107 protein-coding genes, 3 tRNA genes, 1 pseudogene and 1 riboswitch (1 of these 112 running past the window's edge) are annotated in these 113,354 nt (G+C 62.6%); of the genes and pseudogenes, 63 read left to right on the plus strand and 48 right to left on the minus strand.

The window, feature by feature from the left end:
• Nucleotides 1–200: 200 nt before the first annotated feature.
• The 8 genes from ROE7235_RS04820 to ROE7235_RS04855 all read right to left on the minus strand — a co-directional run bounded on the left by ROE7235_RS04820 (nucleotide 201) and on the right by ROE7235_RS04855 (nucleotide 6,778).
• On the minus strand, nucleotides 201–875 hold the full coding sequence (locus ROE7235_RS04820; RefSeq protein ID WP_183073329.1) for an extensin-like domain-containing protein: 675 nt from the start codon (nucleotides 873–875) through the stop codon (nucleotides 201–203).
• Between the two features lie 7 nt (nucleotides 876–882).
• Nucleotides 883–1,797, minus strand: a complete 915-nt coding sequence (locus tag ROE7235_RS04825; RefSeq protein ID WP_121093548.1) for a prephenate/arogenate dehydrogenase family protein — start codon at nucleotides 1,795–1,797, stop codon at nucleotides 883–885.
• Entirely contained in the window at nucleotides 1,794–2,882 is a 1,089-nt protein-coding gene (gene hisC, locus ROE7235_RS04830) for a histidinol-phosphate transaminase (RefSeq protein WP_121093549.1), read from the minus strand. The genes ROE7235_RS04825 and hisC overlap by 4 nt, the downstream gene beginning before the upstream one ends.
• 177 nt (nucleotides 2,883–3,059) lie before the next feature.
• Nucleotides 3,060–4,031, minus strand: coding sequence for a DMT family transporter (locus ROE7235_RS04835; protein ID WP_121093550.1), 972 nt, complete (start codon nucleotides 4,029–4,031; stop codon nucleotides 3,060–3,062).
• Nucleotides 4,032–4,085: 54 nt separating this feature from the next.
• A complete protein-coding gene (ygfZ, locus tag ROE7235_RS04840; RefSeq protein WP_121093658.1) occupies nucleotides 4,086–4,841 on the minus strand; it encodes a CAF17-like 4Fe-4S cluster assembly/insertion protein YgfZ in 756 nt (251 codons plus the stop codon).
• Between the two features lie 135 nt (nucleotides 4,842–4,976).
• Nucleotides 4,977–5,888 carry a pirin family protein gene (locus ROE7235_RS04845; protein WP_121093551.1) on the minus strand — a complete coding sequence of 304 codons (912 nt, stop codon included), beginning with the start codon at nucleotides 5,886–5,888 and terminating at the stop codon, nucleotides 4,977–4,979.
• A 130-nt stretch (nucleotides 5,889–6,018) separates the two neighbouring features.
• The gene (locus ROE7235_RS04850; RefSeq protein WP_121093552.1) at nucleotides 6,019–6,414 is read right to left on the minus strand and encodes a hypothetical protein; all 396 of its coding nucleotides are present in this window, start codon (nucleotides 6,412–6,414) and stop codon (nucleotides 6,019–6,021) included.
• Nucleotides 6,415–6,463: 49 nt separating this feature from the next.
• Entirely contained in the window at nucleotides 6,464–6,778 is a 315-nt protein-coding gene (locus ROE7235_RS04855) for an HNH endonuclease (protein WP_121093659.1), read from the minus strand.
• An 87-nt stretch (nucleotides 6,779–6,865) separates the two neighbouring features.
• Here ROE7235_RS04855 and ROE7235_RS04860 point away from each other — a divergent pair, with 87 nt between their 5' ends.
• Complete coding sequence (locus ROE7235_RS04860) at nucleotides 6,866–7,249, plus strand: SgcJ/EcaC family oxidoreductase (RefSeq protein ID WP_121093553.1); 384 nt, start codon at nucleotides 6,866–6,868, stop codon at nucleotides 7,247–7,249.
• Here ROE7235_RS04860 and ROE7235_RS04865 read toward each other — a convergent pair.
• Nucleotides 7,240–8,889, minus strand: a complete 1,650-nt coding sequence (locus ROE7235_RS04865; RefSeq protein ID WP_121093554.1) for a SulP family inorganic anion transporter — start codon at nucleotides 8,887–8,889, stop codon at nucleotides 7,240–7,242. The two genes, ROE7235_RS04860 and ROE7235_RS04865, sit on opposite strands and share 10 nt — an antisense overlap.
• Before the next feature lie 239 nt (nucleotides 8,890–9,128).
• Between ROE7235_RS04865 and ROE7235_RS04870 the strand changes: the two genes are divergently transcribed.
• From ROE7235_RS04870 to ROE7235_RS04880, 3 genes are all read left to right on the plus strand, one after another.
• Complete coding sequence (locus ROE7235_RS04870) at nucleotides 9,129–9,509, plus strand: hypothetical protein (protein WP_121093555.1); 381 nt, start codon at nucleotides 9,129–9,131, stop codon at nucleotides 9,507–9,509.
• Nucleotides 9,510–9,586: 77 nt separating this feature from the next.
• Complete coding sequence (locus ROE7235_RS04875; RefSeq protein WP_121093556.1) at nucleotides 9,587–10,987, plus strand: leucyl aminopeptidase family protein; 1,401 nt, start codon at nucleotides 9,587–9,589, stop codon at nucleotides 10,985–10,987.
• Nucleotides 10,984–11,805: a C40 family peptidase gene (locus tag ROE7235_RS04880; RefSeq protein ID WP_121093557.1), complete on the plus strand. Its 822-nt coding sequence runs from the start codon at nucleotides 10,984–10,986 to the stop codon at nucleotides 11,803–11,805. Before ROE7235_RS04875 ends, ROE7235_RS04880 begins: the two co-directional genes overlap by 4 nt.
• A 57-nt stretch (nucleotides 11,806–11,862) precedes the next feature.
• On the opposite strand, the gene hrpB is transcribed toward ROE7235_RS04880, so the two are convergent.
• Both hrpB and ROE7235_RS04890 read right to left on the minus strand, forming a co-directional pair.
• Nucleotides 11,863–14,295, minus strand: a complete 2,433-nt coding sequence (gene hrpB / locus ROE7235_RS04885; protein WP_121093558.1) for an ATP-dependent helicase HrpB — start codon at nucleotides 14,293–14,295, stop codon at nucleotides 11,863–11,865.
• A 32-nt stretch (nucleotides 14,296–14,327) separates the two neighbouring features.
• Entirely contained in the window at nucleotides 14,328–14,795 is a 468-nt protein-coding gene (locus ROE7235_RS04890) for a MarR family winged helix-turn-helix transcriptional regulator (RefSeq protein WP_121093559.1), read from the minus strand.
• A 94-nt stretch (nucleotides 14,796–14,889) separates the two neighbouring features.
• Between ROE7235_RS04890 and hmgA the strand changes: the two genes are divergently transcribed.
• The 15 genes from hmgA to ROE7235_RS04965 all read left to right on the plus strand — a co-directional run bounded on the left by hmgA (nucleotide 14,890) and on the right by ROE7235_RS04965 (nucleotide 38,405).
• Nucleotides 14,890–16,245 carry a homogentisate 1,2-dioxygenase gene (gene hmgA / locus ROE7235_RS04895; RefSeq protein ID WP_121093560.1) on the plus strand — a complete coding sequence of 452 codons (1,356 nt, stop codon included), beginning with the start codon at nucleotides 14,890–14,892 and terminating at the stop codon, nucleotides 16,243–16,245.
• Nucleotides 16,246–16,247: 2 nt separating this feature from the next.
• Nucleotides 16,248–17,093: an MBL fold metallo-hydrolase gene (locus ROE7235_RS04900; protein WP_121093561.1), complete on the plus strand. Its 846-nt coding sequence runs from the start codon at nucleotides 16,248–16,250 to the stop codon at nucleotides 17,091–17,093.
• Nucleotides 17,094–17,103: 10 nt separating this feature from the next.
• Nucleotides 17,104–18,351 carry a fumarylacetoacetase gene (gene fahA, locus ROE7235_RS04905; RefSeq protein WP_121093562.1) on the plus strand — a complete coding sequence of 416 codons (1,248 nt, stop codon included), beginning with the start codon at nucleotides 17,104–17,106 and terminating at the stop codon, nucleotides 18,349–18,351.
• 74 nt (nucleotides 18,352–18,425) lie between these two features.
• Nucleotides 18,426–19,376, plus strand: coding sequence for an MBL fold metallo-hydrolase (locus ROE7235_RS04910; protein ID WP_121093563.1), 951 nt, complete (start codon nucleotides 18,426–18,428; stop codon nucleotides 19,374–19,376).
• Complete coding sequence (locus ROE7235_RS04915) at nucleotides 19,373–19,576, plus strand: hypothetical protein (RefSeq protein ID WP_121093564.1); 204 nt, start codon at nucleotides 19,373–19,375, stop codon at nucleotides 19,574–19,576. Before ROE7235_RS04910 ends, ROE7235_RS04915 begins: the two co-directional genes overlap by 4 nt.
• A complete protein-coding gene (locus ROE7235_RS04920) occupies nucleotides 19,573–21,195 on the plus strand; it encodes an FAD-dependent oxidoreductase (RefSeq protein ID WP_121093565.1) in 1,623 nt (540 codons plus the stop codon). Before ROE7235_RS04915 ends, ROE7235_RS04920 begins: the two co-directional genes overlap by 4 nt.
• A complete protein-coding gene (locus tag ROE7235_RS04925) occupies nucleotides 21,188–21,394 on the plus strand; it encodes a DUF2783 domain-containing protein (protein ID WP_121093566.1) in 207 nt (68 codons plus the stop codon). The genes ROE7235_RS04920 and ROE7235_RS04925 overlap by 8 nt, the downstream gene beginning before the upstream one ends.
• Nucleotides 21,395–21,542: 148 nt before the next feature.
• A complete protein-coding gene (locus ROE7235_RS04930; protein WP_121093567.1) occupies nucleotides 21,543–22,433 on the plus strand; it encodes a nucleotide-binding protein in 891 nt (296 codons plus the stop codon).
• A gap of 15 nt (nucleotides 22,434–22,448) precedes the next feature.
• Nucleotides 22,449–23,813 (plus strand): Wzz/FepE/Etk N-terminal domain-containing protein, encoded by a 1,365-nt coding sequence (locus ROE7235_RS04935; RefSeq protein WP_121093568.1) that lies wholly within the window; start codon nucleotides 22,449–22,451, stop codon nucleotides 23,811–23,813.
• A gap of 10 nt (nucleotides 23,814–23,823) precedes the next feature.
• Complete coding sequence (locus ROE7235_RS04940; RefSeq protein WP_183073331.1) at nucleotides 23,824–25,332, plus strand: hypothetical protein; 1,509 nt, start codon at nucleotides 23,824–23,826, stop codon at nucleotides 25,330–25,332.
• Nucleotides 25,329–31,661 (plus strand): type I polyketide synthase, encoded by a 6,333-nt coding sequence (locus ROE7235_RS04945; protein WP_121093569.1) that lies wholly within the window; start codon nucleotides 25,329–25,331, stop codon nucleotides 31,659–31,661. The genes ROE7235_RS04940 and ROE7235_RS04945 overlap by 4 nt, the downstream gene beginning before the upstream one ends.
• Complete coding sequence (locus ROE7235_RS04950) at nucleotides 31,658–32,644, plus strand: glycosyltransferase family 2 protein (protein WP_121093570.1); 987 nt, start codon at nucleotides 31,658–31,660, stop codon at nucleotides 32,642–32,644. Before ROE7235_RS04945 ends, ROE7235_RS04950 begins: the two co-directional genes overlap by 4 nt.
• Nucleotides 32,645–32,653: 9 nt before the next feature.
• Nucleotides 32,654–37,183 (plus strand): MupA/Atu3671 family FMN-dependent luciferase-like monooxygenase, encoded by a 4,530-nt coding sequence (locus tag ROE7235_RS04955; protein WP_121093571.1) that lies wholly within the window; start codon nucleotides 32,654–32,656, stop codon nucleotides 37,181–37,183.
• On the plus strand, nucleotides 37,180–37,881 hold the full coding sequence (locus ROE7235_RS04960) for a 4'-phosphopantetheinyl transferase family protein (RefSeq protein ID WP_121093572.1): 702 nt from the start codon (nucleotides 37,180–37,182) through the stop codon (nucleotides 37,879–37,881). Before ROE7235_RS04955 ends, ROE7235_RS04960 begins: the two co-directional genes overlap by 4 nt.
• A gap of 212 nt (nucleotides 37,882–38,093) precedes the next feature.
• Nucleotides 38,094–38,405, plus strand: coding sequence for a hypothetical protein (locus ROE7235_RS04965; RefSeq protein ID WP_121093573.1), 312 nt, complete (start codon nucleotides 38,094–38,096; stop codon nucleotides 38,403–38,405).
• 72 nt (nucleotides 38,406–38,477) lie between these two features.
• On the opposite strand, the gene ROE7235_RS04970 is transcribed toward ROE7235_RS04965, so the two are convergent.
• Genes ROE7235_RS04970 through ROE7235_RS04995 form a run of 6 tightly spaced genes read right to left on the minus strand, consistent with a single transcriptional unit; the run spans nucleotide 38,478 to nucleotide 46,435 of the window.
• Complete coding sequence (locus ROE7235_RS04970; protein WP_121093660.1) at nucleotides 38,478–38,975, minus strand: copper chaperone PCu(A)C; 498 nt, start codon at nucleotides 38,973–38,975, stop codon at nucleotides 38,478–38,480.
• Nucleotides 38,976–39,009: 34 nt separating this feature from the next.
• Nucleotides 39,010–39,369 (minus strand): hypothetical protein, encoded by a 360-nt coding sequence (locus ROE7235_RS04975; protein ID WP_121093574.1) that lies wholly within the window; start codon nucleotides 39,367–39,369, stop codon nucleotides 39,010–39,012.
• A gap of 38 nt (nucleotides 39,370–39,407) precedes the next feature.
• Complete coding sequence (locus ROE7235_RS04980; RefSeq protein ID WP_121093575.1) at nucleotides 39,408–40,022, minus strand: enoyl-CoA hydratase/isomerase family protein; 615 nt, start codon at nucleotides 40,020–40,022, stop codon at nucleotides 39,408–39,410.
• Complete coding sequence (locus ROE7235_RS04985) at nucleotides 40,019–40,768, minus strand: SDR family oxidoreductase (protein ID WP_121093576.1); 750 nt, start codon at nucleotides 40,766–40,768, stop codon at nucleotides 40,019–40,021. The genes ROE7235_RS04980 and ROE7235_RS04985 overlap by 4 nt, the downstream gene beginning before the upstream one ends.
• A 10-nt stretch (nucleotides 40,769–40,778) precedes the next feature.
• On the minus strand, nucleotides 40,779–44,609 hold the full coding sequence (locus tag ROE7235_RS04990; RefSeq protein WP_121093577.1) for a translocation/assembly module TamB domain-containing protein: 3,831 nt from the start codon (nucleotides 44,607–44,609) through the stop codon (nucleotides 40,779–40,781).
• Nucleotides 44,609–46,435: an autotransporter assembly complex protein TamA gene (locus tag ROE7235_RS04995; protein WP_121093578.1), complete on the minus strand. Its 1,827-nt coding sequence runs from the start codon at nucleotides 46,433–46,435 to the stop codon at nucleotides 44,609–44,611. Before ROE7235_RS04995 ends, ROE7235_RS04990 begins: the two co-directional genes overlap by 1 nt.
• 202 nt (nucleotides 46,436–46,637) lie before the next feature.
• Between ROE7235_RS04995 and ahcY the strand changes: the two genes are divergently transcribed.
• The 9 genes from ahcY (at nucleotide 46,638) to arsJ (ending at nucleotide 55,472) form a co-directional block, all read left to right on the plus strand.
• A complete protein-coding gene (gene ahcY, locus ROE7235_RS05000; RefSeq protein WP_121093579.1) occupies nucleotides 46,638–48,026 on the plus strand; it encodes an adenosylhomocysteinase in 1,389 nt (462 codons plus the stop codon).
• A 73-nt stretch (nucleotides 48,027–48,099) separates the two neighbouring features.
• On the plus strand, nucleotides 48,100–50,247 hold the full coding sequence (locus ROE7235_RS05005; RefSeq protein ID WP_121093580.1) for an esterase-like activity of phytase family protein: 2,148 nt from the start codon (nucleotides 48,100–48,102) through the stop codon (nucleotides 50,245–50,247).
• A gap of 235 nt (nucleotides 50,248–50,482) precedes the next feature.
• The gene (locus tag ROE7235_RS05010; protein ID WP_121093581.1) at nucleotides 50,483–50,827 is read left to right on the plus strand and encodes a hypothetical protein; all 345 of its coding nucleotides are present in this window, start codon (nucleotides 50,483–50,485) and stop codon (nucleotides 50,825–50,827) included.
• A 41-nt stretch (nucleotides 50,828–50,868) separates the two neighbouring features.
• Nucleotides 50,869–51,120, plus strand: a complete 252-nt coding sequence (locus tag ROE7235_RS05015; RefSeq protein WP_121093582.1) for a hypothetical protein — start codon at nucleotides 50,869–50,871, stop codon at nucleotides 51,118–51,120.
• A gap of 51 nt (nucleotides 51,121–51,171) precedes the next feature.
• Nucleotides 51,172–51,245 (plus strand) — tRNA-Gly (locus ROE7235_RS05020).
• A 65-nt stretch (nucleotides 51,246–51,310) separates the two neighbouring features.
• Nucleotides 51,311–52,204, plus strand: a complete 894-nt coding sequence (gene ppk2, locus ROE7235_RS05025; protein WP_121093583.1) for a polyphosphate kinase 2 — start codon at nucleotides 51,311–51,313, stop codon at nucleotides 52,202–52,204.
• A 69-nt stretch (nucleotides 52,205–52,273) separates the two neighbouring features.
• A complete protein-coding gene (locus tag ROE7235_RS05030; protein ID WP_121093584.1) occupies nucleotides 52,274–53,125 on the plus strand; it encodes an arsenate reductase/protein-tyrosine-phosphatase family protein in 852 nt (283 codons plus the stop codon).
• A complete protein-coding gene (locus ROE7235_RS05035; RefSeq protein ID WP_121093585.1) occupies nucleotides 53,122–54,132 on the plus strand; it encodes an ArsJ-associated glyceraldehyde-3-phosphate dehydrogenase in 1,011 nt (336 codons plus the stop codon). Before ROE7235_RS05030 ends, ROE7235_RS05035 begins: the two co-directional genes overlap by 4 nt.
• 92 nt (nucleotides 54,133–54,224) lie before the next feature.
• Entirely contained in the window at nucleotides 54,225–55,472 is a 1,248-nt protein-coding gene (gene arsJ / locus ROE7235_RS05040; protein WP_121093586.1) for an organoarsenical effux MFS transporter ArsJ, read from the plus strand.
• Here the strand turns inward: arsJ and ROE7235_RS05045 are convergent.
• The 7 genes from ROE7235_RS05045 to ROE7235_RS05075 form a co-directional block, all read right to left on the minus strand.
• Nucleotides 55,469–56,830 carry an ABC1 kinase family protein gene (locus ROE7235_RS05045; RefSeq protein ID WP_245963878.1) on the minus strand — a complete coding sequence of 454 codons (1,362 nt, stop codon included), beginning with the start codon at nucleotides 56,828–56,830 and terminating at the stop codon, nucleotides 55,469–55,471. The two genes, arsJ and ROE7235_RS05045, sit on opposite strands and share 4 nt — an antisense overlap.
• Nucleotides 56,831–56,950: 120 nt before the next feature.
• Nucleotides 56,951–57,027 (minus strand) — tRNA-Asp (locus ROE7235_RS05050).
• 70 nt (nucleotides 57,028–57,097) lie between these two features.
• Nucleotides 57,098–57,826 (minus strand): CDP-diacylglycerol--serine O-phosphatidyltransferase, encoded by a 729-nt coding sequence (pssA, locus tag ROE7235_RS05055; RefSeq protein ID WP_245963879.1) that lies wholly within the window; start codon nucleotides 57,824–57,826, stop codon nucleotides 57,098–57,100.
• The gene (locus ROE7235_RS05060; protein ID WP_121093588.1) at nucleotides 57,826–58,524 is read right to left on the minus strand and encodes a phosphatidylserine decarboxylase; all 699 of its coding nucleotides are present in this window, start codon (nucleotides 58,522–58,524) and stop codon (nucleotides 57,826–57,828) included. The genes pssA and ROE7235_RS05060 overlap by 1 nt, the downstream gene beginning before the upstream one ends.
• Before the next feature lie 13 nt (nucleotides 58,525–58,537).
• Entirely contained in the window at nucleotides 58,538–59,662 is a 1,125-nt protein-coding gene (gene tgt / locus ROE7235_RS05065) for a tRNA guanosine(34) transglycosylase Tgt (RefSeq protein WP_121093589.1), read from the minus strand.
• A 177-nt stretch (nucleotides 59,663–59,839) separates the two neighbouring features.
• Nucleotides 59,840–60,445: a Smr/MutS family protein gene (locus ROE7235_RS05070; RefSeq protein WP_121093590.1), complete on the minus strand. Its 606-nt coding sequence runs from the start codon at nucleotides 60,443–60,445 to the stop codon at nucleotides 59,840–59,842.
• Nucleotides 60,446–60,466: 21 nt separating this feature from the next.
• A complete protein-coding gene (locus tag ROE7235_RS05075) occupies nucleotides 60,467–61,135 on the minus strand; it encodes a Tim44/TimA family putative adaptor protein (protein WP_121093591.1) in 669 nt (222 codons plus the stop codon).
• 107 nt (nucleotides 61,136–61,242) lie between these two features.
• Between ROE7235_RS05075 and ROE7235_RS05080 the strand changes: the two genes are divergently transcribed.
• Together ROE7235_RS05080 and secB are read left to right on the plus strand one after the other, a co-directional pair.
• Nucleotides 61,243–61,686 (plus strand): FxsA family protein, encoded by a 444-nt coding sequence (locus ROE7235_RS05080; protein ID WP_121093592.1) that lies wholly within the window; start codon nucleotides 61,243–61,245, stop codon nucleotides 61,684–61,686.
• A 68-nt stretch (nucleotides 61,687–61,754) separates the two neighbouring features.
• Nucleotides 61,755–62,279, plus strand: coding sequence for a protein-export chaperone SecB (gene secB, locus ROE7235_RS05085; RefSeq protein WP_121093593.1), 525 nt, complete (start codon nucleotides 61,755–61,757; stop codon nucleotides 62,277–62,279).
• A 33-nt stretch (nucleotides 62,280–62,312) separates the two neighbouring features.
• Here secB and dnaQ read toward each other — a convergent pair whose 3' ends face one another.
• The 4 genes from dnaQ to ROE7235_RS05105 are packed head-to-tail and all read right to left on the minus strand — an operon-like array spanning nucleotide 62,313 to nucleotide 65,017.
• Nucleotides 62,313–63,038 (minus strand): DNA polymerase III subunit epsilon, encoded by a 726-nt coding sequence (dnaQ, locus tag ROE7235_RS05090; RefSeq protein ID WP_121093594.1) that lies wholly within the window; start codon nucleotides 63,036–63,038, stop codon nucleotides 62,313–62,315.
• On the minus strand, nucleotides 63,031–63,609 hold the full coding sequence (coaE, locus tag ROE7235_RS05095) for a dephospho-CoA kinase (RefSeq protein WP_121093595.1): 579 nt from the start codon (nucleotides 63,607–63,609) through the stop codon (nucleotides 63,031–63,033). Before coaE ends, dnaQ begins: the two co-directional genes overlap by 8 nt.
• Nucleotides 63,606–64,427 (minus strand): shikimate dehydrogenase, encoded by an 822-nt coding sequence (locus ROE7235_RS05100; RefSeq protein ID WP_121093596.1) that lies wholly within the window; start codon nucleotides 64,425–64,427, stop codon nucleotides 63,606–63,608. The genes coaE and ROE7235_RS05100 overlap by 4 nt, the downstream gene beginning before the upstream one ends.
• The gene (locus ROE7235_RS05105; protein ID WP_121093597.1) at nucleotides 64,424–65,017 is read right to left on the minus strand and encodes a Maf family protein; all 594 of its coding nucleotides are present in this window, start codon (nucleotides 65,015–65,017) and stop codon (nucleotides 64,424–64,426) included. Before ROE7235_RS05105 ends, ROE7235_RS05100 begins: the two co-directional genes overlap by 4 nt.
• A 374-nt stretch (nucleotides 65,018–65,391) precedes the next feature.
• Between ROE7235_RS05105 and hemJ the strand changes: the two genes are divergently transcribed.
• From hemJ to ROE7235_RS05140, 7 genes are all read left to right on the plus strand, one after another.
• Nucleotides 65,392–65,829, plus strand: coding sequence for a protoporphyrinogen oxidase HemJ (gene hemJ / locus ROE7235_RS05110; RefSeq protein ID WP_121093598.1), 438 nt, complete (start codon nucleotides 65,392–65,394; stop codon nucleotides 65,827–65,829).
• 127 nt (nucleotides 65,830–65,956) lie between these two features.
• Entirely contained in the window at nucleotides 65,957–67,246 is a 1,290-nt protein-coding gene (gene rho / locus ROE7235_RS05115) for a transcription termination factor Rho (RefSeq protein WP_121093599.1), read from the plus strand.
• 4 nt (nucleotides 67,247–67,250) lie between these two features.
• Nucleotides 67,251–68,537, plus strand: coding sequence for a tRNA uridine-5-carboxymethylaminomethyl(34) synthesis GTPase MnmE (gene mnmE, locus ROE7235_RS05120; protein ID WP_121093600.1), 1,287 nt, complete (start codon nucleotides 67,251–67,253; stop codon nucleotides 68,535–68,537).
• A gap of 2 nt (nucleotides 68,538–68,539) precedes the next feature.
• Entirely contained in the window at nucleotides 68,540–70,411 is a 1,872-nt protein-coding gene (gene mnmG, locus ROE7235_RS05125) for a tRNA uridine-5-carboxymethylaminomethyl(34) synthesis enzyme MnmG (RefSeq protein ID WP_121093601.1), read from the plus strand.
• Nucleotides 70,408–71,022 (plus strand): 16S rRNA (guanine(527)-N(7))-methyltransferase RsmG, encoded by a 615-nt coding sequence (gene rsmG, locus ROE7235_RS05130; RefSeq protein WP_121093602.1) that lies wholly within the window; start codon nucleotides 70,408–70,410, stop codon nucleotides 71,020–71,022. Before mnmG ends, rsmG begins: the two co-directional genes overlap by 4 nt.
• Nucleotides 71,006–71,830 carry a ParA family protein gene (locus ROE7235_RS05135; protein WP_121093603.1) on the plus strand — a complete coding sequence of 275 codons (825 nt, stop codon included), beginning with the start codon at nucleotides 71,006–71,008 and terminating at the stop codon, nucleotides 71,828–71,830. The genes rsmG and ROE7235_RS05135 overlap by 17 nt, the downstream gene beginning before the upstream one ends.
• Nucleotides 71,827–72,702 carry a ParB/RepB/Spo0J family partition protein gene (locus tag ROE7235_RS05140; protein WP_121093604.1) on the plus strand — a complete coding sequence of 292 codons (876 nt, stop codon included), beginning with the start codon at nucleotides 71,827–71,829 and terminating at the stop codon, nucleotides 72,700–72,702. The genes ROE7235_RS05135 and ROE7235_RS05140 overlap by 4 nt, the downstream gene beginning before the upstream one ends.
• Here ROE7235_RS05140 and hemW read toward each other — a convergent pair.
• From hemW to rph, 3 genes are all read right to left on the minus strand, one after another.
• Complete coding sequence (gene hemW / locus ROE7235_RS05145; protein WP_121093605.1) at nucleotides 72,695–73,849, minus strand: radical SAM family heme chaperone HemW; 1,155 nt, start codon at nucleotides 73,847–73,849, stop codon at nucleotides 72,695–72,697. The two genes, ROE7235_RS05140 and hemW, sit on opposite strands and share 8 nt — an antisense overlap.
• Before the next feature lie 80 nt (nucleotides 73,850–73,929).
• A complete protein-coding gene (gene rdgB / locus ROE7235_RS05150) occupies nucleotides 73,930–74,544 on the minus strand; it encodes an RdgB/HAM1 family non-canonical purine NTP pyrophosphatase (protein ID WP_121093606.1) in 615 nt (204 codons plus the stop codon).
• Entirely contained in the window at nucleotides 74,541–75,254 is a 714-nt protein-coding gene (gene rph, locus ROE7235_RS05155; protein ID WP_121093607.1) for a ribonuclease PH, read from the minus strand. Before rph ends, rdgB begins: the two co-directional genes overlap by 4 nt.
• A gap of 126 nt (nucleotides 75,255–75,380) precedes the next feature.
• Here rph and hrcA point away from each other — a divergent pair, with 126 nt between their 5' ends.
• The 9 genes from hrcA to ureG all read left to right on the plus strand — a co-directional run bounded on the left by hrcA (nucleotide 75,381) and on the right by ureG (nucleotide 82,063).
• On the plus strand, nucleotides 75,381–76,460 hold the full coding sequence (gene hrcA / locus ROE7235_RS05160; RefSeq protein ID WP_121093608.1) for a heat-inducible transcriptional repressor HrcA: 1,080 nt from the start codon (nucleotides 75,381–75,383) through the stop codon (nucleotides 76,458–76,460).
• A gap of 9 nt (nucleotides 76,461–76,469) precedes the next feature.
• Nucleotides 76,470–77,036, plus strand: a complete 567-nt coding sequence (locus ROE7235_RS05165) for a nucleotide exchange factor GrpE (RefSeq protein WP_121093609.1) — start codon at nucleotides 76,470–76,472, stop codon at nucleotides 77,034–77,036.
• 143 nt (nucleotides 77,037–77,179) lie between these two features.
• Entirely contained in the window at nucleotides 77,180–77,992 is an 813-nt protein-coding gene (locus ROE7235_RS05170) for an urease accessory protein UreD (RefSeq protein WP_121093610.1), read from the plus strand.
• A 15-nt stretch (nucleotides 77,993–78,007) separates the two neighbouring features.
• Nucleotides 78,008–78,310 (plus strand): urease subunit gamma, encoded by a 303-nt coding sequence (locus tag ROE7235_RS05175; protein WP_121093611.1) that lies wholly within the window; start codon nucleotides 78,008–78,010, stop codon nucleotides 78,308–78,310.
• 10 nt (nucleotides 78,311–78,320) lie between these two features.
• Nucleotides 78,321–78,626, plus strand: a complete 306-nt coding sequence (locus ROE7235_RS05180; protein ID WP_121093612.1) for an urease subunit beta — start codon at nucleotides 78,321–78,323, stop codon at nucleotides 78,624–78,626.
• Entirely contained in the window at nucleotides 78,626–80,332 is a 1,707-nt protein-coding gene (gene ureC, locus ROE7235_RS05185; RefSeq protein ID WP_121093613.1) for an urease subunit alpha, read from the plus strand. The genes ROE7235_RS05180 and ureC overlap by 1 nt, the downstream gene beginning before the upstream one ends.
• Nucleotides 80,333–80,341: 9 nt before the next feature.
• Entirely contained in the window at nucleotides 80,342–80,806 is a 465-nt protein-coding gene (locus tag ROE7235_RS05190) for an urease accessory protein UreE (protein ID WP_121093614.1), read from the plus strand.
• Nucleotides 80,781–81,440, plus strand: a complete 660-nt coding sequence (locus ROE7235_RS05195; RefSeq protein WP_245963880.1) for an urease accessory protein UreF — start codon at nucleotides 80,781–80,783, stop codon at nucleotides 81,438–81,440. The genes ROE7235_RS05190 and ROE7235_RS05195 overlap by 26 nt, the downstream gene beginning before the upstream one ends.
• Nucleotides 81,437–82,063: an urease accessory protein UreG gene (ureG, locus tag ROE7235_RS05200; protein WP_121093615.1), complete on the plus strand. Its 627-nt coding sequence runs from the start codon at nucleotides 81,437–81,439 to the stop codon at nucleotides 82,061–82,063. The genes ROE7235_RS05195 and ureG overlap by 4 nt, the downstream gene beginning before the upstream one ends.
• Here ureG and ROE7235_RS05205 read toward each other — a convergent pair.
• Nucleotides 82,060–83,445 (minus strand): diguanylate cyclase domain-containing protein, encoded by a 1,386-nt coding sequence (locus ROE7235_RS05205; RefSeq protein WP_121093616.1) that lies wholly within the window; start codon nucleotides 83,443–83,445, stop codon nucleotides 82,060–82,062. The two genes, ureG and ROE7235_RS05205, sit on opposite strands and share 4 nt — an antisense overlap.
• A 95-nt stretch (nucleotides 83,446–83,540) precedes the next feature.
• Here ROE7235_RS05205 and ROE7235_RS05210 point away from each other — a divergent pair, with 95 nt between their 5' ends.
• Both ROE7235_RS05210 and aspS read left to right on the plus strand, forming a co-directional pair.
• Entirely contained in the window at nucleotides 83,541–83,831 is a 291-nt protein-coding gene (locus ROE7235_RS05210; protein WP_183073333.1) for a DUF3572 family protein, read from the plus strand.
• A gap of 63 nt (nucleotides 83,832–83,894) precedes the next feature.
• Entirely contained in the window at nucleotides 83,895–85,673 is a 1,779-nt protein-coding gene (aspS, locus tag ROE7235_RS05215) for an aspartate--tRNA ligase (protein WP_121093618.1), read from the plus strand.
• A gap of 13 nt (nucleotides 85,674–85,686) precedes the next feature.
• On the opposite strand, the gene ROE7235_RS05220 is transcribed toward aspS, so the two are convergent.
• Complete coding sequence (locus ROE7235_RS05220) at nucleotides 85,687–86,349, minus strand: response regulator (RefSeq protein ID WP_121093619.1); 663 nt, start codon at nucleotides 86,347–86,349, stop codon at nucleotides 85,687–85,689.
• Between the two features lie 143 nt (nucleotides 86,350–86,492).
• Here ROE7235_RS05220 and mce point away from each other — a divergent pair, with 143 nt between their 5' ends.
• Both mce and ROE7235_RS05230 read left to right on the plus strand, forming a co-directional pair.
• Nucleotides 86,493–86,897, plus strand: a complete 405-nt coding sequence (gene mce, locus ROE7235_RS05225; protein ID WP_121093663.1) for a methylmalonyl-CoA epimerase — start codon at nucleotides 86,493–86,495, stop codon at nucleotides 86,895–86,897.
• Nucleotides 86,897–87,163: a DUF1467 family protein gene (locus ROE7235_RS05230; protein WP_121093620.1), complete on the plus strand. Its 267-nt coding sequence runs from the start codon at nucleotides 86,897–86,899 to the stop codon at nucleotides 87,161–87,163. Before mce ends, ROE7235_RS05230 begins: the two co-directional genes overlap by 1 nt.
• On the opposite strand, the gene ROE7235_RS05235 is transcribed toward ROE7235_RS05230, so the two are convergent.
• Both ROE7235_RS05235 and ROE7235_RS05240 read right to left on the minus strand, forming a co-directional pair.
• A complete protein-coding gene (locus ROE7235_RS05235) occupies nucleotides 87,147–87,860 on the minus strand; it encodes an EI24 domain-containing protein (protein ID WP_121093664.1) in 714 nt (237 codons plus the stop codon). The two genes, ROE7235_RS05230 and ROE7235_RS05235, sit on opposite strands and share 17 nt — an antisense overlap.
• Entirely contained in the window at nucleotides 87,857–88,426 is a 570-nt protein-coding gene (locus ROE7235_RS05240) for a nitroreductase family protein (protein WP_121093621.1), read from the minus strand. The genes ROE7235_RS05235 and ROE7235_RS05240 overlap by 4 nt, the downstream gene beginning before the upstream one ends.
• A 116-nt stretch (nucleotides 88,427–88,542) precedes the next feature.
• Between ROE7235_RS05240 and ROE7235_RS05245 the strand changes: the two genes are divergently transcribed.
• A complete protein-coding gene (locus ROE7235_RS05245) occupies nucleotides 88,543–88,866 on the plus strand; it encodes a hypothetical protein (RefSeq protein ID WP_121093622.1) in 324 nt (107 codons plus the stop codon).
• Between the two features lie 13 nt (nucleotides 88,867–88,879).
• Nucleotides 88,880–89,743: a ribokinase gene (locus ROE7235_RS05250; RefSeq protein ID WP_121093623.1), complete on the plus strand. Its 864-nt coding sequence runs from the start codon at nucleotides 88,880–88,882 to the stop codon at nucleotides 89,741–89,743.
• Here the strand turns inward: ROE7235_RS05250 and msrA are convergent.
• The 6 genes and pseudogenes from msrA to ROE7235_RS05280 form a co-directional block, all read right to left on the minus strand.
• Complete coding sequence (msrA, locus tag ROE7235_RS05255; RefSeq protein ID WP_121093665.1) at nucleotides 89,740–90,375, minus strand: peptide-methionine (S)-S-oxide reductase MsrA; 636 nt, start codon at nucleotides 90,373–90,375, stop codon at nucleotides 89,740–89,742. The two genes, ROE7235_RS05250 and msrA, sit on opposite strands and share 4 nt — an antisense overlap.
• 152 nt (nucleotides 90,376–90,527) lie before the next feature.
• Nucleotides 90,528–91,121: pseudogene (locus tag ROE7235_RS05260) on the minus strand (glutathione S-transferase family protein).
• Nucleotides 91,122–91,134: 13 nt separating this feature from the next.
• Nucleotides 91,135–92,157, minus strand: a complete 1,023-nt coding sequence (gene holA / locus ROE7235_RS05265; RefSeq protein WP_121093624.1) for a DNA polymerase III subunit delta — start codon at nucleotides 92,155–92,157, stop codon at nucleotides 91,135–91,137.
• On the minus strand, nucleotides 92,154–92,633 hold the full coding sequence (lptE, locus tag ROE7235_RS05270; RefSeq protein ID WP_121093625.1) for an LPS assembly lipoprotein LptE: 480 nt from the start codon (nucleotides 92,631–92,633) through the stop codon (nucleotides 92,154–92,156). Before lptE ends, holA begins: the two co-directional genes overlap by 4 nt.
• A complete protein-coding gene (gene leuS / locus ROE7235_RS05275) occupies nucleotides 92,620–95,394 on the minus strand; it encodes a leucine--tRNA ligase (protein ID WP_121093666.1) in 2,775 nt (924 codons plus the stop codon). The genes lptE and leuS overlap by 14 nt, the downstream gene beginning before the upstream one ends.
• An 82-nt stretch (nucleotides 95,395–95,476) precedes the next feature.
• A complete protein-coding gene (locus ROE7235_RS05280) occupies nucleotides 95,477–95,995 on the minus strand; it encodes a DUF3576 domain-containing protein (protein WP_121093626.1) in 519 nt (172 codons plus the stop codon).
• Nucleotides 95,996–96,235: 240 nt separating this feature from the next.
• Here ROE7235_RS05280 and ROE7235_RS05285 point away from each other — a divergent pair, with 240 nt between their 5' ends.
• From ROE7235_RS05285 to ROE7235_RS05295, 3 genes are all read left to right on the plus strand, one after another.
• On the plus strand, nucleotides 96,236–97,078 hold the full coding sequence (locus tag ROE7235_RS05285) for a porin (protein ID WP_121093627.1): 843 nt from the start codon (nucleotides 96,236–96,238) through the stop codon (nucleotides 97,076–97,078).
• A gap of 103 nt (nucleotides 97,079–97,181) precedes the next feature.
• Nucleotides 97,182–97,478: a porin gene (locus ROE7235_RS05290; RefSeq protein ID WP_147434170.1), complete on the plus strand. Its 297-nt coding sequence runs from the start codon at nucleotides 97,182–97,184 to the stop codon at nucleotides 97,476–97,478.
• Nucleotides 97,479–97,487: 9 nt separating this feature from the next.
• Nucleotides 97,488–98,141, plus strand: a complete 654-nt coding sequence (locus ROE7235_RS05295) for a YggS family pyridoxal phosphate-dependent enzyme (protein ID WP_121093629.1) — start codon at nucleotides 97,488–97,490, stop codon at nucleotides 98,139–98,141.
• 116 nt (nucleotides 98,142–98,257) lie between these two features.
• On the opposite strand, the gene ROE7235_RS05300 is transcribed toward ROE7235_RS05295, so the two are convergent.
• Genes ROE7235_RS05300 through ROE7235_RS05310 form a run of 3 tightly spaced genes read right to left on the minus strand, consistent with a single transcriptional unit; the run spans nucleotide 98,258 to nucleotide 101,464 of the window.
• Complete coding sequence (locus tag ROE7235_RS05300) at nucleotides 98,258–98,944, minus strand: thiamine ABC transporter ATP-binding protein (protein ID WP_121093630.1); 687 nt, start codon at nucleotides 98,942–98,944, stop codon at nucleotides 98,258–98,260.
• Complete coding sequence (locus ROE7235_RS05305) at nucleotides 98,931–100,490, minus strand: thiamine/thiamine pyrophosphate ABC transporter permease ThiP (protein WP_370743457.1); 1,560 nt, start codon at nucleotides 100,488–100,490, stop codon at nucleotides 98,931–98,933. Before ROE7235_RS05305 ends, ROE7235_RS05300 begins: the two co-directional genes overlap by 14 nt.
• Nucleotides 100,487–101,464, minus strand: coding sequence for a thiamine ABC transporter substrate-binding protein (locus ROE7235_RS05310; protein WP_121093632.1), 978 nt, complete (start codon nucleotides 101,462–101,464; stop codon nucleotides 100,487–100,489). Before ROE7235_RS05310 ends, ROE7235_RS05305 begins: the two co-directional genes overlap by 4 nt.
• A gap of 44 nt (nucleotides 101,465–101,508) precedes the next feature.
• Nucleotides 101,509–101,614: riboswitch (TPP riboswitch) on the minus strand.
• 91 nt (nucleotides 101,615–101,705) lie between these two features.
• Here ROE7235_RS05310 and aroC point away from each other — a divergent pair.
• Nucleotides 101,706–102,812 carry a chorismate synthase gene (aroC, locus tag ROE7235_RS05315; protein WP_121093633.1) on the plus strand — a complete coding sequence of 369 codons (1,107 nt, stop codon included), beginning with the start codon at nucleotides 101,706–101,708 and terminating at the stop codon, nucleotides 102,810–102,812.
• A 104-nt stretch (nucleotides 102,813–102,916) separates the two neighbouring features.
• Here the strand turns inward: aroC and ROE7235_RS05320 are convergent, their stop codons facing one another.
• Nucleotides 102,917–103,750, minus strand: coding sequence for a prephenate dehydratase (locus ROE7235_RS05320; RefSeq protein WP_121093634.1), 834 nt, complete (start codon nucleotides 103,748–103,750; stop codon nucleotides 102,917–102,919).
• Between the two features lie 120 nt (nucleotides 103,751–103,870).
• On the opposite strand from ROE7235_RS05320, the gene ROE7235_RS05325 reads away from it, so the two are divergent.
• From ROE7235_RS05325 to ROE7235_RS05350, 6 genes are all read left to right on the plus strand, one after another.
• Nucleotides 103,871–104,377, plus strand: a complete 507-nt coding sequence (locus ROE7235_RS05325) for a c-type cytochrome (RefSeq protein ID WP_121093635.1) — start codon at nucleotides 103,871–103,873, stop codon at nucleotides 104,375–104,377.
• A gap of 190 nt (nucleotides 104,378–104,567) precedes the next feature.
• On the plus strand, nucleotides 104,568–106,457 hold the full coding sequence (locus tag ROE7235_RS05330) for an extracellular solute-binding protein (protein ID WP_121093636.1): 1,890 nt from the start codon (nucleotides 104,568–104,570) through the stop codon (nucleotides 106,455–106,457).
• A gap of 3 nt (nucleotides 106,458–106,460) precedes the next feature.
• Nucleotides 106,461–107,549 carry a microcin C ABC transporter permease YejB gene (locus ROE7235_RS05335; protein ID WP_121093637.1) on the plus strand — a complete coding sequence of 363 codons (1,089 nt, stop codon included), beginning with the start codon at nucleotides 106,461–106,463 and terminating at the stop codon, nucleotides 107,547–107,549.
• A 3-nt stretch (nucleotides 107,550–107,552) separates the two neighbouring features.
• Nucleotides 107,553–108,710, plus strand: coding sequence for an ABC transporter permease (locus ROE7235_RS05340; protein WP_121093638.1), 1,158 nt, complete (start codon nucleotides 107,553–107,555; stop codon nucleotides 108,708–108,710).
• Nucleotides 108,707–110,308 carry an ABC transporter ATP-binding protein gene (locus ROE7235_RS05345; protein WP_121093639.1) on the plus strand — a complete coding sequence of 534 codons (1,602 nt, stop codon included), beginning with the start codon at nucleotides 108,707–108,709 and terminating at the stop codon, nucleotides 110,306–110,308. The genes ROE7235_RS05340 and ROE7235_RS05345 overlap by 4 nt, the downstream gene beginning before the upstream one ends.
• A 12-nt stretch (nucleotides 110,309–110,320) precedes the next feature.
• On the plus strand, nucleotides 110,321–111,532 hold the full coding sequence (locus ROE7235_RS05350) for a glycosyltransferase (protein WP_121093640.1): 1,212 nt from the start codon (nucleotides 110,321–110,323) through the stop codon (nucleotides 111,530–111,532).
• On the opposite strand, the gene ROE7235_RS05355 is transcribed toward ROE7235_RS05350, so the two are convergent.
• From ROE7235_RS05355 to ROE7235_RS05365, 3 genes are all read right to left on the minus strand, one after another.
• The gene (locus ROE7235_RS05355) at nucleotides 111,529–112,224 is read right to left on the minus strand and encodes a dimethylsulfonioproprionate lyase family protein (protein ID WP_121093641.1); all 696 of its coding nucleotides are present in this window, start codon (nucleotides 112,222–112,224) and stop codon (nucleotides 111,529–111,531) included. The genes ROE7235_RS05350 and ROE7235_RS05355 overlap by 4 nt on opposite strands.
• A gap of 83 nt (nucleotides 112,225–112,307) precedes the next feature.
• Entirely contained in the window at nucleotides 112,308–112,433 is a 126-nt protein-coding gene (ykgO, locus tag ROE7235_RS05360) for a type B 50S ribosomal protein L36 (RefSeq protein ID WP_072247233.1), read from the minus strand.
• 71 nt (nucleotides 112,434–112,504) lie between these two features.
• Nucleotides 112,505–112,579: transfer RNA gene (locus ROE7235_RS05365), tRNA-Val, on the minus strand.
• Nucleotides 112,580–112,725: 146 nt separating this feature from the next.
• Between ROE7235_RS05365 and ROE7235_RS05370 the strand changes: the two genes are divergently transcribed.
• On the plus strand, nucleotides 112,726–113,354 hold the 5' portion of the coding sequence (locus ROE7235_RS05370) for an N-formylglutamate amidohydrolase (RefSeq protein WP_121093642.1). The gene runs 226 nt beyond the window's last position; 629 of the gene's 855 nt are visible here — the first part of the coding sequence; its start codon is at nucleotides 112,726–112,728; its stop codon lies off the right edge, out of view.

The raw sequence follows: 113,354 nt of genomic DNA on the forward strand, positions 1-113,354 counted from the left end.
TGCAACCTCATCTCCCACCATGATAACCAAAACAGCCCAATCTCGAACCGTCCCAGCCAACCAGCAACGTCCCCGCCGCCGGTGAAGCGCTATCTAGGCAATCCAAACAATACACGCAACAGGAAAAGACAGAGGATCGCGAAATTCCTGTGGATAAGGTTTAACATACTGTAATCAATATATTATTTACCGTGGTTGCGTTAACGGCAATACGGTCCGCCCCGATATTGCGCGGTATCGTAGTGGAAGTGATTCTCGTGCATGCCATCGGAGCCCGGACCCAGCGTGGTGCCGAAGATCCCGCAGGCATTGGTGTGCATCTCGCGCAGTGCGCGGCTGTATTTGGAGTCCGACCAATCCCCGGCGACGGTAATGGTTTCGCCATTCGCCAAAAGAATGGCGCTGATGTCGATCGCACGTCCCTTGCCGTGTTCCGAGATACGTGCGCCGGCCCGATGGTTGCGCGTGCGGCAGACATAATGCGCTGGCACTCGCAATTCGGTCACACTGGCGCTGGCACGTCCCAGCGCGGGGCGCATGGCTTCGGTGACCCAACGGTGCAGCGCCGTTGCGGTCGGGCAATCCAGCGTGGCCGGTTGTGACAGTTTTACCCCGTCGACATGTGTGACCTGCACCGGAGCCGCCACGCCACAGCCATTTGTTGCGGATGTGATCGGCGCGACCGGCTTGCCCTGTAGTCCCGCGACACCGCATAGCTGACCGGCCGAATGGCTGGCGCGTGACGCGGTATCGCCCATGAAGGGCACCACCCGTCCGATCAGTCGGCCCACATTGCTGTCGCCGCGCGGCCCGCCGCTGGAACACGCGGCCACAGCCGTCACGGTAGCCAGAATGGCAACAAGCGGGTGCTTCATAGCGGTCCTATCGGTTGGAGCGTCCGAAATCGGGGGCGTCTGTGTCTTGCCCCGCATCAATAATACCACGGCGAATGGCGCGGGTGCGGGTAAAATACGCGTGCAGATGATCGCCATCGCCACGCCGAATGGCGCGTTGCAGCGCGAACAATTCTTCTGTGAAGCGGCCGAGGATCTCGAGCGTCGCGTCCTTGTTGGTCAGGAACACGTCGCGCCACATGGTCGGATCGCTGGCGGCGATACGCGTGAAATCGCGAAAGCCCGCGGCGGAATACTTGATGACTTCGCTATCGGTCACGCGGCGCAGGTCATCGGCCACACCCACCATGGTATAGGCAATCAGGTGCGGGGTGTGGCTGGTCACGGCCAGAACAAGATCGTGATGGGCCGGGTCCATCACATCAACCTGCGCGCCGATGCCCTGCCACACGCGGGTCAGCCGGTCGAGCGCGTCGGCATCGGTGCCATCGGGCGGGGTCAGGATGGTCCAGCGGTTGTCAAACAGTTCGGCAAACCCCGCGCGGGGGCCGGAATGCTCTGTTCCCGCCAACGGGTGTCCGGGGATAAAATGGACATGATCGGGCATATGGGGGCCAACCGCGTCGTTCACAGCCTGTTTGACGGACCCGACATCGGTGACGGTCGCACCACGCGCAAGATGAGGCGCGATCTCTGCAGCGACAGCGGCCATCGCGCCGACCGGCACGCAGAGCACCACCAGATCGGCGCCTTGAACGGCTTGGGCGGCCGTGTCGGTCACGCGGTCCACCAGTGCAATCTCGGTGGCGATCGCACGGGTTTCGGCGGAGCGCGCGGTGCCGGTGGTTTCCGCAACCAGCCCGCCCCGCCGCATGGCCAGCGCCATCGACGACGCGATCAGCCCCAACCCGACAAACGCCACACGCTGGTAGAGTTGGGTCATCCCTTCCCCTCCATGAAGCGGGTGATGCTATGCGCCACGCGGCGGCACGCGGATTCGTCGCCAACGGTGATCCGCAATGCTTCGGGCAAGCCGTAGCTGGACACTTGCCGCACAATCAGCCCATCGGCCAACAGCGCCGCGTTGCAAGCCGTGGCTTGCGCAGGCGTGTCAAAACGTGCGAGCACGAAATTTGCAAAGGACTGGTCCGTGGCCACGCCCGCAGCGCTCAGCTTTTCGGCCAGCCAGCCGCGCAGGCGCGCGTTTTCCGACAACGACCGGGTGATATGCGCGGCGTCGCCCAGCGCGGCCTCTGCCACGTCAAGCTGCGTGTTGGACAGGTTGAATGGACCGCGCAGACGGTTGAGCACATCCATCACATGCGCCGGGCCATAACCCCAGCCAATGCGCAGGCCACCCAGCCCATGCAGCTTCGAGAAAGTGCGCGTCATCACCACATTCTCGCGGGTGTCGACCAGCGCCGCGCCGCCGTCATAACCGTCGACATATTCGGCATAGGCCCCGTCCAACACCAACAGGGTCTGCGGTGGCAGACTGTCGGCCAGCCGTTCCAGTTCCGACAACGGCACGAACGTGCCGGTCGGGTTGTTGGGGTTGGCGACAAAAACCAGCTTGGTGCGGTCGGTCACGGCGTCCAGAAGCGCGTCGATATCCGTGGTCCGGTCACGCTCGGGTGCCTTGACCGGCGTCGCACCTGCCGCCATGGCACTGATCGGATACATCAGAAAGCCGTGCTGCGAATACAGAACCTCATCCCCTGGACCGGCAAACCCCTGACACAGGAACGTGATCACCTCGTCAGAGCCGACACCGCAAATTATGCGCGCGGCATCCAGCCCGTAGCTTGCCGCAAGTGCGGCGCGCAACCCGGCATGGTCGGTCGAAGGATAGCGGTGCAGGTCATGCCCCGCGCGCCGATAAGCTTCGCGGGCCAACTCCCCGGCACCGAACGGGTTTTCGTTGGATGACAGCTTCAACGCGTCCTCGCGGCCCGCAATCTTGGCGGTGCCGCCCTGGTAAAGCGCGATATCCATAATGCCGGGTTGTGGGCGGATCTGGTGGGGCATGGTCTGTCCTCTGGGTCTTGTCGACCACGTCTTAGCGCCGCGCGGGGCGCAGGACCAGAACGCAATGCAACGCAGACCGTCCGGCGAACATGCGCGTTGCACTTGTGCCGCGCGCCCGATGCAACCGCATTGCTGGCGCAAACTCTTGTCGCGCCGCCCAGATTTCAGCGGATGGGTTTACTCCGCCTCCTCGGACTGTGCCGATTGCAGCCCGCTGACACGCGGATATGTCCCCGTATCGGTCCGGGTGCGCGTCTCCAGAACCGGACGGTTCTCGGAAACATTGGCCGTATCTTCGCGGATCAGAATGAAAATTCCGCTTGCGATGATGATCGCGGCCCCAAGGATCGTGAACAAATCGACGGATTCAGCGAAAAACAGCGCCCCGAACAGAACCGCCCAGATCATTTGCGAATATTGCATGGGCGCGACCTGAAACGCGGGCGCGCGCTTGTAGGCCGCGATCACGCATAGGCTGGCAATCAGCGCCAGCACCGCCATTGCGGCCAAAGCGCCGAAATCGGCCAGCGGCATCGGGCGGTAGACAAAGGGCAGCATCAGCCCCATCACCACCAGATTGGCCATCATGGGATACAGCAGCAAGACCACGTTGCGCTCTTCCGCACCGATCTTGTGCACAATGATAGAGGCCGTCGCGTTCGCAAACGCCCCCACAAGAGCGGCCAGATGCCCAAGCCCCAACTCTGCCCCCTGTCCCGGTCGCAGCACGACAAGAACACCGGCAAGCCCGACCAGAACGGCAGCACCCCGCCGCCAACCGACGCGCTCGCCCAGCACGGGCACGGACAAAAGCGTTATCAGTAATGGTGTGGCGAACAAAATGGCGTAGGTTTGCGCCATCGGCAGGACCGAGAATGCGTAAAACACACAGACCCCAGTCATGACGGATGCGCCAGTGCGCAGCGCCGTCCATCCCGGATAGCGCGGTCGCAAATTTCCGTCAGTGCGGTCGCGCATCAGCATCAACGTCGCCAGCGGCAACCCCAGAAGCACGCTGAAAAACACGATCTGGACGGGGCTATAGCTGCCGCCCAGCGATTTCACGATCACATCATGCGATGAAAACAGCGCAAATGCCAAAAGAGCCAGCCCGGGACCGGCAAAACGCGACGATAACCCAAGCGACATGGCACCCTCTCAGACAGCGACCCTGATACCGCTACCATGGCACTGCCGCGCGATTCAACTGCTGCGCGCCATGTCCGCCGCAAAGATCGTGGCATCGCCTGCTTGCATGGCATCCGTGACCCGATCAAAGCGTAAATAGGCAATGGCTTCCCCGCCGCTTTGCGTAAACAGCGTGCCCACGGCCTTGCCATTCGCCGTGATCTCGGTGCCAACAGGGGCGTGCCCGTCAACCGTGACGGTCGCCAAACCTTTGCGCAGCGCGGTCTTGTGATGCATCCGCGCTGTCACTTCCTGCCCGACATAGCACCCTTTGCGAAAATCCACGCCATTCAGGCGGTCCAGGCCCACTTCCAGAACAAAGCTGTCATTTGGCACCAGTTCGACCCCGCTTTCGGGAATGCAATGCGCCACACGGACGGCATCCCAATCGGTGCCATCCTCGACCGGGTCCGCGCCATACAGCCGCCACCCCAGCGCCGGATGGCGCGGGTCCGCGACAGCACCTTCGGGTGCGTCGCCGGTGCCCCGGCGCACAGTCATGTCCTCACGCGCCAACTGCACAGGAGCGCGCAGCTTATACATGCTTAGCCGTTTGAACAGGTCATCGGCCAGCGGTGCAGCAACATCCACCAAAACATCGTCGCCGCGCGCCACCAGAAAGAAATCGGCCAGATACTTGCCTTGCGGCGTCAAAAGCGCGGCATAGACGATCCCGTTTTCCTCAAGCTGTCGCGTATCGTTGCTGACCAGACCCTGCAAAAACCCCGCCGGATCGTCGCCCGAAACACGGATGATCGCGCGCTCTGTCATAGTCACCTCGTTTTTCTTGCTGTCCTGCATATAAGAAGCGGGGCCGCCTGCGAACAGCCCCCGCTTCATCTTGCCAAAAATACTCGAACACCAGCGGATCAACCGCCGCGACGGTCGGGGCGTGATGCCCCCGCATCAATGCGCAGGCTGGATGAACGTGCCGTTGCGCAGGTCGCGCTTCGCCTGACGAATTTCCTCTTGGGTGTTCATCACGATCGGGCCGTGCCACGCGACGGGCTCTTGCAACGGCGCGCCGGAAATCAGCAGAAAGCGGATACCCTCTTCGCCCGCCTGCACCGTAACCTCGTCACCGGTGCCAAAACGGATCAGCGTGCGGTCGCCCGACATGTCACGGATGTTGACCTCTTGGCCCATCACCTCTTTTTCCAGCAAAATGCCGGACGGTTTCGACGCATCCGAAAATACGCCCGCACCTGCAAAGACATAGGCGAAAGCACGGCGGTAGGTGTCCACCTTGAAGGTTTTGCGCCGACCCGGCGGGACAGAGATGTCCAAATATTGCGGGTCGGCCGCGATCCCGTCAACCGGGCCGCGTTTGCCCCAGAAATCGCCCACGATCACGCGCACCTTTGTGCCGTCATCGTCGATCACCTCTGGAATATCGCCCGATTGCACATCTTGGTAGCGCGGCGTGGTCATTTTCAGTGCGCCGGGCAGGTTGGCCCAAAGCTGGAAGCCATGCATCTGCCCGCTCTGGTTTCCGCGCGGCATTTCCTGATGCAAAATGCCGGACCCTGCTGTCATCCATTGCACGTCTCCCGCGCCCAAGGTGCCGGTATTGCCAAGGCTGTCGCCATGATCCACCTCGCCCGCGAGGACATAGGTGATGGTTTCAATGCCCCGGTGCGGGTGCCACGGAAATCCGCGCAGGTAGTGTTCGGGGATTTCGTTGCGAAAATCGTCGAACAACAGGAACGGGTCCAGTTCTGACGGGTCTTGGAACCCAAACGCACGGTGCAAGTGCACGCCCGCGCCTTCAAGGGTCGGTTGCGCGTGACGGATGTCAATGGTGGGGCGGATGGACATGGCATTTCCCTCTCAAAACGTGTCTGCCTCAAAAGATCGGCCATTCTGTCCTACTTGCAACCCGCGACGAGAGCGCCGTAGCTGTTCGTTTATGCACAGCAGCGCAGCACATGCGCGGGCCGAGGCCCGCCTAATCACCCGACCACACAATGCGCCACGCATAGAATGCCGCAACAAGCGCGACTCCACCAAGGGCCAGACGCAAGAGCAGCCATCGCAGCCATGACGGTGCGGGAGGATCGAAGCCCTGCTCTTCAACAGTGTCGGGGGCGGGGCCTGCTCGGCGGACGCTGCGCACAAAGGCGTTCAACACCTCCTGATCGGATGGGTCTGCACCGCCCGCCGCTTCGCGGGCCTTGCGGCGGTTCACAGAGCGCAGATCGGGCCACCGCGTCCAGACATCGCGGGGCGTGGGCGCTTGCGGCGTCATACTATGCGAATTGGCCACAATGCCCACACGGGCCTGCCGAGCGACCAGGCTTTCCTGCCGCCGCCGGTCTACCCCCTGCTTGTGTTGCGTGCTCATCACAGCCCCCTGCCAGATATCGTCCGTGGCAGAGTATACGTTGACCCCTTTACAGTTTGTTACCGCCGCGCCGCCGCGCGCCCGGTACTTTCGACGAAAACTCGGGCGGACGCTTGGCCACCCAAGCCAGAAACTTCGCCAGCCGCGGATGCGCACGCAGGGCCGCGACCGTATTGAACGCCCGCGCCAGTTCGGTTTCCGACAAGGTGGCGTGAATTTCTCTGTGACAGATATGGTGTAGCAGCACCACCCGACCGCCCTTGCCGCCGCGCAGCTTGGGCACAAGGTGGTGCAGGCTTTGCGGCACATCCGGGGGAATCGGTCGGTCGCATAGCGGGCAGATAGGGTCGTCGACATCGGGCATGGCGAAACAGGCACCAAAAGCGTAAACTGTTGCTAGTTCTAAGACCGCCGCCGCGCCCGACAACATCTGACAGGACAGAACACGCCGATGCCGACCGAAAAAATCACCGCACTTCTGGATGATTGGAGCGCCGCGCTGCAATCCTGCGACCCTACACGGATCACCGATCTGTACGCGCCCGACGCCGTTTTGTTGCCAACGATCTCTTACCAGATCCGCCTCGACCCGGCACAGATACGGCGGTATTTCCGCAATATGATGCAGATGGGGCCTTCTGCGCGATTCAACGAGGTGCATTCGCGTATATTTGACACGATCGCCATCAATTCCGGTATCTACACCTTCCGCCTGCACCGGGACGATGGTGCGCCCTATGACCTGATCTGCCGGTTCACGTTTGTCTACAAGCTGCTCGATGACGCGTGGAAGATCATCGAGCATCACTCCTCGACCATGCCCGATCAGCCCTGACGGTTGGCGCAGCTTTCTTGCATCGCGTCTTCCATCCGGTCAAAGAATTTCGGGCTGGCATGGTGACCGAACTGGCTGCGCAGCACCTTGGCCACCTCTGGCGTGGCGCCCACCAGTGCAAGGCATCCGCCCTGCCGTTCCAGCTTGCGCGCCAGTCCGACCATGGATTGCGCGCCCGATGTGTCCACGAACGGCACGCGCGACAGGTCCAGCACAAGCATACGCGGCAGGTCGGAAATGCGGTCCAGCACCCGGCCCATCGTGGCTGCCGCGCCAAAGAAATAGGCCCCCCGCAGGCTGTAGACGACCACGTTTTCCGTCTGCTCGCGCGGGACGGCATCGGTCGGGGTCACAGGTTCCAGCCGGGCGGCCTCTGACATGCGGCGGATAAACACCGCGCCGCCCAGCGCCGTGCCTGCAATGATGCCTTCGGTCAGGTCGCGGAACACCACCAGCAGGAAGGTGATCAGCAGCACCGCCGCATCGGCGCGGCTGACGCGCAACAGGCTCAGGAATTCTTCCTTCTCGAACATGTTCCACGCCACCACGATCAGCACACCGGCCAGCCCTGCCAGCGGGATATGCACCGCCAAAGGCGCAGCCAGGAGCAGCACAAGCGCCACGAAGACCGCGTGCAACATGCCCGACATCGGCCCCTGACTGCCCGCGCGCACATTGGTCGCCGTGCGCGCAATCGTGCCGGTCACGCAAAAGCCGCCGAACAGCGCAGACCCCATATTGGCCACGCCCTGCCCCAGCAATTCGGCGTTGGAGCGGTGGCGCTGCCCGCTCATCCCGTCGGCCACCACCGCAGATAAAAGCGATTCGATCGCGCCCAGCAGAGTGAAGGCCACGGCAAAGGGTAACGCGGCCAGAATTTCTGCCATGCCGAACCCGGGCAGTTGCGGCGCAGGCAACGCGCGCGGCAGGTCTCCGAAGCGGTCCCCGATGGTTTCGACCGGCAGGCCACCCCAAGCCAGCACCCCGCCGACAACAATCGCGATCAACATGCCGGGCCAGCCGGGCCGATACCGGCGCAAGCCAAGGATAGCGGCCACGGTGCCCACCGCGACAAGCGTTGTCGTCAGGTCCACCGTGCCGCGCGCCTGCCAGATAACCGCCAGCTTGTGCAGAAATTCCGGCGGGGCGGCCTGTTCCAGCCGCAAGCCGAAGAAATCGGCAATCTGACTGGCCGCAATGATCAGCGCGATGCCGGATGTGAACCCGACAGTCACCGGAAACGGGATGAACTTTATGTAGTCGCCAAGCCGCAACAGCCCGACCAGCATCAGCATGATGCCCGACAGGAAGGTGGCGAGGATCAACCCCTCGACCCCGATTTGCAGGACCGTGCCGGCGACCAGCACGATGAACGCACCAGCCGGGCCGCCAATCTGGTAGCGCGACCCGCCCATGAGCGACACAAGGAACCCGCCGACAATAGCCGTATACAACCCCCGTTCCGGCCCGACGCCCGATGCGATGGCAATTGCCATGGACAAGGGCAGTGCTACAATCGCGACGGTCAGGCCAGCCAAGGCATCGGCCCGCAAATCACGCAGGGAATACCCGTCGCGGAAAGCTGTCAGGCTCATCGGGCGCAGGTCTTCGATCAGGCCGGGGGCGGGGGATTGGGGCATGATGTCTCCACTAGTGACACAAGGCTTCTTTGCCCGTCAGCGCGGCTTGTCAAGATGACAGGATCGCCCGCCGCTGCCGCGAAATCGTGAATTCCGCCGCAGCGTGATGCCTTAAAATAAATGCAATCGTGCACTACAGAACCGGATACGTCCGGCCAGCCCCCTGCGGCTGCCGTAAACCGGTTCTTAAAGAAATGCTGCGAAACTGGCGGCGTTATTATATACAGTAGGACATGCTAATGGCCGCAATCACCCGTCTGGAACCGTCTGAATCCATTGCTGTGGATTGCTCTGCCGTCGCCACCCTGTTTCGCACGCATGGCAGCCTGCTTGCAGAGGATGTGCTCATGGGGCATGTTGAACAGATTACCGACAGGATCGCCGCGCTGGATGCCGCTATCGGCACCCCCGGATGCGCCCCGATTGCCGAAACCGCCCGCATGTTATCGGGGTTGGCGACCGAAATAGGGCTGACCTCGCTGGCTCATACCCTGACCGCAGTTGCGCAGGCAGAAACGGCGGGCAACCATGCCGCGGTGCCAGCACTCTGGAACAGGGTAAAGCGCATTGGCGACCTGTCCTTGGTGCGGCTCTGGGATATGCCACAGTTGCGCATGTAGGATCAGTCGAAAAAGCGCTGCAAATCCGCGCACGCCTGGGGTAGTGTCCGCCATACATTATGGAAGGACACCCCGGAATGAACACCCCGTCGCCCTACAGCTTCGCCCCCGAAGGACATGGCACAAAAGATCTGCACCTCGTCACGGTCGAAGCGCATGAGGGCTGGCTTGAAACCCAATCGCGACGGGTGCGCGCTTGGCTGGCCGCGACGGGCTTTGCTGCCAAGCTGGGCGAGGTCGCGCTTATCCCTGACCCCGATGGCGGGTTGGCCGGCGCCGTGGTGGGCCACGGCACCGCACATGACCGCAAGCGCGACCGCTTCCTGCTGGGCGGTGTGCGGCGAAAGCTGCCACCCGCGCGCTATGCGCTGCACCACACGCTGGACCAAGATGCGTTGAACGAGGAAACCCTCGGGTGGTTGCTCGGGGGCTATAGCTTTCGCGCGTTCAAGACCAGCACACCCGCCGACATGGCGACGCTCGTCGCGCCCGCTGGCGTAGATGCACAGCACCTTCAGACCATCGCCGAAGCAGAGGCGTTGACCCGCGATCTGATCAACACACCGGCCTCGCAGCTTGGCCCCGAAGAACTGGAACAAGCCGTCATGGCCCTCGCCAACCGGTTTGGCGGCGACATGTCCGTGACTTATGGCGACGACCTGCTCTACCAGAACCTGCCGCTGATCCATGCTGTGGGACGGGCCGCTGACCGCAGCCCCCGCCTGCTCGACATGCGCTGGGGGCGCGCCGGGCCAAAACTGACACTGGTTGGCAAAGGCGTGTGCTTCGATACCGGCGGTCTGAACCTGAAACCCGGCGGCTCCATGGGCTTGATGAAAAAGGATATGGGCGGCGCCGCGACCGTGCTGGGGCTGGCACAGATGATTATGGCCTCGGGCTGGCAGGTCCAGCTGCGCGTGTTGATCCCGGCGGTCGAAAACGCGGTTTCGGGCAGCGCCATGCGACCGGGCGACGTGCTGACCTCGCGCAAGGGCCTGACGGTCGAGGTGAACAATACCGACGCCGAAGGCCGGCTTGTGCTGGCCGACGCACTGGCCCTAGCCTGCGAGGAATCGCCCGACGCGCTGATCTGCATGGCCACGCTGACAGGCGCCGCGCGCGTCGCGCTTGGCCCCGATGTCGCGCCCTTTTACACCCATGACGGCGCGCTCGCACAGGCGCTCACAGCCGCCAGCGCCCGCGTGCGCGACCCGCTCTGGCAGATGCCGCTGCACCCCGCCTATGCGCCCATGATCGAACCGGCAATCGCCGATCTCGACAACGCCCCTGCGGGTGGCATGGCGGGATCTATCACCGCCGCGCTCTTTCTCGACCGCTTTGTCGAAGGGGTGGACCGCTACGCCCATTTCGACATCTACGGACATCAGCCAACCAGCGCACCGGCACGGCCCAATGGCGGCGCAGGCCAAGGCGCACGCGCGCTATTTGCGGCGCTACCGGGCGTTTTGGACCTGTGAGCGATCCGCGCCTGACCCCGTTTTCAGGCCGCGTCGCCCATGACAGCCTGCGCGGGCGGCGCGACGCGCCCGCGTTCACTGCGGGCACAGCCGCCAGCGTCAGTGCACCGCTGACCGACCTGCTTCGCCACCCCGGCGGTCCGCGCGACCGCCAGATTCTGCGCGGGGCGCGGGTCACGGTCATCGACCGGGCCGGGCAGATGGCCTACATGTTGTGGGACGGGTATTGCGGATGGGTCCGCGCCGATGCGCTTGGCCCTGCCAGCACGCCCACACATCGCGTCAGCGCTGCGGCAACCCACCTCTACACCGCACCGGACCTGAAAAGCCCAGAGGTCGCGGCCTTGTCCCTGAACGCGCGAATCGTCGTCACGGGGGCACAGGGCGCCTTCCTGCAAACCGAGTGCGGACGATTCCTGCCCAGCCAGCACGCAGCGCCATGTGACGCACCGGCAAGCGATCCCGTTGCCATTGCCGAGCAGTTTCTTGGCACCCCCTACCTGTGGGGCGGCAACAGCCATGCGGGGATTGACTGTTCAGGGCTTGTGCAAGTGGCCCTGCACGCCTGCAACCGCCCCTGCCCGGCCGATAGCGATCTGCAGGAACACGCCTTTGCGCCCCATGGTTTGCCGCCCGGCACGCCGCCGAAGCGTGGCGATCTCTTGTTCTGGCGCGGGCATGTGGCTTGGGTTTCAAACCCCGAAACCATTTTGCACGCCAACGCACACAGCATGTCAGTGGCCTATGAACCCCTGCAAGACACCATCGCGCGGATCGCACCTGACAGCCCTGTTACGGCGCATATCCGTCTTCGCTAAGCCTGATTTCATCTTGCCAAAAATACTCACGTCACCACGGCAGCCAGAAGCGCCCCGCTAGCCCTTGCGCGGTTTGGCCCGCAAGGTCGGGTCTGCCTGCAACGGGTCTTCGGGCCATGGGTGCTTGGGGTATTGACCGCGCATGTCCTTGCGCACCTCGGCGTAACTGTTGGCCCAGAACCCGGGCAGGTCGGTTGTCACCTGCACAGGTCTGCGCGCGGGCGATAGCAGGACCAGCCGCAACGGCACCCGCCCCGGCCCGATGGTGGGGTGCGTGGTCTGGCCGAACAGTTCTTGCAGGCGTAGCTGCACCTCTGGCACTTCGCCCGAATAGTCAATCGGGGTGCGGTTGCCCAACGGGGTGACAAAATGCGCGGGGGCTTGGTCGTCCAGCCTTTGCATCTGCCCCCAGTCCAGCCGCGCGCGCAAAGCGGGCAACAGGTCAATCCCGCGCAGGTCTTCGGCGCTGCGGGCACGGCCCAGATGCGGGCCAAGCCAGTCTTCCAGCGTGCCCAGCAGCGCCGCCTCGGACATATCCGGCAGGTCCGCGCCTTGGCTGCGCAGAAGTTCCACACGTGCGATGAAACGGCGTGAAGGGTCCGACAGCGGCAGTCCAAGATCACGCAAGCCCTCGCACGCCGCAGCGACCAGCGCCTGCTCATCCGGTGCGCGCCAATGCCGCTCCGACAGAACCAGCGCGCCGAAACACTCGCGTTCGCTGGCAATGATCCGGCGCTCGCGTTTCGACCATGCGCAAACCCGTTGCCATTGAAAACGGTCCCCGAACAACCCGCGCAATTCACGCTCGGATATCGGGATCGCTTGACGAATGCGGGCCTCGCGCGGATCACCGTCGGTGTCGGTCACGACCAGCAAACGGGTCTGCGCCAGCGGGTCAGCTTCGGGAAGTGCTGCGCCTTTGCCCCCCGACAGAATGTAGCGCGGAGCCTCGCCCTTGCGGCGCAGGCCGATGCGGTCGGGATAGGCGAGCGCCGCCATCTCGGCATGGCTGGCCCCTGCGCCGTCACCAACGTGCCGTTTGATCCGCCGCAGCGCGTCGCGCGCGCGCTCCAGCGTCGGGCGGTGCAGGTCGAACGGGTGGCGGTCCGTGAACGCCTTGGTGTCGCGCAACGCCGACAACCGCAGCGACAGGTCCACCGGCGCACCGCGCAGCAGGTCGCCTTCGGACAAGAGCGCGGCAAGGGGCGCGGCATCGCGGCCCGCATGCAATATCATATGTGCTAGGCGCGGGTGCAACGGCAGCGCCGCCATCGCGCGTCCATGCGCGGATATGCGGCCCGCGCCGTCCAGCGCGCCCAGTTCCGCCAGAAGTGCGCGCGCCTCTGCCAGCGCGCCCTCTGGCGGGGGCGTCAAGAAGCGCAGGTCGTCTGCCCCGCCCCAAGCCGCCAGCTCCAGCGCCAGCCCAGCCAGATCGGCGCGTTCTATCTCGGGCGGAGCATAGGCCGCAAGCGCGCCTTCTTCCGCCTTTGCCCACATGCGGAAACACACGCCTTTGGCCACGCGGCCCGCGCGGCCCTGGCGTTGCGTGGCCTCGGCGCGGGTGACACGTTCTGTCACCAGTCGCGACATGCCGGTGCCCGGATCGAACCGCGCGCGCCGCGCCAACCCGCAATCGACCACGACGCGCACATCTTCGATGGTCAGCGAGGTTTCGGCAATCGCGGTCGCCAGCACGATCTTGCGCGCCGTCGCATCGGGGGCAATCGCCGCGCGCTGCGCGCTGGTGGGCAGCGCGCCGTAAAGCGGGCGGCTCACGCAACCCGGCACATGCCCGTCCAGCAGATTGGCGACGCGCCGAATCTCGCCTTCGCCCGGCAGAAAAACTAGGATCGCGCCATCGGTCTGTGACGCAGCCTCGGCCACAAGCGTCGCCGCCGCACGCTCGAACCGTTCGTCCTTGCGGCGGGGCCGGTCCAGCCAGCGCGTTTCCACCGGAAAGGCGCGGCCTTCGGCGGTCAGAATGGGCGCGCTATCAAGCAACGCCGCCACGGGCTCGGCATCCAACGTGGCGGACATGACCAGCACCGCCAGATCGGGGCGCAGTGCCGCGCGCACCTCATAGGTCAGGGCCAGCCCCAGATCGGCATTCAGCGACCGCTCATGGAATTCGTCAAAGATGACCGCGCCCACGCCGGTCAGCTCCGGGTCGGATTGCAGCATCCGCGTCAGGATACCCTCGGTCACGACCTCTATCCGGGTGGCGCGCGACACGACAGCCTCTCCGCGAATGCGGTAGCCAACGGTTGCGCCCACATCTTCGCCCAGCAGCCGTGCCATCTGTTCGGCGGCAGCGCGCGCGGCAATTCGGCGGGGTTCCAGCATGACAATCCGGCCAGTCGTCTGGTCCAACAAAGCCAAGGGCACGCGCGTGGTCTTGCCCGCACCGGGCGGCGCTTGCAGCACGGCGCGGCCATGGGCAGCCAGCGCGGCTTTCAAATCGGGCAGAATGTCGTCAATCGGCAGGCGCATGACCGTGCTTATGCCCGCGCGTCCCGTCGCAATCAATCGTCGGTCGCGACGGTTTCGCCATAAGCCACGATCAAAGCGCGCAAGCCTTGTTCCAGAGCCGCAAAGTTCTGCGGTCCGATCCGCGCCGCCATCTCTGCCTGATAGGCCTGACCGCGCGCGCACAAGGCTGCGAACACAGCACGACCGGCCTCCGTCAATGCAAGATCTTCGCGGCGGCGGTCATCGCTGGCGCGGGTGCGGGTCAGATACCCGTCTCTTTCCAGCACCCCCACAGCCCGAGAGACGCGGGTCTTTTCAATATGGCTGATACGACATATCTCGACCGCGCTCATGGCGCCGAACCGGCCCAGATTGGCCATCACGCGCCATTGCGTGCGCGTCAAACCATACTCTGCCTTGTAGGTCGCGGCAAATCCAAGACTGACATGCTCCGCTGCCTGATTCAGCAGATAGGGCATGAACGCGTCGAGTTCGAATTCCGGGCGGGGCGTGTCGCGCATCGGCAGTCCTATTGATGTATCCGGTCTGCACGATAGCCTTGACATAGTTGCATTTGCAACAAATAACAGAGGCATTCAGCAAGGAGGGGCTGTCATGACCCGTCACGATCTGCCGCAAGGCATGGTGCGCGCGCCGTCGCATACCGTCCCACATGAAGGTTATATGCCCGGCTGGGCCAATGATTTCGAGACTGAAGCCCTGCCCGGCGCCTTGCCTCAGGGCATGAACAGCCCACAGAAATGCGATTACGGACTGTATGGCGAGCAGCTATCGGGCACGGCGTTCACCGCCAATCCGCCCGAACGCACATGGACCTACCGCATTCGCCCCTCGGTCAAGCATTCGGCGCGGTATGTGAAAATCGACCTGCCCTATTGGAAATCCGCGCCTTGTGTGGACCCGGATGTCATTTCGCTCGGCCAATACCGCTGGAATCCGGTGCCGCATGCCGAAACTGGCCTGACATGGCTGACGGGCATGCGCACCATGACCACGGCGGGCGACGTGAATACGCAAACCGGCATGGCCAGCCATATTTATCTTGTGACGGACTCGATGGAGGATGCCTATTTCTACTCTGCCGATAGCGAACTCTTGGTCGTGCCGCAGGAAGGGCGTTTGCGCTTTTGCACCGAGCTTGGGATTATTGACGTAGACCCCAAGGAAATCGCCATCATCCCGCGCGGGTTGGTTTACCGGGTCGAGGTTCTGGACGGCCCCTGCCGCGGGTTCGTGTGCGAAAATTACGGCCAGAAGTTTGAAATGCCGGGCCGCGGCCCGATCGGTGCCAATTGCATGGCCAACCCGCGCGATTTCAAGGCCCCTGTCGCGGCCTATGAGGATCGCGAGGTACCGTCCACCCTGACGATAAAATGGTGCGGGCAGTTCCACGAAACACAGATCGCGCAAAGCCCGCTGGATGTGGTCGCGTGGCACGGCAATTACGCGCCCTACAAATACGACCTGAGCACCTATTGCCCGGTCGGCGCGATCCTGTTCGACCACCCGGACCCGTCCATCTTCACCGTGCTGACCGCGCCCTCGGGCGTGCCCGGCACCGCGAATATCGACTTCGTTCTGTTCCGCGAGCGTTGGATGGTGGCGGAAAACACCTTCCGCCCGCCATGGTATCATAAGAACATCATGTCGGAACTGATGGGCAATATCTATGGCCAGTATGACGCCAAACCCCAAGGTTTTGTTCCCGGCGGGATGAGCCTGCACAACATGATGCTGCCGCACGGCCCCGACCGCGACGCGTTCGAAAAAGCGTCGAATGCCAATCTGGGACCCGACAAGCTGGACAACACCATGTCCTTCATGTTCGAAACCCGATTCCCGCAGCACCTGACCCGCTTCGCCGCGCAGGAAGCCCCGCTTCAGGACGATTATATCGACTGCTGGGACAGTCTGGACAAGAAATTCGACGGCACACCGGGGCGCAAGTAACCATGGCAAGCGTCACGATCCTTGGGGCCAAGGGCGGCCCCGCCGTGCGCAAGGACGGGGCGATGCCCACGTCGCTGCTGGTGCAGATGGGTGGCGCGCAGATCGTGGTAGATTGTGGTCTGGGCGTAGCGCGTGGGCTGGTGCAGGCCGGGGTCGACCTGCGCGGCCTGTCGCATATCGTCATCACGCACCTGCATTCTGATCATGTGCTGGAACTGGGGCCGCTGATCCACACGGCTTGGACCACGGGACTGAAAACCCCGGTGCATGTCTGGGGGCCACAGGGTTTGCGCGCCTATTGGGACGGGTTCTTGGCGTCCATGGCCTTCGACTGCAACCTGCGCGTGGCGGATGAAGGGCGGCCGCCGCTTGGCGACCTTGTGCAGCTTCATGTGCTGGAGGAAGGCGCATTTAGCATCGGCCCAGTGCGCGCCCAAGCACTGCGCGTGCCGCACCCGCCGGTCGAGGATTGCTTCGCCCTGCGCCTCGATGCCGAGGGCACATCCCTGTGCCTGTCCTCTGACACCGCCTATTTCCCGCCAATGGCCGAACTGGCCCGCGGGGCGGATGTCCTATTGCACGAAGCCATGCTGCCCCAAGGGGTCGAAGCAATCATCGCCAAGACCGGCATGGGCGACAAGCTGCGCGCGCATCTGGCCAATAGCCACACGACCGCAGACAAAGCCGCGCAGATCGCAACGCGCGCAGGTGTCAAGCATCTGGTGTTTTACCACATTATCCCGGCCGATGACCCGGCCTTTGGCCTGCCCGACTGGCAGGCCGCCATTGCCGGGCATTGGCATGGCGCGTTCACGCTGGCCCATGACGGGCTGACGGTCGAATTCTAGGGGGCACACAATGGGATTGTTGCCAAGCTGGGTTGAAAGCGCCAATGAACCGGGATGTGATTTCCCTTTGAACAACCTTGCGCTTGGCGTGTTCGATACCGACCAAGGCCCCCGCTGCGGCGTGGCGATTGGCGACCAGATCGCGGATGCAGCGACGCTCGAAGCAATTGGGCTGCTCGACCTTGGCGCGCCTCTGCTTACCCATCCCTCATGGAATGCCCTGATGGCCGCTGGCCCTGACATATGGGCCGATTTCCGCAACCAGATAACCGCGCTTTTGCACGAAGGTGCGCCAAAGCGCGCCCAAACCGCACCGCATCTGCACGCAATACAGGGCGCAACTTTGCACCTGCCCTTTACGGTCAGCGAATTCACAGATTTCTACGCAGGCCGCCACCATGCCACCAATGTTGGCACCATGTTTCGCGGGGCAGACAACGCGCTGCCCGCCAACTGGCTGCATATCCCCATCGGGTATAATGGCCGCGCGTCGTCGGTCGTCGTCTCTGGCACGCCCGTGCGCCGCCCTTGGGGGCAGGTGAAAACCCCGGATGAGAGCGTCCCCCGCTTCACCCCTTCGCAGCGGTTCGATTTCGAACTGGAACTGGGCGCAATCGTCGGCCAATCCTCGACAGGCCCGGTCAGTGTGGCGCAGGCGAATGACATGATCTTTGGCTATGTGCTGCTGAACGATTGGTCCGCGCGCGACATTCAGGCTTGGGAATACCAACCGCTCGGCCCGTTCCAGTCCAAGGCCACCGCCACCACGATCAGCCCGTGGATCGTCATGCGCGCCGCCCTCGACCCGTTCCGCGCACCCCCGCCGAACCGCGACATCCCGCTTCTGCCGCATCTGGCCGATAGCGGCGATGACTTTCACGATATCGCACTGGAAGTCGCGCTCTCCCCCAAGGGCGGCAAAGCGCAGACCATCACCCGCACCAATACGCGCGAGCTTTACTATTCCCCTGCTCAACAACTGGCGCACCACAGCACAAGCGGTTGCCCCATGCGCATGGGCGATCTGCTGGGGTCCGGGACCATCTCTGGCGCAACTCCGGACAGTCGCGGGTCCATGCTGGAACTATCGTGGGGCGGACAAACCCCCATTAACCTTAACGGCACCCCCCGCGCTTTTCTGGATGATGGCGACACCGTCATCTTCCACGGCGCGGCCATTGCACCCGATTACCGCATCGGTTTCGGTCCCTGCGACGGAACAATTTTGCCGGCACTTCCAAACCCCTACGCTCCCTGATTTCATCTTGCCCCAAATACTCCCGCCGGAGGCGCACTGATAGCACCCGGCACAACGACAGAAGGACGAACCCCATGGCCAAAGCCTTCGCCTCGCAAGGCGACATGACGGACAAACAGATCAGCTTCACCGAGGTGGGGCGCGATTTGTACGCCTTCACCGCCGAAGGCGACCCGAATTCGGGTGTTATCATTGGGGATGACAGCGTGATGGTGGTTGAAGCCCAAGCCACGCCCCGGCTGGCGCAAAAGGTGATCGACTGCATCCGCCAAGTGACCGATAAACCGATCACCCATCTGGCGTTGACGCATTACCACGCGGTGCGCGTGCTGGGCGCGTCCGCCTATGGCGCGGGCCAGATACTGATGTCCGACGCTGCGCGCGGCATGGTGGCAGAGCGGGGGCAAGAGGACTGGGACAGCGAATTCCAGCGCTTCCCGCGCCTGTTTCAGGGGCATGAGAGCATTCCCGGCCTGACATGGCCGACCACCAGTTTCACGGGCCGCATGTCGGTGTTCCTTGGCAATCGCCGGGTGGACCTGATGCAATTGGGCCGCGCGCACACGGCCGGCGACATCGTCATCCATGTGCCCGATGAAAACGTCATGTTCACGGGCGATATCGTCGAATACCATTCCGCCTGCTACTGCGGTGACGGGTATTTTGCCGATTGGGGCGGCACGCTCGACGCGATCAAGTCGTATGGCGTCGACGCCATTGCACCGGGGCGCGGCGATGCGCTGATGGGTCAAGACATGGTCAATACCGCCATCGAGAATACACGCGATTTCGTGCATTCCACCTACCGCCCGGCAGCTCGGGTGGCCGCGCGCGGCGGCACGCTCAAGGACGCATGGGACGCCGTGCGCGCCGAATGCGACCCGAAATTCGCCGATTACGCGATTTACGAGCATTGCCTGCCCTTCAACGTGGCCCGCGCCTATGATGAAGCGCGCGGCATCGCGCACCCCCGCATCTGGACCGCCGAGCGCGACATGCAGATGTGGGACGACCTGCAAGGATGAGCCTTGGACCCGACAGGACAGAACACCGCGTCCGGCTGGCCGTGTCGCTGCTCGGGCTGGCGGTCTTGATCTGGATCATCGCATCGGGCCGCATGACAGGGTTTGCTTGGGTGGAAGTGGGCGCAGTGGCGGGCCTGTTCTTTGGTGGCTCGGCGCTGTGGTCGGGCTGGATACTGTGGCGCGAAGGAAGCAACAAATGACCAAGATTTTTGACATTCCGCTGTATCCCTACACGCGCCATGCCGATCAGGACCGCGATCAGGACACCCCTGCCCGCTATCCGGTGGTCATTGTTGGCGCGGGGCCGGTGGGGTTGGCAGCAGCGATCGATCTGGCCAGCCGCGATGTGCCGGTCGTGGTGCTGGACGACAATGACCGCGTCAGCTTCGGGTCACGCGCCATCTGTTTCGCCAAGCGGACGTTAGAGGTTCTGGACCGTCTTGGGTGTGGTTCCGCCACAAAGATGGGTGTGACGTGGAATACAGGACGCGTGTTTCATGGCGAGGGCGAGGTTTACGGCTTCAACCTGCTGGAAGAGGACGATCACAAGCACCCTGCTTTCGTGAACCTGCAACAGTATCACGTTGAACACATCATGGTGCAACGCGCGCAAGAATTGATGGCGCAGGGCGCGCCCTTGCAGATACGCGGGCGCAACCGCGTCGAAACCATTGGCACGCATGACGATCATGTGCGCCTGAACATCGCCACCCCGGAAGGTGATTATGAGCTGCACGCCGACTGGCTGATTGCCTGCGATGGGGCGAATTCGCCCACAAGGCGGATGATGGGCCTCGATTTCGTGGGCCGTGTGTTCGAGGACAACTTCCTGATTGCCGATGTGGTCATGCAGGCCGATTTCCCGACAGAGCGGTGGTTCTGGTTCGACCCGCCCTTTAACAAGGGTCAATCGGCGCTGTTGCACCGCCAGCCCGACAATGTCTGGCGCATAGACCTGCAACTGGGCTGGGACATTGACCGAGAGGCTGAAAAGCGGCCCGAGCGCGTCATCCCCCGTCTGCAAGCCATGTTGGGGCCGGATGTGGAGTTCAGCCTTGAATGGGTGTCGATCTACACGTTCCAGTGCCGCCGGATGGAGAAATTCCGGCATAACCGCGTGATCTTTGCGGGCGATTCGGCGCATCAGGTCAGCCCGTTCGGCGCACGCGGGGCGAATTCGGGCATTCAGGATGCCGACAATCTGGCTTGGAAGCTGGCCGCGGTGGTGCAGGGGCACGCGCCAGAGGCGTTGCTGGACAGCTATGATTTCGAACGGGTTTACGCGGCAGATGAGAACATCCTCCATTCCACCCGCGCGACAGAGTTCATAACCCCCAAAAGCGAAACAAGCCGCCTGTTCCGCGATGCCGCGCTGGCCTTGGCCGAACGGCATGATTTTGCCCGGCCCCTTGTGAATTCCGGGCGCTTGTCCACGCCCAGCGCCTATGAGGATAGCTGGCTGACGGCCGCCGATCCCGATGGCCTGCCGGACATGTGCCGCCCCGGTGCACCCATGCCGGATGCGCCTGTGCCGGATGGCTGGCTGTTGGACCAGACCGGCGGCGATTTCTGTCTGCTCTGGGTGAACGGGGCGGCACCACCACCGTTGCCCAAAACGGCAGTTCCGGTGCGTGTGCTGCATATCGACCCTGCCACGGCGCCGGTCCTGGCCAAACGCTATCTGGGCGATGCACCGCGCGCAGCCTATTTGCTGCGCCCCGACCAGCACATTGCCGCGCGCTGGACCGCCCCTGAAACCGCGCCGCTGACCGCTGCCCTGTCGCGCGCCCTGTCACAATCGGAGGTGGCCCATGGCTGATCTGATCCTGCACCGCAACCTGAGCGATCCCGACGGGGTCTATGCCGACCTGCTGGCCGCGCATGAGGGCCTGAGCAAAGACGAAAGCGATGCGCTGACGGCGCGTCTTGTGCTGATTCTGGTCAATCACATCGGGTCACGCGACGTGCTGAATGCGGCCCTTCATGCGGCGGGCCAAAGCGCAAAAGCACCCGGCTGAAACGCCTGAACCTGCGCCAAAGCTCGATTCGTGAAGGCATCGCGCCTTCGTTTCGCCGCAATATCGTCGTCAAACCGCTTGAATAGCTGTTAATAAGTTCGAAACGGAAACAATATTCCGTCCGACAAGCAGCGAGGCGCGCACCGCCATGGTGGATACGACACGGCTAGAAAAGCTATTGGGCCGCGTGGCCGACCCCAGCACGAAGCGCGCGGGCAGTTCCAATATGCCCGCAGCCCGCAATCTTGCGTTGTCGGGCCATCGCGATATGCGGCGCGACGGCGCGGCCAGGGCGCTGTCACCGCAGCGCAAAGCTCAGGTAGAAGCGCAGTGGGATAGCTTGCAGGCGTTCAAGCGCGACCCGTCGCCGGACAGCAAGATCACGCAATTCAACAAGCAGGCCCGCGCACCCGACGTGGTTGCGCTGTTTGACGTGTTGCGCACCCAGCTTGCCCAGACCTTCGCCGAGCGGCGTGTCCGCACTTTGGCAATCACCGCGCCCGCCAGCGGTTGCGGCACCAGTTTTGTCACGGCGGGCCTGCTCGCCAGTTTCGCGCGGCGCAACGAGCAGCGTGTGCTTGGGCTGGACCTGAATGTCACGGCACCTGCGTTGCACCGGTTTTTCGAACTCGACAGCCCTCGCCCGATTGACGCGCTGATTTCCGGCGCGGCCAGCCCGCATGACCATCTGGTCAAGATAACCAGCCGCGTGGCCGTCGGCCTTGGCGCGCCGACAGAAACGCCCGATCTGCTGACCAGCGCGATCTCTGCGCAGGAACTGGCAGAGATGCTGGACGAATTGACCGCCGAATTTGCGCCCGAACTGCTGATCTGCGACCTGCCGCCCCTGCTGGACGGGGACGCGGCCATGACCATCCTGCCGCAAATGGGCGCGACCTTGCTGGTTGCCGACAGCGCCCGAACCACCGCCGCCGATATTGCCCAATGCGAACGCCTTTTGGCTGAAAAAAGTGATTTTCTGGGTGTGATCCTGAACCAAAACAGCGGCGCGGCGCGTAACGCCGCCAAGCGCAGCTAACGGACGGAAGCGACCATGGGACCGATCCAGACACTTGACGAACTTCGCGGATTTCTGGCGCGCCGTGCGGCGCTTATCGCCGCCGTGGCCTTTATCGCGACCATTGGTGCGATCTTTTTCGCGCTGTCGACCGATCATACGTATGACAGTCAGGCCGTCATTCAGGTCGAGGGGCCGAGCGTAAGCAGCGACGTAACCGCAGGTGCGGTGCCGTCCAGCGCCGCGCGGCGGCTGGCCTCTGTCGAACAGCGGCTGATGTCGCGCGGCAACTTGCTGGATCTTGCCAACCGATACGACATGTTCCCCGGCATGACCCCGCAAGAGCGTGTGCTGGGCATGCGCGAATCGATCCGGTTCGAGGTGGTCGCTGCAATTCGTGAACGCGCCGCGCTTGGAACCGATGTCACCAGCGAAAACCGCTCGCGCACCCTGACCGTCAGCGTGACAGAGGCGTTCGCGACCGATGCCATCGTGTCGCTGGTGCGGGTCATGACGGAAGCAGGCGATCCGCAAGTGGCCGCAGATCTGGCCAATGAACTGGCCGATGCCATCGTGCAGGAAAATGCCTCTACCGTCGCAGGCAACGTCCGCGAGGCGATTGATTTCTTCGCACGGCAGGAAGAGCGCATTCGTCAGGAAATCGAATCCGTCGCGGCCGAGATTGTCGCGTTCAAATCCGAGAATTTCGACTTGCTGCCCGAGGCGATGGAAGACCGTCGCGAGGAACAAATCTCGATCCGCGAGGACCTGTTGCGTGCCAACCGCGAAATCGCGGCTCTTGAGAACGAGATCGCGACGCTGGAGAACCAAAGCCGGCTGCGCGCCACCGAACAGCGCCGCCTGAACGCAGCGCAGGACGAACTGGCGGCCGTGCAGCGCGAGCAGGACCAGTTGCGTCAACAATCTGCCGAACTGGAACGGCTGGCCCGCGCTGCCCCGCAAGTCGCGTTCGAGCTGGAAGCCCTGGAGCGTCGCGAATTCCAGCTTCGCGAACAGGCCAACGACATCGCCGAACGCCGCCTGAACGCCTCTCTGGGCGAACAATTGGATGATGACCAGAATTTCGAACGATTCGAAATGCTGGAGGCCGCGTTGCCCGCCGATTACCCGTCGTCGCGGTCGCGCGCTTCGATGGTCGTGATGGGGCTTATCGGCGGCCTGTTTCTGGGGCTTATGCTGTCCTATGCGATGGAATGGTTAAACCCGGCCCTGCGCAGCGCCGCACAAGTGGAGCGTGAACTGGGTATGCAGCCGGTTCTGACCATCCCCAAACTGGAACTGCCCGCAGAACGCAGGCGCCGCGGCGTCGGCTGGGCCGCAGGTGGTGCGCTGGTTTTGCTGACGGGGCTTGCCCTTGTCATGATGACATTGGGCGGGTGAGGCAGGCGTCATGGGAAATGCCATTGCATATCTTGTGCTTCTGACATGGCCCCTGGCCATTCTGGTCATGTTCCGCCGCATGGCCCCGGAGCGCGCGTTTATCTGGTCCATCCTGGGCGGCTACATGCTGTTGCCGCAACTGACGCAGGTAAACCTGCCGCTGCTGCCCGATCTGGACAAGGTGCTTATCCCCAATGTCACGGCTTTTATGGTCTGTCTGGCGCTGGTGCGGGCGCGGGTTGCGGTTGTGCCGCAAAACCTGCTGGCACGGTTACTGTTGATGCTGTTCATCCTGTCACCCGCATTCACCGTCTTTACCAATACAGAACCGCTGCAATTCGGGCTTGTGACTTCTGATCACACCACGTGGATGGGCATCTTTTCGCCCGCGAATGCCACTATCCCCGGCCTGCGGCTCTACGATTCCGTCTCGGTCGTGGCCGCGCAGATCATCTTTATGCTGCCCTTCTTTCTGGCGCGCAGCCTGCTGGCGCATGAGCGTGCGCTGGCAGAAGTGCCGCGCGCACTGGTTGTGGCCGGGCTGATCTATTCGGTTCCCATGCTGATCGAGAACATCACCGGGCCGGAGCTTCACCGGCTGTTTTACGGCTATATCCAGCATGATTACGGCCAAGCGATCCGCTTTGGCGGGTTCCGTCCCTATGTGTTCATGCCGCACGGGCTGTGGGTCGCATTCTTTGCAATGATGTGCTTCACCTCTGCGCTGTTGCAGGCCCGGAAAGCCGATGCAGCAGAACGCACGCGCACCGTGGTGATCGCGATCTGGCTGGGCATTTCGTTGGTATTGTGCCGCAGCGTCGGGCCTTTGGCCCTGACACTGGTGGTCGCGCCGCTGGTGCTGTTTTTCGGCCCGCGCATGCAGTTGCGGATGGCAGCGCTGATGGCGCTGACCGCACTGGCCTATCCGCTTTTGCGCGGCTCCGGCGTTGTGCCGGCCGAGGCGCTGGTGCGGTTCATCGCAGGGCTAAGCCCCGACCGCGCGGAATCTCTCGCCTACCGTTTCACGAACGAGGATATCTTGCTGGAACGCGCCGCCGACAAGCCGCTGTTCGGCTGGGGCGCTTGGGGCCGCAATCTTGTGTATGATCCCGAAACCGGCGAGGCGCTGACCATTTCCGATGGGCAATGGATTATCACCATCGGGCAGTCGGGCTGGCTGGGCTATATCGCGACATTCGGCCTGCTGTGCCTGCCGATCTTTGCGCTGTGGTGGCGGTATCGTCAGGTCGACAACGCCCAGATCCCCGGTCAGGTCGGGTTGCTGGCGCTGATCCTTGGTGCGAACCTTGTCGACCTGTTGCCGAACGCCACGCTTATTCCCTTCACATGGCTGCTTGCGGGCGCGCTGCTGGGCCACGCCGAATTGGTGGCAAACCGGGCCCATGCCGCAAAACTGGACAGACTTCAGGCATTGGGCACGCGCCGCACGCTGCTGGCCACCGCCCAACCCAAACGCAGACCTGCGCCCCTACATTCCGAACAGGACCAGATGTTATGAGTAACGAGCAGATTTTCAGCGAAAACGACATTGCCATCATCGGCATGGCCGCACATTTGCCCGGAGCATCCTCTGTGGCGGAATTCTGGGACAATCTGCGCGCCGGACGGTCGTCCATCCGCCGCCTGTCAGAGCAGGAATTGCTGGACGCGGGCGAATCCGCCGCGATGTTGCGCAAGCCAAACTATGTGCCCTTTGCCGCCCCGCTTGACGGGTTTGCAGAGTTCGACCCCGACCTGTTTGGTTTTTCGCCGAAAGAAGCCGCCATTCTGGACCCCCAGCACCGCCAGTTCCTAGAGGTCGCGTGGGAAGCGTTTGAAAACGCCGGCCACCCGCCGCGCGGCGAAAAAGGCACCGTGGGCGTGTTTTCCGGCTGCGGCATGGGCAGCTATTTCTATTTCAACCTGTGCTCGAACCCGCATCTGGTCGATGACGTGGGCATGTTTTTGCTGCGCCATACCGGCAATGACAAGGATTTCCTGACCACTCGTGTCAGCCATATTCTGGACCTGCACGGCCCTTCGGTAAATGTGCAGACAGCCTGCTCGACCTCGCTTGTGGCAGTGCATTACGCGGTCAACGGGCTGTTGACGGGCGAATGCGACATGGCGCTGGCGGGCGGTGTTACCATCGAGTTGCCGCAAGGGCGCGGCTACCTGCACAAGGAAAACGAGATCCTGTCGCCCGATGGCGAATGCCACGCGTTCGACCACCGTGCCCAAGGGACGGTGTTCGGGTCGGGCGCGGGCGCGGTGGTGCTGCGCAGGCTGGCTGATGCCATGGCCGATGGCGACCGGATCATCGCCGTCGTCAAGGGCAGTGCCATCAACAATGACGGCGCGCAGAAGGCGGGCTATCTGGCCCCGTCGGTCGAAGGGCAGGCCGCCGCGATTGCGGATGCCCACCAGATCGCAGGCGTTGCGTCCGACAGCATTTCCTATGTCGAGTGCCACGGCACTGGCACCTATTTGGGCGACCCGATAGAGGTTGCCGCGCTGACCGAAGCCTTCGCCAGCGACAAGACCGGGTTTTGTCGCATCGGGTCGGTGAAAACCAATATCGGGCATCTGGACACGGCGGCGGGTGTGGCCAGCATCATCAAGGTCGCGCAAGCGCTGCACCACCGCGAATTGCCGCCGTCCTTGGGGTATGAGGCCCCGAACCCCGCGATTGATTTCGAACATTCGCCCTTCGTGGTGAATGACCAGCTCACCCCGTGGCAAGCGGATGGGCCATTGCGCGCGGGCGTGAACTCGCTTGGCGTGGGCGGAACGAACGCGCATGTGGTGCTGGAAGAAGCGCCCGCGCGCAGCGCGTCTGACGACAGCGATTGGCCGTTCCAGATCCTGACACTGTCGGCAAAATCCAAAACCGCGCTTGCAGCCAATGCGAACAACCTCGCCGCGCATCTGCGCACCCATCCCGACCAGCCCTTGGCCGATGTGGCCTTTACCTTGAAGGAAGGGCGCACCGCGCTGGACCAGCGCCGCGTGGTCGTGGCCGAAACGCATGCAGAGGGCGCCGACCTGCTGGACCAGGACAACCCGCGCCGCGTGTTCACGCATACCGCGCTGGACCGCACGGACATGGTGTTCATGTTCCCCGGCGGCGGCGCGCAATATGCGGGCATGGCGCGCGAGCTCTATGAAACAGAGCCGGTCTTTGCCGAATGGATGGACCGTGGTCTGGACCATTTGCAACCCAAGCTGGATTACGACATCCGCGCGCTGTGGTTGCCCGAAAAAGGGTCTGAGGCGGCGGCGAATGCCCAACTTACCCGTCCCTCGGTGCAACTGCCACTGATCATGATTACCGAATACGCGCTGGCGCAGATGTTCATGGGCTGGGGCGTGGAGCCGCAGGTGCTGGTCGGCCATTCGATGGGCGAGAACGCCGCCGCCTGTCTGGCGGGCGTCATGTCGTTCGAAGATTGCATCGGCCTTGTCCACCTGCGCGGACGGCTGTTCGACACGGTGCCTGCGGGCGGTATGCTGTCGGTGCCCCTGTCGCTGGACGCGCTGCAACCCTATCTGGACGGTGACCACGATATCGCATCCATCAACGCGCCGGAACTGACCGTCATTTCCGGCCCGCAAGCCGCGCTGGACCGGCTGCAAGCCAAGCTGGCAGCAGATGAGGTGGACGCGACCCGCATCGCCATCGACATTGCCGCGCATAGCCGGATGCTGGACCCGATCCTGTCGGAATTCGGCGCCTATCTGCGGTCCATTCCGCTGCATGCGCCGCGGCTGCCGATCATCTCGAACTTCACCGGAGAGGCGCTGACCGACGCGCAGGCCACCGACCCCGACTATTGGGTGCAACACCTGCGCAACACGGTGCGCTTTGCCGATTGCGTTGGCACGCTTGGCACCGTCCCGAACCGGATTTACCTTGAAATGGGGCCGGGCAAGGCGCTGTCTTCGCTGACCCGCATGCACGGCGCTGTGCCGGGGCAACAGGTGCTGGCGGCCCTGCGCCACCCGGAAGAAGAGATTGCGGACGACCTGTATCATCTGGGTGTTCTGGCGCGCATCTGGGCGCTGGGCGGCAGTTTTGATTGGGCGCAAATCTGGGGCGACGCCAAACGCCACCGCGTCGAATTGCCGACCTACGCCTTTCAGCGCGCGCGATATTTCATAGAGCCGGGCACGGTGCAGACCGACAGCGCCCCCGCGCTGGACCGGCTGGATGATATCTCTGCCTGGGGCAGCAAGATCGCGTGGAAACCCGCCTATGCCGATTGCGAGATCGACGTGGCGACCGATCTGGGCACTGATCCGCAGACATGGCTGGTCTTTGCCGACGAGGACGGCACCGCCGCCCCGGTCATGGACCGGCTTCGTCGCGCGGGCCACAAGGTCATTGAGGTCCGCGCGGGCGATACCTATGCGCGCAAATCCGACACGTCCTTTACCCTTGCGCCGGAACATGGGCGCGAAGCCTATGCCCGCCTGCTGGCCGATCTGATTGCCAGCGGCACCGCGCCCACGCGCATTGCACATTTCTGGCTGGTCACGGGCCGCGAGCGGTTCCGCCCCGGCTCCAGCTTTTTGCACCGCAATATTGAACAGGGCTTCTACGCGCTGATGTTCCTTGCGCAGGCGATGCAGAGCGAAACGCTGCCGCAGCCCGTGCATATGGTCGTTTTCACGAATGGCGCGCAGGCACTGGAGGGTGAGGCCCTGCGCCACCCCGAAAAGGCCATGATCGCCGGTCCAGCCCGGGTCGCCCCGCGCGAGATTGCGGGCCTGACCTGCGCGACGCTGGACATTGACGCAAGTGCCGCGCCCGACACGCTGCTGGAAGAGCTTTGCGCAACACCCGCCAACAGCACTGCACTTGTGCGGGCAGGCAAGCGGTATGGGCAGGTTCTGCGCCCTGCCGCGTTGCCGGATGCCCTGCCCGATATGCCTGACGGCGCGCATTGGATCATAACCGGCGGGTTTGGTGGCATTGGCCTGACCTTGGCCGAAGACCTGATCACACGTTTCAACGCAAAGATCACGCTGATTGCCCGCACGGCGCTGCCCGACCGCGCCGACTGGGACGACTGGAAGGCCCATCACGGCCCCGCCGACCCGACCACACGCCGCCTGCTGGCCGTAGAGCGGCTGGAAGCCCTTGGCGGGCATGTTCATGTCGCGGGTGCGGATGTCTGCAATATTGACCAGATGCGCGACGCCCTGAAGGCGGCGACCAAATCGCATGGCACACCTTACGGGTTGATCCATGCGGCGGGGCATATTGCGGATGCGCCCCTGTTGGCGAAATCCACGGGCGACGTGGAAGAGGTATTCGCACCCAAGCTGCACGGGTTGCGCGTGCTTGACAGCCTGCTGCCCGACGGGGCGTTGCAGGTGATGGTGCTGTTCTCGTCCACCTCCACGCTGACTGCGCCGGTGGGGCAGGTCGATTATGTGGCCGCCAACGAATACCTGAATGCCTTTGCCCGCGCGCGGGTCGGTGGCAAAACCCGTGTCATCGCGCTGGACTGGGGCATCTGGGCAGAGGCAGGCATGGCCGCCGATGCAATGGCCGAGCGGCTGGGCCATGCGCCCAAACCGCCCGCCAGCCCATGCGCCCAACCTCTCTATGACGACATGGGGTTCGACCCGGCCGGAAACCGGCGTCTGAGCACGCAACTTTCGTCTGAAAACTGGATCGTGGACCAGCACCGCACCCGCGACGGCGCTGCGATCCTGCCGGGCACCGGCTATCTGGACCTTGCGGCGCAGGCGTTGCGGGCCCAAGGCGAAACCGCCCCGTTCGAATTGCGTGACTTGTATTTCTTCCGTGCGCTGACCGTGCCGGACGGGTCGTCGCGCAAACTGCGCGCCACGCTGGAACGCTCGCCCGAAGGGTATGAATTTTCCCTGCGCAGCGATGTCATGCATGGCGGGTCCGAAGGGTTCGTGCTGAACGCCCAAACGCAAATCGCGCTGCTGGACGGGATTACCCGCCCGGCGCCAATTGCCCCCGCGGACATCGCGGCACGCTGCCCCGATGTCACAGAGGGGTCCGGCCTTGCCAGCCCGCAAGAGGCGCATCTGGCCTTTGGTCCGCGTTGGCGCGTGCTGACCCGCACCGCCTATGGCACGGATGAGGGGATCGCAGATCTGTCACTGCCGGATGCGTTCACCGCCGATCTGGACGCGGGCCATATCCTGCACCCCGCGTTGATGGACCTTGCCACCGGGTGGGCCATGGGGCTGATCCCCGGCTATAGCGGTGCGCATTTGTGGGTGCCCCTGTCCTATGGCGCGGTCCGGGTCTGGGCCGATCTGCCGCAGCACATTGTCAGCCATGCCCGCCTGCGCCGCGACAGCGATCCGGGGTTCGCAAGCTTCGACATTACGCTGGCCACGCCACAAGGCGACGTGGTGGCAGAGATCACGCGCTTCACCATCAAGCGGCTGGCACATGGCAGTTTTGCCGATGCGCCCCCGATCCGCGCCACCGAAGTCATGCGCGACGCGACCGCCAACGCCACCCTTTCGCCCGCAGAAGAGCGGTTGCGCGACTTGTTGGCCCTGGGGATTACACCGGCAGAGGGTGCGCAAGCCTTCCTGCGCGCCTTGGCCTTGGGTGTTTCGCCCATTATCGTGTCGTCAATCGACCCCAAGGCGCTGATCGCCCAAGTCTCGGCCGAAGCCAGCGCCCCGACACCCGATGGCGGGTTTGAGCGCCCCGATCTGGGCACCGACTACATCGCCCCGCGCAATGACGTGGAACGCACGCTGACCGGCATCTGGCAAAGCCTGCTCGGGATTGACCGGATCGGTGCCGAGGACAGTTTCTTCGACCTTGGCGGCCATTCGCTGATCGCGGTGCGCCTGTTTGCGCAGGTCAAGAAAGCCTACGGGGTGGATTTCCCCATCTCTGTGCTGTTCGAGGCGCCCACCATCGCCGCCTGCGCCGCCATGATCGCAGAGCAAACGGGCGCGTCGCTGGACGACACCGGCACCGACAATGTGGTGCAGCTGCCCAAGCGCCGCCGCTTCAAGCATCTTGTTCCCATGCATGATGGCGAAGGCGGGTCCAAGCCGCCCTTCTTCCTTGTGGCGGGCATGTTCGGCAATGTGCTGAACTTGCGCCACCTTGCCACGCTTGCGGGTCGCGACCGGCCATTCTACGGGCTACAGGCGCGTGGGTTGTTCGGGGGCGAAGCCCCGCATGACCGTATAGAGGACGCTGCCGCAGACTATATCGCAGAGATCCGGCAAGTGCAGCCGCATGGCCCCTACAGCCTTGGCGGGTTCTCTGGCGGGGGCATCACGGCCTATGAAATGGCCCGCCAGTTGGAAGCCGCCGGAGAGGTGGTCGAGCTGGTTGTCATGCTCGACACACCGTTGCCCGTGCGCCCGGAACTGACTGCACCCGACAAAGCCTTGATAAAGCTGGCGGAACTGAAGCGCAAAGGCCCGTCCTACCTGTCGGAATGGTGGCAGGCCCGCAGCGCGTGGAAGCGCCGCAAGGCCGAAGGCCCGGCCACTGACACCGAAGACGCGTTCCACAATGCCGCGATCGAATCCGCCTTCCGCCGCGCCGTGGCCGACTACACCGTGCAGCCGTGGGACGGGCGGCTGGTGCTGTTCCGTCCGCCGCTGGACCGCCACTGGAAGGTGACAGGCGGCAACTGGGTCAGCCGTGAGCGGGAATATGTCTTCCCCGACAATGACTGGACCGGCTTTGCCCCGGCGCTGGAGGTGTATGAAGTGCCAGGCGACCATGACAGCATGGTTCTGGAACCCAATGTCCGCGTGCTGGCCGGCAAACTGCAAACCCTGCTGCCCGACAGCCCGTGTTGCAAGGAGGCGGCGGAATGAGCGCGCGTGTCCTGACGGTAATCCTGAATTACCGCACTGCCGAGATGTGCTTGCGCGCCGCGCAGGCCGCCCGTGTTGCGATGGAAAGGTTGGCCGGGGAAATCGTGATTGTCGACAATGACAGCAATGACGGGTCAGAAGAGCAGTTACGCGCAGGCACCCACGGCTGGCCGCGCACACGGGTCATCCAGTCGGGCGTGAATGGCGGGTATGGTGCGGGCAACAATGTCGGAATACGTGCTGGCATGGCCGACGGGTCCAAGCCCGATTTCGTCTACCTGCTGAATTCCGACGCATTTCCCGACCCCGACGCCATTGCGCAGCTTCGCGACTACCTGACAGCCCATCCCGATTGCAGCTTTGCGGGCAGCCATATTGTCGGCGAGGACGGGGGCGACCATGTCACCGCCTTCCGCTTCCATTCGGCGTGGTCAGAGTTCGAAACCGCTGCCAATACCGGCCTCGTCTCTCGGGTGCTCAGAAAACATATCGTGCCCATGGGCGTCCCCCAAAACCCCACGCGGGTGGACTGGTGCGCAGGCGCAAGCGTGATGTTTCGCCAGAGCGCGCTTGACCGGGTGGGCCTGTTCGATGAACGGTTCTTTCTGTATTTCGAGGAAACAGACCTATGCCACCGGATGGCCGATGCGGGCTGGCACGGGATCTACCTGCCCGATAGCCGGGTGGTGCATGTCGGCGGGGCCTCTACCGGGGTGACGGGACTGGCGCGCAAACCGGGCTACTGGTTTGACTCGCGCCTGTTGTATTTCTCTAACCGCGGCGGGCGAGGGTATGTATTGCTGACGACACTGGCCTTTCTGGCCGGTGCCAGCATCTGGACCGTCCGACGCCTGATCGAACGCAAAGATGACCGCATTGCGCCACATTTTCTGCGCGATCTGATGTCACACACGATCAGATACCTGATGCCGGGCGCGACGGCCTCTCGGGGCAGTAAAGGGGCACGCGAAGCGGCCCGATAGGGGTTTGGTATGACGCAGTTTAACAGCATCCTCATTGGCGACGAAACGCTCACCGCAGAATGCGGCGCACAGCTTTTGGCGCGCGGGCACCGTATTGGTGCGGTTGTCACAGACAACCCGCGCGTGGCTGACTGGGCGGCGGGTGCTGGCCTGAACGTGCTCGCCCCCGGCGCCGGGCTTGCCGCGCGTTTGGCGGGTTTGCAGGCGGATTGGCTGTTCAACATCGCCGGGCTGCGTATGCTGCCGCGCAACGTGCTGGACCTGCCAGCGCTTGGTGCAATCAACTTTCATGACGGCCCGTTGCCGCGCCATGCCGGGCTGAACGCGCCGGTCTGGGCGCTGCTAGAGGGCGAGGCCCGACACGGCATCGCATGGCATGTCATCGAGGACGGTGTCGATACCGGCGATGTGCTGGTCAGTGCGGAATTTGATATTTCGCCCGAAGATACCGCCCTGACGCTGAACACGAAGTGCTTTAGCGCAGGTCTGGACAGCTTTGCGCAGGTTCTGGATATGCTGGCCGCGGGGCAACTCGCCCGCCAGCCGCAGGACATGACTGCACGCTCGGTGCATACACGCGCCGACCGGCCCGGATTGGGCGGCCAGATTGACCCGCGCCAGACCACGACCGACATCCTGCGCCTTGTGCGCGCCATGGATCACGGCCCTTACTGGAACCCGCTGACCACACCAAAGCTGCGTTTGGGTCAGACGGTGGTTTGCGTGGGCCAAGCCGACATGGCCGACGGCCACGCGCCCGCAGGCACCATTCTGGACGTGTCCGAAGATAGCGTGACGGTTGCGTGCGCCGATGGTGCACTGCGCCTGTTCGGCCTGATCTGCCAGCAAGGCAAGCCGGTCATGCCTGCCGCTCTGGTTGCTGCAGGCGACAAGCTGGGCGCGCCGGATACGCGCTTGCATGACGTTCTGGTGCAGATTGCCAATGCCGAACCTGCCTATCGCGACGCGCTGCGCGGCGCGGGCGATCCTGGTCTTGGCCAAGGCACGGAAAGCGAAATGCTGCCTCTGGATCTGGGTGGCGCCACCACGGATGCCAGCATCGCGGCCTTCGCCGCCGCCCTTGGCGCAGCGTTCGGGCGCACGGCGCTGCGCATGGCCCATGTCACCCGTGCGGGCGCTGAACTGGCGGCACAAGCCCCCGATTTCTTGTTGGGCTGGGCACCGCTTCTGGTGTCGATGGACGATACCGGCCCGCTGAGCAGCCTGCAAAACCAGATGAAACGTGCCGCCCACGCCCCTGCGCTGGCCCGCGACTTGCCAGCCCGCGACCCGTCGCTTGGCCCGATCGCGCCGCCGGAACTGGCCGTGACCGATGGCAGCCCAAGCGATGCCGCACTGGTGCTGGACCTGTCCGGCCCCGCCCTGCGCTATGATCCCGCCTGCCTGTCGGCAGAGCTGGCCGCGACGTTGAAAACCACCATCGAAGCGTTGGCCCCGAAGCTGGCCGATATGCCGCTTGCCGCACAGGTTACAGCGCCCGACATCAAAGCGGATGACACGGCGCGGCCCTATGACCGCGCCTGCATCCATCATGCGTTCGAGCATCAGGTGGCCAAAACCCCCGATGCCGAGGCACTGAGCTTTGAGAACCAAAGCCTGACCTATGCCGAGTTGAACGCCCGCGCCAACCGCGTGGCGCATGTGCTGCTGGGTATGGGTTTGCGCCCCGACACGCCCGTCGCACTCTGCGCAAAACGCGGGCCAAACCTGTTGGTGGGCGCGCTGGGCATTCTGAAAGCGGGCGGCGCCTATGTACCGCTGGACCCTGCCTATCCGGCGGACCGGCTGGCGCATTACCTGAGTGATTCCGGAGCGCCATTTATTGTGACCGAGCACGCATTGCTGGACATGCTGCCGGACCACAGCGCCGAGATGCTGCAACTGGACACCGACACGCGGCTGGACGCCGCACCCGACACAAACCCCGACAGCGCGGTGACGCCCGATAATCTGGCCTATCTGATCTATACATCGGGTTCGACCGGCACCCCCAAGGGCGTGATGGTCGAACACGGCAACGTCGCCAATTTCTTTGCCGGTATGGATGACTGCATCCGCCATGACCCGCCGGGCGTGTGGCTGGCGGTCACGTCGCTCAGCTTTGACATTTCCGTGCTGGAACTGTTCTGGACGCTGGCGCGCGGCTTCAAGGTGGTGCTGATGGGCGACGAGGATCGCGCCATGGTCGCCAAGGGACCCGTCCGCGTGTCCGAAGGGCATATGGATTTCAGCCTCATGTATTGGGGCAATGATGACGGCCAAGGCCCTCAGAAATATCACCTTTTGCTGGAGGGCGCGAAATTCGCCGACAGCCACGGCTTCTGCGCGGTCTGGACGCCGGAGCGTCATTTCCACGCTTTCGGCGGTCCCTTCGCCAACCCGTCCGTGTCGGGGGCTGCTGTGGCCGCCGTAACCCAGAACATCGCCGTGCGCGCAGGCTCTTGCGTGGCACCGCTGCACTCGCCCATTCGCATTGCCGAAGAATGGGCCATGATCGACAACCTGACCAACGGGCGCACCGGAATCGGTATCGCGTCGGGCTGGCACCCGGTGGATTTCGTTCTTCGCCCCGAAAACCGCCCGCCCAATAACAAGGCGGCCATGTTCGAAACGCTGGAAACCCTGCGCAAACTGTGGCGCGGCGAGACGGTGGAATTCGACAAGGGCGACGGCATGGTGCCGATCCAGACCCTGCCGCGCCCCGTGTCGTCTGAATTGAACATCTGGCTGACCACGGCGGGCAACCCCGAGACATGGCGCGAGGCCGGGCGCTTGGGCGCGCATGTGCTGACCCACCTTCTGGGCCAGTCGGTCGCAGAGGTGGAAGGCAAGATCAAGATCTACCACGAGGCACTGCGCGAAACCGGCCGCGATCCGGCGGATTACACCGTCACGCTGATGCTGCACACGTTCGTCGCCCGCGACCGTGAACACGCCCGCGAAGTGGCGCGCGGCCCGATGAAAAGCTACCTCAAGGCCGCGGCGGCGCTGGTCAAGCAATATGCCTGGGCCTTCCCCGCTTTCAAGAAACCCGAAGGCGCGAAGAACCCGATGGATATCGACCTGTCCACCCTGTCCGACGACGAGGTCGAGGGCATTCTGGACTACGCGTTCAACCGTTATTTCGAGGATTCGGGGCTGTTCGGCACGGTCGAGGATTGCCTTGAGCGGGTGGAGCAACTCAAAGCCATCGGCGTCAATGAAGTGGCCTGCCTGATCGACTACGGCATCGCCACCGAACAGGTGCTGGAAGGGCTTTACCCGCTGGCCGAAGTGGTCAAACGCTCGAATGCCGGGCTGCACCTGCCGGATGATGACTTCTCGCTGTCTGCGCAAATCCTGCGCCACAAGGTCACGCATCTGCAATGCACCCCGTCCATGGCGCGTATGCTGTGCATGAGCGACGAGGCACGCGCGGCACTGGCCACCGTACCGAATGTGCTGGTCGGCGGCGAAGCGCTGCCGGGCGCTTTGGCACAAGAGATTTCGGGCCTGACTGGCCAGCCCCTTCGCAACATGTATGGGCCGACGGAAACGACAATCTGGTCGTCCAGCACGACAACCCGTGGTAATGCGGGCGTGGTCGGCATCGGTGCGCCGATTGCCAACACGTCCCTGCATGTTCTGGACGAGACTCAACGGCCCGTACCGCTGGGCACCGAGGGCGAGCTTTACATCGGCGGCGACGGCGTGACGCGCGGTTACTGGAACCGGGCAGAGATGACGGCGGACCGCTTCATCCCCAATCCATTCGGCGCAGGACGGCTTTACCGCACGGGCGATCTGGTGCGCCGCAACCCTGCGGGTGGCATTGATTTCCTTGGGCGCGTGGACAATCAGGTCAAGCTACGCGGGCACCGCATCGAACTGGGAGAGATCGAGAGCGCGCTCGACGCGGTGGCAGGGATTACCCAATCGGTGGTCATCGCGCGCGAGGACCAACCCGGCGATCTGCGGCTTGTGGCCTATTACACCGGCACCCCTGCAGGCGACCTGCGCAGCAGCCTTGCAGACCGGCTGCCCGCGCATATGCTGCCTTCGCATTTCGTGCCGATGGCAGCTTTGCCGCTGACCCCGAACAAGAAAATTGACCGCAAGGCATTGCCCGCGCCGACGCAGGCACCCGCCGCAACCACGCAACCCGCATCCGATGCGGCCCCTGCCGCCGAGGGCACGCAAGCCACCATCGCGCAGGTCTGGCAAGACGTGTTGGGCATCGCACAAGTGGCCGGGTCGGATAATTTCTTCAACCTTGGCGGCCATTCGTTGCTGGCGGTGCAGGCCCATCGCGAATTGCGCGCGCGGCTGAACATGCCGGGCTTGTCGATTACCGATATTTTCCGCTTCCCGGTGCTGGGCGATCTGGCGCGCCATCTGGACGCAAAGCAACGCCCCGCCCCTGCGGCAACAGTGCAGCCTTTGCACCCGACAGCGGACACACCGGCAGCACCAACCGACCGCATGGACGCCATGGCACGCCGCCGCGCGATGCGCGACAGAAGGGCAGGTACCAAATGATACAGCAACGGTTCTCATACGCGGAATTCGCGCGCCCCTTGTTCAGCGATTTTGTCGCGATGGCTTGGGCCGACCCCACCGCGCCCATGCCCCGCCTGATCGGCGACGAGGTTTTGGCGGTCGAACAGGTCAGCCCGGCCCGCGCGCGCGAATTCGGCGCAGGGCGCGCTGCTGCCCGAGAGGCGATGGGCGACCTTGGCCAACCTCCGCGCCCCGTGCTGCAAGGCGAAGACCGCGCGCCGGTCTGGCCCAAAGGCCTGACAGGGTCCATTACCCATACCGGACGCGACTGCATGGCGGTTGTCACCGATGCGCCAGATATCTGCGCGCTGGGGCTGGATATGGAAGCGGCCACACCGCTCGAATCCGCGCTGTGGCCAGAGATTTGCACGATGTCCGAAATGCACTGGCTGGCAAGCCTTGGGCCGTCACAGCGCGGCCATTTCGCCAAGCTGATCTTCAGCGCGAAGGAAGCTGTCTACAAGGCGCAATATCAGGTCAGCCGACAGATGCTCGGATTTCACGACCTGTGCCTGTCGGTCGATCTTGCCAACCAGCGATTTGACGCCAGTGTGACCGCGCCCATTGCAGGCTTTCGCCCCGATGCGGTCCTGAAGGGGCGATTCGTTATTCTAGGGGCGGCCTTTGTCACCGCGGTCGAGCTTTGGGCCGATGACGCCGGCCTAAGCCCAGCCTGATACAGCTAGGGCTGGTGGCAGAAAACCACCGGCCTGCAACATCTGCCCAGCCTTCGGAGAAGCCGCGACAGAATGCCCGAAAGGCCGTTTTCAATAGAAAATATTGGCGTTTCTGGTATGCTTATGTGGTCAGGCAGTCAGCGTTGTCAGTAAATTTACCTTCGGTCATCAGTATCGGCGGCAGCGCATGACACAACATCGGCAGAGGTCATATGAAGAAAATTCTATCCGCCGCGGTGACGGGGTTGTTCCTTGTCGGGCCGCAATCCGCTTTCGCGGGCCCTATTGAAAACGCGTGTCTGCGATCTGATCGTGCACAAGCCACCCGTGCGATGTGCCGCTGTATCGACAGTGTTGCGCAAACCGCGCTGACACGTTCGGAACAGCGTCGGGCCGCCAGCTTCTTTTCAGACCCGGACCGCGCGCAGCAAGTGCGTATGTCCAAAAGCGCCCGCGACAACGAGTTTTGGGATCGCTATCGCGCCTTCGGTTCAACAGCCGAGCAATACTGCGCAGGGCGCTGAGGCGGGCGCTATTGCCGCGACATGGGCCGTTGGTCAAACGGGCGCGGGGAAAACCCCCGCGCCCTTTTTGCATCAATGCTTGTGGCCGTGGCCATCGCCATGATCCATCATTTTCATGCCGCCCATTTCGCCGGTCACGTCATTGCGCTCCAGATCGACGGGAATTACCACGTCCATCTCGCCCGCTTTCTCAAAAACCAGCGTGACCGCGACCTCGTCCCCATGGGCCAGCTTGCGGTTCAACCCCATGAACATCACATGGTGGCCGCCGCGTTCCAGCATATGCATGTCACCCGCCGGAATCTCGAAGCCTTCCTCAACCTCGACCATGCGCATCACGTCGCCATCTGCGATATGGGTGTGCAGCTCGACCCGCTGCGCCACGTCAGAGCGAGCCGACACAAGCCGGTCATCTTCCATGCCGGTGTTCTGAATGCCCATAAAGGCCGCGCCGGACTGCGCCATGGGTGATGCCACGCGCGCATAGGCGTCATTGATGGTGATGGTATCTGCCAAAGCAGGCAGGGCGAAAAGTGCAGCGGTTGCCGCCACGAATGCAAAACGTTTCATGTCATATCCTTGATTTTGCGTTGATTTTGTCAGATCAGCCAAAAACGAGGACAGGCGGCGCACGGGCATCGCGCCATGCATCGGAATTCTGGTTATAGTCAACACGCTGCGACCCGCTTGGAACAAAGCGCGCGACGGTAATGCGCTGGAACGTCGCAACCGGCAGCGCCACCGGCAAGGCTCCTGACAGGGCCATGCTGTCCGGGCACGGCACGCCCTCTGCCACGCGGTTGCCGTGCTCGTCCACCGTGATGGTGACAAGCCCGTATCCGGTGCAGATGACATATTTGTCAGCCCCCGCGCCGGTCTGGTGTGACGCGGCAAACCCCACGGACCCGACCGCCAGCACAAGGGCCAGCGCAAACGGGGTCGCAAGAGAGATCAGGTGTCGCATTACGTTCTGTTTATCGGCAAATCGCGCAGCCGCCTAGCCTATTCGGGTGCGACAAGTCGCTTGATCGCAGCCACATGCGCTTGCGTCGCGGCGCAGGAATCGGCGGTCAAGGCGCGGGCATCGTCGAGCAAGCTGTCGGGCGCCGCGATGCGGTCGACCAGCCCCCAGGCCAACGCTTCGTCGGCCTCTATCTTGGTGCCTGCCATCAGGATCATCTTTGCACGGGCAGGCCCGACCAGCGCACAAAGCCGCGCAGGGTCCGAGGGTTGCGGTAGAAAGCCAAGCTTCATCACCGGGTAGAAGAACTTTGCCCCCGGCACTGCCAGCCGAATATCGCAAGCCAGCGCCATACCGAACGCGCCGCCCGCCAATGTGCCGTTCAGCGCGGCGATGGTCAGACACGGCAAGCCCGCGATTTGGCCCGACAGCCGCTCCCACAAGGGAGAGGTCGCAAGCCCCGCGCGCGCCGCATCCAGATCGGCACCGGCGCTGAACACGCGCCCCGCGCCGGTCAGCACAAGCGCATTTGGCAAATCATCGCGCGATGTGATGGCGCACAGTTCTTCCAGCATCGCTTCGGTCAGTGAATTCGCCTTGTCGGCGCGGTCAAGGGTTATGGTCCACAGATCCGGCGTCTGCTCCAGCGCGATCATGCGCCCAGCCCCAAACGGGTGCGGACGCTTTCGTCGCGCAACGAGACCTCGCGCCCGACCCAGTCATCCGCATCGGCGGTGCACATCCACGCCAGCGCGCGTGCGGGCCATTCCGCCGGAATGTGGGCGTCCCAATCCAACCGGCTGACGGCGTTGATGCCGCTGTCGCGAATTGTGCGCTGCATGTCCGTGGCCACGGTTCCGGGCGACAGGCTCATGATGCGCAACGCGGGCGCTTCCACCGCCGCCACCCGCGTCAGCATCCACGCGGCGGCCTTGGAACTGCAATAGGCCCCCCACCCTTCGAGCGGGTTATACGCAGCGCCGGACCCGACAGTGATGATCGTGCCGCCCGGTGCCATTTCGGGCATGGCCGCGCGCAGACCGTGAAACACGCCTTTCAGGTTGATGTCGATCAGCCGTCCGAATTCGTCGGGATCGGCCTGTGCCAACGGCGCAATCGGGTCGATAACCCCCGCATTGTTGATCAAGACATCCAGCCCGCCGAACTGCGCGCGCATCTGGGCCACGGCCTGTGCCACATTGGCATAGTCGGCCATATCGCACCCGATGGCCAATGCCCCGGTTTCCTGCGCCAGCGCGTCAAGGGCGTCGGCGCTGCGCGCGATCATGCCCACTTTCGCACCGGCCTGCACAAATTCATGCACAGCGGCAGCCCCGATTCCGCGGCTCGCCCCGGTTATCAGAACCGATTTGCCGCGCAGCGATGTCAGATCAACGGGCATGGCCCCTCCATTAGTAGTCCCGCTCGAAGAACAGCCCCACAGAGGAGCGCCCGTCGTTATTGACCCGCCCGCGCGCAGTCAGCGATGGCGACAGGTCAATATTGATCGACACCTCGCTGTCGCCCTGTGGGTTCACTTCCAGATCCGTATACACGTTTTCGGTCAGATAACGCCCCATCCGGACAGACGTGTCACCATCTTCGTCGGTGCGAACATCCAGATCATCCAACCCGACATTGCGGCGCAGTTTTTCCAGAATACCTTCGGACTGGCCCGATAACGTGGCCAGCGACGAGGCAAGCTGCGCCGCCTGAAACAGGCTGAGCGTTTCAAAGCCGCGTCCGAATAGCAGCAGCGAGACGATCTCTTCCTGCGGCAGTTCGGGGCTGGATTCAAACACAAGTTCCGGCTCGTCGGCGCGACCCTGCAAGACGATACGCGCGCTGACGCCCTCGCGCTCGGTTGACGCGATCAGCCGCACGAAAGGCATGAAATCCCCTTGCAGACTGGCAAACCCTTCATTCAGCGCAAAGCGGTTCCCCAACAGATCCAGCCGCCCGCGTATCAGGTTGAACTGTCCGATGGGGATAACATCGGCCGTATTGCCGGTCAGCCGCAAGCTGCCGCCCAATTCTGCATCCAGACCGCGTCCGCGAATGAAAATGCGGTTGGGCGCGTCTATGGTCAGATCAAGGCTAGATGGGTTCCGCTCGCGCCCGAACGTCTCTCCCGCGAAGATACCGGCGCGGGCGCGGGTGGTCTGGGCATTGCCCGATTCGCCCACATGGCGGATGCCGGGCGGAATATAGGCCGCGCCGGTCAGCCCGACACGGGGAATGCGCAGTTCCATGCTGTCCAACCCCAGCCGACCGGATACGGCGGGGCCGCGTGTCAGCGGGCCGGAAATGTTCAGATCGCCCGTGATTGTCGCCTCAAAGAGTTGCGGGTCCACAACCCGCAGCGCATCCAGGCGGGCGCGCAAATTACCGTCAAATGGCGGGGCAAGCGTGATTGCGCCGTCCAGCGCAAGCGCGCCGCCCTGAGCCGATTGCCCCGACACATCAATCACCGCGCGCCCGCCCGACAGGTCGGCACGCGCCTGCACCCCGGTCAGTCGCAGCCCGCGACGCGGATCAACCACGCTCACCCCGTCCGCCGTGGCGCTGCCGGACAGGGACGCAAGCTGTAACGGACCTTGCAGCGTCAGATCGAACCGCGCAGGGCCTTGCACGGATCGCGGTTCAATGCGCGGATTGACCAGCGCAATGTCGGTGCTGCCGGACAGTTGCAGATTGGCTTGCAGGCTTTTGGACAGACTGCCGGTTGCGCGCGCATTCAACTGCGCGGGGCCTGTCACGCCAAGATTGACGGCATAGGCATCGCCCGTATCGCGCGCCTGTCCCGACAGCGTAACCGCACCCGTAATGCCGGGCGCTGCGAGCGCAAGGTCGGCAAGGCGGGCCTCTAGCGTCAGGTCGGGCCGTCCATCACGAAGCTGTCCCGAAACGCGGGCATTCAATGCCGGACCATCCAGATTCAGCTGCTCCAGCAACACCGCGTCGGGCGTGATCATGGCTTGCGCCTGAAGCACATGCCGCCACGCCAGAACACGGTCAGCGGCCTCTGCCCCGAAGGACAAATCGCGCGCATTTGCATCCAGCGTCACACGGCGCGAATCGCCATCCTCGCGAAGCGTCGCGGTTCCACTGATTGCGCCGCGAAAACCGGGGCGGACAGCGGCAAGATCCGGCACCGCGAATGTGCTCTCAAGCGCCGAGCTTCCGGGGTCGACACGGCCTTGCGCCTGCGCCCGAAGCGCCGGATTGTTCAGATCCAGATTGGCCAGATCAAACGCCGCGCCATCGCGCTGGCCGGACAGCGTCAGCCGCGTCTCGCCGCGCAGGGCGCGATCCAGATCGGCCTGACCAATCGCCATGTCGCGCCCCAAGGCGGTCAGATCGACCTGTGCCTGTTCTAGCGGGCCTGACACGGACAGGTCGGCCCGCAGGCTGCCCCCGTATTGCGCGCCAAGCACTGACAGATCGGTGACATCCAGACGCCCTGACAGGTCTACAAGCGCGGAACGGACCTGCCCGGAGATATCCGCCGTCAATGTTTGCGCCCGCGCTTGCAACTCGCGCAGGGTAATTTGCCCGTCCGCACCGCTGGCGGCCAGTGTTATGGTACTTTCACCAGCCAGCAGCGCATCCAGTTGCGCTTGGTCCAGCGCCAGGTCACGGCCTGTCAGCGTGCCGCTCAGGTCGAACTGGTCGCGCTCGGGGCCCCAAGTCCCCTCCAGCCGGGCATTCAGGCCGCCGGACAGATCCCGCCCTGCCAGACCGGAAAGCCGCGCAATATCGGTATACTCCGCTCTGATATCACCGTCGATCACGCCTTGGTCCAGCCGGGCGCGGCCTTGCAGAACGTAGTCGCGCCCTTCCAGCAGGAAACCGGGTAGCAGAAACGGCTGCCCGTCGCGCCAGATAAACGCGATAGAGGCGTTTACCGACTGGCCCAGCGCCGCGCCGATATTTGGGTCGCGCGCGGTGAGCCCCATGGTCGACACATCGACCAACGCATCAACGGTGTTGCGCGTCTCGCCAAAGGCTTCGGACGTGATCCGCCCAAGCCCGTTTACAAAGACGGACTCGACCGCGAAATCGCCATTGTCAAAGCCGGTCAGGTCCAGAACCAGATCCCAGTCATCGCTTTGCGCGGCGTCAAAGGCCAGTTTCAGATCGGCACTTTGCACACTGGTATCGGCACCCGCCAAGGGCAAAAGCACACGCCCGCCCGCAGGGTCGGCCAGCGTGCCGTTCAGGTCAATCAGCTCGGGCAGGCCCTCTGCCCCGACGCGCGCGCGCCCCTCAACCGACAGGGTTTGCGTCCGAACGCTAAGCGCATCAAGCGACACCCGGCCATCGTCAAAGCGACGAACACGGGTGGTCAAGCTGCTCTCGTCACCGAAGAACGGATGATAGGCCGCGTCGATCAGCGGTCGCAAATCGCCCGTAAGGTCCAGCGCGATGGCCTGTTGCACACCGGGTTGCGCGGTTTGCAGTTCAAATTGCCCTTGCACGCGCGGCGCTCCGTCGGTCGCAAGGTCGATTTCTGCCGCGAACGCGTCTATCGGGCCTTCGCCCTCTATGCGCAACTGCGCCGACGGACGGCCTGGAACCCCGAGCTTCGACACGGCAATGCCACCCTCGGCTTCGACCGCGTCCAGAACGAGCGACAGAATGCGCGTTTCGTTGGAAAAGGCGGCATCCAGCGTGAAGCTGCCGTCCACCGCGTCCAAGCGTTCCAGCGACAGGGTCGCTGAACCCGCGCCCGCTGCCAGATCCGCCCGGCCGCTGACACCGGCGCGGACCGCCTGGCCCAGCAATTCGGGCGCCAGTGTCACCTCGGCCAGCGCCAACTGCCCCAGCTCTACCGATACGGGCAAATCGGGCAGTTCGAACCGGCGCGCGGGCACCAGTTCCTCCGAGGGCGGCGCAACAGGGGCGCGCAACACCTCAACCAGGGTGGCAGATATTTCCGAGATTTCGATACGGCGCTGGAACAGGGCAGCGCGATTCCACTGCAAAGCCCCACCGCTGATACGCAGCCAGACGCCTTCATTGTCGGCGATCGTCATTTCGTCGAAGGTGGCGCGCGAGGACAGCGCCCCTTCGAACCCGCTGATGCGCACCGCACGCCCACGGTCGGACAGGCTGTCTTGCAAGATGCGTGTCAGGAACCCGACATCGCTTTCATCGGGGTCCGGCAATCCGGCATCCTGCGCCAGCGCAGACAGGCCAAGACCGAACACGGCAAGGGCGGCGAGGAACCATCTGCGCATTAGAATGCCTGCCCGATTCCCAGATAAAGCTGCGCGCCATTTCCGGTATTGCCGCCGATAGGAAGGCCGACATCCAGCCGCAAGGGCCCGATGACGGTGTCATAGCGCAGCCCCAGCCCTGCCCCGGCATGCCAGTCCGACATGCCCGAAAAACTACCCGCGCTGACATATCCCGCATCGGCAAAGGCCGCGAGTCCGATCTTGTCGCTCGCGCGCAAACGCAGTTCTACCGAGGTCGCGGCAAAGCCCTTCCCGCCAGAGGTCACGCCGCCCGACACCACGCCAAGGCTGCGATAGGGTTGCCCCCGCACTGTGCCGCCGCCCCCCGAATAAAACAGGAAATCACGCGGGGTATCGCCCAAAGCGGGGCCATAGACCGCGCCGATCTGCGCGCGCCCGGCCAAAACGATCCTGTCACCCAGCGGATAATAACCACGCAAATCGGCCGTGGCCCGCACCCCGGCACCCGTGCCCGACAAGCCGTAAAATGGCGTCATTGTGGCGTTGACATAAAATCCGCTCGTGGGGTTGGTTATGTCGTCGCGGCGCTCGTATGTGGCCTCTAGCGGCAGCAGGACCAACCTGTAATCACGCTGGATGGTGCGGGCGGGTCCGAAATCTGCGCGCTCTGCCAGAAACCCGATACCGCCGGAAAAGGTCAGGTTGTCACTGTAGCGGTGAACCAGTTTTGCATCGACCTGCAATCGGCGCGCGTCGAAGTCGGCTTCGGACTCGGTCTCTATGACCGCCCCCAAGGTAAAGGTTGTGTCGGGTGTGAAGGTCGCGGGGCGCGCGAATTCCAGTTCCAGACTGTAATCAAGGCCTCCGACATTTGCGCCCAGACCGTCGATCATGCCCTCTATGCGGAACCGCTCTGCCCCGCCCAACAGGTTACGGTGCAGCCAGAACCCGGTCAGCTTTGCGCCGCGTTCGGTGTCATATTCCACCCCGGCCCCAATGCGGCGCGGCGGGGCTTCGACCACCGCGGCCGATATGTCCAACGTGCCATCGGGGTTTGCCGTTTCTGCCTCGCGCAGCGCGACCGACGAAAATGTCCCCGTGCTGCGCAACCGCGTGGTCGCGCGGTCGATATCTTCGGGGTCGTACTGCTCGCCCGTGGGCAGGCCCGCAATCTCGACAATGCGGGCGGGCCGGACGGCCTGCTGCCCCTCGGGGCGCAGATTGCCGAACCGCAGGCGTGGCCCCGGATCCAGCGTGATCGCGACATCAAGTGCTTGCTCGGGGTGGCGGGCGGAAATGGCCTGCCCGGAAGGTTCTGCCTTGGCGTGGCCCTGCGCGCGCCAACGGTCCAGCGCAACCCCGGTTGCCTCGCGGATGACGGTGCTGCGGGCAGGCTGTCCGGTTGCGAAACCGGCAGGCAGGTCGGTGTCATCCGCCAATGGCGCGATCTGCGCTTGCGCGAACTGAAATGCCGGGCCGGGCACCATGCTGACAACAATTTCACCGATCCGCGTCGGCGGCTCCAGCGGCGAGATTTCTGCCGCCTCGCGCCCGTCAATGCGCACTGATATCTGAGGTGCGTAGTAGCCCGCCTCGTAGAACACACCGATAAGACGGCCGTATTCTGCCCGCGCTGTCGAGAACAGCTCCAGCGGATCGCCTACATCTTGGGCATTTGCTTGCGCCAGCAAAGAGGCTCGCTGCAACGCGCTCTCCAAACTGTCCGGCCCACCATTCAGGCGAAATTCAAACGAATCAAGCGCGCTGGCAGGCGCAGACAGGGCGCAGGAAACCGCGAAAGCCGCGCCCGCACGCAACAGAGATCGCGCGGAAATGCCAGTTTTACCAATGATAAAGACGCCCATCGCGGTGCGAAGTACCTTTCCAACTTGCGGCAAGTGTCGCAGATCAGGCTTGGTCCGACAACTCGAAACTCGGAAACCACGTCACGAACCCGTGCGTGATAGGCTGCGGCGGAAGGGCCTTGGCCGCGCTATTGTCGCGTAGGGCCCAGAGTGCTAAGTCGCGCACAAGGAAGACCTCGTTTTATTCAAGGAGCTTGGGCATATGGCGCAAGACTACATCGTTCGCGACATCGCATTGGCCGAATATGGCCGCAAGGAACTGGACATTGCCGAAACCGAAATGCCGGGCCTGATGGCATTGCGCGAAGAGTTCGGCGAAGCCAAACCGCTGACCGGCGCGCGCATCGTGGGCAGCCTGCACATGACGATCCAGACCGCCGTTCTGATCGAAACACTGACCGCGCTGGGCGCCGATGTGCGTTGGGCGTCGTGCAACATCTATTCCACGCAGGACCACGCGGCGGCGGCAATTGCCGCGGGCGGCACCCCGGTGTTCGCCATCAAGGGCCAGACGCTGGAAGAGCATTGGGATTATCTGGACAAATCCTTCATGTTCCCGGAAGGCGCGAACATGATCCTTGATGATGGTGGCGACGCCACGCTCTATGTCCTGCTGGGTGCGCGCGCCGAAGCGGGTGAAGAGATCATCCCCGTCCCGCAGTCTGAGGAAGAGGCCGTTATCAAGGCGCAGATCGCCAAGCGCATGGAACAAAGCCCCGGCTGGTTCACCAAGACGCGCGACGCGATCAAGGGTGTGTCGGAAGAAACCACCACCGGCGTGCACCGCCTGTATGACCTGCACAAGCAGGGCCAGCTTCCTTTCCCCGCGATCAACGTGAACGACTCTGTCACCAAGTCGAAATTCGACAACAAATATGGCTGTAAGGAATCGCTGGTCGACGGCATTCGCCGTGCGACCGACACCATGATGGCGGGCAAGGTCGCCGTGGTTTGCGGTTATGGCGATGTGGGCAAAGGCTCTGCCGCGTCGCTTCGTGGCGCAGGTGCCCGCGTGAAAGTGACGGAAATCGACCCCATCTGCGCGCTGCAAGCCGCGATGGACGGGTTCGAGGTGACGACGCTGGAAGACGTGGTCAAATCGGCGGACATCTTCATCACCACCACCGGCAACAAGGACGTTATCCGCATTGAGCATATGCGCGAGATGAAGGACATGGCGATCGTCGGCAATATCGGCCATTTCGACAATGAAATTCAGGTCGCCGCCCTGAAAAACCACAAATGGACCAACATCAAGGACCAGGTGGACATGATCGAAATGCCATCGGGCAACCGCATGATCTTGCTGTCCCAAGGCCGCCTGCTGAACCTTGGCAACGCCACCGGCCATCCGTCCTTCGTGATGTCGGCATCCTTCACCAACCAGGTTCTGGCGCAGATCGAATTGTGGACCAAGGGCGAGGAATATCAGCCCGGCGTCTACCTGCTGCCCAAGCATCTGGACGAAAAGGTCGCGCGCCTGCATCTGGAACGCATTGGCGTGAAGCTGACAGAACTTGCGCCCGAACAGGCTGACTATATCGGCGTGACCGTCGAAGGCCCGTTCAAGCCGGAACACTACCGCTACTAAAACGCACGTCACAAGCGCGTTACATCGAGTCACTACCCAAGCCTCCATCACCAACCTGATGGAGGCTTTCTTAATGCGTGTATCCTTCCTAGCACTTCTTGCCACAGGGGCGCTCGCCGCCCCCGCAATGGCAGAAATGAACTTCAACCGTATAGCGTCTTTCCCGGTCGCGCTGAACAACCCTGATGCCGAAGAAACCTCGGCAGAGATCATCGCCGCCACCGGCGACGGCATGACGCTGGTCTATTCCGACAGCCCTGCAGGCGTGATCGGGTTCATCGACATCACCGACCCCGCGAACCCGCAAGCGGCTGGCACTTTCGTGCTGCCGAATGGCGAACCGACCGCCGTGTCCGCCTTGGGCCAGACCGTGTTCGTTGCCGAGAACACCGCAGCCAGCTACACCGACACGTCGGGCGTACTGCATGCCGTTGATGCTGCCTCGCGCGACGTGATCGCGTCTTGCGATCTGGGCGGCCAGCCTGACAGCACCGCCGTTGCCCCCGATGGCAGCTTCATCACCGTTGCCATTGAAAACGAACGCGACGAAGACCTTGGCGATGGCCGCGTGCCGCAGATGCCCGCCGGTTATCTGGTCATCCAGCCCTTGGGCGACGGTGGCAGCATGGAGTGCGACGCGCAAATCCGCGTGGACCTGACCGGTCTGGCTGATGTGGCCGGCGAAGACCCCGAGCCCGAATTCGTGGATGTGAACGCAAATGGCGACATCGTCGTCACGCTTCAGGAAAACAACCACATGGTAGTCGTCTCCGCCGCTGGCGAGGTGCTGAGCCATTTCTCGGCCGGTGCGGTTGATCTGGACAACATCGACACCACCGAGGAAGGCGCGCTTCTGTTCACCGAAAGCCTGTCCGATGTTCCGCGCGAACCAGACGCCGTGCAATGGATCGACACCGACCACATGGTCATCGCCAATGAAGGCGACATGGATGGTGGCAGCCGTGGGTTTACCGTGTTCCACCGCGACGGCACCGAAGTTTTCGAAGCTGGCACGTCGTTTGAACATGCGATTGTCGAAATCGGCCACTATCCGGAAGAGCGGTCCGGCAACAAGGGTGTTGAACCCGAAGGCATGGAATTCGCCACCATCAACGGCACACCCATGATGTTCTTGCTGGCCGAACGCTCCTCGGTCGTTGGTGTGTATGACATGACCAACCCCGCCGCGCCGGCCTTGGCGCAACTGCTGCCCTCGGGCACGGCCCCGGAAGGCGCTATCGCGATCCCCGACCGCAACCTTCTGGTTGTCGCCAACGAATATGACGGCCGCGAAGATGGTGCAGCCCCGTCGCATGTCATGCTGTTCGAATATCAGGACGCACCGGCTGTCTACCCGCATCTGACCAGCGCAGGCACGGATGAGCTGATCGGCTGGGGCGCGATTTCCGGTCAGGTCATGGCCGAAGATGGCACCATCTTTGCTGTCAATGACAGCTTCTACGGCATGCAGCCGACCATCTTCCACATCGACCCAAGCCAGACGCCCGCGCGCATTGTCGACGCGATCCGCGTCACGCGCGAAGGTGCGCCTGCGCAGTTGATGGACATGGAAGGCATCACGCTGGACGGCAATGGCGGTTTCTGGGTGGCATCTGAAGGGCGGTCGGACCGCCTTGTGCCGCACGCGATCTACCATATCGGGGCCGATGGCGCGATCGAGGACTACATCGCTCTGCCCGACGCATTGCTGGCGGTCGAGCGCCGGTTCGGGTTCGAAGGTATCACCCGCGTGGATGACATGCTCTATATCGCCGTGCAGCGCGAATGGCGGGACGATCCGGCCAACCACGCCAAGGTTCTGGGCTACAATCTGGACACAGAGGAATGGTCGTTCGCCCATTACCCGCTGACCGAACCGGCCACCGGCTGGGTCGGCCTGTCGGAAATCGTGGCGCATGACGGGTTCCTGTATTTCGTGGAACGCGACAACCAGCACGCAACCGCCGCGGTGACCAAGCAGATCACCCGTGTTGCACTGGACAGCGTGGAGATGGTCGCACTGGACGAAACCCCAAATGTTCTGGAAAAGGAACTGGTGGTCGATCTGCTGCCCGTGCTGACCTCGACCGGCGGATATGTGCTGGACAAGGTCGAAGGGCTAGCCATCGCGGCGGACGGCACGATGTGGGTTTCGACCGACAATGACGGTGTCGATGACCACTCGGGCGAAACCATGTTCTTCAGCATCGCGCCGATGTAATCGCAACAGTCTGATCCAAATATCAGGGCGGTCCCTTCCGGGCCGCCCTTTTTTATTGCTGCACGGACCGGGATATCTAGGGTTGCAACCGCAAACAAAGACCATCTGACGCCGTGGAATGGCGCAATAGTCGACCGCCATCAACGATTGGACCGTGTGAAATGAAAACCCTGATTCTCACATCCGGCGGGGTTCTGCTGGCGCTGCTGACCGCGCTTGGTTTTGCAGCTTGCTGATGTCACGACACGCGCTGCGCGCGGGTAGGGCTGGCATCTCTCACAGCCTGACAGGACTGTCCCTTGCGCAGATCGGCCTTGCAGCGGTTGCGCTTACAGTCACATATCTTGGCAGCCCTACAGGCGACCTTGGCTGTTGGATTGGCTTTGCGGGTTATGCCCTTTGCGCCATCACAGCAATTGCCATGCTGTTGCTGCTGCTCTGGGGTCTGCTGCCGTCGAACGCGCGGCACGCATTGTCACGCAGGGATCTAGTTGCATTGGTTGGGCTAAGCGCAATGCTGACCGTGGTCGCTTTCGTAATCCATGCAAGGTCCGTGGCATTTTGCATCGGGTCGGTTTAGCATACCGACCTGTTTTTCGCGCACACAATAGCCTAGGGCCAATGACCGCTCCCCATCCCAGCTCGATCGTCATCGTCGGTATAGCCGTCTTCCTTCTGGGGTTCCTGTATGATGCCCGGTTTGCAGGCCTTCCTTACCAAGATCCGACCCCCGAAATGCAGGCAAACTGGCTGTTTCACGGCACAGTCGCCGGGCGGATCATGTTGTCCGGCGCGGTGTTATTCTTGGCCGGGTGCGTCTGGGGTGGGCTTGGTTGGGCGTGGGCACGCGCCAAGCGACGGCGCCGCGATTGAGCTTTGGCCCGCTTGACCATACGCGCCCCTTGCGCTAACCACACACGCGAAGCGGGCGTTGTGTAATGGTAAGACCTCAGCCTTCCAAGCTGATGATACGGGTTCGATTCCCGTCGCCCGCTCCACCCCCCCTTGCCAATCGCGCCCGTTCGGCATTTGCTGGTGTCCTAACGAGTGAAAGGCGCGCCCCATGTCCGATATTCCCATGCCATTGGCCGGTCGGGTCACAGAGTTTCTGGAGGAATCTGCCCCAAAGGCCCTGCGCGAAACGGTCGAGGATGCGCGCAAACGCGACACGCTGGCGGGCGATTTCCCGTATCCGCGCTGGATGGATAAAGACGACTACAAGGACGCGCTGAAACCCCTGCAACTGGAACTGATGAAGCTGCAACACTGGCTAACCACCAGCGGCGCGCGCGTGGTGGTGGTGTTCGAGGGGCGCGATACTGCTGGCAAAGGCGGCGCGATCAACCGCATCGCAGATGTGATGAGCCACCGCATCCTGAAGGTCCAAGCCCTGCCGAAACCCACCGACCGAGAGGCCCGCGAATGGTATTTCCAGCGCTATGTCACCCGCCTGCCTGCGGGCGGGGAAATGGTGCTGTTCGACCGTAGCTGGTATAACCGCGCCATCGTCGAAGACGTGTTCGGCTTTTGCACCCCTGCCCAGCGCGCCGCGTTTTTCGACCAGTTACCAGCGTTCGAGAACTTGCTCGTGCAGGATGGCATCCACTTCATCAAGATCTGGCTGAATGTCAGCCGCGCCGAGCAATTGCGCCGCCTGCTGGCGCGCGAGGGCGACCCGATGAAACACTGGAAGCTGTCGGGCATAGACGTGAAGGGTTTGGGCAAATGGGACAGCTACACCCATGCCATTGCCGAAACATTCGAGCGTAGCCATACCGCTGCGGCCCCTTGGACGGTCATCCGCTCAGAGGATAAATACCGCGCCCGCCTGGCAGTGCTGCAACATATCCTTGGGCAAATCCCGTATGAGGGCAAATCCAGCATAGACCCGCCCGACCCCGCAATCTGCGGCACGCCGGCGCTGTGGCAGCCCGAATTGTGGGATGACGGCACCTGAACCTCCGGCTTCGCGGCTGTCATCAAAACTTCATTCGACTTGCGTTGTTATTTCCCTTATTCATGAAGTATGGAAAATAATCGCGCCATCCAGTCTTTCGCAACACTCGGCCAAACCGGCCGTCTGGCGGTTTTTCGCCTGCTTATGCGCTTTGCCCCGCAGGGCGTGCGCCCGACAGAAATGGCGCAATCACTGGGCCTGAAACCCAACACCCTGTCGCATTACCTGTCCGACCTTACCGCCTGCGGTCTGGTCACCCAGCGGCGCGAGGGGCGGTCGCTTTACTATGCGGTCGACCTGTCGCGCGCCCATGCCCTGATCTCATATCTTGCGCTGGATCTGGGCCGCGCCCGCCCCGACCTGCTTCCAGATAGTCTGACCCTGCCTGAAAGGACCAAAACCATGTCCGATACCGCGTTCAACGTGCTGTTCATCTGCTCGGGCAATTCCGCCCGCTCCATCTTTGCCGAGGCGCTGATGCGCGATCTCGGAAATGGCAAGTTCACGGCCTATTCCGCCGGGATGCACCCGAATTCTCAGCTCAACCCCTTCGCGCTCGAAGTGCTGGCGCGCAACAACCACCCAACCGAGGCGATGCGCTCCAAGGGTATCTCCGAATTTCAGACGCCCGACGCCCCGGTGATGGATTTCGTCTTTACCGTCTGCGACACCTCTGCGGCGGAAGAATGCCCGCCCTGGCCCGGCCAGCCGATTACCGGCCATTGGGGGTTGCCCGACCCGGTCAAGGCCACCGGCACCGACGCCGAACGTGCGCTGGTCTTTGCCCAGACCTATGGCGCGCTGCGCCGCCGTATAGAGGCGTTTGTTGCCTTGCCGGTCGAAAGCCTGTCGCGCCTGTCGCTGCAAGCACGGGTCGATGCCATCGGAACAGATGCCGACCTGAAGGACAAAGCCCAATGACACGAATCGCTCTGAACGGCCTTGGCCGGATCGGAAAACTTGCCCTGCGCGACCTGATCGACACCGGCGCGGGCGGCGAGATCGTTTTGGTGAACGATCCCGTGGGTGATGCAGAACAGCATGCGCTATTGATGGAGTTCGACTCTGTGCACGGGCGTTGGCCGACGCCGGTATCGCATGGGCCGGACAGCCTGACCTTCGGGGATCAGGCGATCCGGCTTACGCATGAAAAGACACTCGACGCCCTGCCGCTCGCGGAACTGGGTGTTGACCTGGTGATCGACTGCACCGGCGTATTCAAGACAGAGGCGAAACTCGCCCCCTATTTCGCGGCAGGCGTGAAAAAGGTCGTGGTCAGCGCCCCCGTCAAGGATGGCGGCGCCCTCAACCTGGTCTATGGCGTGAACCATCACCTTTATGATGCGGCAGAGCATCGCATCATCACGGCGGCAAGCTGCACGACCAACTGCCTTGCCCCGGTGGTCAAGGTTATCCACGAAAACCTTGGCATCCGTCACGGGTCGATCACCACCATCCATGATGTGACCAATACGCAAACCATTGTCGACCGACCCGACAAAGATATGCGGCGCGCGCGCTCGGCCATGACCAATCTCATCCCCACCACAACGGGCAGCGCCACGGCGATCACGCTCATATACCCCGAACTTGAAGGGCGGTTGAACGGCCATGCCGTGCGCGTGCCGCTGCTGAACGCGTCGCTGACCGATTGCGTGTTTGAAGTGGAACGCTCCACAACCGTCACAGAGGTCAATGCGCTGCTGAAAGCCGCCGCCGACGGCGCGCTGCACGGTATCCTCGGCTACGAGGACCGGCCGCTGGTATCGTCCGACTACCTCAACGATCCGCGCTCTTCCATCATCGACGCGCTCTCGACCATGGTCATCAACGGCACGCAGGTCAAACTCTACGCATGGTATGACAATGAATGGGGCTATGCCTGCCGCCTGAGCGACATCACCCGGATGGTGGCCCAAAGCCTCTGACCCGTTCATCCTTGCAAAAATATCCTGGGGGAGTCGCGCGGCACGCGCGACGGGGGCAAAGCCCCCGGCTCCGCCTGCCATAAGGTGCCGACATGACCCGAACTGCGAACCCATTGCGCGCCTATGCCGCTGTTACGGCGGCCTATTGGGCTTTCATGCTCTCGGACGGGGCGTTGCGGATGCTGGTGCTGTTGCATTTCAACAGCTTGGGCTTCTCGCCCGTGCAGCTTGCATGGCTGTTTCTGCTGTATGAAGTCGCGGGGATCGTCACCAATCTGGCCGCTGGCTGGCTGGCCGCGCGCTTCGGGCTGGCCGCCACGCTCTATGCGGGCCTTGGGCTGCAAATCGTAGCGCTGGCGGCGCTGGCGCAGCTTGATCCGAACTGGACGATCGCCCTTTCGGTTCTGTTCGTCATGCTCGTGCAGGGCGCGTCGGGCGTCGCCAAGGACCTGTCGAAGATGTCGTCCAAATCGGCGGTCAAACTGCTGGCACCGTCCGAAAACAACGGGTTGTTTCGCTGGGTCGCGGCGCTGACCGGGTCCAAGAACGCGGTCAAGGGCTTGGGCTTTTTCCTTGGCGCGGCGCTTCTGGCGCTGTCGGGGTTCCAGACAGCGGTCTGGTCCATGGCGGCCGTGCTTGCCGTCATCCTGATCGCCATCATCCTGTTTTTGCCCGCGGGCCTGCCGGGGCGGATGAAATCCGCCGAAGGCTGGGGCGGCTGGCGATCCTCGGACCCGCGCGTCAACAAGCTGTCGCTGGCGCGGATGTTCCTGTTCGGCGCACGCGATGTGTGGTTTGTCGTCGGCATCCCGATCTATTTTCAGGCCGTGCTGTCGGACGGCACGGCGGAAGGACGGCGCGAGGCGTTCTTTCTGGTCGGCGGCTTCATGGCGCTCTGGATCATCGGTTACGGCGCGGTGCAGGCGTTTGCCCCGCGCCTGCTGGGCGGTCCTGCCCAGTCGGAACAGGCCATCACCGCCAAGGCGATCTTCTGGGCCGGGCTGCTGGTGCCCATCCCGTTCCTGCTGGCGCTTGCCGTGGTTCTGGCTGGCGGTCCCGCGCCGTGGCTGACGGCGACGCTGGTGGCCGGACTGCTGCTATTCGGATTCATCTTTGCGGTGAATTCCTCGGTGCACTCTTACCTGATCCTCGCCTTTGGCGCGGCCGAACGGATCACCCGCGATGTCGGGTTCTACTATATGGCCAATGCCAGCGGGCGGCTTGTGGGCACGTTTCTGTCCGGGGCAAGCTATCAGCTGGGCGGGCTGGCCCTATGTCTGGCCACTGCCGGGATCATGGCGCTGGCAAGCTGGGTCGCCGCGCGGCGTCTGGCGTCCTAAGCGTAGGGTTCGACCAATGGGCGCAGGGCCACTCGCGCGCGCAGGCGTTGACCCAGCAGATACATGCCCGCGATCTTGCGGTGCAAGAACAACATCTCTGCGGGCGGAACATGCCAGAAATCCCGCGTCTGCCCCAGTTCCTGCCCGTCGCGCAAGACATCTTCGACCAATGTTGCGTTGCCGAAGTCATAGGGCGCTTCTTGTCGCAAGGGCGCGCTTGCGCGCAGCGCCAAATCAAGGATCAGGTCACGCCGCGCGGCTGGCACGTCGCCGCGGAAATAGCCGATCCGCGCCATTTGCTGGGCCATTGCATCACGGTCCGACGCCAGAATGGCCCGTAGCAAAGCACGGTAAGCGCTGGCATCCTCTGGCGCGATGTCGCGCGTTGCGCCAAAATCCAGCAGGACGATCCGGCCATCGGGCGACAGGCGGTAATTGGCGAAATTCGGGTCCGTCTGCATCTGGCCCAACTTGAACAACTCGCGCAGCGTGAGCGACACAAGCTGCACCATCGCGGCATCGCGGGTCGCCTGGGGGTGATCGGCCAAGGCGTCGATGGGCTGGCTGTCGATATACTCCATCGCCAGAACCTGCGGTACGGTCAGATCGTCAGCCACGGCAGGAATTATGAAGCCATCTCCCAGTGCGGCGCGGAACCGGCCCAATGCGCGGGCTTCGCGCGCATAATCGGCCTCGTCATGCAGTTGCGCGCGCGCCGCTTGCAAGAACGGCGCGATATCCAGATCGCGCGGCAAGACACCCGGCAATCGCAGAACACGGCCCAGCGTAGCAATGTCGCTGTCGATGCTGCGCGCGATTCCCGGGAATTGCACCTTGATCGCCAGATCGCGCCCGTCGCGGGTGATAGCCCTGTGCACCTGCCCGATAGAGGCAGCGGCGATGGGGCGCACATCGAACCGGCGGAACCGTGCGAACCAATCCGGGCCCCATGCCTGCGCCAGAACCTGCTTGAGCTGCGCGGGCGGCATGGGCGGCGCATTGGCCTGCAACTGCGCCAAAGGCGCGCTGAATTCCGGCGGCAGGGCAAGGCCGCTATCCATGGACAGCATCTGCCCCAGCTTCATCGCGGCCCCGCGCAGGTTGGACAGCCCGCCCGCCACACGCAATGCATTGGCCGGCGTGAGCGCCGCGCGCCCCAGATCGGCTCCCTGCCCGCGCATGACCTGCCCGGCCAAAGCGCCAAGCGTCGCGCCCGCCAAACCACCCGCCATGCCGCCCACACGCAGGCTGCGCGCAAAAGCAGAAGACGGAACTGGGCGGGCGCGGTCTGTCATGGCGGTCAAGATGGTGCATGCCTGCCCAATGTCGAGCAGTCCCGCGCAAATTGCGCTGCGCAAGTCTATCCTTTTCAGGGGGCTTTGCCCCCGCGCGCAAAGGCGCGCTCCCCCAGGATATTTGCGCAAGGATGAATTGGCATGAAAAAACCCCCGGCCCAAGGGGCGAGGGGGTTTTGAAAGTGGCGCGGTTGACGGGGCTCGAACCCGCGACCCCCGGCGTGACAGGCCGGTACTCTAACCAACTGAGCTACAACCGCGCGATAGGGGGCAATTACGCAATGGCGCGGGCGGCGTCAAGCGCAAAGCCGTGGGTTTTTTGCTGGAATGTCATGTTTTGCGGGTCATCGCACGGCGCAGGCTGAGCGTGGCCAACACCGCCAAATAGACAAGGTCTGCGACCACCAAGGTCGCCCATGTGCGCAGAAACAGCAGACCAACAAAGGCACTTGCGCCCACCAACACCCAAATGGCGTGACGGCGCGCGATGCGGATCGCCTTTAGCGACGGGGTGGGCAAGCGCGACACCATCAGCAGGCCCACAGCCCCAAGATAAAGCGCAACCGGCACAGGGATGCTTGCCGGGTCCAGCACGTTTGCCAACCCCAGATACACTGGCAACAGCCCCAGCATGGCGCCCGCTGGCGCCGGCACTCCAATGAAGTGCCGGATCATGCCGCCATCGGGCTTGCTGCGCGACAGGTTGAACCGCGCAAGCCGCAAACAGGCGCAGACCGCGAATGTCAGCACAAACACCCAGCCGAAGCCCGCCGCCATGCCATTGAGCGCATAACCGTAGACCAGAATACCGGGCGCCACCCCGAAACTGACGAAATCGGCAAAGCTGTCGAGCTCGGCCCCGAAGCTGCTGGCCGCGTTCAGTTTGCGGGCCAAAAGCCCGTCCAACCCGTCCAGAATGGCGGCAACGATTATCAGCGCTGCCGCCAATTCGTACCGTTCGGCGAAAGTGTAGCGAATCGCGCTCAGCCCCGCGCACATCCCCAGTATCGTGACGACATTCGGGACAAGTTGCACAAGCGAGAGACTGTCGCGTTGCATCAGCGCACGCCTGCGATGCGGCGCGGCTCGGTGCTGGTCAGGTCCGCGATCACGGTTTCAGCCGAAATCATGGTCTGGCCAAGCGCCACCAGCGGCTCCACCCCGTCGGGCAGATAAACATCTACGCGCGATCCAAAGCGAATCATGCCGAACCGCTCTCCGGTTTCCATGTCTTGGCCCTCCTGCACTTCGCACAGAATGCGGCGCGCCACGAGGCCAGCGATCTGCACCACACCAACCTGGCGGCCATCGGCCAGTTCCACGGCCAGCCCGTTGCGCTCATTGTCGACGGATGCCTTGTCCAAAGACGCGTTCAGGAATTTGCCGGGACGATATGCGATCTTGGTGATTCGCCCGGCAACCGGCACGCGGTTCACATGGCAGTTGAACACGTTCATGAAGACCGAAACGCGGGTCAACGGCTGGTCGCCCATCTCCAGCTCTGCCGGGGGAACGGCGGGTTCGATCAGCGAGATCACACCGTCGGCGGGGCTGACAAGCAGCCCTTCGCGCAATGGTGTCTGGCGATCAGGATCGCGAAAGAAGTAGTAGCACCAGACCGTCAGGCCCAAGCCAATCCAGCCCAAAGGCTCCCACAGCAGGAACAGGGCCACCGTGACGACACCGAAAATGGCAAGGAACTTGTGTCCCTCGCGGTGGATGGGTTTGACGATTGTCGAAAGCATATCGGCGGCCATGGTCTGCCTTTCTTTATATCGGGTCTATATCGCCTTGGGCGCGCAGTGCGTGGAACTCAGCCACGAAGGCGTCCAGCCGGGCTGTCGCAATTGCCCCGCGCAAACCGGCCATCAGGCGTTGATAGTAGCGCAGGTTATGCCATGTCAGCAGCATGCCTGCGATCATTTCATCCAGCCGCACCACATGATGCAGATAAGCACGGCTATACTTGGTACAGGCAGGACAATCACAGCCCTCTTCCAAAGGGCGCGGGTCGTCGCGGTGCCGCGCGTTGCGCAGGTTCACGGACCCGCGCGCGGTCCAGGCTTGCCCGGTGCGGCCAGAGCGCGTGGGCAAAACGCAATCGAACATATCCACGCCGCGCTGCACCGCGCCAACAATATCGTCGGGCTTGCCCACACCCATCAGGTAGCGTGGCTTGTCGTCGGGCAATTGGCCGGGTGCGTAATCCAGCACGTCGAACATCAGCTCCTGCCCCTCGCCTACGGCAAGACCGCCAATGGCATAGCCATCAAAACCGATGGCAGTCAGCGCTTCGGCGCTTTCGGCGCGCAAATCCTTGTAGACGGACCCCTGCTGTATCCCGAACAGCGCATAACCGGGCCGATCGCCAAAAGCCTCGCGCGACCGCTGCGCCCAGCGCATCGACAGCTCCATAGACGCGCGCGCCAAGGCCTCATCGGCCGGAAACGGCGTGCATTCATCAAACGCCATCACGATATCAGACCCCAGCAGGCGCTGGATCTCCATCGACCGCTCTGGTGTCAGCATGTGGCGCGACCCGTCGACATGGCTGGCAAAGCGCACGCCCTCTTCGGTCAGCTTGCGCAAATTCGCCAGGCTCATAACCTGAAAGCCGCCCGAATCCGTCAGGATGGGCCGATCCCAGTTCATGAACTTGTGCAACCCGCCCAGATCGGCGATCCGCTCGGCACTGGGGCGCAACATCAGATGATAGGTATTGCCCAGCAGGATATCGGCACCGGTCTCGCGCACCTGTTCAGGCAACATGCCCTTCACGGTCGCTGCCGTGCCAACAGGCATGAAGGCGGGTGTGCGGATTTCGCCACGCGGCGTGTCAATCCTGCCCTGTCGCGCGCGCCCGTCCCGAGCCTCTATCTGGAATGCAAATCTCATGCGGCCATGCTTTGCCGCAAAACCCTTGTCTTGCCAAGCGAAAGCGCCTGATTTTCATCCTTGCCCAAATATCCCGGGGGAACATGGCGCAGCCATGTGGGGGCAGAGCCCCCGACCTTTGCGCGCGACCGAGCGCGGGTGGGTGGGTGGGCGCCACGGTCGCGCGCCCGCCTGTCCTCAGCGCATCCGCCGCAGGTAAACGTAATAGGCCCCGCTTCCGCCGTGGCGGGCATGGGCCTCGCGCAGCTCCAGCACCGCGCCGGACAACGGGGCCATGCGCAGCCATTGGGGCACGTCGTGTTTCAAAGCCCCACGACGCCGCGGGATCGGGCCGTCATCCTCGACCTGTCGTCCCTTGCCGGTAATCACCAGCACAAGTCGCAACCCCTGTGATTGTGCTCGCAAGATGAACCCGTTCAGCGCGCCATGCGCCTGTCCCAAGGTCATGCCATGCAGGTCGATCCGCGCTTCGGGCTGCAACTTTCCCCGTGTCATACGCTGGAAGCGGCGCTTATCCATCGTGACGGGCGCATCCGCCAAAGACTCTGACAAAGGTCGGCCAAGGTTATGGGGCGGCGGGGCCGTATCCGTGCCCACAGGGCGCAGGCTACGCAGCGCCCGAGGCGGGGTTGGAGGGGCTTTTTGGGGAGCGGGTTCGTCTGCGACCTCGGCTTGGTCAAACATGCGCGCCAAGTCGGTTTTGAATGGGCGCGCGGTCTGTGCGACCCGCGCCCACAATTCGCGGTCTTCGGGGCTGAGCGCAGGGCGCTTTTTGCGCGACATGCCCCTCTCCTTCTCTGCAGCTTAATCGCCGGTTGCGACCAGTTTCCAGTTCGGGCTGTCAGAGGTCATGTCGCGGGCAAAAGTCCAGACATCTTTCTGGCGCTTGATCGCATTCGGATCACCCTCGACCAACTCACCGCTTTCGGATTTGCGCACGGCTTGCGTCAATTCACCCACAAAGCGCAGGGTGATTTCCCCCTCTTTGGTGGTTTCATCGAAAGTGGCCTCAACGATCTCTATTTCGCGCAGCCCCACGAAAGACGCTTCGACCACAAGCCCTTCGCGCTCGCGCATCTGCACCACTTCGTCAAAGCTGTTGAACACATCGCGCGACAGAAACGGCAGGATAGATTCCATATCGGCGGATTCGAATGCCATCAGGATCATTTCATAGGCACCACGCGCGCCCTGCATGAAGTCGCTGACGCCGAATTCGGGATCGACAGCTTTCATCCGTGCCAGCGCTTTGGCGTTGTCGGACCCTTCCGGAACATGGTCGGTAATGTCAGTGTCGGGCCCGCCCTCTATCACCTCGAATGCTGGTTTTCGCGCGCTGGGCGCAGACGGCGCATCACGAGAGACGGGCGTTTTTTCAAACCCGTCTCGGGTGCCAAGCACCGACCGCAGCCGCAGTATCAAAAACACGGCTATGCCTGCAAGAACGAGTAGTTGGATCACGGCGGGGTCCATTGTTACCTCTGCCAAGGGTTGGTATGGCGTTACTCATGCCTATGTAAGGTGGCGACACGGGCAAGTCCACCACAAGCGGCCCGATCCTTGGGGAAAGAGGGGAAGACATGCCGATATTGCTGGCCTTTCTGGCGGTTCCATTGCTGGAAATCGTGCTTTTCGTGCAGTTGGGCGGCGCTTTGGGCGTTTTGGGCACTTTTCTTGAAATTTTCGCGAGCGGCGCGCTTGGCGTGTTTCTGATGCGGCTCGAACCTTACCGCAACGCGACCGACATCCGTGCAGCACTGGCACAAGACCGCAGCCCCGCAAGTCCGATGGCGCATTCCGCATTGCGCATGATCGGCGCGTTGTTGCTGGTCGTACCGGGGTTTTTCACAGATGCGCTTGGCTTGCTGCTGCTGGTCCCCATGTTACGCATGCTGGTCTTGCGCAGGGTGGTGGTGCAGGCGCGCCCTGCCCCCCGCGACGACATCATCGACGGCGACTATACCGCAGGCGCCGAGGGCGACCCCGATCGCCTGCCACCGGACCCGCGCCATTACCGGGATTGAGGCGCGGCGCGCCTGCTGCTAAACACCGCCGCAATCAGAATTCTACCTTTTCATGAGAGAGCGAACCGATGACCGAAGCCGACACTCCCACCGAAGGCAATGGCGCGCAGCCAGAAACTCCGAAAGTGAATATGCGCATTCTGGCGCAATACATGCGCGACATGTCGTTTGAAAACGTCGCCGCGCAGAAAAAGCTGCAAGGCGCGAATGTGCAGCCCGATATTCAGGTTCAGGTCAGTCTGGACGCGCAAAAGCGCGAAGCAGAGAACCAGTATGACGTGGCAACCAAGTTCAAGATCACATCGAAGAACAAGTCTGACGATCAGGTTCTGTTCATGATTGAACTGGATTATGTCGGCGTGTTCATGGTCGAGGGCGTGCCGCAAGAGCAGTTGCACCCCTTCCTGCTGATCGAATGCCCGCGCATGATCTTTCCCTTCGCGCGCCGCATTATTTCGGATGTCACACGCGACGGCGGCTTCCCGCCGCTGAATCTGGACACCGTCGATTTTCTGGCACTCTACCGTCAGGAAGTGCAGCGGCAGGCGGCTGCGCAAGCTGCGGCAGGCAAAACTGCGCCAATGCCGAACTGAACCTGACCTGCGGGCGCACAGCGCGCCCGCTTTTCAGCCGTAGTTTTTCCAGACAGCTTCATCCCCAAGCGCTGCGACAAAAGCGGCGTGCGCCGCGGCTTCCGCGTCGGTCAGGCGCGCAGGCAGCGGCTTTGGGCGTTTCGGCAAGGGTGCGCGTTGCACGGTGCCGCCCGCGTTAATCGGCTCGGATGACAGCGCGAAATCGGGCTGCGCGCCGCCCATCAGTTCCAGATACACCTCTGCGAGAATTTCGCTATCCAACAGCGCGCCGTGCAAGCTGCGCGACGAATTGTCTATGCCGAACCGGCGGCACAACGCATCCAGCGACGCCGGAGAGCCGGGGAATTTCTTGCGCGCGATTGCCAGTGTGTCGACCGCGCGCGGCCATTCAAGCTGCGGCAAACCCATGCGCCCAAGCTCGAAATTCAGAAATTTCATGTCGAAGGCCGCGTTGTGGATGACCAGCTTCGCGTCGCCCACGAAGTTCAGAAACTTTTGCCCCACCTGCGCAAAGACCGGCTTGTCGCGCAACGTGACCTCGCCATCCCGCGCGGGGCGCGGCTCTGCCAGCAGGTCCGGGCCGATCCCGTGCACGCCGAATGCCCCGTCGGGCATGCCACGCTCGGGGTTGATATAAACGTGAAAAGTCTGGCCCGTGGGCCGCAAATTCACGATTTCCAGCGCCCCGATTTCAACAATCCGGTCGCCTTGGTCGGGTTCGAACCCCGTGGTTTCCGTATCCAGCACGATTTCACGCATGCGCCGCACCCCCCAGCTTTGCCACCAGATCTTGCACGGCAGCGCGGGTGCTGTCCATATCCAGTGTTTCGATCACGAAATCGGCGCGGGCATGCTTTTCGGCATCCGGCATCTGACGGGCCAGAATGCGGTCTAGCTGTGCGTCATCCATCCCAGGCCGGGCCAGCACGCGGGCACGTTGCACATCCGGCGGAGCGGTCACAACCAGCACCCCGTTCACATCGGCGCCGGTTTCAAACAAAAGTGGAATATCCAGAACCACAAGCGGCGCATCGGCCTGAGCGATAAATGCAGCGCGGTCGGCGGCGACCAGCGGGTGCACCACCGCTTCCAGCTTGCCCAGCGCAGAGCTGTCGCGCGCAATCCAGTCTTTCAGCGCAGATCGGTCAATATGGCCGTTCACCACCGCGCTCGGGCAAATCTCTCCCACCGGGCCGACAGCAGGGCCTGCATACAGCCTGTGCACGGCTGCATCCGCATCCCAGACCGGCACGCCCAACGCGCGGAACATTTCCGCAGTGGTGGATTTGCCCATCCCGATAGAGCCGGTCAACCCAAGGCGATAGGTCATGCTGCCAGCACAGCGGCGCGCAAGGCATCCGTCACCTCTGGCCGTGTGCCGAACCAGCGCTCGAACCCCGGCACGGCCTGATGCAACAGCATTCCCAACCCGTCCACCGCCATGCACCCCTGCGCGCGGGCCTGCGCCAGAAGCGGGGTTTCCAGCGGGGTATAGACTATGTCGGTCACAAGGGCCGTTGCAGGCAACGCGGTCAGGTCGAGATCCAGTGCCGCTTGCCCTGCCATGCCCAGCGAGGTCGTATTTATCAGGCACGAAAGCTCTGGCAAACGCCGCGCGCGGTCTGCCCAAGGTAGTGCGGTCACGCCAAACTCTTGCGCCAGCCCCTCTGCACGGGCGGCGGTGCGGTTGGTCAGATAGATTTCCTGCACACCGGCATCTTGCAACGCCACGATGATCGCACGCGCGGCGCCCCCCGCACCCAGAACCAGGGCCGGACCGCTGGCAGCGTCCCAGCTTGGTGCGTTCTGGCGAAGATTGGCGATGAACCCATAGGCGTCGGTATTGTCGGCATGCAGCCGCCCGTCCGGGCCGAATGTCAGTGTATTGGCCGCACCAATGCGCAATGCCGTCTCGGACACGTCATCCGCCAGCGCAAGAACTGCCTCTTTATGCGGAATCGTGACATTCGCGCCGACAAAGCCCATCCGCGGCATGGTGTGCAGCACCCCAACAAGATCGGCCGCTTCCACATGCAGTGGCACATAATGCCCTGCAATCCTATGCTGTTGCAGCCATGTTCCGTGCAAAACGGGTGAACGGCTATGCCCGACGGGGCAGCCAATCACCCCGGCCAAGGGAATTTTCATCCGTCAATCTCTCCGCGCAGGCTAAGATAGTTCAACAATTCCAGCATTGGCAGGCCAAGAATGGTGAAATAATCACCCACAACCTGCGCGAACAGGCGCACGCCCTCTTCCTCTAGCTTGTATCCCCCGACCGAACTGCCAATTCCGGGCCAGTTGCGGGTGACATAGTCGTCCAGATACGCGTCGCTGAACGGCCGCATGGTCAGACGCGCGACACCCACATGTCGCCAGACGGGCTCTGCACCATCGTAAAGAACGGCGGCCGATAAAAGCTGATGCGTCTGGCCGCGCAATTCCGCCAGTTGCGCGCGTGCCTGCTGAACGGTCGCAGGCTTTTCATAGAGCCGCCCCTTCATGGACAACACCTGATCGCAGCCCAACACCAGTTTGCCCGGCAACCGTCCCGCGACCTTGCGGGCCTTGCCCTCTGCCAGCGCATCAGCCACATCACGCGGCGGCGCACCGTCAGAAATCAGGGCATCGCGGATCGCGCTCTCGTCTATCCGAGCAGGCATGATATCAATCTCCAACCCAGCGCGGCGCAGCATGTCTGCCCGAATGGTCGAGGCCGATGCAAGAACAAGCGCCATGTGGATATCCTTGTGAGCGACTCAGCGGAAAACACGGTACGGCTTGGGCATGACCCGCGCCTTTTGGTCGGTGCTGCCATGTTCCCACATGTCTTGCAAGTTTCACACAGCGGTTATCCACCTGTCAGGAACCCTTGCACCCGCATGTGCAAACTTTCGGACGGACAAGAACGGTTTATTAATGTTCTACTTTTGATCTAACCTATATATCTGAAAAATATGGTTTTTCTTTGTGATCTTCGTTACCGCGCGACGAAATGCCCTGTGTATAAAACGGTGGGCGTTTCTGTAATCCCCATATCCACAGGCCCTATCTACTACATCATTTCCTTTATTCTTTTCTTTATTTATAGAATGCCCCGAAAGGACACCCCATGCTGATAACGCTCTACCCTTGGATCAAGGCTCTGCACATCATGGCCGTGATAAGCTGGATGGCTGGTTTGTTCTATCTGCCGCGACTGTTCGTCTACCATGTGGAGCGTGGGCAGAACGCAGAGCAGAGCGCGACGTTCAAGGTTATGGAAGACAAGCTGCTACGGGTCATCATGAACCCTGCGATGATTGTTGCATGGGTGACTGGCCTGACTATGGCGGCGATGCCGTGGGTGTTGGACCTGGGGGCGGTCTGGCCCTATTCGAAATTCGCGGCATTGATCGGGATGACATGGTTCCACATATGGTGCGCCCGGCGTCGGCGCATATTCGAGGCGGATGGCAATAGTCTGACTGGTCGCCAATACCGCATGATGAACGAGGTGCCGACACTGATGATGGTCATCATCGTGATCTCTGTTGTCGTGAAGTTCTGAGCCAGATTGACTTGGCTTCGGCTTTGGTCTATCCGCAATCCTGCCCCGCCGTCCGGCGACCGGCGTTTCATGTGAAACATTGCGACCGTTCCAGACCCGGCCCCCGCGCGGGCCAACAGGATTTCCCATGCTCGATACCGATCTCGACACGCTCGACCGCCTGAACCTGTCCGACCTGAAGGCGAAAAGCCCGGCGGAACTGTTGGCTTTGGCCGAAGAGCTGGACATCGAAAACGCCCCCTCCATGCGCAAGGGCGAGATGATGTTCTCGATCCTGAAAGAGCGGGCAGAGGAAGGCTGGGAGATTTACGGCGAAGGCGTGCTGGAAGTGTTGCAGGACGGCTTTGGGTTCTTGCGCGCGCCGGAAGCAAACTATCTGCCCGGCCCGGATGACATCTATGTCTCGCCAGACATGATCCGCCAATATTCGCTGCGCACCGGCGACACGATCGAAGGCATCATTCAGGCCCCGTCGGAAAATGAGCGTTATTTCGCGATCACCAAGGTGACGCAGATCAACTTCGATGACCCCGCCAAGTCGCGCCACAAGGTGCATTTCGACAACCTGACGCCGCTGTATCCTGACGAACGGCTGTGGATGGAAACGGACGACCCCGCGACCAAGGACCGATCTGCCCGGATCATCGACCTTGTGTCACCCTTGGGTAAAGGTCAGCGTGGCTTGATCGTTGCACCGCCCCGGACGGGTAAAACCGTGCTGTTGCAGAACATTGCGCATAGCATCGCCAAGAACCACCCGGAATGTTACCTGATCGTGCTGCTGATTGACGAGCGCCCAGAGGAAGTGACCGACATGCAGCGGTCCGTGAAGGGCGAGGTCATTGCCTCCACCTTTGACGAGCCTGCGACGCGCCACGTCGCTGTTGCGGAAATGGTCATTGAAAAGGCCAAGCGCCTTGTCGAACACAAGCGCGATGTTGTGATCCTGCTCGACTCGATCACCCGTCTTGGCCGTGCCTTCAACACTGTTGTGCCATCGTCGGGCAAGGTGCTGACAGGCGGTGTGGATGCCAACGCCCTGCAACGCCCGAAGCGTTTCTTTGGTGCCGCGCGGAACATCGAAGAAGGTGGCTCGCTCTCGATCATCGCAACCGCACTTATCGACACCGGGTCGCGCATGGACGAGGTGATCTTTGAAGAATTCAAAGGCACCGGCAACTCTGAAATCGTGCTGGACCGCAAGGTCGCCGACAAGCGCGTTTTCCCGGCCATGGACATTCTGAAGTCCGGCACCCGGAAAGAAGACTTGCTGATCGACAAGACCGACCTGCAAAAGACCTTCGTTCTGCGGCGCATCCTGAACCCGATGGGCACGACAGATGCCATCGAGTTCCTGATTTCCAAGTTGAAACAAACCAAGACAAACAGCGATTTCTTCGACTCGATGAACGCCTGACGCCATGGATACGATTTTCGCGCTGGCCTCGGCCCGTGGAAAATCGGGCGTTGCTGTTATCCGTATATCCGGCCCTTGTGCCCACGCCACCGCCTCCGCTATGGCTGGAAGCTTGCCGCCGCTGCGCCAGACAGGCTTGCGGATGTTGCGTGACGGTTCTGGCGAAAGGCTCGACTCCGCGCTGGTTGTCGCCTTTGCAAAGGGCGCCAGCTTCACAGGCGAGGATGTGGCGGAACTGATGGTGCATGGCAGCCTTGCCACCGTCACCGCGATCGAGCGTTGCCTTGCGCAGGATCACGGCTTGCGCATGGCCCAGCCTGGAGAGTTCACCCGCCGCGCGCTCGACAATGGCATGATGGACCTGACTCAGGTCGAGGCACTTAGCGACCTGCTGGAAGCTGAAACTGAAAGCCAGCGCAGGCAGGCGCTGCGGGTGCTGGATGGGGCGATCGGGAAGGTCGTCGCGGGCTGGCGGGCGCATCTGGTGAAAGCGGCGGCGCTTGTGGAAACTTCTATCGACTTTGTTGAGGAAGATGTCGGCAATTTTGATGCCGAAATTCTGGCCGAATTGCGCGCGGTCGCTGATGGGCTGACTGCGGAAATAGCAGGCCAGCGGGCGCGTGAGCGTGTCCAAACGGGGTTCGAGGTTGCACTGGTCGGCCCTGTGAATGCTGGAAAGTCTAGCCTTTTGAATGCTTTGGCGGGTCGAGAGGCGGCGATCACATCGGATATTGCGGGAACAACGCGCGACGTGCTGGAAGTGCGCATGGATGTGGGCGGTTACGCTGTGACGTTTCTGGACACGGCCGGATTGCGCGACACGGCTGAGCAGGTCGAGGCCATCGGCATTGCCCGAGGGCGTGCGCGGGCAGAACAAGCCGACCTGCGGATCATCTTGCAGCCTGCTGACTATATAGGCACGGTTTCGCCATCAGACCCACAAGATATAGTGGTTCGGAGTAAGTCTGACCTTGGGCCAGCGAGCGATGATGGCATCTCCGTAGTGACAGGGGCAGGCCTGGATTGGTTAATGGCAGAGGTGACGAATCGGCTGTCACAAATGACTGCGCGCGACGGGGTAACAGTCCGAGCGCGACACCAAACTGCGATGAAAGATGGGCTTGCCGCGATATCCAATGCAATTGATAAAATTGGCTCGGGCAGCTATATTGAAGAGCTTGTGGCAGCAGACATACGCATCGCGATCACCGCGCTTGATTCGCTCATCGGCGTTGTAGATGTCGAGGACGTGCTGGGCGACATTTTCAGCAGTTTCTGCATCGGCAAATAGGAGTGTTTCACGTGAAACAATACGATGTCATTGTCGTTGGTGGTGGCCACGCCGGTGTTGAAGCTGCCCTCGCCGCAGGGCGCATGGGCTGTGCGACCGCGCTGGTAACGTTTCGGCAGGACGATCTTGGCGTTATGTCCTGCAACCCTGCTTTCGGCGGCCTTGGCAAAGGTCATCTTGTCCGCGAGATTGATGCGCTTGATGGCGCAATGGGGCAGGCGGCTGATTTTGCCGCGATCCAATATCGGTTGTTGAACCGGTCAAAGGGGCCAGCGGTTCAAGGGCCGCGTGTGCAGGCCGACCGTGCGCGGTATCGGACCGCGATTTCGGACATTGTCGCCCAAGCCAGCCGTGTAGATGTGATCGAAGCCGAGGTGACGGCTCTGTCACTCACGGGCCAAACCGTTACGGGCGTGCAGCTAAACGGCGATACCACACTCAACGCGACATCTGTCGTGCTGACGACCGGCACGTTTTTGGGGGGCAAGGTCTTTATTGGGGAACAGACATTCCCGGCGGGGCGTATGGGGAATTCGGCCTCGACCATTCTTGCACAGCAGTTGCGCGGTTTGGGCCTGCCGATGGGCCGCCTGAAAACAGGCACGCCGCCGCGTCTGCGCGGGTCGAGCATTGATTGGGCTGCGCTGGAAACGCAGCCGGGCGACAGCGATCCTGCGTATATGTCCTTTTTGACAAGCCGCACGATTGCGCCGCAAATCGCTTGCGCGATAACGCACACAAACCCACGCACGCACGATATCGTCCGCGAAAACCTGTCGCGCTCCGCGATGTATGGGGGCCAGATTGAAGGCGTCGGGCCGCGCTATTGTCCGTCCATAGAGGACAAGATCACCCGCTTTGCCGATAAAACCTCGCACCAGATCTTTCTGGAGCCAGAGGGCTTGGACAGCGATACGGTCTATCCCAATGGCATCTCGACCTCGCTGCCGGCCGAGGTTCAGGCAGAGTACGTCAAAAGTATTCAGGGGCTAGAACAGGTCGAAATCCTCCAACCCGGTTATGCCATTGAATATGACTACATTGACCCGCGCGCGCTGGACCTGTCATTGCAGCTTTCGGCCTTGGAAGGGCTGTTCATGGCCGGGCAGATTAACGGAACGACCGGATATGAAGAAGCGGGCGCGCAAGGGCTTGTTGCCGGGTTGAACGCAGCTTGCCGGGCACAAGGGCGGGCGCCGCTACAGTTCGGTCGCGCCGACAGCTATATCGGGGTGATGATTGACGACCTGACGGCGCGTGGCGTGTCAGAGCCTTACCGTATGTTTACATCGCGCGCAGAATATCGGCTGTCCTTGCGGGCTGATAACGCTGACCAGCGCTTGACTGCCCTAGGTGTGCAATGGGGCTGTATCGGTCCTGAACGACAAGCAGCTTTTGAAAAGAAGATGAATACTCTGGAAAGTGCGCGCGCCGAGCTGCGTGCGCGCAGTTTTACCCCTGGTCAGCTGCGCTCCGCAGGTTACAAGATCAGCGAAGACGGTGTGCGCCGGTCCGCGCTGGAATTGATTGGCCTCTCGGGCTTTGGCTTCGAAGCAATCGATGTCTTAGCGCCAGAGTTGGGTGAAATTCCGCAGGATACACGCGAGCAGATTTCAAAAGAAGTGGTTTATTCGGCGTATTTGCAACGGCAGGAAAGCCAGATCGCGGCGCTGCGTTCGGATGAGGCCAGAGCCATTCAGGATGACATAGTATACAGCGATATCAATGGTCTATCGAGAGAGCTGGCTGACAAGCTTACGCGAGCGCGACCGAAAACCATGGCTCAAGCGGCCCGTATTGACGGCATGACACCTGCCGCTTTGGTATTGATTCTTGCGCGCCTGAAGGATCGTGATAGGCGCAGCACAGCATGAATGAACAACTCGTCAATGGCCCTGTTTCACGTGAAACACTGCAAAAACTGCGCATATATTGCGACCTGATCCGCCGGTGGAACCCGCGTATAAATCTTGTGGCGGCGTCCACGATTGACGATCTATGGTCGCGCCATATCGAAGACTCGATGCAGATTGTCGGACTTGCCCCGAGTACACCGGCGCATTGGGTTGATCTTGGCTCCGGCGGTGGTCTGCCGGGTGTTGTTTGTGCGATCATGTTACAAGAGCTTGCCCCAAGCTGTCATTTCACATTGGTCGAGAGTGACAAGCGCAAAGCGGCTTTTCTGGCTACTTGCAAGCATGAACTTGCCCTGAACATGACGGTTAAATCGGAACGCGCAGAACGGCTGGAGCCGCAGCGCGCGGATGTTGTGACCGCCCGTGCGCTTGCGCCGCTGCCTGCGCTTTTGCCGCTTGTCGCGCGCCATATGGCCGATGATGCGGTCGCATTGCTGCCGAAGGGCAAAAATCACGCGGCAGAGCTTGAAGCCGCGCGCGCCGAGTGGCAGTTTACTTTGGCAAGCCATGTCAGCCAAACTGACAATTTGGCGCGCATCTTAGCCTTGAGGGATATCAAACGTGTCTAGCCAGACGAAAACGCGGGTCATTGCGATTGCAAACCAAAAAGGCGGGGTTGGAAAAACGACCACCGCGATCAACCTTGCCGCCGCGCTGGCAGAATCCGGGCTAAAAACCCTTCTGATCGACATCGACCCGCAGGGAAATGCCTCTACCGGCCTGGGCATAGAGGGCAGCACCCGCAAACATACGACCTACGACCTGATTTTTGGAGATGCGCCCGCATCTGACATCATGCGTCAGGTTGGAAATGGGTCGCTTTGGGTGGTGCCTGCCACGACTGATCTGTCCTCTGCCGATATTGAGTTGATGTCGCGGGCGCGGCGGACATATCTGCTTCAGGATGCGCTCCGCCAGCCTGCAATTGTTGATGCCGCATTCGATTACATTCTGATTGATTGCCCGCCATCGCTGAATTTGCTGACAGTGAACGCGATGGTCGCCGCACATTCTGTTCTGGTGCCTTTGCAAGCAGAGTTTTTCGCGCTTGAAGGTCTGTCGCAACTGATGCTTAGCATTCGCGAATTGCGCGAAACCGCCAATGCGAGTTTGCGGATCGAGGGTATTCTGCTGACAATGTATGACCGCCGCAACAACCTTGCACAGCAGGTGGAGGCGGATGCGCGCGACAATCTGGGGGATCTGGTGCTCAAGACGATGATTCCCCGCAATGTCCGCGTGTCCGAGGCGCCGTCTTATGCAGTTCCGGTCCTGCAATATGATCCGCAGTCCAAAGGCTCGATTGCTTACAGAGAGCTTGCATCCGAACTGATGGCCAAACATGGCAAGCGGGAACACGAAGGGGCGGCGCTATGACGGACCGCAAGCCCGAGAAGCGGGGCGGTTTGGGCCGCGGATTGTCGGCGTTGATGGCTGACGTTGCAATGGAACAGGATTCTGGCAGCGCCGCCCGCGCACCGGTGCTGACCTTGCCGGTAGAATCCCTGGTGCCCAACCCTGACCAGCCGCGCCGCCACTTTGACGAAACGGCGCTGGCTGAACTCGCCGCATCCATTCGCGAGAAGGGCGTCATCCAGCCGCTTGTGGTGCGTGCCAAGGGCGAGGTTTATGAGATTGTTGCGGGCGAACGGCGGTGGCGGGCGGCGCAGCGGGCGCAGGTGCACGAATTGCCGGTCGTTATACGCGAGTTTTCCGACACCGAGGTGTTGGAGATTGCGATTATCGAGAATGTGCAGCGCTCGGATCTGAACGCGGTCGAGGAGGCGCAGGGCTACCGCGCGCTGATCGAACGGTTCGGACACACTCAGGAAAAGCTGGCCGATGTTCTGGGCAAAAGCCGCTCCTATATCGCGAACCTGCTGCGCCTGTTGAACCTGCCAGAGGATGTGCAAGTCTTGCTGCGCGACGGCAAGTTAAGCGCGGGCCACGCGCGCGCGCTGGTCACGTCAGAGGATGCCGGTAGCCTTGCGCGCAAAGTGGTCGCAGAGGGGCTGTCAGTCCGTCAGACAGAGGCGCTGATGAAGCGGCCCGCTGGCGGGTCCAAGCCCAAGCCGCGCACCAAAGACAAGGACAGCGATACGCAGGCGTTGGAAAATGACCTTTCGGCTGCGCTGGGGATGAAAGTTTCCATAGAGTATGATGGCGGCGGCAAAGGGCGTATCTCGGTGGCGTATCGGAACATGGACCAGTTAGACAGGCTGTGCTCTCTCCTTGGGACGCCTAAGTAAGCAACTCTCGCAAGATACCGTTTAGCACCGCGCGCCCTTGAGGCGTTGCGGTCAGTCGCGCGCCAGCCTGCCGAAGCAACCCATGTTCGACAAGCGTGTCGATTCGGGATTGCGGTAGGGGGGCGCCGTTCAGATGCGCAAAACGGTCTATATCTAGACCTTCTGACAGCCGTAGCCCCATCATAATGTGTTCTAATGCTTGCTCTTCGGGCGGTATCGCCTCTCTCGGTGCCTCGCCATGGCCGAGAGTGCCGACCTGATCCAGCCAAATAGCCGGCATCAGCGGGGTTTGCGTGGCCCAACGCTGCCCGCCCAGCGTTAGCCGCCCATGCGCGCCCGGACCGATGCCCGCATAGTCGCCGTAGCGCCAATAAATAAGGTTGTGGCGCGATTGCGCGCCGGGGCGGGCGTGGTTGGACACCTCGTAGGCGGGTAGGCCGTGGCGGTCGCAAATCTCTTGCGTGGCCAGATACATATCGGCGGCAATCTCGTCGTCGGGCAAGCCCTTCAACCCGCCCTTGGCGGCGCGCGCGCCAAAGGCAGTGCCCGGCTCGATCGTCAGTTGATAGAGCGACAGATGGTCCACAGCCATCGACAGCGCCTCCGATAATTCCTTCTGCCACGCCGCAAGGGTCTGGAACTGGCGGGCATAGATCAGGTCAAAACTGACACGGTCAAAGGTCTTGCGCGCGATGTCGAAGGCCGCGCGGGCCTCGGCGACCGAATGCAACCTGCCGAGCCGTGTTAGATCATCATCATTAAGCGCCTGAATTCCCATGGAAATACGGTTCACGCCACCAGCAGCAAAGGCGCGGAAACGACCCGCTTCGACCGATGTCGGGTTGGCTTCGAGTGTGATTTCCAGATCATTCGCAACAGGCCAGCACGCCCGGGCTCGGTCGATGATCGCCGCCACGCTCTCGGGATTCATAAGCGAGGGCGTTCCGCCGCCGAAAAAGATGGTGTTCAGCACGCGCGGCCCGGTTTGTGCGGCGATGCGGTCAATCTCGGACAGGTAGGCGCGGGCCCATGCGGTTTGATCGACATGGGCGCTGAAATGGCTGTTAAAGTCGCAATAGGGGCATTTGGCCTGACAAAACGGCCAATGCACATAGAGGCCGAAGCCGCCATTCTGCCAATCATCCATCCGCGCAATCCCTGAACCGCCGGGGGCTGCCGCCCCCGGACCCCTGCGAGTATTTGGCGCAAGATGAAGCCTGCACAAGGTTAGCTGGCAAAAACGGCAGCCAAGAGCGCGGCAATGGCCTTGCCGCGATGGGAAAGCGCGTTTTTGTCATGCGCGGACATTTCGGCAAAGGTGCGGTCATGGCCATCGGGCTGGAACATGGGGTCGTAGCCGTGCCCGTCCTGCCCGCGACGGGGCCAGACAAGGGTGCCGTTTGCGTGGCCCTCGACCACCTCGTCATGACCGTCGGGCCATGCCAGAACCAGCGTGCAGCAAAAGCGGGCGTGCCAGGGTTGTGGTGCTTGGGCGTCGACCAGCTTGGCGTGGGTCTTCTCCATGGCCATCACAAAGTCGCGCCCTGTGGGGGTTTGCGCCCAATCGGCGGTGTAGACGCCGGGCGCGCCATCCAGTGCCATCACCTCCAGCCCCGAATCGTCTGCCAGTGCGGGAAGGCCGGTTGCCTTGGCGGCCGCATGTGCCTTGATCCGGGCGTTTCCGATGAAAGTGGTTTCCGTTTCCTCGGGTTCGGGTAGGTTGTGTTCCGCCGCAGAGGTGACTGTGATGCCCAAGAGCGTCATGATCTGACGGAATTCTTCCAGCTTACCCGCGTTATGCGTGGCGATCAGCAGCGTGTTCTGGGTGAACCTGCGCGTCATGCAATCGCGGCTTTCTGCGCTGCGACCAATGTGCCCACACCTTGTTCGGCAAGGTTCAGAAGCTGGTCCATCTCTGCGCGGCTGAAGGTGGCACCCTCGGCGCTCATCTGTACTTCGACCATGCGACCGCTGCCCAACAGAATGAAATTGCCGTCCACGCCGGCGGTGCTGTCCTCGGCATAGTCCAGATCCAGCACGGGCTGACCGGCATAGATGCCACAGCTAACCGCGGCCAGATGGTCGGTGATCGGGTCGCTGACCACATCGCCCGCTTTCAGCAGCTTGTTCACGGCCAGACGCAGCGCGACCCAACCGCCGGTAATGGCCGCGCAGCGGGTGCCGCCATCGGCCTGAATGACATCGCAATCAATGGTGATCTGACGCTCGCCCAGTGCAGAACGGTCTACGCAAGCGCGCAACGACCGCCCGATAAGGCGCTGAATTTCCACGGTGCGACCTTGCTGCTTGCCCGAGGCCGCCTCGCGCCGCATACGGCTTCCAGTAGAGCGGGGCAGCATGCCGTATTCGGCCGTGACCCAGCCGAGGCCGGTATTGCGCAAGAAGGGCGGCGTGCGATCTTCGAGCGAGGCGGTGCAGAGCACTTTGGTGGTGCCCATCGACATAAGGCACGATCCCTCGGCATGCATGGTGACGCCGGTTTCGATTGAAATATCGCGGAGGGTGTTTAAATCACGGCCAGAGGGGCGCATTGCATGTCCTTTCAAGGGGGTTGCCCCCCGATACAGGGCGCCCGCGCCGCAATGCAAGCTGTTTTGGGCTTGAATCGGGCGTGTTTATGCAGTGCTGTCGGGCGGCCCAAACAGAGGTTTCAGGGTATGTCGGAGCCACGCGATACCGCAAGTTTGCTAAGCGAGATGAATGACCGCTCGCGCGAGGTGTTTCGCCGCGTGGTCGAGGCGTATCTGGACACGGGCGGCCCCGTGGGGTCGCGCACGCTGACCCGTGGGCTGAGTGAGAAGGTTTCCGCCGCCACGGTAAGAAACGTCATGCAAGACCTTGAATACCTTGGGTTATTGGACAGCCCGCATGTGTCTGCCGGGCGGGTGCCAAGCAATCTGGGGCTGCGCCTGTTTGTCGATTCGCTGCTGGAAGTGTCGCCGTTGGATGATGGCGACCGCGCCAAGCTGGACCAGACCATGGGTAGCAACGAACGCGATATGGGCACAATGCTGGAACAGATCGGCGGGGCGCTGAGCGGGGTGACGCAAGGCGCATCCCTGGTGCTGTCGCCAAAGTATGAGGCGGCGGTCAAACATATCGACTTTGTCAGCCTGTCGCCCGATCGCGCGCTGGTGGTTCTGGTGTTCACCGATGGTCATGTCGAGAACCGGATTTTCACACCCCCCAAGGGGATGACGCCGTCGGCCATGCGCGAGGCGGCGAATTATCTCAATTCGATGGCAGAGGGTGCAAGCGTGGCGCAGCTATTGGCGCGGTTCCGGTCAGAGTTGGCACGCAACCGCCGCGAGATTGACACGCTGGCGCAGGCGATGGTGGAGCAGGGGCTTGCTGTCTGGGAAAACGAGGGCGAACCGCAGGAACGGTTGATCGTGCGGGGCCGCTCTAACCTGCTGGATGACGCAACGGCAGAGGATTTCGAACGCATTCGCAACCTGTTTGACGATCTGGAACGCAAGCGCGACATCACGGAGTTTCTGGAACTGACCGAGCAGGGCGACGGTGTGCGCATTTTCATTGGCGCAGAGAACCGGCTTTTTTCGCTTACGGGTTCAACTTTGGTTGTTTCTCCTTATATGAACGCCGAACGAAAGGTTATTGGCGCGGTTGGCGTGATCGGCCCGAAACGGTTGAATTACGGACGAATCGTGCCGATTGTGGATTATACCGCGCAACTGGTCGGGCGTTTGCTAAACGACTCCCGCCGCGCAGATTGAGGACCGAATATGGCCGAGCCAAAAGAAACCCCCACCCCCGAAGCCGAGATGCCGGAGGCCGAAGGCGAAACGCCGGAAAGCACCGATCTGGACCCTGTTGCGGCTTTGGAAGAGCAACTGGTGCAGGTCGAGGCAGAGCGCGACGACATGCGCGACCGGATGATCCGCGCGCTGGCCGAGGCCGAGAACAGCCGCAAACGCGCCGAGAAGGACCGGCGTGATGCGCAGCTTTACGGCGGCTCAAAGATCGCGCGGGATATGTTGCCGGTCTATGACAACCTTGCCCGTGCGTTGAACGCGGCGAATGACGAAACCCGTGCCGCCGCCGCTGGCTTGGTTGACGGGGTTGAGCTGACCTTGCGCGAACTGACTGGGATTTTGCAGAAACACGGTGTCGAGCGCATTTGCCCCGAAGTGGGCGACCGGTTTGACCCGCACCTGCATCAGGCCATGTTCGAGGCGCCTGTTCCCGACTTCAAGGCAGGCCAGATCATTCAGGTGATGGCCGAAGGGTTCAAGCTGCATGACCAGCTTTTGCGCCCTGCGCATGTCGGGGTTTCGTCCACCCCCGCGTGACTTTTTAATCCGCCTGTTTTTTGTGCGACTCGCGCTAACGCCGCTCGTTTCATAGGCAAACGGGCGGCGCTTGCTTTTGTGGCGGGGCGCATGGCCTGCGCTCTCGCGGCCAGCCGGTATCAAGTGACCGCCAAGGGGGCGCGATGCTTGATTCCGGCCAACATGTGAAGATGCAACGGAGCATGGGCGAGGCCCGTGTGACCTTTGACGGCGCGCGTTTGGGACAGTTGCGTCAGATCGGGTCTGCCAAGGCGCAATTGCCCCGGATCAGCGGGCGGCCGGAAGTGGTATTTCTGAATACATCGGGTGGGCTGACCAGCGGCGACAGGCTGGATTACAGCGTTTCGCTGTCCAATGCTGCGCAGGTCACGGCCACCACCCAGACCGCAGAGCGGGCGTATCGCGCCAATGACGGTGCCGCGCGGGTGCGCGTTTCGCATGATGTTGGTGAGGGATGCTGGCTGGATTGGCTGCCGCAGGAAACGATCCTGTTCAACGACAGCGATGTTGCGCGCGACACGCATGTCGCGCTTGCGCCCGACGCAGGCTGCCTGCTGCTGGAAAGTGTCGTGCTGGGCCGCGCAGCAATGGGCGAGGATGTTTGCCGGCTGAATTTACGAGACAGGCGCAAGATCACCCGCGCGGGTACCCCCGTGTTTCTGGAGCCTTTGGTGCTGGACACGGCGACGCTGGCCCATGGCGGACAAAGCGCAATCCTGCGCGGTGCGCGCGCCTTTGCGACGCTGGTGCTGTGTGCGCAAGGGGCCGAGGATGCGGTCGGCGCCGCCCGTTCCGCGCTGAACCATGACGCGGTCGAGGGCGCGGCCAGTGCCGATGACGGCAAGCTTGTCGTGCGCCTGCTGGCCGCCGATGGATGGCCATTGCGCCAGCAAATCCTGTCATTGCTGCATGTTTTGCGGCGCGGCACGCCGCCGCCGCGCGTGTGGCAGATGTAATCGCAGAGGAATGACATGAACCTGAGCCCCCGTGAAAAAGACAAGCTGTTGATTTCGATGGCCGCCATGGTCGCGCGCAACCGTCATGCGCGTGGCGTGAAGCTGAACCACCCCGAAGCGGTGGCGCTGATCTCCGATTTCGTGGTCGAAGGCGCGCGCGATGGCCGGTCGGTGGCCGATCTGATGGAAGCGGGCGCGCATGTCATCACCCGCGCCGACTGCATGGAGGGGATACCCGAGATGATCCATTCCATTCAGGTCGAAGCGACCTTTCCCGACGGCACCAAGCTTGTGACCGTCCACCACCCCATTCGTTGAAGGAGCGCCCATGATCCCCGGAGAAGTCTTTCCCGCGCCCGGCACCATCACCCTGAACGAGGGGCAAGAGGCGATCACCCTGACCGTGGCGAATACCGGCGACCGCCCCATTCAGGTGGGCAGCCACTACCATTTTGCCGAAACCAACCCCGGTTTGCAGTTCGACCGTGCCGCCGCCACAGGCACCCGGCTGGACATTGCCGCAGGCACCGCCGTCCGGTTCGAGCCGGGCCAGATCCGCGAGGTGCAGCTTGTGCCCTATCGCGGCGACCGCAAGGTGTATGGGTTTAACCAGAAAATTATGGGGGCACTGTAATGCCAGCCAGCATAGACCGCGGCACATACGCCGATATGTTCGGCCCCACCACGGGCGACAAGGTGCGCCTGGCCGATACCGACCTGATTATCGAGGTCGAGCGCGACCTGACCATTTACGGCGAAGAAGTGAAATTCGGCGGCGGCAAGGTTATCCGTGATGGGATGGGCCAAAGCCAGCGCACCCGTGCCGAAGGGTCTGCGGACACGGTCATCACCAACGCGCTGATCGTGGATCATTCGGGCATCTACAAGGCCGATGTGGGCCTGCGCGACGGGCTGATTGCCGGGATCGGCAAGGCGGGCAACCCCGACACCCAACCGGGCGTGACCATCGTCATCGGTCCGGGGACAGAGGTGATCGCGGGCGAAGGCAAGATCCTGACCGCAGGCGGGTTCGATGCTCATATCCATTTCATCTGCCCGCAGCAGATAGAGGATGCGCTAGCCTCTGGCATAACCACCATGCTGGGCGGCGGCACCGGCCCCGCGCATGGCACATTGGCCACGACCTGCACGCCCGGCCCGTGGCATATTGGCCGGATGCTGCAAGCGTTCGAGGCGATGCCGGTAAACCTCGCGCTGTCGTGCAAGGGCAACGCCGCGCTGCCCGCCGCGCTAGAGGAAATGGTCACGGCAGGCGCTGCCGCCATGAAGCTGCACGAGGATTGGGGGACCACCCCCGCCGCCATCGACTGTTGCCTAAGCGTGGCCGATGCGATGGATGTGCAGGTCATGATCCACACCGACACGCTGAACGAATCGGGCTTCGTGGAAAACACGCTCGCTGCGATCAACGGCCGCACCATTCATGCGTTTCACACCGAAGGGGCGGGGGGCGGCCATGCGCCCGACATTCTGAAAGTGGTCAGTTCGCAAAACGTGATCCCGTCCTCGACCAACCCGACGCGGCCCTATACCGGCAACACGATCGAAGAGCACTTGGACATGCTGATGGTCTGCCACCATCTGGACAACAAGGTGCCGGAGGACGTGGCCTTTGCCGAAAGCCGCATCCGCCGCGAAACCATTGCCGCAGAGGACATCCTGCATGACATGGGCGCGATGTCGATCATCGCGTCCGACAGCCAGGCCATGGGCCGCGTGGGCGAGGTGATCATCCGCACATGGCAAACCGCCGATAAAATGCGCAAGCAGCGCGGGCGCTTGCCAGAGGAAACCGGCAACAACGACAACATGCGCGTGCGCCGGTTCATCGCCAAATACACCATCAACCCGGCGATTGCGCATGGAATATCCGAGCATATCGGCTCCATCGAAGTGGGCAAACGCGCGGATCTGTGCCTGTGGAACTTCGCGTTTTTCGGCGCGAAGCCCGAAATGGTGCTGATGGGCGGCACCATTGTCAGCGCGCAAATGGGGGATCCGAACGGGTCCATCCCCGCGCAGCCCTTCTACACCCGCAACATGTGGGGGGCCTATGGGCGCTCGCGGTTGAACTCTGCCGTGACCTTCGTGTCCGGCGCGGCCTTGGCCGACGGGATCAAGGGCAAGCTGGGGCTGGAAAAGCAGCTTCTGGCGGTCAGCGGAACGCGCAATATCGGCAAATCCGATATGGTGCTGAATGCCGCGACACCGCAGATAGACGTGCACTCCGAAACCTACGAAGTGCGCGCCGATGGCGAGCTTCTGACCTGCGAACCCGCCACCGAACTGCCGCTCGCGCAGCGGTATTTCCTGTTCTGAGGGATTGTGATGCAAGATTATCCCAAAGCCGTGCGGGTCCACAGCCATGTGCATCACGCCTGCGATACCGTCGCGCTGGATTATGAAGGACGGTTTTTGCGCCGTAAACAGCTTGTCGCGGCGTCGGGCCGTGGGTTTCTGGTGGACCTGCCCGAGGTGACGAACCTGGCGGGGTCAGAGGCGTTTGTGCTGGAAGACGGGCGCGAGATTGCGGTGCAGGCAGCGCCCGAACCCGTGCTGGTGGTGCGGGGCGATCTGGCGCGGCTGGCGTGGCATATCGGCAACCGGCACACGCCCTGCCAGATTGGCGCGGATGCGCTGGTCATCCGCCAAGACCACGTGTTGGAGGCGATGCTGGCCAAGCTCGGCGCCGAGGTCGCGCATGATACACGGCCCTTTACGCCAGAGGGCGGCGCGTATGGCATGGGCCGCACCATGGGGCATAGCCATGATCACGACCACCACCATGCCTGACGCGCCCGCGCTGCTGTCGCTGGTGCAATGGCTGTCACCGGCTTTCCCTACGGGGGCGTTCGCCTATTCGCACGGGCTGGAACAGGCGGTCGTGTTGGGCGATGTGGCCTCTGCCGAGGCGTTCGCCTCATGGTTGGCCGCAATTCTGGATCATGGCACCGGCTGGAATGACGCGGTGCTTCTGGCCTGCGCGTTGCGCGCCGGCGCGGATTTCGCGGCGCTGGACCAAACCGCGCGCGCGCTTTCGGGCAGCACCGAGCGGTTGCTAGAGACGACCGAACAGGGCGCGGCCTTTGCGCTGGCGCGCGGGCAGATGGGGCAGGCGGATGCCGTGGCCGAAGCCTTGCCCGTGGCCGTGGGGCGCGCGGCGCGCGGCTTGGACCTGTCCGCACACACGGTGATCGCGCTGTATTTGCACGCGTTCGCCAGTAACCTGACCTCTGCTGCCGTGCGTTTCGTGCCCTTGGGGCAGGCAGCGGGGCAAAGGGTTCTGGCAGCACAACACGGGCGGATTGCCGCGCTAGCGGAACGAGCGGCGGGTGCCAAGCTCGACGATCTGGCCAGCGGCGCGTTCCGGGCCGAATTGTTCGCCATGGCGCACGAAACTCTGGATGTAAGGATATTCAAGACATGACCAACGGACCTTTGCGTGTCGGCATCGGCGGCCCTGTCGGTGTTGGCAAAACCACCCTTACCGAGCATTTGTGCCGCGCCTTGGCTGCGCGGTGCTCGATGGCTGTGGTGACGAATGACATCTACACGCGCGAGGATGCCGAGGCACTGATGCGTGCCCAGGTGCTGCCCGCAGAGCGGATTCGGGGGGTCGAGACCGGCGGCTGTCCGCATACAGCGATCCGCGAGGATGCCTCGATCAACCTGTCGGCGATTGCTGACCTGACAGCCGTGTTCCCCGATCTGGACCTTGTGCTGATCGAATCAGGTGGCGACAATCTGGCGGCAACCTTCAGCCCCGAACTGGCGGATCTGACGATCTATGTGATCGACACGGCAGCGGGGCAGGACATACCACGCAAGCGCGGGCCCGGTGTGACACGCTCCGACATGTTGGTGGTGAACAAAACCGATCTGGCCCCTTATGTGGGCGTCGACCGCGCGCTTCTGGAAGCCGATACAAAGGCCGCGCGCGGTGCGCGGCCCTATGTCATGGCCGAATTGCGTAATGGGCGCGGGGTCGATGCCGTTGTGCGGTTTCTGGAGCGGGAAGGCGGGTTGCGCCTGTCACCACAGGCCGCCTAAGCGACAGCGCTTTGCGCGCTGACAACCCGATTCCGGCCTGCGTGCTTGGCGGCCCGCAACGCCATATCCGAGGCCCCGATAAGCCGTTTCAGTATATCGGTGGTCAAGGCCCGCCCCGGTGCGTCATGCACCGAGATGCCGACAGAGGCCGTCACCCGCAGCTTTGCAAGCCCATCGCGCAAAATATAAGGGTGATCACCAACGCGGGCGCAAAGCCGCTCGGCGACAAGCCGGGCGACGGACATGTCCGCATCGGGCATGGCAAGAAGAAACTCCTCGCCGCCATAGCGGCACAGAATGTCACCATGTCGCAAATCCTGCCGCATGCGCTGGGCGACCTGTCGTAACACCTCATCACCCGTGTTGTGCCCGTGCTGGTCATTTATGTCCTTGAACCGGTCAAGATCGATCAGCAGCAACGCGAATTCTGCATTTTTCTGGGCGACCGCGCGTGAGAATTCTGCCAGCGCGTGGCTACGATTGTGCAAGCCCGTGAGCGGGTCAAAGGCCGCCAGCCCAAGCTGGTTTTCCAATGCGCGGCGCTGGGCATCCGCGCAGCGTTTTCGAGAGATGATCTTTTCCAGCCGCAATCTGGTTTCGGCACGGTCCAGCGGCAGCGGCAGAATATCAGCCGCGCCAAGGTCCAGCGCCATAGCCCCATCGGCGCGGGCAGCGGGTGGCAGGATCAGGCAAATTTCAGCGTGGCGGGTTGCGGCCCGTGATCGTAATTCGGCAATTACGTGCAGACCGGCGCGGTCCATCGCGTCGGGGGTGATGACGAAAACGTCCGGGCTTTTGCGAGGGTCGTCCAACCCCAGCGCAGCGGGGACGGTAATGTCGTGCCAGCGCGCATCCGGCCAGATGGCGGCCATTGACGACAACCAGCCCTCCCGCGCCTCTGCCCGCCCGGTGACAAGTGCCATGTCGGGCCGCATGGCAAAAGGCTCCGCGCTTTCGGCAAGGCCGGCTTGCAGGGCGGTGTTGGGGTGGTTGCGCCATTCATCCCGTCGCGCCACATTCCGCAACAGGCTGCGTATGCGCCCCAGCAGGTAAGCTTCGTCCAGCGGTTTGGCCATGAAATCATCGGCACCTGCTGCAAGCGCGTTCAGCCGGTGGGCATGGTCTGCATTGGCCGAAAACAGAATGACGGGAATATCGCGGGTGCTGCGATCCGCCCGCAGGGCCTGACACACCGCCAGCCCGTCCATATCCGGCATGTGGTAATCCAGCAGGACAAGGTCTGGTCTGTGTTCATGCACCAGTTTCAGCGCGGACACGCCGCCATTTGCGGTCAAGGTTCGGTAGCACGCAGAGGTCAGTTTGCCCCGCAGAACGGTGCGGTTTAACGAAAGATCGTCTGCAATAAGAATTTGGCCTGCCATTTATTCGTTTTCCGGCTTAAATCTGAATGCCTGAGAGTAGCGCCAAAGAGGTTAACAAGCCTTTAAGGTCCGGGCCACGCGACGGGGGGACAACCATGCAAGAGAGCCAAGCGCAGGATATTGCGGGCGATGTGCTGCTATGGCTATGTGCTCAGGAAGAGCTGTTGGACGTGTTTCTTGCGGCCAGCGGCGCAGAGGTGGACGCGTTGCGCACTGGCCTGCAAGGTGGCGTGCCCGACCCCGGTCTGGCCGCCGCCGCGCTGGAATTTACCCTGATGCGGGACGAAACCGTGCTGGAGGCGGCCGCCGTCCTTGGCCTTGCGCCAGAGCGTTTGGCGATGGCAAGCGCGGTTCTGGCGGGCGCGGGCGGTATGCATTGGACCTGAACCCTTGACTTTGCGCGGCGCAAAAGGTGTATCGCGCAGGCCAGAGCAAGGAAGGGTCCACCCATGCACGCCTATCGCAGCCATACCTGCGCCGATCTGACCGCCGCCAATGTGGGCGACACCGTTCGCCTGTCGGGCTGGGTGCACCGCATTCGCGACCATGGCGGGGTGCTCTTCATCGACTTGCGCGACCATTACGGCATCACGCAGGTCCTGGCCGATAGCGACAGCCCGGCGTTTGCAGAGATCGAGAAGCTGCGCGCAGAGTTCTGCATTCGGATTGATGGCGTTGTGAAGGCGCGCGATGCATCCTTGGTCAATACCAAGCTGAAAACTGGCGAGATCGAGGTTTACGCGCGGGGCATGACCGTTCTGGGCGGCGCGGATGAGTTGCCGCTTCCGGTATTCGGCGAGCCGGACTACCCCGAGGATACGCGGCTGTCCTATCGCTTTCTGGACCTGCGGCGCGAAACGATGCAGGCCAACATGGTGCTGCGTTCGGACGTGGTGGCCGAAATGCGCCGCCGGATGTGGGACCAGAATTTCCGCGAGTTTCAGACGCCGATCATTACCGCCTCCAGCCCCGAGGGTGCGCGCGATTTCCTTGTGCCGTCGCGGCTGCATCCGGGCAAGTTCTACGCGCTGCCGCAGGCGCCGCAGCAGTTCAAGCAGTTGATCATGGTGTCGGGCTATGACCGGTATTTCCAGATCGCGCCCTGCTTTCGCGACGAAGACCCGCGCGCCGACCGCTCGCCCACCGATTTTTACCAGCTTGATCTGGAAATGAGCTTTGTCGAGCAGGACGATGTGTTCGCCGCCGTTGGTCCGGTGCTGCAAGGCGTGTTCGAGAAGTTCGGCGGCGGGGCCAAGGTGGATGCTGCTGCCGATTGGCCGCAGATCCCGTATGCCGAGGCTTTGCGCAAATACGGCACCGACAAGCCCGACCTGCGCAACCCGATCGAGATGCAGGTGGTGTCCGAGCATTTCCGCGGCTCTGGCTTTGCCATTTTCGCCAAGCTGTTGGAGAATGACGGCACCGAAATTCGCGCCATTCCTGCCCCCGGTGGTGGCAGCCGCAAGTTCTGCGACCGGATGAACGCCTTCGCGCAGGCGCAGGGGTTGCCGGGGATGGGGTATATTTTTTGGCGCGCGGGCGATGACGGGTTGGAAGCCGCTGGCCCCCTCGCCAAGAACATCGGACCGGAGCGAACCGAAGCGATCCGGCAGCAGCTTGGCTTGGGCGAAGGCGATGCGGCCTTCTTCCTTGGCGGGAAGCCTGCGCAATTCGAGGGTGTCGCGGGCAAGGCGCGCGACGAGATCGGGTGTGAGTTAAAGCTGATCGACGAAAACCGCTTCGCCTTTGCCTGGATCGTCGATTTCCCGATGTATGAGGAAACCGACGACGGCCGCGTCGATTTCAGCCATAATCCGTTTTCCATGCCCCAAGGCGGGATGGACGCGCTGTCGGGCGATCCGCTGGCGGTCAAGGGCTACCAGTATGATCTGGCCTGCAACGGGTATGAGCTGCTGTCGGGCGCGATCCGCAACCACAAGCCGGAAATCATGTATCGCGCGTTTGAAATCGCGGGCTACCCGAACTCCGAGGTGGACAAGCGGTTCGGCGGCATGGTCAAGGCGTTCAAATACGGCGCGCCCCCGCATGGTGGATGTGCGGCGGGGATTGACCGCATCGTGATGCTGCTGGCGGGCGAGCAGAACATCCGTCAGGTCATTATGTTCCCGATGACCCAGCGAGCCGAGGATTTGTTGCTGGACGCGCCATCCGACCCGACGAACGAGCAGTTGCGCGATCTGGGCTTGCGGCTGGCCCCGAAAGAGTAACGAGGCCAAACCGCTAGATCAGCGGCAGGGCGCGCAGGCGGTCCCGCAAAAGCGCGATCACCTGTGCCATGTCGCGGGCGATGACCGCGCGCTCAAGCGCGAAATCGCCCGTCATGCAGGCCAGTTGCGCAATGAACTGAAGCGCATAGGCGGGCCGCGTGCCGGTGCCGTTCAGCAGGTCGAGCGCCAGATACAGATCGTCGCGCAAGGCGGCTTGCCCCGGACTGGCCTGCTCCACGACAGCGCCGCGCAGCCCGAAAAACACCGGCGCCAGCATCTGGCAGAAGGCCGCGCCACTGCCGAAGGGTTTGGGCAGGAAACGGTCAGCCCCGGCGAGGAACGCTTCCTCCTCCATCTCCGGGTCGCCCGAGGTGGCGACGATCAGGCCCGTGCGCGGTCTGCGCCGCGCCATTTCTGCGATCAGGTCCAGCCCCGACCCGTCGGGCAGGCCCAGATCGACGATCGCGGCATCGGGTGTGTATAGCGACATGTGCCGCCGACCGCTGCGCAAACAGTCGGCCCGTCGCAGCCGCCCGCCCGCGCTGCGAAACATAAGTCGCACATAATCCGCCGTCAGGCGGCTGTCTTCGACCAGCAGCAGCGTTCCGCCGCGCTGGTAGGGTTGGGCCGGTGGCAAGGCCGGGCTGAGCGTGGTGGCGGTGGAATCGGTGTTCATGGCATCCCTCCGTGGCAGAGCCTTATTCAAGCGCGGATTGCCTAAGATCGGGTTAAGCGCATGGGTTGCGGCGTGCTGTCACCCCTGCTTGGGCTTGCCAGATGGCCCGGCGATACCCCATATGGGACAAAACGGAGGACACCATGATCGGACGCCTGAACCATGTCGCCATTGCCGTGCCGGATCTGGAGGCCGCGGCAAACCAGTATCGCAACACCCTGGGGGCCGATGTGGGCGCACCGCAGGACGAGCCGGACCATGGTGTGACGGTGATTTTCATCACCCTTCCCAACACCAAGATCGAACTGCTTTACCCGTTGGGTGACGGCAGCCCGATTGCGGGATTTCTGGAAAAGAACCCGTCGGGTGGCATTCACCACATCTGCTACGAGGTGGATGACATTCTGGCCGCCCGCGACAAGCTTGCAGCGACAGGCGCGCGCGTGCTGGGCACCGGAGAGCCGAAGATCGGCGCGCATGGCAAGCCGGTGCTGTTCCTGCACCCCAAGGATTTCAACGGCTGCTTGGTCGAGCTGGAGCAGGTCTGATGAGCATCATGTCCGCCATCGTGCTCTATTCCATGATATGGTTCATGACCCTGTTTCTGGTGCTGCCCTTGCGCACCCGCACCCAAGGCGAGGCGGGTGATGTCGTGCCGGGCACGCATTCCTCGGCCCCCGAGGATGCGCAGATGTGGAAAACCGCGCGCATCGTGACCATTTGGGCCACCGGTGCTTTCGTGATTGTGGCGGGGATTATTCTGTCTGGGGTTATTACCATGGACATGATCGAGCAGATTACCCGGCCTGGGTAGACCCCGGTTTGCGCCCCTGCACCCGATGATACATATGGGTGAAGGCCGCGGCCCCAACCACGGGCATCAGCAGGTTGACGAAGGGGATCGACAGGGGCACCGCCATCCACAACCCCGCGAACCACAGCCGCCAGCGATGGCGCTTTTGCAGTGCGCGCGCCTCTGTCGCCGTATGGCGGCGTAGCGCAACCATGGTGAAATATTCGCGCGCCAGCAGCCATGCGTTTATGCCCCAGAACACGACAAAGCCCAACCCGCCCGAAAACACGAACACGACCATGCCCACCAGGTTCAGCGCGACCAGAAGCCCGAAATAGCGCACCGAATCGCTGAGTGCCGTGGCAAAGGGCACGGGCGTGGGTGCGGGCAGGCCCGGATAGTGCTGGCGTTCGACCGTGTTTGCCACATCTTCCAGAAACAGGCCGGTAAAGGCCGATGCCACAGGCACCATCAGGAAAACGGACAGCCCGAGCATAAAGAACAGCGACCCGATTGAGAGCAGGGTCTGCAGGCCCGACACCTCTCCCGCGATGGGTAATGTCAGTGTGCCGGGCACGAAGATCTGCACGACCAGCAAGACCAGCGCATACATTGCGAATAGCAGCGCAACAGCCAAGGCCACCCCGAACCAGATGACGCGGCGAAAGCGTGGGTCGCGCAATTGCCCGATGGCATGGGCGTAGGAAGACAGGATCATGCGTGCACCCATTCGGTGATTGCGCCCATGTCCGGGCGGGGGCGGTCGGGCGGCGCCGTGTCCGCCGTGCCAATGTGGATGAACCCTGCGACCCATTCGTGCGGTGCAAGGCCCAAAACCTGCGCCATCAGTGCCGCGTCATGCGCGGGCCAGCCGGTCAGCCAGTTCGCGCCCCAGCCCGTGGCAAGCGCGGCATTGACCAACCCAAGGCAAACCGCGCCCACCGACAGGGTCTGTTCCAGTTGTGGGATCTTCTCGGACGGTTTGGGGCTGGCGATCACGGCCACACAGACGGGGCTGTCGGCAAAGGCGCGCGCCGGTTTTTCCCCTTCCAGCCCGTGGGCGGCGGCGTAATCCGTGATCTGGCCGGCCACCCGCGCCCCGGCGGGCTGGTCCAGCACGATAAAGCGCCAAGGCTCCAGCTTGCCATGGTCGGGCACGCGCGCGGCGGCTTGCAGCATCTGCTCTAGTGCGGCGCGGTCGGGGCCGGGCGCGCGCAGCAGCTTCGCGGGGCGCGAGCGTCGGGTCAGCAAAAATTGCAAAACGGGGTTTTCGGGCTGTGTCATCGACGCTCCTTCAGGGTTGGGCAAGATGTATGCCGAGTTGGCATTGGAAAAAAGGGCCGCAAAATGAAGCGGTGGTTTTTTCTGGGTCTGCGGGTCAGGTGTGCTAAGACGCGGGCATGAAATACGCCGCACTTCTGACACCAATGCTCTTGATGGCCTGCGCCGCAGACCCGGTTTGCCACGGGCGTTTGGGTGCGATTGAAACCCAGATTGCAGAGCGCGAGCGCGTCTTGGCACGCGGCTACCGCGTGCAGCCAGCGCAAGAGGGCAAGACCCTTGTCACGCTATGCGGCTGGCCCGAAATCCTGTGCACCGAACCTGTGCAACAGCCGAGGCGCGCGCGCCGGGTTGCCATTGATGTCGCAGCCGAGCAAGACGCGCTACAAGAGTTACGTGCAGAGCAAGCCGCGTTGCGCGCCCAAGGGCTGACCTGTTCATGAACCGGAACCGAACATGACGATCTATTGCTACGGCTCCATCAATATGGACCATATCTACACACTGCCGCACCGGCTGGCCCCCGGCGAAACGCTTGCCGCCACGGCCTATCATGCCGAACTGGGCGGCAAGGGCGCGAATCAGTCTGTTGCGGCAGCGCGCGCGGGCGCAACAGTGCGTCATATCGGGGCCGTGGGCGCGGGCGGGGCCGAAACGCACCTTGCCGCGTTCGGGGTGGATGTGTCGGGCGTGCAGTTGGTGGAGGAGGCCACGGGCCACGCGATCATCCTGCTGGAACCGGACGCTCAGAACAGCATTGTCATTCATCCCGGCGCGAACCGTGCGCTGGACCTGCAAGCCGCCAAGGCCGCGCTGGACGACGCAGAGATTGGCGATCTGCTGCTGATCCAGAACGAGGTCGCATATGTGGCCGAGATGGCAGAGCACGCGATGGGGCTGGGAATGGAGGTGGTCTATTCCGCGGCCCCGTTCGAGGCCGACGCCGCCAAGGCGGTTCTGCCCTTCACCAACACATTGGTGGTCAACGCCGTGGAAGCCGCGCAATTGCAGGACAGCCTTGGTTTGCCGTTCGAGGATTTGCCGGTGGAAACCGTCATCGTGACCAAAGGCGCAGATGGCGCAAGCTGGCACGCGCGCGGTACGCCGGACATACATGCGCCTGCTATGGCTGCAAGGGTGGTGGACACGACGGGCGCGGGTGACTGCTTTACCGGCGCTTTGGCGGCGGCGCTTGACGACGCGATGTCACCGCAAGACGCGATGCGCTTTGCCGCCGCCGCCGCCGGGCTTCAGGTCGCGCGCGTGGGCACAGCCGGGGCCATGCCCACGCGGGCAGAGATTGACGCCGCGCTGGATTAGCCGCCTACGAAGGGCGCATCGCTGCCCCAGATGCGGCGCACCTGAGCGTCGCGACCGCAGGCATCGCGGTAGTTCTTGTAGGCGTCTTTGCGCGCGATCCAGCCAAAGCGGGTCAGCGTGCGTTCGTCGCTGTTGGCGTAGTTCTGGTGGAACTCTTCAGCCGGGTAGAACGTGGCCATGTCGCGCACGGGCGTGACGATGGATTTGCCAAGCTCCGCCTCTGCCGCCGCGATTGCTGCCTGTGCAATGGGCTGCTGGTCGGGGGTCGCAAAGATCGCGGTGGAATATTGCATGCCACGGTCGCAGAACTGGCCGCCTGCATCAAACGGATCAATCGAGCGCAGGAACAGGTCAAGCACCTGCCGGTAGCTGATCTGGCCCGTGTCGAACGTGATCTGCGTCACCTCCAGATGGTCGGTGCGCCCGCTGGCGACCTCTTTGTATTCGGGGTTTGCTTTGCTGCCACCGGCGAAGCCGACGCGCACATCGGTCACGCCATCGACGCGGCGGAAATCAGATTCCACGCACCAGAAACAGCCCCCCGCGACAAGCGCGGTCTGGGTTTGCGCCAAGGCGGGCAGGGTGGTGAAAAACGCTGCAAAGAGCGTGGCGAATAGGGTTGTCAGCCGCATTGGGGCCTCCATGGTTGAGTGAGCCTTACCCACGTTACGCGCGAAAGCGGCGGGGTGTTGCAACAGAAGGTGTCACAATGAAGTGAAGGGGTTGGCACAGCTTGGCCCCGTCCGGTCAACAGAACGAGCAATCCCGTTGCCCACCGCAGTCCTTACCCCATCCGCTCCATGACCTTGCGCAGGGCGGGGCGGGCGAACATTCGGTCCAGATAGGCGGTCAGCCGCTCTTCCTGCACCGGGAATTTCGCGATTCGCGCCCAATCTCCGCAATGCGTGAGGATGATGTCGGGCACCGTCATTCGGTCGCCCATCAGGAACGGCCCGTCGCCCATGCGGTGCGCCAGTGTTTTCTGGCTGTTGGTGAATTCCCAGATCAGCGATTGCTTGATCGCGGATTGGCGCAATTCTTCTGGCAAGACAAACGAATGCCGCGCGGCCATCCACAGCGCGGCGTCGAATTCGTCCAGCAAGAACTGGGTCAGGCTGTCCTGGCGCGCGCGGTCCAGCGTGCCGGCGGGAAACTTCAGGTCGCCATGTTTGTCGGCCAGATACTGGATGATCGCGGTCGAATCGGTGATCGGCGTGCCATCCTCGATCTACACTGGCACTTTGCCTGCGGGGTTGAAGCTGACCACCCCTTCGGATTGCGGTGCGGCGGGGACATGGTCGTAATCCAGCCCCAGTTCCTCCAGAACCCACAGCACGCGGGTGGCGCGGCTGTTGGCCTTGCCGATGACGGTATACATGGGTGCCCCCTTGTTAGCGCCGCGCCATCATCGCCAGCCGGATCAACGCGCGTTCCATCACCGCCATGCTGGGCGCGTTGGACGATGAGCGCAAGGTCAGATCGGCATCTGTCAGCGTGGCCAGCGCAGCTTCCAGCCGCACCAGCCCCCAGCCTTGCGCTTGCTTCAACAGGCGGTCGCGACGGGGTCCGAAAATAGGCGGCTTCATACGCTGGATACCGGCCGAGGGGCCGCCCGGATCGCAATTCATGGCGTGCAGCGCGCGGAAATGGCGCATGGCCATGATGGCGAGCGTCACGGCGGCCACGCCTTGGGCATGCAGGCGCACCATCAGCGGACCGATTTGTGCCGATTCCCCTTCGGCAACGGCATGCAGCAGGTCATCGACCCCCGCCTCCACGCTGGCAGGGGCCAGATCAGCCACCTCTTGCGGAGAGAGCGGGGCGCTGTCGCCATGCTTATACAGCGCAATCTTCTCCAGCGTCTGGCGAAAGTCACCGGGGTCCAGGACGCGTGCCAGCGCGGTCAGGTCGCGCATGGCTTCGGGGGCGATCCGGGTCAGGCCCGCACGGGTCAGGTCGGCCTCGATCTCTTCGCGGGTGGGCGGGTCGTCATAAATGGCCACCGCGCCCGCAGCCGTCGCGCCCTCGAACAATTTGCGCAGTTTAGAGCTGGCTTTCAGCGCCCCTGCGGTTGCCACGATTTGCGCGTCGCCCTTTTGCCAGTCACCAAGTGCGGACTTTATGGCGTCGGTGCTTTGGTCGGTCGCGCCCTCTAGCAGCAAGACCCGCGCGCCGGGGAAGAAGCCCTGCGCCTTGACCGCGTCCAGAACCTGCGCCGCGTCGCGCCGCAAATCGCCCGCTGCCAACCGTTCCAGCCGCATTTCGCTTTCGCCTTGCGGGCCGACAATCGCTGCGACCAGTTCCTGACGTTTCAGCGATACGCGCATCGCATCCTGCCCATAAATGAGCACGCCCGCCAGCGCAGGGTCGGGCTTGGCAATCAGGCGAGTCAGATCGCGGGCGCTGAGTTTCATTCCGCCAGTGCGGCCAGCAGACGTGCTGCGACCTGATCGGCCAGAATGCGCATCAGCCGCGCCTCTGCATCCTCGCGGGAGCGTTGCGTGGCAAGCTGGTTCGCGGTGGTGGAGTAGTTTGTCACATTCCGCAATCTGCCAGAGGTGACGGTGTCGCCGGTCGCAAGCTCTGTCAGCGAGTAGTCCAGATTGCCCAGTAGCGCGATACGGGTTTCGCCAACGCCAACCACGCGCGCCCCGCCACGCTCTGACGTTTCCAAGGTGTAGGACAGGGCGTAGCGCGCGCCTTGCGGGCGGCCCAACCGTTCTTCCAAACCGGCGACAAATTCAAAGCCCAGCGAATCGCTCGGGTCATCGGCGCGGACCTGCCCGCGCAATGCCGTTCCGGACCCATTCGGCGCATAGGCGGGGGTAAAGCCGCAGCCCGCCAGCGCCAATGCGCCAAAAAGGAAAACCCGTCTGTCAGACAACCACATTCACGATCCGCCCCGGCACAACGATCAGCTTGCGCGGCGGGTTGCCCGCCAGCGCCTTAATTACAGCTTCATCCGCCAGCGCCAGTTTTTCAACCTCTTCCTTGGAGGCGTCGGCCCCGACGGTGATCTCAGAGCGCCGTTTGCCGTTGATCTGGATCGGCAGGGTCACGGTGTCGGCCACCAGAAGCGCGGGGTCCGCCTTGGGCCAGGCGGCTTGCGCCACCAGACCCTCGCCGCCCATGCGCGACCAGATATCTTCGGCCAGATGCGGGACCATCGGGGCCATAAGCTGCGCAAGCGTCTTCATCGCCGCCACTTGCGCGGTGCCAGAGGCTTTCGATTTCGACAGCGTGTTGGTGAAGGCGTAAAGTTCTGCAATCGCCTTGTTGAAGGCGAAGTTTTCCACCGCTTTCGTGACTGCGTCAATCGCGCGGTGCATGGCGCGCATCAGGTCGGTGTCAGCATCCGAGGGCTGGCCGATCTCCACGGTCGCGATCTTGTCGCAGAGGGTCCAGACGCGGCCCAGATGCTTGAACGTCGCTTCAGCGCCCGCGCTGGTCCATTCCACGTCGCGCTCCGGCGGGCTGTCGGACAGCACGAACCACCGCGCGGTATCGGCGCCGAAGGCGTTGATAATGTTGACGGGGTCCACCACGTTTTTCTTGGATTTCGACATTTTGGCGGAGGGGTAGATGCGTAAAACCGGCTCTTCGTCATCATCTGACCAAATTGGAAAAGGCTCTGTGTCAATGTACGAGTCACCCTTAGCATCGAGCCGTGCTCTTATTGCGCCAAAATCATCGTGATCAATCTCGAGAAAATCGAGTGCTGTCTTTCTGATTGCTACACGGTTGCCCCCGTGATCGAGGAGTACCACTTCTTCCGGAAGATAGTATTTTGTCCGCCCCACAGTAACCATCTCGCCTGTCGACCGATTTGGCTCCATTTCGCTTGCCGGAACCGAAAACCGTTTGTTCCCAACGTAAATCTCATGCGTCACCATCCCCTGCGTGAACAGCGCATTGAACGGTTCTTTCGCGCTTTCGGGCAAATGCCCGGTTTTCACCATCGCGCGGGCGAAGAAGCGGGAATAGAGCAGGTGCAGGATCGCATGTTCGATCCCGCCGATATACTGGTCCACGTTCATCCAATATTCGGCATCCTCGGCATCGGTCGGCGTGTCGGCGCGCGGGCTGGTGAAGCGCGCGTAATACCATGACGAATCGACAAACGTATCCATCGTGTCGGTTTCGCGCTTTGCGGGCGCGCCGCAAGCCGGGCAGGCGCAATCGCGCCATGTCGGGTGGCGGTCCAGTGGGTTGCCGGGCTGGTCGAATGACACGTCATCGGGCAGCGCGATGGGCAGGTTTTCCTTCTTCTCCGGCACCACGCCGCACGCATCGCAATGCACCACGGGAATCGGGCAGCCCCAATAGCGCTGGCGCGACAGCCCCCAGTCGCGCAGGCGGTATTGCGTGACGCCGTGGCCGACACCGTTCGATTCGCAGAAGGTAATCGCGGCTTCCACCGCATCCGCGCCGGTTTGGTCGGTGTCGCCTGCGAAACCGCGCAGATAGACAACCGGCTCTGTTTTCGGCGGCACATAGGCCGACCCACCCTCTTCGGGTAGGGTGCGGCCCTCATCCTCGGCAGAGGCAAAGACGGACGCGACCGGCAATCCGTATTTATTTGCGAAATCCAGATCGCGCTGGTCATGCGCGGGACAGCCGAAAATCGCGCCGGTGCCGTAATCCATCAGGATAAAGTTCGCGATATAGACCGGCAATTCCCAAGCATCATCGAACGGGTGGCGCACGCGGATGCCGGTGTCCAAGCCCTTTTTCTCGGCCTTTTCCAGCGCTTCCTCGGTCGTGCCGATCTTGCGACAATCGGCGTTGAACGCCGCCACATCATCGCTATGCCGCTCCAGATAGCGCGCCAGCGGATGGTCGGGCGAGATTCCGACAAACGACGCCCCCAACAACGTGTCAGGGCGGGTGGTATACACCTCGATCCGGTCGAAACCCTCGGGCGCGTCCACCGTGGAAAACGCGAATTGCAACCCGCGCGACTGCCCGATCCAGTTGCGCTGCATCAGCCGCACTTTTTCGGGCCAGTCCTTCAACCCGTCCAGCGCCTCCAGCAACTCGGCGCTGTAGTCCGAGATCTTGAAGAACCATTGCGTCAGCTCACGGCGCTCCACCTCCGCGCCCGACCGCCAACCCTTGCCGTCGATCACCTGCTCGTTGGCCAGAACCGTCATATCCACCGGGTCCCAGTTGACCACGGCGTTCTTGCGGTAGACCAACCCTTCGGACAGCATGTCGATGAACATCGCCTGTTGCTGGCCGTAATATTCGGGGTTACAGGTGGCAAATTCGCGCGACCAGTCAATCGACAGGCCCAAGGGCTTCATTTGCTCGCGCATGACCTCGATATTGCCGTAGGTCCAGTCCTTCGGGTGCCCGCCCTGTTCCATTGCGGCATTCTCGGCAGGCATGCCGAACGCGTCCCACCCCATCGGGTGCAGCACCGAAAACCCCTGCGCCGCCTTATACCGCGCGACCACATCGCCCATCGTGTAGTTGCGCACATGCCCCATATGAATGCGCCCCGACGGGTAGGGGAACATCTCCAGCACATAATATTTGGGCTTGGCGGGGTCGCGTCGGGCGGTGAACACCTCTGCATCGTGCCACGCGGATTGCCATTTGGCCTCTATGTGTTGCGGCTGGTAACGCGCGTCTTGGCTGGTGGTCATGCTGCTTCCCTTGGGCTGAACGTAAAATGCCGGGCGCGACCGGCCCGGCATCTGTAGCGCCGCGAATCGGCAAGGTCCAGATTCAGAGGTTGCGATCGCGAATCCGCAACTGCCGCGCGCGTGTCAGGATGGCATCTTCCACCGCGCGAATCGTGTCGCGGCTGGCGGGGCCGCCGCGCGTCATGATGGCCACGTTCAGCGAACGGGCATCCAGCGCCGGGTCATTGACCAGCACAGCGGCGCGGTAGGCGCGGCCACCGCCGGGCGGCGTGCCATAGCCCGTCACGATCACCCCCGAAAACGGGTCAACCGATTGCACCGGCAGAAAATCCAGCACCTCCAAAGAGGCGTTCCACAGATATTTGTTCACCTCGACCGTGGTTGAAGGCGGCTGCGCGTTGGAAAACAGGTCCCAGATGGTCGACTGTCCCGCCATCCCGCCATCGCGCACACGTTCCCGTTCCTGAATGTCCGCGACCTCTGCTTGAGAGCGCTCTCCACCGCTTAGGAAATTGCCAAAGCCGAATCCGCCACCGCATCCGGCCAACAAAAGCGCCGCGCTCAATACCACGCCCGCGCGCGAGATGCCGTTCCAACCCATTGCATTGCCCCTATATAGCGTTGTCCTTCTGTAGCCCGTTCTAAAACATGGAACAAGGCCCGTGCGGCGCACTACCATAATGGGCGCATGGGGATTGCGTGACAATTCTGCATCATTTCCCGCGCTTTGCCCCGACCCGCCGCGCTTGCGCTTGAAAAAAGGGGGCGAAAGGATGAAACAGGCTCAGACCTTGCCTGAGTGGTAAGGCGAGGAACACCTAAAGATAACGAGGGTAATCAAATGAAAAAGCTTCTTCTGGCTACGACCGCGCTGGCAATGTCCGCTGGCTACGCTGCTGCAGACGTTGCTCTGTCGGGCGACGCTCGCATGGGTATCGTGTACAACGGTAGCCTGGCTCGCGAACTGAGCTTCACCAGCCGTGCACGCGTCACCTTCACCCTGTCGGGCGAAACCGATGGCGGCCTGGCATTCGGCGGTTCGTTCCGCGCAGACAACGCCGTTGGCGCATCGGCTGGCACCGCTGGCTCCGTGTTCATCTCGGGCACCTTTGGTCGTTTGACCATGGGCGACACCGCAGGTGCTGCTGAATTCATCGTTGGCGATCTGGCCGGCGTTGGCCTGACCGGTCTGGGCGACCTGAACAACAACTTTTACATCTCGAACAACCCTGCCATCTTCCGCCCGACCGCACGTTACGACTACACCATGGACGGCCTGACGGTCGCTCTGTCGGTTGAGAACCCGGCAACCGCACTGTTCGCTTACTCGATCGGTGCAAGCTACGCCATGAACGGCTTCTCGGCCGGTATCGGTTACGAGCAGATTGATGGTGGCGACGATCACGTCATCGCATTCTTGGGCGCTGAGTTCGAAGGCATCGAAGGTAAAGTGACCTACGGCGAATCCGGCGGTGCTGACCAGTTTGGTGTCTCGATCACCGGTTCGTTCGACGCAACCACCGTGACCGCATTCGGCCGTCAGGACTTTGTTGGCGACACCCATTACGGTCTGGGCGCTTCCTACGACCTCGGCGGCGGTGCATCGCTGGTCGGCGGCGTTGTTCGCAACGGCTCGCTGGGCGGTTTCACAACCGCAGACTTCGGTCTGTCCTTCTCGTTCTAATCCTACCCGGATTGAACACACGGAAAGAGCGGGCCTTGTGCCCGCTCTTTTTGTTTGTGCCCAGCCCTTGTCTGGCCCGCCCGCCTGCGCCACATTCGAGGCCATGAAACGCGCCCTTTTCGCTTTGCTGGTATTGCTGCCCGCCCCGCTTGTCGCACAGGACGGGCCGGGCCTGTATCTGCAAGGCGACGTGCGCATGGGCGTGGTCTGGGACCGTCCCGCCCCTGCACCGGGAAGCGACCGCGCCGAAGCGCGTCTTTATGCCCGCAGCCAACTCAAGCTGAAATTCATCGGCGAAACCGATGGTGGCCTGCGCTACGGGGCAGAAATTGATCTGGACAAACTGAACGCCACGGGCGCTGCCAACCCCGGCGGCCAAAGCGTCTTTATCGGAAACTAGGGGGCAGCGATGTCGCTACAAGGTATAAAGGCGCGCATCGCCGCAGCCGCAGAACAGGCGGGCCGCGCCCCCGAGTCGGTCAGCCTGATCGCCGTGTCGAAAGTGCAACCCGACGACCGTGTCCGCGCAGTGCTGGACGCGGGTCACCGCGTCTTTGGCGAAAACCGCGTGCAGGAAGCAGCGGGCAAATGGCCCGGCTTCCGCGACGCGTTCGGGCCGGTCGAACTGCACCTGCTGGGGCCGCTGCAATCCAACAAGGCGCGTCAGGCGATGGAGCTGTTTGACGTGATCCACTCGCTCGACCGGCTGAAACTCGCCCGCACTCTGGCGCGGCTGGCCGATGAGCTGGGCCGCTGCCCCGATCTGTTCATTCAGGTCAATACCGGCGCGGAACCGCAAAAGGCGGGCGTTCTGCCCGATGATGCCGATACGATGGTCGCCGAATGCCGCGCGTTGGGCCTGCCCGTTCTGGGCCTTATGTCCATCCCGCCGGTCGACGAGGATGCGGCCAGACATTTCAAGCTTCTGGCAGACATGGCCACGCGCAATGGCCTCAGCGGCTTGTCGATGGGCATGTCGGATGATTTCGAGACCGCAATCGCCCACGGTGCCACCCATGTGCGCGTCGGCTCTGCCATATTCGGCGCCCGTGAACCGGCGTAAAGCCGATCCCCTCAACCGCACGCAATTTCATTCTTGCTTGAATATCCTGGGGTGAATGGTCACGCAGGGACCAGAGGGGCAACGCCCCCAAGCCCCCGTCCGTCCACAACAGCGCATTATCCCAGATAGGCGCGCAACTCTGGCGGCGGGTTGTCCAATAGCTGCGCGGTGGGGCGCGGTGCATGGGCCACGCCATCGGCCACCAGCACCGTTTCGTCACAGATTGCTCGGGCATCGGCCACGTCATGGCTCACCATCAGCAGGGTCGCGCCGGTTTCGGCCACGATCTCGGCCACCAGTGCCAGCATCTCTGCCTTCAGCGCTGGGCCAAGCGCGGCGAACGGTTCATCCAGTAACACCAAGGGCCGCGCGCGGATCAGGGTGCGCGCCAGCGCCACCCGGCTTTGCTGCCCGCCAGAAAGTTCGGCGGGGCGGCGCGCGTCCAGACCCGTCAATCCAACACGCGTCAGCGCGTCTTGCACCGCCTTCCGCTCGGCGCTTCTCAGCCGCAAAGAGGGTTTCAGCCCCAGCGCGACATTGTCGAACGCGGTCAGATGCGGGAACAGGTTATTGTCCTGAAACAGGATCGTCACCGGCCGCGCGCCAGGGTCTTGCGCCATGGCCTGCCCGCTCCAGGTTATTTGCCCCGTGACCGGCACAAACCCCGCAATCGCGCCCAATAGCGTCGATTTCCCAGCGCCAGAGGGGCCGATGACCGCAATGCGCGCGCCATCCGCTACCGTCAGATCGGCGCTCAGGCGAAACTTTCCTTGGGTGATTGTCACGTTTTCAAGCCGCAGCATCGGCGCGCCCCCATCGGTCGAATGCCCAGAACAGCGCAAGGCTGGACAGCAGTAGCAACAGCGCAGCCCCGGCTGCCTCATCTTGCCGGTAGGCCTGCATCAGCCGGTAAAGCTGCATCGGCAGGGTGGCGCGGTCGGCTTCTGCAAACAGCAGAATCACCCCCAGATCGCCCATCGACAGTGCGGCAGTCAACCCGGCGGCAAACCCCAAGGGGCGGCGCAGACGCGGCAGCGTGACCAGCCGCAAGCGCGCAAACCCGTGCAGGCCAAGCGAGGTGGCTAGACGTCCTTGCGTGGCGGCTGCATCGCGCAGGGCCGGCAGGATCAGGCGCAGGGCAAAAGGCAGCGCCAAGCCCGCATTGACCAGCATTGTGACTGCAAGCGCCAAGTCGCGCGGGTCCGCAATCGGGCGGATGATCAGGAACAGCCCTGTCCCGATGACCAAAGGGGATGCCGCCAAAGCTGCCAGCCCCAACCATTCCAAGCCCAAAGCACCGGCGCGGGGCAAGGCCAGAATGGCATGGGCCAGCACAAGTGCGAAGGCCGTGGTCAGCGCCGTCGCACCCAGCGCCACCCAAAGCGAGCGCAGGGCGGCCTGCCAGACAGAGGCGGGAAGGCTGGCCAGATACGGCGCACCGCGCGCCACAATAAGGGCGAGCGGCACCAGCAGGAACAGCGCCGCGCAGGCAATCAGCGCGCTGTCGCCCCAAAGCGCACCGCGCCGATACTCCAGACGTGGCAGGGGCCGGTCCAGACCACCACCCAAGCCCGATGGCAGCGCCACCCGCAAGGCCAGCAGCCCGGCCCCCAGGCACAGTGCGAACTGCACCAGCGCAAGCGCCGCCGCGCGCCCCATGTCATAGTCGAACCGGAACGCCTGATAGATCGCCAATTCGACCGTGGTCGCGCGTGGTCCGCCCCCAAGGGCCAGCGCCACGGCAAAACTGGTCAGGCAGATTAGGAAAACCAGCAGGAAAGCACCCGGTGCAACCTCTCGCAGCATCGGGGCTTCCAGATGGCGCAGGCGGTCGCTTGGGGTAAACCCGAGCGATACGGCCAAGCGCACGCGTTCTGCCGGAATCGTCGCCCAACCTTGCAGGATGATGCGCGTGGCCAATGGCAGATTGTAGAAAACATGTGCCAAAACGACGCCGTGCAGCCCGTATATATTGACCGGCCCCAGCCCGACCAGCGCCAGCGCCTCATTGACCAGACCAGAGCGCCCGAACACTGCCAGTAGGCCCAGCACCGCGACAAGCGTGGGCAGGATGAAGGGCGCGCCCATCAGGGTGATCAGCAATCCGCGCCCGGCAAATTGCCGTCGCGCCAAGGCGCGGGCAACCGGAATCGCCAGCGCCACAGACAGCAGCGCCGACAAAAAGGCTTGCAGCACCGTGAAACGCACGGCGGCCCAATCTGCGGCGCGCAGGCCGGTCAGCCCTTCGGCGCGCAGGGCTACCGCGCCCAAAGCGCCGAAATTCAGCGCCAGCAACCACAGCGCCACGACACCCGCAAGCGCGAGCGTTAGGGCGCGGGCGCGTGTCACCGCGTCATGCCTTGCAACCACAGATCAAGCGCAGGGTCGCGACGTTCCTCTGCCTTGGCCTCGTCATAGTGGATCGGCGTGTCGGGGAAGGGCAGGTCGCGCATTACCTCTGGCCAGTCTTGGCGCGGCAGCGCCGATGGGTAGGACCAGTTGCCATACGCGATCATGTCCTGAAACTCGGCTGACAGGATATAGGCCATGAAATCGGTCGCCAGTTCCGGGTTTTCAGCGCCGGTCAGAATACCTGCCACTTCCGCCGTCAGATAATGGCCTTCGTCGAAAATGGCGGCGGCCTTGCTGTCGTCGTCCTCTGCCACGATGTGGTAGGCGGGCGAGGTGGCGTAGCTCAGCACCATGTCGGCCTCGCCCTCTGTGAACAGCCCATAAGCCTCGGACCATCCTGCCGTGACGGTCACGGTCCGTTCGGACAGGGCCGCCCAGACATCGGCGGCGTCCTCGCCATAAAGCTGGTCGACCCATAGCAGCAGCGCCAACCCCGCGCCCGAAGACCGCGGATCTTGCCAGACAAGCGAGATATCCTCACGCTCTATCAGTTCGGCAAAGCTGGTCGGCGGGTTCTCTACGCGGGTCTTGTCATAGACCCAGGCGTTATAACCCCAGTTGAAGGGCAGGAAGGTTTCGTCATCCCAGTCAATCGGCAGGGTCAGCGCGTCCAGCGGCTGGCCATGTGGTGCGAACAGGCCGGTGTCGCGGGCGCGCAGCGTGGTATCGGTGCTGAGCCCGATTACGACATCGCCTTCCAGCCGGTCCCCTTCCAGCATCAGGCGGGGAAGCACGTCGCCGGTGCGAAACTCCAGCGTGCAGGTGCCGCAGCGGGCCTCGAACCCGTCCTTTATGGCCGGGCCTGGCCCCCATTCGGACCCGAAATAATCTGGCGCAATCACGGTCAGCGTCTGGCTTTGGGCCATGCCGCCGGTTGTGATGAGTGCCGCCGCGAACAGGATTGGTTTCATCTCTCTCTCCATCATTTCACGACAGGCGGAGATGAGCGCGGGCGCGATGCGCCCTATCCCTTCCCTCCGCCGGTCCTAACCGGTTCAGGTTCAACGGGTTCATGCATGGTGCAAATCTCAGCCCTGTTTGGGGCACCCCGAGGTGAGATGACAGGTAGCGCGAAAAACCGGCTGCGGCAAGGGCATGGCTTGAGCCTGCCGCCCCTGCCCGCTATTGCTGGCGCAAAGGAGTGCCCAGCCCATGAGCTTCAACACATTCGGCCATCTGTTTCGCGTGACCACATGGGGCGAAAGCCATGGGCCTGCTTTGGGCGCGACGGTGGATGGCTGTCCGCCGGGCGTGGCGCTGGATGCGGGCATGATCCAGACATGGCTGGACAAGCGCAAGCCGGGGCAGAACCGGCACACCACGCAGCGGCGCGAACCCGACGAGGTCGAGATTCTGTCAGGGGTCTATGACGGGCAGACCACCGGCACGCCGATCCAGTTGATGATCCGAAATGTCGACCAGCGCAGCAAGGATTACGGCAATATCGCCGATACGTTCCGCCCCGGTCACGCCGACATCACATATTACCAGAAGTACGGGCTGCGCGATCCGCGCGGTGGCGGTCGGTCCTCTGCACGCGAAACGGCGGCGCGGGTGGCGGCGGGCGGTGTGGCGCGGGCGGTGCTGGGCCAGCTTTTGCCCGACCTGCATATTCTGGGTTACATGGTGCAGATGGGGCCGCACCATATTGACCGCGCGCGGTTCGATATGGACGAGATTGCGCGCAATCCGTTCTGGGTGCCCGATGCGCAGGCTGCCGAGGATTGGGCCAAGGTGCTGGACACCATGCGCAGCGACCGCAATTCGGTGGGCGCAACAATCGAGGTGGTGGCAAAGGGTCTGCCCGCCGGAATTGGTGCGCCGATCTATGCCAAGCTCGACACGGAGCTTGCCGCCGCGATGATGTCGATCAACGCGGTCAAGGGGGTCGAGATTGGCGCGGGCATGGACGCAGCCGCCCTGACCGGCGTGGACAACGCCGATGAAATCGACATGGGTGCGGAAGGGCCGGAATATCGCAGCAACAAGGCGGGTGGTATCTTGGGCGGCATTTCCACAGGTCAGGATGTGGTGGTGCGCTTTGCGGTCAAGCCGACCAGTTCCATCACCACCCCGCGCGAGTCGATCCTGCGCGACGGCAGCCCCAATAGCGTTGTGACAAAGGGTCGGCACGATCCATGTGTTGGAATACGCGCCGTCCCGGTGGCCGAAGCGATGATGGCCTGCGTGCTGCTGGATCAGGTCTTGATGCAGCGCGCCCAGACGGGTGTTGCGGGGCCGGTCGGGGTGATTGGTTGAGGCGACTTTCGGCCGCGCCCCGGACGTGATCCGGGGCCTCTTCCTTTACCCTTTGCGGCCAAATTAACCCAGAGGCCCCGGATCACGTCCGGGGCGCGGCGGCACTACCGCCGTGCCGGGTCTGCCGGATAGGTGCCCAGAATGTTCAGATAGGACGTGAAGTAGCGCAATTCATCCAGCGCCAGCGCGACATTGGGATCATCAGGGTGGCCCTCGATCTCGGCAAAGAACTGGGTCGCGGTGAATGAGCCGTTCACCATATAGCTTTCCAGCTTGACCATGTTCACGCTATTCGTGGCAAACCCGCCCATCGCCTTGTACAGCGCAGCCGGTATGTTGCGCACACGGAACAGAAAACTGGTCATCATTCCATGTTCGCCGCGCCGTGTCAGGTCGGGCTGGGCCGCCATGATCAAAAAGCGGGTGGTGTTGTCGGGCCGGTCTTCGATTTGCGCGGCCAGAACCTGTAGCCCGTAAATCTGCGCAGCCATCTCGCTGGCCAGCGCGGCATGCGTTGGATCGGCGCGTTCGGCCACTTCGCGTGCGGCGCGCGCGTTGTCGCTGCTGACCACGCCGCGAATACCGTGCTTGCGCAAAAAGGTGGAACATTGCGGCAGGATCACCGGGTGGCCATGCGCCTCTGCCACGCCGTCGAGCGTGGCGCCGGGCAACCCGAGAAGGTTGACATGCACGCGCACAAAGGCTTCGGCCACGATATGCAGCCCGCTTTCCGGCAGCAGCGAATGCACATCGGCCACGCGGCCATAGATCGAGTTTTCGACCGCCACCATCGCCAGATCAGCCGCGCCATCGCGGACGGCTGCCATCGTGTCATGGAATGTCGCGCAGGGCAGAGGGGTATATTCGGGCCGCGTGTCGGCACAGGCCTGATGGCCATAGGCGCCCAACTCTCCTTGAAAAGCGATTTTGGCAGTCATGTTTACGCTCTCACCCCTCAAATTCGCCCAAAAGGGCGTTTCGTCGCGGTAACTACCGCTTGAAACCGGGCATGGGAAGCGGATACATACGCTCAAATTCTCTGGCTGAGGGACTGCGCTATGTTCGACACGATGGTCATTACCAAAACTGTAGCAGCGTTTTGTGGCGCTTTGCTTGTGTTCCTGTTGGGGAACTGGGCGGCGAGCGCGCTGTATGTGTCGCAAAATGCCGATGCACCGCAAGCCTATGCCATCGACACCGGCGAGGAAGATGCCGATGCGGAGCCAGAGGTCGAGCTGACATTTGAAGAAGCGTTTGAGGTTGCCGATGCAGATGCCGGGTCGCGCGTCTGGTCGCAATGCCGCGCCTGCCACCAGCTTGAGGCAGGCAATAACGGCGTTGGCCCCTATCTGCACGGCGTGGTGGACCGTCCCATCGGTGCGGCTGACGGTTTCAACTATTCCGGCGCACTGGCGCAGGTGGGCGAGGTCTGGTCGCCGGCAAATCTGAACACCTTTATCGCTAACCCGGCTGGTTCGGCAGAGGGCACGTCGATGAGCTTTCGCGGGATCTCTGACGTGCAGGACCGCGCGAACCTGATCGCCTACATCCAAAGCCAAAGCTGATCACACATCGCTTTGTAGCCTGTCGGGCCGTCCGTTTCTGCGGGCGGCCTGTTTGCTTTTTGGCAAATCCGATCAAAATAGCTTGTGAAGGCCCGTAAAATGCCGCGCGCTTGTCGACAGGCGGGGGGAAACACTAAATACTGACCGACAGGCCCGCGCCAGACGGGACCATTGCAGGAGGAGTTGCCAGATGTTCCAACGCATTACCCGCGCCACCGCGTTCGCGCTTGCGCTTGGCGCCGCCCCGATAGCCGCGCAAGAAACCGAGATTATTCGCGCGCATGGCTATTCTTTCTATGGCGACCTGAGCTACCCCGCCGATTTTGCCCATTTCAATTATGTGAACCCCGATGCGCCAAAAGGCGGCACGATTGCCCTGTCGGCCCAAGGCACGTTCGATTCGATGAATCCGTTCACGCGCAAGGGCCGTGCCGGGGCGCTGTCATCCTCTATGTATGAAAGCTTGCTGGAAACATCCGAACCCATGGGCGGCGGGCTGGCGCCTGCGGATGCGTATGGTGAGTATTACGGCTTGCTGGCGCATACGGTCGAATATCCGGCCAGCAAGGAATGGGTCATCTTCCACATGCGGCCAGAGGCGCGGTTTTCCGATGGAACGCCCGTGACTGCGCATGATGTCGCATTCAGCCATAATCTGTTCATCGAGCAAGGGCTGCCGTCCTATAGCCAAGCCGTCAGCCAGCGCGTGCTGAACGTAGAGGTGCTGGACGATCACCGCGTGAAATTCACCTTCGCGGACGAGATTTCGCGCCGCTCGCTGATTGATCAGGTCGCCAGCACGCCGGTCTTTTCCAAGGCTTGGTACGAGGAAACCGGGTCGCGGCTGGACGAATCGCGCATGGACATCTCTCCGGGGTCGGGCCCTTACATGCTGGACGGCTTCGAGGTGAACCGCTCTATTACCTACAAGCGCAACCCTGACTATTGGGGCGCCGACCTGCCCAACAATGTCGGACGGCATAATTTCGATGAAATCCGCATCGAGTATTTCGCCGATGGTGCGGCCGCGTTCGAGGGGTTCAAGAGCGGTATCTACACGTTCCGCGCCGAGAATAACTCGCGCCAATGGGCGACGGGCTATGATTTTCCGGCCGTGGATGATGGGTATGTCGTTCGCGACGAACTGCCCACCGGTCTTGCCCCCACGCCAACCGGGTTCGTCTTCAACCTTGGCCGCGAGATTTTCCAAGATCCGCGCGTGCGCGAAGCGATCTCGCTGGCTTTCAACTTTGAATGGACGAACGAGACGTTGCAATACGGCTTGTTCGAGCCGCGCGCGTCCTACACCCAAGGCACGCGCTTGCAAGCCGAGGGTCCACCCAAGGGGTTGGAACTGGCATTGCTGGAGAGTTTGGGCGACCTGGTGCCGCCCGCGATGCTGACAGAGCCCGCCCGCATGCCGCACACCTCCAGTGCCGAGCGGTTGGCTGATCGTCGCAACATCCGCCGCGCCAAGGGCCTGCTGGAAGACGCGGGTTGGGCCGTGGATGACAGCGGCGCGCTGCGCAATGCGGCGGGCGAGCAGATGGTGATCGAAATCCCCGTATCTAGCGCCGGATCGGCGACAATGGATTCGATTGTCGAAACCTTTACCCAGAACCTTGGGCTGTTGGGGATTGATGCGCAGTTCCAGCGCATTGACGCGGCCCAGCACACCGACCGCCGCCGCAATCGCGACTATGATATGATCTTCGACCAGTATGGCGCGTTCATGGACACCGGCACGGGCCTGAACCAACGCTACGGGTCGGAAACCGCCGAGTTCAGTCTGTTCAACCCCGCAGGGCTGGCCAGCCCGCTGGTGGATGCGATCATCGACGCCTCGTTGAATGCGCCCACGCCGGAAGAGCGTGACGCGGCCCTCATGGCACTGGACCGCGCGTTGCGGCATGAACTGATTATGGTGCCCGCTTGGTATAACGATACCGTCTGGGTCGCCTATTGGGACATGTTCAAACACCCCGAAACCATTCCGCCCTTCTCGACCGGGCAAATGGACTTCTGGTGGTACGACGCCGACCGCGCCGCCGAATTGCGCGCCGCTGGCGCGCTGAGGTAATCCATGGGCGCCTATATCGCGCGACGTTTGCTGTTGATCATTCCCACGCTTCTGGGCGTGATGATGATCAATTTCTTTCTGGTGCAATTCGTGCCCGGCGGCCCTATCGAACAGGTCATCGCCCGGATGGAAGGTCAGGGCAACGTGTTCGGCGCTTTCGACGGGGCCGGGGCCGATGTGAACGCGGGCGCGGTGGAAAACGAACGCTACCAAGGCGCGCGCGGCCTGCCGCCCGAATTCATCGAGCAGTTGGAGCGCGAATTCGGGTTCGACAAACCGCCGCTGGAACGCTTTGCGCATATGATCTGGAATTACATGCGGTTCGACTTCGGCGAGAGCTATTTCCGGTCCATTTCCGTGGTCGATCTGGTGGCCGAAAAGCTGCCCGTTTCGATCTCATTGGGGCTGTGGTCCACGCTGATCGCCTATGCCGTGTCCATCCCATTGGGCATACGCAAGGCCACGCGCGACGGCACGCGGTTCGACACGTTCACATCGGGGCTGATTATCGTGGCCTATGCGATCCCCGGCTTTTTGTTCGCAATCCTGCTTCTGGTGCTGTTCGCGGGCGGGTCGTATTACCAGATATTCCCGGCGCGGGGACTCACCTCTCCGCAAGAGGTGTGGGACACGCTGTCCCCCGTCGGCAAAGTGCTGGACTACCTGTGGCATATCACGTTGCCGGTCATCGCCTCGACCATTTCGGCCTTTGCCACGCTGACGCTGCTGACGAAAAACTCGTTCCTCGACGAGATACGAAAGCAATACGTCATGACCGCACGCGCCAAGGGGTTGATGGAAAACCGCGTCCTGTATGGCCATGTGTTCCGCAACGCCATGCTGATCGTGATCGCGGGCTTTCCGGCGGTGTTCGTCGGCGTGTTTTTCGGCGGGTCGCTGATTATTGAAACGATCTTCTCGCTCGACGGTCTGGGTCGTCTGGGGTTCGAGGCCGTGGTCGCCCGTGATTACCCCGTAATGTTCGGCACCTTGTTCGTGTTCAGCTTGCTTGGGCTGGTCGTCGGGCTGATTTCGGACCTGATGTATGTCTGGATCGATCCGCGCATTGATTTCGAGTCGCGAGAGACCTGAGCCATGGACCAGACCAATTTCCTGCCAGACTCTGTCAAGCCATCAAAAAGCCGATTTGCGCTATCGGCCCTGAACCAGCGGCGCTGGGGCAATTTCCGCGCCAACCGCCGCGCGTTCTGGTCGTTGGTTATTCTGGGCACGCTGTACTTCGTGTCGCTCTTTGCGGAATTCATCGCCAATGATCGGCCCATCGTTATCAATTACCAAGGGGCCTACTACTTCCCGATTGGAAATTTCTATTCCGAAACCACCTTCGGCGGCGATTTTCGCACCGAAGCGCAATACACCGACCCCGTGGTCCAGTGCCTGATCCGCGCGGGCGGGTCCGAGTTTTGCTTTGACGATCCGGCAGAGGCCACGGCCCAAGCTGCCACGGGCATTGTGGACGGGGCAGAGATCACCCAGGGCTGGATGATCTGGCCCCCCATCCCCTACAGCTACAACACGGTCAACGATATCGGCCGCGCCGCCCCCTCGCCGCCCGATGGCGAGCATTTGCTGGGCACGGATGATACCGCGCGCGACGTGTTGGCGCGGGTGATCTACGGCTTCCGCCTGTCGATCAGCTTTGCCATCGTGGTGACGGTGCTCAGCTCTGTCATCGGTGTGGCAGCGGGCGCGGTGCAGGGCTATTTCGGCGGGGTGTTGGACCTGCTGTTCCAGCGCGTGATCGAGTTGTGGAATTCGGTTCCGTCCATCTACATCATCATCATCATTTCCAGCATGGTGGCGATGAATTTCTGGCTGCTGGTCTTCCTGATGACATTGTTCGGCTGGACCGGCCTTGTCGGCGTGGTGCGCGCCGAATTCCTGCGCGCGCGCAATTACGAATATGTGCGCGCGGCCAAGGCGTTGGGCGTGTCGAACACCAAGATCATGTTCCGCCATGTGCTGCCCAATGCCATGGTGGCCACGCTGACCTTTCTGCCCTTCATCATCACCGGCGTGATCGGGTCACTGGCCGCGCTTGATTTCCTGGGCTTCGGCCTGCCATCTTCCGCGCCCTCGCTTGGCGAGTTGACCTTGCAGGCCAAGAACAACCTGCAAGCGCCGTGGCTTGGTTTTTCAGCGTTTTTCACTTTCGCGATCATGCTGTCGCTTCTGGTCTTCATCTTTGAAGGGGTGCGCGATGCGTTCGACCCCAGAAAGACGTTCCGATGACCCTGCTGAACGTCACCGACCTGAACGTGACCTTTACCCAAGACGGCCAGCCCGTGCGCGCGGTGCGCGGCGTGTCTTTCCATGTGGAAAAGGGTGAAACCGTGGCGCTTGTGGGCGAATCAGGGTCTGGCAAATCTGTCAGCGCGCTGTCTTGCGTCGGGCTGTTGCCCGATGCGGCGCAAGTGTCGGGGTCCGTGACCTTCAAGGGCAATGAACTGATCGGCGCGTCAGACGCCCAGTTGCGGCAGGTGCGCGGCAATGACATCAGCTTCATCTTCCAAGAGCCGATGACCTCGCTGAACCCGCTGCATACCATCGAAAAGCAAATCGCAGAGAGCTTGTCCTTGCATCAGGGGCTGTCGGGGACTGTCGCCCGCGCCCGTGTGCTGGACTTGCTGAACACGGTCGGTATTCGCGATGCCGAAACCCGTATGTCGGCCTATCCGCACCAGTTGTCAGGCGGGCAGCGTCAGCGCGTTATGATCGCCATGGCGCTGGCAAATGGCCCCGAACTGCTGGTCGCGGATGAACCGACGACGGCGCTGGATGTCACCATTCAGGCGCAAATTCTGGAACTGCTGGTCGATCTGAAACGCGCCGAGGGGATGAGCCTGCTTTTCATCACCCATGATCTGAATATCGTGCGCCGGTTTGCCGACCGCGTGTGCGTCATGCAGGCAGGCGAGATTGTCGAACAAGGCCCGACCGGGCAGATTTTCGATGCGCCGCAACACCCCTACACCCGTAAACTGCTTGCGGCGGAACAGGCCGGTCAGCCCGCGCCTGTGCCCGATGGCGCGCAAGAAGTGCTGCGCACCGACAGCCTGCGCATCTGGTTCCCCATCCAGCGCGGGTTCCTGCGCCGCACCGTGGGACATGTAAAGGCCGTGAACGGCGCCAGCCTGTCCTTGCACTCGGGCGAAACGCTGGGCGTTGTGGGCGAATCCGGCTCGGGCAAGACGACGCTCGCGCTTGCGATCTTGCGGCTCATCTCGTCCGAGGGGCCGATCTGGTTCAACGGGGCCGATATTCAGGGCCGTAAATCGACCGAGTTGCGGGCGCTGCGCCGTGATGTACAGATCGTGTTCCAAGACCCGTTCGGCAGCCTTAGCCCGCGTATGACCGTGGCCCAGATCATTGCTGAAGGGTTGGGGGTGCACGGCATCCCGACAGGCCAGTTGGAAAAAGAGCTGGTGGCAGAGATCATGACAGAGGTGGGGCTGGACCCCTCCACAATGGAGCGCTACCCGCACGAATTTTCCGGTGGACAGCGCCAGCGCATTGCCATTGCGCGCGCCATGATCCTGCGGCCCAAGTTGTTGGTGCTGGACGAGCCGACCTCTGCGCTGGACATGACCGTGCAGGTGCAGATTGTCGAATTGCTGCGCGAGTTGCAGCGCCGCCACGGGCTGGCCTACCTGTTCATCAGCCACGACTTGCGCGTGGTGCGCGCTTTGTCGCACAAGGTGGTGGTGATGAAGCAGGGTGACGTGGTCGAAACCGGGCCAGTGGACCAGGTGTTCGACACCCCAAGCCATCCGTACACGCGCGCGCTGCTGTCGGCGGCGTTCGACATGACGGCAATTGGCGCGGACTAAGGGGGCGGGCGCGTGAAAATTCTGTTCGTGCATCAGAATTTTCCGGCCCAGTTCAAGCATTTGGCACCCGCATTGGCCGAACGCGGGCATGAGGTGGTCGCTTTGACCGCCGAAAGCAACCGGCAGCAAACCCCGATCCGCAGCTTTCGCTACCCAATGCCGGACGCGGCACCCAAACCGGGTCAGGCAAGGCTGGCCACGACCTACATGGCCATGACCGACCGCGCGCACCGTGTGGGCCGCGCGGCGTCGCAGTTGCGCGACAAGCTGGGCTTTGTACCGGATGTGATATTTGGCCATTCAGGATGGGGCGAAACCCTGTTTCTGAAAGAGGTTTTCCCCGACGCACGCCTGTTGGTCTATGCCGAGTTCTATTATGGAACCAAAGGGTTGGACGTGGGTTTTGACCCGGAATTCGCAAGCAACGACCCGTTTTCGGGATTTCCCGTGATTGCGCGCCAGTCGCATCTGGCCCTGTCCATGGTGCAGGCCGATGCCGCCCTTGCGCCAACCGAATGGCAGGCCGATACGTTCCCGCCGGAATTGCGGTCAAAAATCACCATCACCCATGACGGGGTGGATACCGATGCCCTGATGCCCAACCCGCAAGCGCAATTCACTCTGCCCAACGGTCGGTTGTTGCGCGCGGGTGATGAGGTTCTGACCTATGTCACCCGCAATATAGAACCTTATCGCGGGTCACATATCTTTATCCGCGCTCTGCCGCAGATATTGGCCGCCCGACCGGGCGCGCAGGTAGTCATTGTTGGCGGGGATGGCGTCAGCTACGGCATGTCCCCGCCCAACGGCACATGGAAAGAGCGGTTCCTGTCAGAGATTGCGGGCGCGCCGGGGCTGGAGCGTGTGCATTTTCTGGGCCGCGTGCCCTACCGCGATTACGTCACGTTGATGCAGATCTCGCGCGCCCACGCTTACCTGACCATCCCGTTCGTGCTGTCATGGTCCCTGCTGGAAAGCATGGCCATGGGCGCGCATGTCATCGCCTCGCGGACCGCGCCGGTGGAAGAGGTCGTCGTCGATGGCGTGAACGGACAGTTGGTCGATTTCTTCGATGTCGACGCATGGTCGGACGCGCTGACCACCGCGCTTGCCAACCCCGCAAGCTTTGCCGCGCGGCGTGTGGCCGCACGCAAGACGATTGTCGAGAATTACGACCTGAAACGCCTGTGCCTGCCCCGCCTGATCCGCTTTGTCGAAGGCTAACGCGCTGGCTTTGGCGCGCGGTTGAAGACCATCTTCTGATTTGCCAGCTTGTCGGTCGCGCCCATCCATGCATAGGCCAAAAGCGACGGTTCATGATCCGCAACCGTGATCCGGTGCAACTGCCCCGGCTGGTTAAAGATCAGAGATCCGGGCGCATAAACGCCTTGGTCGTTTTCCGACACCGCGCCTGACAGGCACAGATAGCTTTCGGTAATACCGTCATGCGCGTGCGCCGGATATGTGCAACCCGGGGCGAACAGCACAAGACCCATAATCACTTCATCCGTCACAACAGGGCCGGTGGGCCCGACCAGTTCGGCATAGGCGAACTTCCGTTCCAGCCCACGCGGCACTTTTTCATAGCCGTACTGCCAGCGCAGCTTGTCGTGCACGGCATCAATGGTGCGGATGAATGCGGCGTGCTTCGCTTCGCGCCCCTGGTCCAGCGCGCGGCGGAAATGCTTGGTGACGGGCTTGTCCATCGGCGGCAGATCGGCGATCGGCGGGTTGGCCTTGATGACCCGCGCGATGCGCTCGCGCACGCCGCGCTGGTGCGCGCGGATTTTGGTACTGCCGCCAGCGGGCAGATGGCGGTAAAGCTCGTAGAAATCACGCAGCAGATACCGCCATTCGGGACGGTCTGACAGGTGCAACAGGGGCACGGTCGCGGGATCTGGCAAGAGGTCGGTCATGACGGCATGCTACGTATTCGGCGCAGAAAGACGCCGCCCTGAACGACAGAGCGGCGCCAAATCACGACAATCGGGGCTAAAAATCAGCCCTGACGTGCCTTGAACTTCTTCTGTGTCTTGTTGATCACATAGACGCGGCCTTTGCGGCGCACGATCTGACAATCACGGTGGCGCTGCTTGAGCGACCGGAGCGAATTCTTGACCTTCATAGGTCTTCTCCTTCTCGCGGCGCGCGTGCGCCTGCCTGTATTCGTTCTATCCTGCCGGGGCAGGGGTGAAATGGTGGGCACGACAAGGTTCGAACTTGTGACCCCTACGATGTCAACGTAGTGCTCTACCACTGAGCTACGCGCCCGACTGGTCCGACATACGCCCCAAACAAAAGGGACGCGGGCCAAAACCGCGTCTGTGTCGGGGTCTATAAATAGAGTCGCAGGCAGGATCAAGGGCTTTCGCAAGGGGAAATTCGCGCTATAACCCTTTGCAACAAGGAAAGCGTTCATGCAGGCATATCAGTTCATACCGGCGGCCCCTGCGACGACTTCGGTCCTGTTTGCTTCGCCCCACAGCGCGCGCAGCTATCCGGACGAATTTCTGCGTGCCGCGCAGCTAGATGAACTGGCGCTGCGGTCGTCCGAGGATGCCTATGTCGATATGCTTTTGCGCGCGGCCCCGCTGGCCGGTGCGCATGTGCTGCTGGGCGGTGTGCCGCGTGCATATGTCGATTACAACCGCGCCGCCAGCGAGCTTGATCCGGCATTGATATCGGGCATCACGGTGCGGGCGATGAATGCGCGCATCAGCTCCGGTCTGGGTGTCATTCCCCGCGTGGTCGCGGGCGGGCGGGCGATTTATGCGGGCAAAATCACCCGCGCGCAGGCGCAGGACCGGTTGCGCAGCTACTGGCAGCCCTATCATGACAAGCTGTCGGGCCTGATGGCCGACACCGCTCAGCAATTCGGAAAGGCCATCCTGTTCGACATGCATTCGATGCCCCGCGACGCCGTAAGCCTGCGCAACGCAAATCGCCCCGATGTGGTGTTAGGGGACAGGTTCGGGGCGTCATGCCGGTTGGATATCGTTGATGACGTGGCGGCCATCTTTGCGGATGCAGGGCTTCGGGTGGCACG

The sequence above is a fragment of the Roseinatronobacter ekhonensis genome, from assembly GCF_900499075.1.
In the GTDB taxonomy this organism is placed as follows: Bacteria; Pseudomonadota; Alphaproteobacteria; order Rhodobacterales; family Rhodobacteraceae; genus Roseinatronobacter; species Roseinatronobacter ekhonensis.

Coding starts and splice junctions, on each gene's coding strand:
- ROE7235_RS04820 (WP_183073329.1), bottom strand. CDS start 875: ATGAAGCACCCGCTTGTTGCCATTCTGGCTACCGTGACGGCTGTGGCC.
- ROE7235_RS04825 (WP_121093548.1), bottom strand. CDS start 1,797: ATGACCCAACTCTACCAGCGTGTGGCGTTTGTCGGGTTGGGGCTGATC.
- hisC (WP_121093549.1), bottom strand. CDS start 2,882: ATGCCCCACCAGATCCGCCCACAACCCGGCATTATGGATATCGCGCTT.
- ROE7235_RS04835 (WP_121093550.1), bottom strand. CDS start 4,031: ATGTCGCTTGGGTTATCGTCGCGTTTTGCCGGTCCCGGGCTGGCTCTT.
- ygfZ (WP_121093658.1), bottom strand. CDS start 4,841: ATGACAGAGCGCGCGATCATCCGTGTTTCGGGCGACGATCCGGCGGGG.
- ROE7235_RS04845 (WP_121093551.1), bottom strand. CDS start 5,888: ATGTCCATCCGCCCCACCATTGACATCCGTCACGCGCAACCGACCCTT.
- ROE7235_RS04850 (WP_121093552.1), bottom strand. CDS start 6,414: ATGAGCACGCAACACAAGCAGGGGGTAGACCGGCGGCGGCAGGAAAGC.
- ROE7235_RS04855 (WP_121093659.1), bottom strand. CDS start 6,778: ATGCCCGATGTCGACGACCCTATCTGCCCGCTATGCGACCGACCGATT.
- ROE7235_RS04860 (WP_121093553.1), top strand. CDS start 6,866: ATGCCGACCGAAAAAATCACCGCACTTCTGGATGATTGGAGCGCCGCG.
- ROE7235_RS04865 (WP_121093554.1), bottom strand. CDS start 8,889: ATGCCCCAATCCCCCGCCCCCGGCCTGATCGAAGACCTGCGCCCGATG.
- ROE7235_RS04870 (WP_121093555.1), top strand. CDS start 9,129: ATGGCCGCAATCACCCGTCTGGAACCGTCTGAATCCATTGCTGTGGAT.
- ROE7235_RS04875 (WP_121093556.1), top strand. CDS start 9,587: ATGAACACCCCGTCGCCCTACAGCTTCGCCCCCGAAGGACATGGCACA.
- hrpB (WP_121093558.1), bottom strand. CDS start 14,295: ATGCGCCTGCCGATTGACGACATTCTGCCCGATTTGAAAGCCGCGCTG.
- ROE7235_RS04890 (WP_121093559.1), bottom strand. CDS start 14,795: ATGCGCGACACGCCCCGCCCGGAATTCGAACTCGACGCGTTCATGCCC.
- hmgA (WP_121093560.1), top strand. CDS start 14,890: ATGACCCGTCACGATCTGCCGCAAGGCATGGTGCGCGCGCCGTCGCAT.
- ROE7235_RS04900 (WP_121093561.1), top strand. CDS start 16,248: ATGGCAAGCGTCACGATCCTTGGGGCCAAGGGCGGCCCCGCCGTGCGC.
- fahA (WP_121093562.1), top strand. CDS start 17,104: ATGGGATTGTTGCCAAGCTGGGTTGAAAGCGCCAATGAACCGGGATGT.
- ROE7235_RS04910 (WP_121093563.1), top strand. CDS start 18,426: ATGGCCAAAGCCTTCGCCTCGCAAGGCGACATGACGGACAAACAGATC.
- ROE7235_RS04915 (WP_121093564.1), top strand. CDS start 19,373: ATGAGCCTTGGACCCGACAGGACAGAACACCGCGTCCGGCTGGCCGTG.
- ROE7235_RS04920 (WP_121093565.1), top strand. CDS start 19,573: ATGACCAAGATTTTTGACATTCCGCTGTATCCCTACACGCGCCATGCC.
- ROE7235_RS04925 (WP_121093566.1), top strand. CDS start 21,188: ATGGCTGATCTGATCCTGCACCGCAACCTGAGCGATCCCGACGGGGTC.
- ROE7235_RS04930 (WP_121093567.1), top strand. CDS start 21,543: ATGGTGGATACGACACGGCTAGAAAAGCTATTGGGCCGCGTGGCCGAC.
- ROE7235_RS04935 (WP_121093568.1), top strand. CDS start 22,449: ATGGGACCGATCCAGACACTTGACGAACTTCGCGGATTTCTGGCGCGC.
- ROE7235_RS04940 (WP_183073331.1), top strand. CDS start 23,824: ATGGGAAATGCCATTGCATATCTTGTGCTTCTGACATGGCCCCTGGCC.
- ROE7235_RS04945 (WP_121093569.1), top strand. CDS start 25,329: ATGAGTAACGAGCAGATTTTCAGCGAAAACGACATTGCCATCATCGGC.
- ROE7235_RS04950 (WP_121093570.1), top strand. CDS start 31,658: ATGAGCGCGCGTGTCCTGACGGTAATCCTGAATTACCGCACTGCCGAG.
- ROE7235_RS04955 (WP_121093571.1), top strand. CDS start 32,654: ATGACGCAGTTTAACAGCATCCTCATTGGCGACGAAACGCTCACCGCA.
- ROE7235_RS04960 (WP_121093572.1), top strand. CDS start 37,180: ATGATACAGCAACGGTTCTCATACGCGGAATTCGCGCGCCCCTTGTTC.
- ROE7235_RS04965 (WP_121093573.1), top strand. CDS start 38,094: ATGAAGAAAATTCTATCCGCCGCGGTGACGGGGTTGTTCCTTGTCGGG.
- ROE7235_RS04970 (WP_121093660.1), bottom strand. CDS start 38,975: ATGAAACGTTTTGCATTCGTGGCGGCAACCGCTGCACTTTTCGCCCTG.
- ROE7235_RS04975 (WP_121093574.1), bottom strand. CDS start 39,369: ATGCGACACCTGATCTCTCTTGCGACCCCGTTTGCGCTGGCCCTTGTG.
- ROE7235_RS04980 (WP_121093575.1), bottom strand. CDS start 40,022: ATGATCGCGCTGGAGCAGACGCCGGATCTGTGGACCATAACCCTTGAC.
- ROE7235_RS04985 (WP_121093576.1), bottom strand. CDS start 40,768: ATGCCCGTTGATCTGACATCGCTGCGCGGCAAATCGGTTCTGATAACC.
- ROE7235_RS04990 (WP_121093577.1), bottom strand. CDS start 44,609: ATGCGCAGATGGTTCCTCGCCGCCCTTGCCGTGTTCGGTCTTGGCCTG.
- ROE7235_RS04995 (WP_121093578.1), bottom strand. CDS start 46,435: ATGGGCGTCTTTATCATTGGTAAAACTGGCATTTCCGCGCGATCTCTG.
- ahcY (WP_121093579.1), top strand. CDS start 46,638: ATGGCGCAAGACTACATCGTTCGCGACATCGCATTGGCCGAATATGGC.
- ROE7235_RS05005 (WP_121093580.1), top strand. CDS start 48,100: ATGCGTGTATCCTTCCTAGCACTTCTTGCCACAGGGGCGCTCGCCGCC.
- ROE7235_RS05010 (WP_121093581.1), top strand. CDS start 50,483: ATGTCACGACACGCGCTGCGCGCGGGTAGGGCTGGCATCTCTCACAGC.
- ROE7235_RS05015 (WP_121093582.1), top strand. CDS start 50,869: ATGACCGCTCCCCATCCCAGCTCGATCGTCATCGTCGGTATAGCCGTC.
- ppk2 (WP_121093583.1), top strand. CDS start 51,311: ATGTCCGATATTCCCATGCCATTGGCCGGTCGGGTCACAGAGTTTCTG.
- ROE7235_RS05030 (WP_121093584.1), top strand. CDS start 52,274: ATGGAAAATAATCGCGCCATCCAGTCTTTCGCAACACTCGGCCAAACC.
- ROE7235_RS05035 (WP_121093585.1), top strand. CDS start 53,122: ATGACACGAATCGCTCTGAACGGCCTTGGCCGGATCGGAAAACTTGCC.
- arsJ (WP_121093586.1), top strand. CDS start 54,225: ATGACCCGAACTGCGAACCCATTGCGCGCCTATGCCGCTGTTACGGCG.
- pssA (WP_245963879.1), bottom strand. CDS start 57,826: ATGCAACGCGACAGTCTCTCGCTTGTGCAACTTGTCCCGAATGTCGTC.
- ROE7235_RS05060 (WP_121093588.1), bottom strand. CDS start 58,524: ATGGCCGCCGATATGCTTTCGACAATCGTCAAACCCATCCACCGCGAG.
- tgt (WP_121093589.1), bottom strand. CDS start 59,662: ATGAGATTTGCATTCCAGATAGAGGCTCGGGACGGGCGCGCGCGACAG.
- ROE7235_RS05070 (WP_121093590.1), bottom strand. CDS start 60,445: ATGTCGCGCAAAAAGCGCCCTGCGCTCAGCCCCGAAGACCGCGAATTG.
- ROE7235_RS05075 (WP_121093591.1), bottom strand. CDS start 61,135: ATGGACCCCGCCGTGATCCAACTACTCGTTCTTGCAGGCATAGCCGTG.
- ROE7235_RS05080 (WP_121093592.1), top strand. CDS start 61,243: ATGCCGATATTGCTGGCCTTTCTGGCGGTTCCATTGCTGGAAATCGTG.
- secB (WP_121093593.1), top strand. CDS start 61,755: ATGACCGAAGCCGACACTCCCACCGAAGGCAATGGCGCGCAGCCAGAA.
- dnaQ (WP_121093594.1), bottom strand. CDS start 63,038: ATGCGTGAAATCGTGCTGGATACGGAAACCACGGGGTTCGAACCCGAC.
- coaE (WP_121093595.1), bottom strand. CDS start 63,609: ATGACCTATCGCCTTGGGTTGACCGGCTCTATCGGGATGGGCAAATCC.
- ROE7235_RS05100 (WP_121093596.1), bottom strand. CDS start 64,427: ATGAAAATTCCCTTGGCCGGGGTGATTGGCTGCCCCGTCGGGCATAGC.
- ROE7235_RS05105 (WP_121093597.1), bottom strand. CDS start 65,017: ATGGCGCTTGTTCTTGCATCGGCCTCGACCATTCGGGCAGACATGCTG.
- hemJ (WP_121093598.1), top strand. CDS start 65,392: ATGCTGATAACGCTCTACCCTTGGATCAAGGCTCTGCACATCATGGCC.
- rho (WP_121093599.1), top strand. CDS start 65,957: ATGCTCGATACCGATCTCGACACGCTCGACCGCCTGAACCTGTCCGAC.
- mnmE (WP_121093600.1), top strand. CDS start 67,251: ATGGATACGATTTTCGCGCTGGCCTCGGCCCGTGGAAAATCGGGCGTT.
- rsmG (WP_121093602.1), top strand. CDS start 70,408: ATGAATGAACAACTCGTCAATGGCCCTGTTTCACGTGAAACACTGCAA.
- ROE7235_RS05140 (WP_121093604.1), top strand. CDS start 71,827: ATGACGGACCGCAAGCCCGAGAAGCGGGGCGGTTTGGGCCGCGGATTG.
- hemW (WP_121093605.1), bottom strand. CDS start 73,849: ATGGATGATTGGCAGAATGGCGGCTTCGGCCTCTATGTGCATTGGCCG.
- rdgB (WP_121093606.1), bottom strand. CDS start 74,544: ATGACGCGCAGGTTCACCCAGAACACGCTGCTGATCGCCACGCATAAC.
- rph (WP_121093607.1), bottom strand. CDS start 75,254: ATGCGCCCCTCTGGCCGTGATTTAAACACCCTCCGCGATATTTCAATC.
- hrcA (WP_121093608.1), top strand. CDS start 75,381: ATGTCGGAGCCACGCGATACCGCAAGTTTGCTAAGCGAGATGAATGAC.
- ROE7235_RS05165 (WP_121093609.1), top strand. CDS start 76,470: ATGGCCGAGCCAAAAGAAACCCCCACCCCCGAAGCCGAGATGCCGGAG.
- ROE7235_RS05170 (WP_121093610.1), top strand. CDS start 77,180: ATGCTTGATTCCGGCCAACATGTGAAGATGCAACGGAGCATGGGCGAG.
- ROE7235_RS05175 (WP_121093611.1), top strand. CDS start 78,008: ATGAACCTGAGCCCCCGTGAAAAAGACAAGCTGTTGATTTCGATGGCC.
- ROE7235_RS05180 (WP_121093612.1), top strand. CDS start 78,321: ATGATCCCCGGAGAAGTCTTTCCCGCGCCCGGCACCATCACCCTGAAC.
- ureC (WP_121093613.1), top strand. CDS start 78,626: ATGCCAGCCAGCATAGACCGCGGCACATACGCCGATATGTTCGGCCCC.
- ROE7235_RS05190 (WP_121093614.1), top strand. CDS start 80,342: ATGCAAGATTATCCCAAAGCCGTGCGGGTCCACAGCCATGTGCATCAC.
- ROE7235_RS05195 (WP_245963880.1), top strand. CDS start 80,781: ATGATCACGACCACCACCATGCCTGACGCGCCCGCGCTGCTGTCGCTG.
- ureG (WP_121093615.1), top strand. CDS start 81,437: ATGACCAACGGACCTTTGCGTGTCGGCATCGGCGGCCCTGTCGGTGTT.
- ROE7235_RS05205 (WP_121093616.1), bottom strand. CDS start 83,445: ATGGCAGGCCAAATTCTTATTGCAGACGATCTTTCGTTAAACCGCACC.
- ROE7235_RS05210 (WP_183073333.1), top strand. CDS start 83,541: ATGCAAGAGAGCCAAGCGCAGGATATTGCGGGCGATGTGCTGCTATGG.
- aspS (WP_121093618.1), top strand. CDS start 83,895: ATGCACGCCTATCGCAGCCATACCTGCGCCGATCTGACCGCCGCCAAT.
- ROE7235_RS05220 (WP_121093619.1), bottom strand. CDS start 86,349: ATGAACACCGATTCCACCGCCACCACGCTCAGCCCGGCCTTGCCACCG.
- mce (WP_121093663.1), top strand. CDS start 86,493: ATGATCGGACGCCTGAACCATGTCGCCATTGCCGTGCCGGATCTGGAG.
- ROE7235_RS05230 (WP_121093620.1), top strand. CDS start 86,897: ATGAGCATCATGTCCGCCATCGTGCTCTATTCCATGATATGGTTCATG.
- ROE7235_RS05235 (WP_121093664.1), bottom strand. CDS start 87,860: ATGATCCTGTCTTCCTACGCCCATGCCATCGGGCAATTGCGCGACCCA.
- ROE7235_RS05240 (WP_121093621.1), bottom strand. CDS start 88,426: ATGACACAGCCCGAAAACCCCGTTTTGCAATTTTTGCTGACCCGACGC.
- ROE7235_RS05245 (WP_121093622.1), top strand. CDS start 88,543: ATGAAATACGCCGCACTTCTGACACCAATGCTCTTGATGGCCTGCGCC.
- ROE7235_RS05250 (WP_121093623.1), top strand. CDS start 88,880: ATGACGATCTATTGCTACGGCTCCATCAATATGGACCATATCTACACA.
- msrA (WP_121093665.1), bottom strand. CDS start 90,375: ATGCGGCTGACAACCCTATTCGCCACGCTCTTTGCAGCGTTTTTCACC.
- holA (WP_121093624.1), bottom strand. CDS start 92,157: ATGAAACTCAGCGCCCGCGATCTGACTCGCCTGATTGCCAAGCCCGAC.
- lptE (WP_121093625.1), bottom strand. CDS start 92,633: ATGTGGTTGTCTGACAGACGGGTTTTCCTTTTTGGCGCATTGGCGCTG.
- leuS (WP_121093666.1), bottom strand. CDS start 95,394: ATGACCACCAGCCAAGACGCGCGTTACCAGCCGCAACACATAGAGGCC.
- ROE7235_RS05280 (WP_121093626.1), bottom strand. CDS start 95,995: ATGGGTTGGAACGGCATCTCGCGCGCGGGCGTGGTATTGAGCGCGGCG.
- ROE7235_RS05285 (WP_121093627.1), top strand. CDS start 96,236: ATGAAAAAGCTTCTTCTGGCTACGACCGCGCTGGCAATGTCCGCTGGC.
- ROE7235_RS05290 (WP_147434170.1), top strand. CDS start 97,182: ATGAAACGCGCCCTTTTCGCTTTGCTGGTATTGCTGCCCGCCCCGCTT.
- ROE7235_RS05295 (WP_121093629.1), top strand. CDS start 97,488: ATGTCGCTACAAGGTATAAAGGCGCGCATCGCCGCAGCCGCAGAACAG.
- ROE7235_RS05300 (WP_121093630.1), bottom strand. CDS start 98,944: ATGCTGCGGCTTGAAAACGTGACAATCACCCAAGGAAAGTTTCGCCTG.
- ROE7235_RS05310 (WP_121093632.1), bottom strand. CDS start 101,464: ATGAAACCAATCCTGTTCGCGGCGGCACTCATCACAACCGGCGGCATG.
- aroC (WP_121093633.1), top strand. CDS start 101,706: ATGAGCTTCAACACATTCGGCCATCTGTTTCGCGTGACCACATGGGGC.
- ROE7235_RS05320 (WP_121093634.1), bottom strand. CDS start 103,750: ATGACTGCCAAAATCGCTTTTCAAGGAGAGTTGGGCGCCTATGGCCAT.
- ROE7235_RS05325 (WP_121093635.1), top strand. CDS start 103,871: ATGTTCGACACGATGGTCATTACCAAAACTGTAGCAGCGTTTTGTGGC.
- ROE7235_RS05330 (WP_121093636.1), top strand. CDS start 104,568: ATGTTCCAACGCATTACCCGCGCCACCGCGTTCGCGCTTGCGCTTGGC.
- ROE7235_RS05335 (WP_121093637.1), top strand. CDS start 106,461: ATGGGCGCCTATATCGCGCGACGTTTGCTGTTGATCATTCCCACGCTT.
- ROE7235_RS05340 (WP_121093638.1), top strand. CDS start 107,553: ATGGACCAGACCAATTTCCTGCCAGACTCTGTCAAGCCATCAAAAAGC.
- ROE7235_RS05345 (WP_121093639.1), top strand. CDS start 108,707: ATGACCCTGCTGAACGTCACCGACCTGAACGTGACCTTTACCCAAGAC.
- ROE7235_RS05355 (WP_121093641.1), bottom strand. CDS start 112,224: ATGACCGACCTCTTGCCAGATCCCGCGACCGTGCCCCTGTTGCACCTG.
- ykgO (WP_072247233.1), bottom strand. CDS start 112,433: ATGAAGGTCAAGAATTCGCTCCGGTCGCTCAAGCAGCGCCACCGTGAT.